Consider the following 115343-nt stretch of genomic DNA (forward strand, 5'->3'; position numbering starts at 1 on the left):
ACACGATCTCCGACTTCGCCGCGAACGCGGGCGTCGTGCTCGGCGGCCGGCCGGTGCGTCCGCTCGACGTCGACCTGCGCTGGGTCGGCGCGCTGCTGTACAAGAACGGCGCGGTCGAGGAAAGCGGGCTCGCGGCGGCGGTGCTCAACCATCCGGCCACCGGCGTCGCGTGGCTCGCCAACAAAATTGCTCCGCATGACGAATCGTTGAATGCGGGCGACGTGATCCTGAGCGGCTCGTTCACGAGCCCGGTTCCCGCCCGCGCGGGCGACACGTTCCACATCGACTATGGCCCGCTCGGCGGCATCGGTTTGAATTTCATCTGAACGCATCGATATGTCCTTGCCGAACAACCCCTTCAAGCGCGCGCTCGCCGAAGGCAGACCGCAGTTCGGCCTGTGGGCCGCGCTCGCCGACGCCTACGTGACCGAGCTGCTCGCCACCGCCGGCTTCGACTGGCTGCTGATCGACAACGAGCACGCACCGAACGACGTACGCAGCACGCTGTCGCAATTGCAGGCGGTCGCCGCGTATCCGTCGCATCCGGTCGTGCGGCCGGTACGCAGCGACGCCGCGCTGATCAAGCAGTTGCTCGACATCGGCGCGCAAACGCTGCTGCTGCCAATGATCGACACGGCCGCGCAAGCGCTCGATGCGGTCGCGGCCACGCGTTATCCGCCACAAGGCATTCGCGGCGTCGGCAGCGCGCTCGCGCGTGCGTCGCGCTGGAATCGCGTGTCCGACTATCTGGACACCGCCGCCGACGAACTGTGCGTGATCGTGCAGGCGGAGACCGTGCAGAGCCTCGACAATCTCGTGGAGATCGCGCATGTGGATGGCGTCGATGGCGTGTTTTTCGGGCCGTCGGATCTGAGCGCGTCGATGGGATTGCTCGGCAAGCCGGGCGACGCGCGCGTGCGCGACGCGATTCGCCACGGCATCGACACCGTGCGCACCGCTGGCAAGGCAGCGGGCGTGCTCGCCCCTGATCCCGCGCTGGCGGCCGAATATCTGGCGGCGGGCGCGACCTTCGTCGCGGTCGGCACGGACGCCGGCTTGCTGAGCCGCGCGGCCGCGGACCTCGCCGCGTCGTACAAGGAGCTGGCGGCGAGCGCGCCGCAGGTCAAAGGCGGGTATTGAAGCGAAAGCCTTTCACTTCCCCTACTCGCCCGCCGGCCAAGGCAAGCCTCGCGCCGACCAATCCAGCTCGACCCCCAACACACAGCGCCCGCTCGCCAGCTGCGCGGCAAGTGTCACTGCGATGCACGGCCGCCCGCTCGCGAGCGACAGATAAGGATTACTGGTGACCGCCTCGCCGGGCAACAGCACCGCATTGCGGAAGTACGGCCGATGATCCCAGCGCGCATCGCGCGGATTCGCGACCGGCTGCAGCGACGCCGCGTCCTCGCACCACGCCGGCCCGCGCACCTCGTGACCGATCTGGCGGCCGGTGTCGTCGAGGATGAAACAGCTGATGCAACGCTTGAAGGTGGCGAGCAGCGCGAACGCGTCGTCCATCATGGCGCCGGCGCGCAAGCCGTCGGCCGCGCGCCGCAGTTCGAGCCGGTACGGCTCCATTTCGGATTCGAACAACGCATGCTGATGCGCACGGCCCTGCGCGATCACGTCGAACGCATCGTCGATCTGGCGATGCACCGAGTCGGGCGGCGCGATCTCTGCCGCGGGCCGCCCTAGCAGATAGCCCTGCGCGAAATCGACATTCGACTCGACCGCGAGAATCAGCTCGTCGGCCGTCTCGACGCCTTCGACGACCACCAGCATCCCCGCCTGGTGCAGCAGCGACACGAGTTTCGGCAGGATCGGCTGCTGCGTGCCGTGCGTGGTCGCGCGAATCAGCTCGCCGTCGAGCTTGACGAGGTCCGGCCGGATCCGCAGCAGCCGGTCGAGATTCGACTGGCCCGCGCCGAAGTCGTCGACTGCGATCAGGAAGCCGTGCTGGCGATAGCGCGCCGCCGCGCGCGACATCTCGTCGACGCTGCCGCCATGCGATTCGAGAATCTCCAGGATCACGCGCTCGGGTTCGAGCCCCGCGGCGCGCACGATCTTCGTCAACTGGTCGGCGTAGCCTTCGGCGACGAAGGTGGACGGCAGGATGTTCAGGAACAGCCACGCGTCGCCGGGCAGCGCGCGACGTGCGTTGCCGAGATGCACCGCGTGGCTCGCGCGGTCGAGCGCGCCTTCGTCGCTCGACGGCTTCGGCGCGAACATCACGACCGGCGGCACCAGCGTGCCGTCGCCATGCTCTCCGCGCAGCAGCGCCTCGAAGCCGACCTGCTTCTGATGCGATAGGCTGTAGAGCGGCTGAAAGTGCGAGATCAGAAAGAAGTCTTCCCAGCGGTAGCGCGCCGGGTCGGCGCTCGGATCGCCGAACGATGACTGCAGCGCGTCGAACGGCAGCGCGCGCTCCGCGCAGACACGGTTGCGCCCCGTCTGCTTCGCGCGCAATAACGCTTCGTCCGCGCGATCGAGCAGCATCATGAAGCTTTCGCCGCGCCGATGCTCGGCGACGCCGAAGCTCGCGGTCAGATGGCCGTCCGGCCGTTCGATCGCGGCGATGTCGAGACGCAGCCGCTCGGCGATCTGCAGCGCGCCGGTGAGATCATCGTCGAGCAGCAGCGCGAATTCCTCGCCGCCGATGCGGCTCACGCTTTGGTAGAGCGCAACCGCGTCCTTCAGCACCTGCGCGACCTGGAACAGCGCATGGTCGCCGACCGCATGACCGAAGCGGTCGTTGAGCGACTTGAAGCTGTCGATGTCGAGAAAGATCGCGCTGATCTGCGCCCCTGGCGCCAGCGTCTCGAGGCGTCCCTCCGCGTGCTTGACGAACGAGCGACGATTTTGCAGGCCGGTCAGCGGATCGGTCGCCGCGAGTTGCGCGAGCTGGCTCTCGAGCAGAAAGTGATTGCGCCGGAAACGGTAGAAGCCGAAATGGAATACCACCGCCGTCGGCGCACCGATCGCGATGAGCCACGTCCACACGGCCGCCTCGACCTCGGGCGCATGAGCTTTGCCGCGCAGCAGCGCGATGGCCGCCGCGTAGAACACCACGCTGCCGGTGACGAAATGCGCGGGCGTGAGCCATAGCGGCGCCGCGCAGATCGGTATCACCACGAATGCGGGCAATAGCCACGGCAACGGATGCGCGAGGCCCTTCGCATTCAGCACGAGCCCGGCGATCAGCACCAGTTCGTACGCGACGCCGATCGCGCCGAACAGCGCCGTCGACTTCGCGCGCGGGATCGCCAGCACCAGCAGCGCGAGCAGGAGCGCGCATAGCAGCCGGTACGCGAGCGGCCCGGCCGGTGCGCCGACCAGTTCGCGCGCCGTTACCATGCACAGGAACGCAACCACCGTGAAGCCCATCGTCACGAGGGAAAGCGGCCGCTGATGGTCGAGCGAGCGCCGGTGAAAGCGCTCACGCATGCTTGGCTCGGGCAGGTGCTGCGTCGGGATGGCAGACATAGATGGTTGATCAGGGTTTCCGGTCACTCCGCCAATAGTTATCGGCAAACGTTCGATAAACATTTATGGCTAACGTAACACGACGTATAAATTCGACGCCTGCGTGCCGAACGACGCCGCGCCGATCTTTCGCGCGACTCGCCATCCGCCGAATGTATGATTAAAAGACTAAAGCGCAAAGCAGGCCGGCTTGCCGGCTAATACACCTATGGTTCCGCAGGCCTTTTCGCACGCCAGGCGAAGATTAACCTTTCAATTTCTTTTAAGCAGCAAAAATTACGTAATTCATGTGGCTCGATTGCGCGCTTATTACCGTATAAGCCGAGCAATGGAAAGTGGCTAAAAGCCTGTGTCTTAAGTAGACTGATTGCAATGTGTGCCGGACACCCTAGACAACCCGGTAGAAATGACGTAATCGGCGCCCGATTGCCGACGACTCCAATGCTCAATGGCTGTCACGTCCGCAATGTGCAACGGGCCGCGACCACTTCCGGAAAACATGGTCCCTATCCTCAACTATCTGCTCGAACGCCAAATCTCGCCGCAATGGCGCGGCATGCTGAGCGCGCTGGCGAGCGAGTTCGAAGCGCAAATCGGACACGACGAGCTGCGCCAACTGATGCATCGCGTCGGCAGCCGTTTCGCGCTCGCGTATCCGCTGCCCGCCTGCGCATCGACGGCCGAGCTCGAGCAGGTGTTGAATTCTTACTGGCATCAGATGGATTGGGGTTACGTCGCGCTCGCCGATGAGGCGGAGTCGCTGCGCATCATTCACTATTGCGCGCCGCTGCCCGCCTTCGGCGAATCGGCGCTCGCCTGGACGCCGGCATTTCTCGAAGGCGCCTATCAGACGTGGTTGAGCGCGTTGGGCGCGCAGGGTTTGTCGGTCGTGCAGACGAGCGCGTTCGGCGAGGACAGCTCGCTCGAATTCCGCCTCGGCCGTCACCCCGCCTGAGCACCAGCGGGTGCTGCACGCGTACGTGCGAACGAGCGTGCGACGGCGATACAGCCGCCACGCAGGATCAGGGAAGGCAGTTCAAATAAACAGCACCCCGAGCAGTCGGTTTGGGGCCATGCACGGTATGTAACAGACGACGGCATCATGAGTTCATCGAGCGACATCGAAAAACTGTTCGAGCAATTTGGCGGCGACGCCAACGCGTACCAGGAGATCGGCCGCGAGAACGACGCGCGCACCGCGCGCACTCGTTGGCCGCTGCTCGTGACGCTCGATCTGACGCAACCGGCCATTCCGGCAATCGGCCAGCTTCGCGACGCGAAACCACAGCCGCCGATAACCGTGGCGCCACGGGCCGCCGTCCACGAGGACACGACACCGAAGGACATGGCATCCGTGACGCGCGCGAAGGCACCGCTGTTCACGCGCCCGCACCGGCGTGACATTCCACCGGTACCTGTGGCAGCAGCCCAGCCCGCGGCGCCGAGCGGCGCGTCACGCTTCCGCACGGCCGACGAACTCGACGAGGCGGCCGCGCAAACGATTGCGCCTGTCGCGCCAGGCAGGACACGCCCCGCCGCGCCCGCTCATGGCAGCGCGAGCACGGCACCGGCATCGTCGATGCCACCGCCACCAGCGCCGCAACCCGCCTATACGGCCCAACCCGCGCAACCGGCCCAACCGCCGTCGATCCTCGGCAAGATGTTTGCAGCGCAAACCCCGAGCGCGCCGCCGCAAGCGGCCGCGGCCGCGTCGCTGAACTCGGTGTTCGACCGTCTGCGCGGCACGTCCGCCCAAGGCACGCAAGCACCCGCCGGCACCGCGCGCGGCGGCTTCGCCTCGTGGCTCACCAACGGTCCGCGTCGCTCATGAAAGTCATTGCCGTGGTGTCCGCCAAAGGGGGGGTCGGCAAGACCACCCTCGCCGCCAATCTCGCCTCCGTGCTCGCCAACAGCGGCCGGCGTGTGATTGCACTCGATCTCGATCCTCAGAACGCCCTGCGGCTGCACTTCGGCGTGCCGCTCGACAGCATCGACGGCCTGTCGCGCGCGACTCTCTCGGGCAACCCGTGGCAAACGGTGATGTTCGACGGTATCGACGGCGTGACCGTGCTGCCGTACGGCGCGCTGCTGGAGGACGACCGCCGCCGCCTCGAGGCGCAGATCGACCAGCATCCGCAATGGCTCGCGCAGTCGCTGCAGCACCTGCGGCTCGATGCGTCCGACATCGTGATCGTCGATACGCCGCCCGGCTCGTCGACCTACGTGCGAACCGCGCTGAGCGCGGCCACCTTCGCGTTGAACATCGTGCTCGCCGACGCCGCGTCGTACGCAGCGATCCCGCAGATGGAGCGGCTGATCGAAACCTACGCGGCGCCGCGCGCGGACTTCGGCGGCGTCGGCTACGTGATCAACCAGATCGACCAATCCCGCCAGTTGACCAAGGACGTGCTGAAGGTGCTGCGTCAGATGCTCGCCGGCAAGGTGTTCCCCGGCGTGATCCATCTCGACGAAGGCGTCAGCGAAGCGCTCGCCTGCGACACCACGCTGATCCATTACGATCCGCTGAGCCAGGCCGCCGCCGATTTCCGCGCATGCGCCGCCTGGCTCATGGCGGCGCTCGACGCGATCGCCGCCCGGCCAAGGAACGTCGCATGAGCAGTCCAGCCTCCTCGCGCGAGCCCGAGGGCGGCGAGCCGTCGCGCTTCCAACGCTTCATCGACGCAAGCTTCTGGAACAGCCGCATCGTCACCGGGCTCGTCACGATGCTCGCGCTGTACATGCTGTACTTCGTGTTCACGGTGCCGCTCGAGTTCTATCAGCAGTTGACCTTCGCGACCCTGTGCTTCGTGCTCGCGCTGCTGTTTCGCCGTCGTCCCGGCCGCTACGCGACGATGGTGATGATCATGCTGTCGATCGTCGCGTCGGGCCGCTACATGTACTGGCGGCTGACCGAAACGACCTACTGGGAGCATCCGCTCGACGCCGCCTGGGGTCTGCTGCTCGTGTCCGCCGAGCTCTACGCGACGATCGTGCTGATGCTCGGCTACTTCCAGACCGCGTGGCCGCTCAAGCGCAAGCCAATGCCGCTGTCCGCCAATCGCGACGAATGGCCGACCGTCGACGTGTTCATCCCGACCTACAACGAGCCGCTCGCCGTCGTGAAGCCGACCATCTACGCGGCGCTCGCGCTCGACTACCCAGCCGACAAGATGTCGATCCACGTGCTCGACGACGGCCGCCGCGCCGAGTTCAAGGCGTTCTGCGAGGAAGTCGGCGTGAACTGGACGATCCGCACGCACAATCGCCACGCGAAGGCCGGCAACATCAACGAGGCGCTGAAGATCACGAGCGGCGAGTACCTCGCGATCTTCGACTGCGATCACATCCCGACCCGCTCGTTCCTGCAGATCGGCCTCGGCTGGTTCCTGCGCGACAAGCTGCTGTCGATGCTGCAAACGCCGCACCACTTCTTCTCCGCCGACCCGTTCGAGCGCAACCTCGGCACTTTCCGCAAGGTGCCGAACGAAGGCGAGCTGTTCTACGGCCTCGTGCAGGACGGCAACGATCTGTGGAACGCGACGTTCTTCTGCGGCTCGTGCGCGCTGCTGCGCCGGAGCATGGTCGACGAGATCGGCGGCATCGCGGTGGAGACCGTCACCGAGGACGCGCACACCGCGCTGAAGCTGCACCGCCTCGGCTACACCACCGCGTATCTGGCGATTCCGCAGGCCGCCGGCCTCGCGACCGAAAGCCTGTCGGGCCACATCGGCCAGCGCATCCGCTGGGCGCGCGGCATGACGCAGATCTTCCGCATCGACAATCCGCTCACCGGCAAGGGGCTGAAGATCGGCCAGCGGCTGTGTTACCTGAACGCGATGATGCACTTCTTCTACGGCGTGCCGCGTCTCGTGTTCCTGACCGCGCCGCTGTCGTATCTGTTCTTCGGCGCGCATGTGATCGAGGCGGCGGCCAGCACGATCGCGATCTACGCGCTGCCGCACATGATGCACGCGAGCATCACCAACTCGCGGATGCAGCGCATGTTCCGCCATTCGTTCTGGGCCGAGGTGTACGAGTCGGTGCTGGCGTCGTACATCACCGCGCCGACGCTGCTCGCGCTGATCAACCCGAAGCTCGGCAAGTTCAACGTGACGGCCAAGGGCGGCGTGATCGAGAAGAGCTACTTCGACTGGTCGATCTCGCGACCGTATCTGTTCCTGCTGCTGCTGAACCTGCTCGGTTTCCTCGCGGGTCTGGTGCACATCTACATGAACTGGCACGTGCGCAGCATCGTCGAGACCACACTGCTCAATCTCGCGTGGACCAGCTACAACATGCTGATCCTCGGCGCGAGCGTGGCCGCCGCGAGCGAGCGCCGCCAGATCCGCGCGGTGCCGCGCGTCGCGATGAAGATGCCCGTGATGCTGAAGTTCTCGACCGGCCGCACGCTCGCGTGCGAAACGATCGACTACTCGGAAGGCGGCGTCGGCGTCGCGCTGCCCAGCACCATCGAAGTGCCGATGCAGGAGCGCGTGACCGTGTCGCTGTTCCGCGGCGACGAAGAGTACGCGTTCCCCGCCACCGTCAGTTTTACCGAGCCGGGACGCGTGGGGCTGCGCTTTTCGTCGATGTCGCGCGAACAGGAGTACGAGTTCATCAAAACCACTTTCGCCCGCGCGGACGCGTGGACCGGCTGGGCCGAGGGACGCGAGACGGACACCCCGCTGCGCGGTCTGTCGCACGTGCTGAAGGTCGGCGTGCGCGGCATCGCGGGGCTGTTCGAACATCTGTACGACGACTTGCGCAGTTCGATCAAAAGCCGTCCCGCGGACGTCAAGAAGCTAAAAACGAAAGACTGATCTATGGGCTACCGGATGGCCACGGACAATATCGAACGCCCGGCACACGGGCGCAACAGCACTGGACCCCAATCGCGCCTGTTTGCTTGTCGCGGCTTGCGACACTCGCGGCGAATCATGCGCGGCGTCGCCTGCTGGCTCGCGCTGCAGACCGCGCTGGCGTCGTTCGTGCCGCTCGCTGAAGCGGCCAGCCCTGCCGCCGCCGCGGCCAAACCGGCGTCGGACGCGGCGGCACCCGCCGGCGCGCCGCAAACCCCGCAAGTCGCGACCGGTGTCGGCAACGTGCCCGCGCCGAGCGCGGCGGTGCCGTTCGATCCGAACCCGATCGCCCAGGGCCAGCTCGCCACGCCGACGCCCGCGCTCGCGGCGGCGTCCGTCAAGGCGCTCGGCATGCGCACGCCGACCACCGCCGAGCCCGGCACGCTGGTGCCCGGCGGCCGCCGCCAGACGCTGACGTTCGCCGACTTCGGCGCGCTCGACCCGCTGCAATTGCGCGGCGTCGACGGACAGAACGGCATCGCGTTCTCGGTGCGCGGCGACGAGGTCGTGACCGGCGCGACGCTGCATCTGATCTACAGTTATTCGCCCGCGCTGTTGGCGAACCTGTCGCAGCTGAAGGTGCTGGTCAACGGCGAAGTCGCGGCGACACTGCCGCTGCCGCACGAGCAGGCCGGCATGCTGGTCGCGCGCGAGATCACGATCGATCCGCGCTTCATCACCGACTTCAACCACCTGAACCTGCAGCTGATCGGCCACTACACGACGGCCTGCGAAGACCCCGCCAACTCGTCGCTGTGGGCGACGATCAGCAACGCGAGTTCGCTCGACCTGACCTACTCGTCGCTCGCGACGAAAGCGGAGCTGGCCGCGCTGCCGCAGCCGTTTTTCGACCGCCGCGACGTGCGCCGCCTCGAGCTGCCGTTCGTGCTCGCGCAGAAGCCGGGCAACGGCACGCTCGAAGCCGCCGGCATCGTCGCGTCGTGGTTCGGCTCGCTCGCCGGCTACCGCGGCGCGGTGTTTCCCACCCAGCTCGACAACGCGCCGCTGTCGGGCAACGCGGTCGTGTTCGCGACCAGCGACCAGCATCCGGCCGGCGTGACGATTCCCGAGATCACCGGGCCGACCATCGCGGTGGTCGAGCGCGACGCGAACGCGCGCGGCAAGCTGCTGCTCGTGCTCGGCCGCAACGAGGCCGAGCTGAAGACCGCCGCGAAGTCGCTCGGGATCGGCCATAGCGCGCTGTCCGGCGCGAGCGCCACGATCACGTCGCTGAACGAAATTACGCCGCGCGTGCCGTACGACGCGCCGAACTGGCTGCCGACCGACCGCGCGGTGCGCTTCGGCGAGCTCGCCGATCCGAAAGACCTGACCGTGTTCGGCTACGACGCCGACGCGGTGCGCATCAACATGCGGGTGCCGCCCGATCTGTTCATGTGGCACACGCGCGGCGTGCCGATCGATCTGCGCTACCGCTACACGGTGCGGCCGGCGCGCGACCGCTCGTCGCTGAACATCAGCGTGAACAACGGCTTCGTGCAGGCGCTGCCGATTCCGGCGCGCCCTGCGTCGGTGTTCGACCTGAGCCGCTACTTCAACCTCATCATGCCCGACGGCACCGCCGACGCGCGCCGCAACATCCGCATCCCGCCGCTGCTGATGACGCCGCGCATACAGCTGCGGCTGCACTTCTACTACGACATCCCGAACACCGGCGAATGCGCGGGCCGCCTGCTGCAGAACGTGGTCGGCGCGATCGATCCGAACTCGACGATCGACCTGTCGTCGTTCCCGCACTACATGGCGCTGCCCGATCTGGCCGCGTTCGCCAACAGCGGCTTTCCGTTCACGCGGATGGCGGACCTCTCCGAGACCGCCGTCGTGCTGCCGGACGACCCGGACGCGAGCGACTACAGCCTGTATCTGCTGACGATGGGCCGGATGGGCGAATCGACCGGCTATCCGGTCTCCGGCGTGACCGTCACCCATGCGGCCGACGTCGAGCGCCTCGCCGACAAGGACCTGCTGGTGTTCGGCGCGCCTGGCAAGCAGCCGCTGTTGCAGCGCTGGTCGAAGTCGATGCCGTTCTCCAGCGACGGCGCCGCGCACACGTTCCAGCTCACCGACCTCGTGTTCAAGCTGCGGGACTGGTGGCACGGCGAGCGCGGCGTCGAGCGCACGCCCGCGCGTGCCGATCTGACGATGGTCAGCTCGAACGGCGCGGCGCTGCTAACCGGCTTCGAGTCGCCGCTGCAGCGAGGCCGCAGCGCGGTTGCGCTGATCAGCGCGGCCGGCCCGTCGGATGCCGATCTGTCCGCCGCGCTGCTCGACGCCGACGTGCTGCCGAAGATTCAAGGCGCGATGGCCGTGATCCATGGCCGCGCCGTCACCATCACGTCGAACGGCACCGCATACTACGTGGGCCGTCTGTCGCCGCAGGAGTATCTGCGCTGGGCACTGTCGTCGCATCCGCTGCTGCTGTTGCTCGGCGGCGTGCTCGCCGCGCTGATCATCGCGGCCTTGTGCTACCGGACGCTTCGCGCGATCGCCGCGCGTCGACTGAAGGACTGATGGATATGACTCGAATGCGGTTTCGGATCAGCAGAAGAACCTCTTTTGCGCTCGCGCTCGGTATCGGCATGACGGCGTCGGCCAATCTGGCGGGTTTGAGCGGCGCCGCTCAGGCCGCGCAGAACGGCGCTGCATGCGGCGACTGGGGCGCCTGGCAAAGCTTCGTGCAACGCTTCGTCCAGGCCGACGGCCGCGTGATCGATTACTCGACGCCGGCCCAGCAGACCACCTCGGAAGGCCAGTCCTACGCGCTCTTTTTCGCGCTGGTCGCCAACGACCGCGCGACCTTCGACAAGCTGCTCGGCTGGACCCGCGCGAATCTCGCGGGCAACCAGTTCGACGTCCAGAACCTGCGGCTGCCCGCATGGCAATGGGGCAAGAAGCCGGACGGCTCGTACGGCGTGCTCGATCCGAATTCGGCATCGGATTCCGACCTCTGGATCGCCTACGATCTGCTGCAGGCCGGCCGCCTGTGGCACAACCCCGCCTACACGCAACTGGGCCAGGCACTCGCCGAGCGCATCGCGCGCGACGAAGTCGCGAATCTATCTGGCCTCGGGCCGATGCTGCTGCCGGGGGCGCAGGGCTTCAGGAACGGCAACGTCACGCGTCTGAATCCGAGCTATCTGCCGCTGCCGGTCTTGCGCGCGCTCGCGCACGAGGTGCCGGACGGCCCGTGGGCCAAGCTCGCCGACAACGCTTATCAGTTCGTCAAAACCGTGTCGCCGCAAGGCTTCGCGCCTGACTGGGCGGCGTGGCAAAACGGTCGGTTCGTCGTCGATCCGAAGAACGGCGACGTCGGCAGCTACGATGCGATCCGCGTCTATCTGTGGGCCGGCCTCGCTTCGCCCGCCGATCCGCTCGCGAAGCCGTGGCTCGGCGCGCTCGGCGGCATGCGCGCGAAGGTCGCGCAGAACGGCTTCCCGCCGGAGAAGGTGTCGTCGACCACCGGCGCGGCGAGCGGCGAAGGCCCACTCAGCTATTGGGGCGCGCTCGCGCCCTACTTCAAGACACTGGGCGACGAGCACGGACTCGGCCTCGCGCGCACGCGGCTCGCCGCGCTCGACGCGAACGTTCCGGGCCGTGAACCGGTGTACTACGATCGTGTGTTGGGTCTGTTCGGCACGGGGTTCATCGATGGCCGCTATCGCTTCGATGAAGCCGGCGGTCTCGTGCCCGCCTGGAGGACCGCATGCGATTGAATGCCCTCGCCGGGTCGCTGCATATCGCGCTGTGCGTCGGCGCGCTCTTGTGCGCGGCCGCGGCCGCCCCCGATGCGCTCGCGCAGGCGAGCAAGGATCCGCTGACAGTGCTGATCGATCAGGGCAAGTACTGGCAGTCGCATCAGCGCGGCGACCTCGCCGAGCAGGCCTGGCAGAAGGTGCTCAGCATCGATCCGAAGCAGCCCGACGCCCTGTTCGGCATGGGCATGGTGCTGGCCGACCGCAAGGACGGCGCCGGCGCGCAGCAGTACCTCGCGCGGCTGAAGGCGGCCGCGCCGAATTATCCGAATCTCGATGAGCTCGGCCGCCGCCTTGGCGAAACGAGCCCGCGCGACCAGACCATCAGCGAGGCGCGCCGGCTCGCGCAAGCCGGTCAGAGCGCGAGCGCGGCGCAGGAGTATCAGCGCGCGCTGGCCGGCAAGCCCGCCACGCCCCAGTTGCAGCTCGAGTATTACCAGGCGCTGTCGGCGACGCCGCAAGGCTGGGACGAAGCACGCCGCGGCCTCGAACAGCTCGCCCACGACAACCCCAACGACCCGCGCTTCGCACTCGCGTACGCGCAGCATCTGACCTATCGCGACGTCACGCGGCGCGACGGTATCGCGCGGCTGCAAAAGCTCGCGGGCGACACCTCGGTCGGCGCGGCGGCGAAAAAGAGCTGGCGCCAGGCGCTGCTGTGGCTCGACGCGCGGCCCTCGGACGCCGCGCTGTACGAGTCGTACTTCCAGACCGCCGGCGAAGATGCCGCCGTGAAGGCGCGCTTCGATTCGATGGTGCAGCAGGACAGCGCGGCGCGCGCGCGCGCGCAGGAAAACGCCGCCGCCGACGCGCGCGGCCGCGTGATCGCCGACGGCTTCGCCGCGCTCGACCGCGACGACATCGTGAGCGCGCGCGCCAGGTTCTCGTCGGTACTCGCGAACAGTCCTAACGATACCGACGCGCTCGGCGGCATGGGCATCGCGGCGCTGAAGCAGGAGCGTTTCGCCGAGGCGCGCAACTACCTCGAGCGTGCCTCGCGCGGACCGAATCCGGCGCGCTGGAAAACCGCGCTCGACAGCGCGACCTACTGGACCTACACGAGCGAAGCGATCGGCGCGCGCAGCAATGGCGAGTTCGCGAAGGCGAAGGGACTGTTCGAGCGCGCGATCGCGCTGAATCCGTCCGACGTGACCGCCCAGGTGCAGCTCGGTGAAATGCTGCTCACGACCGGCGACCCGGCCGGCGCCGAGCAGGCATACCGGATGGCACTGCGCCGCCAGGCCGACAACCCGGACGCGATTCGCGGCCTCGTCGGTGCGCTCGCCGCGCAGGGCCGTGCCGACGAGGCGCTGCGGTTCGCCAATCAGCTGAACGCGCAGCAACAGGCGAAGGTCGGCGGCATCGACCGTTTGCGCGGCGACGCGCAGGCAGCGCAGGCGCGCGCGGCCGAAGCGCGCGGCGATCTCGGCAGCGCGCGCAGCCTGTTCGAAGACGCGCTGCTGAACAAGCCCGACGATCCGTGGCTGCGGCTCGACCTCGCGCGCATCTACGTGCGCCAGGGCGCGGTCGCGAATGCGCGCAGCATGATGGACGGTCTGCTCGCCGCGCATCCGGACATGACCGATGCGCTGTACGCGAGCGCGCTGCTGTCGGCGGAAACGCAGGACTGGTCGACCGGTCTCGCGCAGCTCGACCGTATTGCGCCCGCACAGCGCACCGATGCGATGACGACGTTGCAGCATCGGCTGTGGGTGCATCGGCAGGCCGACCTCGCGACGCGCATGGCGAAGAACGGCCAGACGCAGCAGGCCATCGCGACCTTGCGCGCCGCCGAGCCGGTGGCCGGCAACAACCCCGAGCTGATCGGCGTGATCGCCGGCGCCTACCAGCAGGCCGGCGACCCGACCCGCGCGCTCGCACTCGTGCGCGGCGCGATGAGCGCGGCGCCCGGCAACACCGATCTGCTGCTGCAATACGCGAGCATTCTGTCCGCGGCCAACCAGCAGGCCGAGCTCGGCGCCGTGATGCGCCAGTTGCAAGGCATGCAACTGACGACGCAACAGCGGATTGACTTCAACAACCTGAATCTCGGCATCGTCATCCGACAAGCCGACGCGGTACGCCTGCGCGGCGATCTCGCGAGCGCCTACGACGTGATCGCGCCGTGGCTCGCCGCGATGCCCGACAACCCCGACCTGCAGGCCGCGCTCGGCCGCATGTATGCGAGTGCGGGCGACGACCGCAACGCGCTCACTAGCTTCCGCGTCGCGCTGCAGCGCCGCCCCGACGATCTGAATCTGCTGCAGGCGGCGATCTCGGCCGCGGCCGGCGCGAAGCAGTTCAGCTACGCAGAAACGCTCGCGAACCAGGCGCTCGCCCTCGCGCCCAACGACCCGGGGGTGCTCGCGACCGTGGGGCGCATGTATCGCGCCCAGGGCAAGCTGTCGCTCGCGTCGACCTATCTGCAACGCTCGCTGGTCGCGGCCAATACGCCGCTGGCGGCGAACGCGCCCCGCAACGCAGGCACCAACGTGCCGCGCGGCTGGGAAGCGGCGATGAACCAGATCGGCGCGACGCCGCTGCCGGGCACCAATCCATTCGAAGGCAAAACGGCGATCGTCCCTTCGGGCGTCGCCGACAATGCCGCGCGTCCCGCGCTTCCGTTCCTGAATACGCAGTCTTCCTCGCCGACGCAGACCGTGCCGAACTATCCGCCGCCCCTTCAGCCCGCGCCGTATGTCGCGCCCTATGTCGCGCCCTATACGGCGCCCGCCGCGACGCCTTATAACGCGCCTGCCGCACAGCCCGCGCCGGTCGCCGCACCGTACGGAGCGCCCCGCTCCGCCGCCGAGGTCGGCGGCTACGGACAGGAATCCAACGGATCGAGCCAGACGGGCGCGCCGTTGCAGCCTTATCCCGGGCAAGGTCAGGTGCCTGGGCAGCCGATGCCGCGGCAGCAGTACGACGCGGGCTATGCGCGGCAGCAGCCCTATGCGCAGCAGCAAGCGTATCCGCAGCCGCAGCCTTACCCGCAGCAGCAAGCGTATCCGCAGCAACCGGCATACGGGCAACCGGCGTACGGGCAACCGGCATACGGGCAACCGGCGTACGGGCAGCAGCCCTATGGCGCGCAGGAGGGCTATGCGGCCACACCGTGGCCTATGTCGCCAGCCGCGCGCCAAGCGCAGGCCAACGCCGCGTCGACGACGGCGCTGCCGTACGGATCGACACGCACGAGCACGCAGAAGAGCGCCAAGAAGAGCACGGCGAAAACGAGCCAACCCGCGCCGGTCTACGCGCAGCCGCCGCCGTATCCGCAGCAGCAGGGCTACGCGCAGCCGTATCAGCCGTACCCGCCGCAACAGCCCTATCAACAGCAGCCTTACCCGAACCAGGGCTACTACGCGCAGCAGCCGTACATTCCGCAACCGCCGGCCGGCTACGCGCAGCCGTACTACCCGCCCGGCAGCAACGCGCAGAACAACCCGCAGTCGAACGTCGCGAACGCGCAGACGCTCGGCGTCGCCGAGGAGCTTGCGCAGGTCAATCGCGAGCAGTCGAGCACCGTGTCGGGCGGCCTGATCTTCCGCAATCGCGTCGGCGAGGACGGACTGTCGTCGCTCACCGACATCGAGGCGCCGATTCAGGGGCGTATCAAGGCGGGCAACGGTCACGTGGTCGTGACCGCGACCCCGGTCACGCTCGACGCAGGCACCGCGTCGAACAGCACGTCGACGCTCGCGCGCTTCGGCGCGGGGCTTTCGAGCGCGTCGTCGAAATCGGCGGCGCAGAACGGCACCAACAACTACGGCAGCCAGACCGCGAGCGGTGTGGGCCTGTCCGTCGGCTATGACAGTCGCAGCATCAGCGGCGATATCGGCGTGACGCCGATCGGCTTGCGCGAGACCAACATCGTCGGTGGCGCGCAATACAACGGCGGCATCACCGACAAGGTCTCGTACTCGATCGCGGTCGCGCGACGCGCGGTGACGGACAGCCTGCTGTCGTACGCGGGCGCGCGCGATGCGGCCGCCGGCCTCGAATGGGGCGGCGTCACGTCGAACGGCGCGCTTGCCAGCCTCAGCTGGGACGACGGCACGAGCGGCCTGTACGTGAACGCGTCGTATCAGCACTACATGGGCACCAACGTGCCGAGCAACAACGCGATCAAGGGCGGCGGCGGCGTCTACACGCGTCTGCTGAAAGACGCCGACCAGACGCTGACGGTCGGCGTGAACACGACGATCATGGGCTACAACCGCAATCTGTCGTACTTCACTTATGGCCAGGGCGGCTACTTCAGTCCGCAGCAGTACGTGATCCTGAATCTGCCGGTCGAATGGTCGGGCCGCGCGGGCCTGTTTACATATGACGTGAAGGGGTCGATCGGCGTGCAGCATTATCGCGAGGATGCGTCGAACTACTTCCCGCTGAACGACGGCTCGACGCGGCAAGGCGACGCGGCGGCCGCCGCGCAATCCCTCGGCAACGGTCTGACCGCCGTCTACCCGGGTCAGAGCAAGACCGGCGTGTCGTATTCGATCAGCGGCGTCGGTGAATATCAGCTCGCGCCGCAGCTCGCGGTCGGGGCGACCGCGTCGCTCGGCAATGCCTATGAATATCGCGAGTGGCTCGCGGCCGTGTACGTGCGCTACAGCTTCAACAAGCAGACCGGCTTGCAGCCGTTCCCGCCGGTGCCGTTGACGTCGCAGTATCTGTCGCTGTCCAACTGACGGACGCACTCGTTGGGTGAGGTCGCGGCTTGCATTCGATGAATCGCAAGCCTCGTCGCCCCCGCCCTCACTTTCGTTCGCACTCCATTGCATAGCGCCGGCCATGCTCGAGATAGCCGGCCTCGTGGCTGCTCACGAGCTCGACGGCGGGTTTGGGGAGTGGATATCGTGTGATGTTTTCCTTCGCCATCGTACGGTGCGTTCCATTGACGTTCGAAGCTCGCGCAGGAATCGGGGACGGCAGCACGATTCGCACCTGACAGCGGGCACGACCACGCCCTACGCGAAGGTATCGAGCCACGCCGGAAATGCGGGCGCTTCTGCCGCTTTCGCCGCGCAGCAAACGCGCCTCGCGGTAAATGTCGCCCGCGCATCGAACGAGGTGCCAAATTGGTACGGTTTCGGACACGGGTGCTTACCCGGCAAAACCCCGAATAGCGTCTGCGATGCATCAACGACAAGGCGTTGTGCCCTACAATATTTGGGGTTCGCGAGGCTGCGCAACGCGCGCGAACCCTCGACGCTTCGGTCAAGAGCCAATCATTTTCGACGTGATTTCACGTGGAGCGCTGCATGCCTTTTCCGGCACAAGACTGCGGCTGCGCTGGCTGGCGCGGCGAGATGGCGCGACGCATCAGCGAATTCGACTGGCGCGCCACCACCCTCGGCGCGATCGAAAACTGGCAGCGCAGTCTGACCTCGACGGTCCAGATGATGCTCGCCTCGCCGGTGCCGCTCGTGCTGTTGTGGGGCGAGCCCGGCTACATGATCTACAACGACGCCTATGCGCTCTTCGCGGGCGGGCGGCATCCGTATCTGCTCGGCCGTCCGGTCGAAGACGGCTGGCCCGAAGTCGCCGATTTCAACCATCACGTGATGGTCACCTGCCTCGCGGGCGGCACGCTGTCGTATCGCGACAAGGCGCTCATGCTGCTGCGCGACGGCAAGCCGGAAGACGTGTGGATGGATCTGTACTACAGCCCGGTCGCGGGCGACAGCGGCGCGCCGGCCGGCGTGCTCGCGATGGTCGTCGAGACCACCGGGCGCGTGCTGACCGAGCGGATGCGCCAGCAAGCCGAAACCGAATTGCACGAGACCAACGAACGCCTGCAGCTCGCTCTGAACACCGGCGCGGTGCTCGGCACCTGGGTGCTCGACGTGCGCACCGGCGAGGTCACGGGCGACGAACGCTTCGCGCGGACCTTCCTGTTTGCGCGCGACAAAGCGTCGAAGGGCGTCGCGCGCGATGCCGTGACGCAGATGATCCACCCCGACGACCAGGCGCTCAACGACCGCCTGACCGCCGAAGCGATCCGCAGCGGCGAGCCGTTTCGCGCCGAGTACCGAATCCGGCGGCCTGACGGCGGCTATATGTGGGTACAGGCGAACGGCCGCTGCCAGTTCGATGAACACGGCGAACCGACGCGCTTTCCGGGCGTGCTGATCGACATTCACGATCGCAAGATCGCCGAACAGCAGCTTCTTCAGTTGACCGAAACGCTCGAGCAGCGCGTCGCCGATTCGATCGCGGCGCGCACGCTCGCCGAGGAACAACTGCGCCAGGCGCAGAAGATGGAAGCGATCGGCAGCCTGACGGGCGGCGTCGCGCACGACTTCAACAACGTACTGCAGGTGATCAACGGCAATCTGCAGATGCTCGCCGCCGACGCCAACGACGACCCGGTAGCGCAGCGGCGTCTATCCGCCGCGACCGATGCCGTCAAACGCGGCGCGAAGCTAGCCGCACATCTGCTCGCGTTCGCGCGGCGTCAGCCGCTGTCGCCGACCGTGCTGAATCCGCGCCGCCTGCTGACCGGCATGAGCGAGATGCTGCATCGCGCGCTCGGCGAAACGGTGCGGATCGACACGGTGCTCAGCGACGATCTGTGGAACGTGCAGGTCGACCGCAACCAGCTCGAAAACGCGCTGCTCAATCTCGCGATCAATGCGCGCGACGCGATGCGCGCCGACGGCGTGCTGACCGTGCGCGCGACCAACCGCACGCTCGACGCCGCGTTCTGCCGCGGCAAGCCGGAGTTGTCGCCCGGCGAATACGTGGAGTTCTCGGTTGCCGACACCGGCTCGGGCATGCCGCCCGAAGTGCTGCAACGCGTGTTCGAGCCGTTCTTCACGACCAAACCCGATGGCCACGGCACCGGCCTTGGCCTGTCCATGGTGTTCGGCTTCGCGCGGCAAAGCGGCGGGCATGTGTCGATAGAAAGCGAAGTGGGACACGGCACCACGGTGTCGCTGTTCTTTCCGCGCTGCTGCGAGGCGGAGACGCCGGAGACCGTCGATGGCACCGCGGCACCGGTCGGCGGCGGCGAAACGATACTCGTCGTCGAGGACGATGCCGACGTGCGGCTGACCGCGGTCGAAATGCTCGCGCAGCTCGGCTACAAGGTGCTGACCGCGTCGAACGGCGACGCGGCGCTCGAATTCATCGACAGCGACATGCCGATCGATCTGCTGTTCACCGACGTCGTGATGCCCGGCAAGCTGAAGAGCGTCGAGCTCGCGCAACGCGCGGCCGCGCGCACGCCACCGCTGCCTACGCTGTTCACGTCGGGCTATACGCGCGACGAAATCGTCCACCACGGCAAGCTCGACGCGGGTATCACGCTGCTGTCGAAGCCGTACCGGCGCGACGATCTTGCCCGTCTGGTGCGTAACGTTCTACGCGCGGGCGCCGCGCGCGCGGACCTCGCGGCCGGGATGCGCGAAGCGCGTATCGCCGCATGCGTGCCGCCCGCCGCGTACGAAAGCGCCAACACGTGCGCTACTGCGAAGGGCCCGCGGAAAGCGTCGAACAAAGAGCCGAAGAAAAAGCCGCACAAGCCGATCCAGCCGCGTGGGGCCCACGAAGCCGCGCGCGTGCTGTTCGTCGAGGACGACACCGAATCGCGCGAGGCGCTCGGCGAACTGCTCGGCGCGTTAGGCCTCGCTTGCACCGCGGTCGCGAGCGCGGAAGCAGCGTTGCCGCTCGCGAACATGCAACGCTACGACGTACTGTTGACCGACCTCACGCTGCCCGGCATGTCCGGCCACGAACTCGCGCGCGCGGTGCGGCGCGTGCAGCCGGAGATACGCGTGCTGCTGGTGTCGGGCTACGGTCGCAGCGCGGAGATCGGGGCGGCGATTCCGGGTGCACGGCTACTCGGCAAGCCGCTCGATATCGCGCAGTTGCGACACGAGTTCGCGCAATGGCTCGACCACACCGAAGCGGCGTCCTAGATGCTATGAGGGAGATCAGCGTCAGCTCCTTCAACGTGGTCGCGGTAATCCCCGGCGCGTCGCAGATGAAGGTCAGGAAAGCAACGCTAGCATCATCGGACGCGAAGCAATCCGCGGTTCAGCGGGCCAAACCCCGTGTAAATCCGGAATTAGAAGGAACCGCCCAAACCGTAAGATCGACATAAACCGGTCAGTCAGGTGTTCGCGGCATGCTAGATCTTCCTCTTTCCGATGACGCCTGGGCGCGCATCAGTCATCTGTTCAAGCAGGACCCGAAGAAACGTCTGGGCCGGCCCGCGCGTCCTCCGCGCGAGATCCTGGACGCGATTCTGTGGGTCGTCACGCGCAACGAGAAATGGCATCGGCTGCCCGGCACGTTTCCGCCGTCGCAGACGTGCTACATCAGGTGGCTGCAATGGCGCCGCACGGGCTTGATGAGCGCGATTCTCGACGAGCTCGGCCTGAGCGGTTGCGCGCTTGTATCGGCGTCTCGCGCGGATTCGGCGCCTCCGGCGGGGTCGACTGCCGACGCCTGAAATCGCGGCCTGGAATGGCATATATTGTTGGTAAGGATGAGTACCGCAACGGCGCGGCCCCGATCTGCATCAGCCGCGCGGGTGCGGGTATGATGCCGGGCGCGGTGCCCGCCGCACCCGCTTCCGATGCCGCATTTTTTGCCACGAGAACCATCATGCCTGCCCAACACGACGAAGCACCCGGCGCTCACGACACGACGGACAAGCCGAAACGCAAGACGCTGTCCATGTCCGTGCGCAATCTCCTGATGGTCGCCATTGGCGTCGTGATGTTCACGATCGTGTCGGGCGTCGTGCTGTACAACCCGATCATGTACGGCGACGAGATCCCGAACTTCGGCATCATCCTGATGCTGACGGTGCCGGTCATCGCGGGCGTTGCGTTTCGGGTCGGGCTCGACGCGTGGGTCGATCGCGAGTGAGCGGCAAGAACGCCACCGCCTCATCCCATCATGCCGCCTCGACCGGCAATACGACCCACACTTCGAGGCCGCCGCCGTCGCGCGGATGAAACTGCAGGCCGCCGCCGTGCAGCCGCGCGATCCGATCGACGATCGACAGCCCCAGCCCCGTGCCGCCGCTATGCGCACGCGCATTGCGGCCGCGCTGGAACGGCGCCTTCAGCTTCTCCAACTCCTCCGCCGTCAAACCTTTACCGCGATCGCCGACCGCAACCGTGACCGCGTCCTGCGTCGCCCACGTGCGCACCGCAAGCCCGCTGCCGCCGTAGACGATCGCGTTCTGCATCAGATTCATCAGCAGCCGCATCATGCTGATCGGCCGATATCGAACGGCCGGCAAGCTGCCCAGCGACAGGTCGAACTCGTGCCCGAGCCCCGCGAAGTCGCCCGCGAGCCGTTCGATCAGCGCATTCAGATCGCCGGGCTGCGCTTCCTCGCGCTCGCCGCTGCCCGCGTAATCCATGAACTGCTGCAGAATCGTCTCGATCTGATCGAGATACGATTCGGCGGCGATCACGAAACTGCTGTCGGCCCCCTGCGGCATCGCCATCGCCATCGAAAGGCGCAGCTTCGTCAACGGCGTGCGGATGTCGTGCGAGATGCCCGCGAGCATCAACGCGCGCGTCGCTTCGGCGTCCTGTAACGCGCGCGTCATCTGATTGAAAGCGCTGCCCACGGCGGCGATTTCGGCGGGGCCGTCGGTGGGCAGCGGCGCGGGCAGGTCGCCGGCGCTGACGCGCCGCGCCGCTTGCGTGAGCTCGTGCAACGGTTCGTTCAGGTGCAGCTGGATCGCGTAGCCGGCGAGCGCGGCGAGCACGCCGAGACCCAACGACAGGAAGATCGCCGCTTCGAGGCCGCTGCCCTGCGCGTCCTCGGGAACCGGCAGCGCGATCCAGTATGGCGCGCTGGCCAACGAACCGGCCGCGTGGTCGGACCCGGCAGCCGGCGCATGCATGCGAATCCACAGCCGCTGCGCGCCCTCGGTCTGCCACCGCACGGGCATATCGGCGGGCAGATGCTTTTGCAGGCTGTCGATGAAAACGCCGCGCTGATAGGTGCTGTACACCCGCAACAGATCGTGCGGCGGTGTGTCCGTCGCTTCGGGCGGCAACTGCTCGCGCGCGTCGAGACGCGCGGTCAGCGCCGCGCGCGAGGCGGGCGGAGTGGCCGCGAGCAGGTTGTCGAGCGTCGTCACGTAGGTCGCGAACACGGCCGCCGCGCGTTCGACGCGTGGCCGCTGCACGTAATGCAGCAGCACGACGATCGAGCAGATCTGGCTCAGCATCACGAGCGCGATCAACAGCGCGATATTGCGCGCGAGCAGCGTGCGCGGCAGCAGTGCGCGCGACAGTGAGCGCATCATGATTCGACATCGGCGACGAGCATATAGCCGACGCCCCAGACGGTGCGAATGAAACGCGGCTTCGACGGATCGTCCTCGACGATCTGCCTCAGCCGCAGCACCTGTACGTCGATGCTGCGATCGAGCGCGTCATGGTCGCGCCCTCGCGCACGCGCGAGCAGGTTGTCGCGGCTCACCGCACGATTCGGCGACGACGCGAGCGCGACCAGCAGCAGCATCTGCGCGGAATGAATCTCGAGCGGCTCGCCCGCGCGCGACAGCTCCTGCTTGCCGATGTCGAGCGTGAAGTCGCCGAAACGCACGCGCTGCGACGTCAGCGTGAGGTCGCCCGCGGCCATCTTCTGGCGGCGCAGCAACGCATTGATTCGCGCCACCAGTTCGCGCGGCAGAAACGGTTTCGCGAGGTAGTCGTCGGCGCCGGTTTCGAGGCCGGTCACGCGATCGAGCGGATCGCCCTTCGCCGTCAACATCAGGATCGGCAAGGTCTGCCCTTGAGCGCGCAGCTTCGCGCAGATCTCGAGGCCGTCCTCTTCGCCGATCATCAGATCGAGTATCAGCAGGTCGAACGGCTCGCGCTCCAGGTAGCGATTCAGGCGCTTGCCGTCCTCGGCCGCGCGCACGTCGAAGCCATGACCGCGCAGAAAGCGCAGCAGCATGTTGCGCAACTCGGCTTCGTCGTCGAGCACGATGATCCTGGCGGGGCGTTCCATCCGAAAGCTCCTCGATAACCGAGCCGCTCAGTGTGCGGCCCCGCGTTCCTGCATGAATGCCTCGATCTGCGGGAGCGTGATGTAGCCGGCCTTCTGCGTGTCGATCTCGTCGAAATGACGCGCGAGCAGCGGCATGCCGGCCGCTGCCTGGTCGCGCGTCAGCTCGCCGTCGTGGGTGGTGTTCGCGCTTGAAAAACGCGTTTGCAACTGCTGCTCCATGCGCTCCATCCGCTGCTGGCTGATACCTTGCGGCGCGGCGGCCTGAGCGAACGCGACGGTGGACGCGCAGCACAGCAGCACGGTGGCGAGCAACTTCTTCATGACTGACTCCTTCGGTTGGAACATCGACCGTCGCCTGCCTGGGTGCCGCGAGCCGTTTCGATGACAGGCCGAATTGTTGGTCAGACGCCGCGCGATCGCAATTCGAGAATCATGTCGAATCATGTCACGGCACCGGGTGCCGCTGCAGCTTGACATCGAATGAAATGAGTTCGCGGTTTCGTTTTGCGGGCCTGCTGCGTATCGTTCCGTCTGCCGTTCGTCGGCATTCACGTATCAGGAGTCCCAAATGACTATCCGTCTCGCCTGCGCCTCGACTTTCACCGCCATCGGTCTCGCCTGTTCTTCCGGTGCCTACGCGCGAGTCGTCGTCTATCTGCCCGCCGCCGTCGTTTACGCGCCGCCGCCGCGGCCGGTCTACTACCCGGTGCCGGTCAATCCCGTGTACGTATCGGCACCGCCTGTCGCCGTGCCTGTGGCGGCCGCGACCATCGTCGCGGCGCCGCCCGGGCAGCCGGCCAGCACGACGGCCGCCGCTGCCGTGGTCGTGCCGCCCGCGCTCAACTATGCGGTAGTGCCCGCGCCGACGGTCAGCTATGCGCAACCGCTCGTGATCGCGCCGCGTTGAAAGCGCGCGCCGGGCCGTCGCGCGGGCGGTTTCGATCGCCCCGAGACCGACCCACGCCGTTGACTCAGCATAGGACACGTGCCTCGCCGGCACGCCTGGTGAATTCCCGTTGTCCCGTTGAAAGGTGGAGCGCCGCGTAAAGCTTGCATGGAGTTTGCCGCTTCTTACCATCGCGCACCGCGCCAGGCGCGCGCCCGATGTGGCGCTCTGCGCCGGCACGGCTGATATTGACTACATATAGGCGGGATGGAACGGACCTTGCGATCCCTGTCAGGTTCGCGCGCCCCTTATCCCACCTTCTTTCCTGGACCTTTGTGATGAGCTACCAAGATATCGACAAGGAAATCGCCCACCTCGAAGTCGTTTTCAACGCACTTTCTGGGCGCGACCGTTTTCCGTTGTCGTACTGGCATCGTCGGCTGCATGCGTTGAACCGTTCGTCGATGGTGCCCGCGCAACGCCAGCGCGTCGCCCACCTCGAAGCAAGGCTGCGCTCGGTCGGCGCGCGACTGGACGAGCTCGCCGGCGCGACGCGCGTCGGTTCCTGCACAAGCCCGCTGATGGCGGGCGGGTCCTGCATCCGTTCAGCCAGTTAATATCCGCGCCCCAAGCGCCAGCACGAGCGCGGGCACCATCACCAGCGCGCCGACTTTCAGAAACTTCATGAAGCTGACGTCTTCGCCTTCGCGGCGAATCGCGTTGAGCCACAGGATCGTCGCGAGCGAGCCGGTGATCGACAGGTTCGGCCCGAGGTCGACGCCGATCAACAGCGCGTCGATCACGCGCTCGGGGCTATGCGCCTGCATCACGGTCGAACTCGCGATCAAGCCGGCCGGCAGGTTGTTGATCAGATTGCTGAGGAACGCGACGCTCGCGCCGGCCCACCCAGCCGCTTCCATTTCGTTGTGTTCGGTCGCGCGGCGCAACGCACCCGCGAACAGGTTGATCACACCGGTGTGATCGAGCATCTCGACCAGCACGAACAGCCCGGCGACGAGCGGCAACACGTTCCACGAAATTTCGCGCATCATCGGCAGCGGCGATCTGCGCTCCTTGATCAGCACGACGAGCGCGGTCAGCGTGCCGAGGATCGCGGTCGGCAGGCCGAGCTGGATGTCGTAGGCGGAGACCGTCAGCAGCGCGCCGGCCGTCACCGCGATGCCCGCGAGCGCGACGCGCCCGCTCGCCGAGAGCTCGATCGCGTCGAGATTTGCCTCGCAGACGCCAGCGAGCGCCTCGCGTTGCGTCCAGCGCAGCATCACGAAGGTCGCGGCGATCGACAGCACCGATGGCAGCGTGAAGCGCAGCATCCACGGTCCCAGCGGCGGCGTGTGATTGCCGTACAGCACGATGTTGGCCGGATTCGAAATCGGCAGCACGAAGCTCGCCGCATTGGCGACGAACGCGCAGACGAACAGCAGCGGCAGCGGCGGTGTCTTCGCTTTCTTCGCCGCCGCGAACACGGCGGGCGTCAGCACGACGGCGGTGGCGTCGTTGGAAAGAAACGCGGTGATCACCACGCCGAACAGATACACGAGCACGAACAGCTTGCGCGGCGAACTGCGCGCATGATTGACAGCGAGCACCGCGACCCAGTCGAACAGCCCTTCGCGGCGGCCGACTTCGGATAGCAGCATCATGCCGAACAGGAACAGATAGACGTCGGTGCCCTTGCCGATCGCTTCGACCGCGAGATGCAAGGGCAATAGGCCGAGGGCGACGAGCAGCACCGCGCCGGCGACGGCCCACACGGCTTCGGGCCATTTGAACGGCCGTATGATCACGCCGGCGGTGGCGAACGCGGCAATACTCCAGGAAAGAAAAATGGAATTCACGGCTTGACGCCCGGATAATGGGTTATGTCGGTGGCTGCGCAAAGCGCGCAACCTTGTTGTTCGGGGCAACAAATTACCACAGCGGTACCACGGCGAGCGCTCCATAGCAGTGTGCGTGCCTTCATGCGCGGACCTTCAGCGCGCATGCCTTTCCACACGATTAACATCATCGCGACAACGATCTGTTCCCGCGCACCCGCCTATTCGGTTTGTATTGGCATCCCTACTATCCGCATTCTCACGCGGCTTCTCGCGAGCAACGGATAGAACACGATGCAAACACACGCTTGCGCTCCCACGCGCTACCACGGCGCGGCGATCGCGCTGCACTGGCTGGTCGCCGCGCTGATGATCTGCGGTTTCTACATCGGCTGGATCATGACCGATATCCCCGGCTTCACGCCGACGAAGCTCAAGTACTTCTCGTGGCACAAATGGATTGGCGTGACCGTGTTCGCGCTGGCGCTGCTGCGGGTGCTGTGGCGCGCGACGCATCGCGCGCCCGCGCTCGATGCCGCGACGCCCGCGTGGCAGAAGGCCGCCGCGCATCTGGTGCACGGTCTGCTGTATCTGCTGATGCTCGCGATTCCGCTGTCCGGCTACTTCTACAGCTCGGCGGCCGGCATTCAGGTCGTGTATCTGGGCATCGTGCCGCTGCCGACGATCATCGGTCCCGATCAGGCGCTGAAGGCCGCGCTACGCACGGTGCACGTGCTGCTCAATTACACGCTGCTCGCGCTCGTGCTGATGCACGCGCTCGCGGCGCTCAAGCATCAGTTCATCGATCGCGACGGATTGCTCGCGCGCATGGTGCCGTTTCTGAAGACCCGCGCATAACGATATGACGGCTTGAAGAAAGCCATAACTCCTGTCGATTGGTTACGACTGGTTGGCAATCAAATTCCTCGCGGTGTGCAATCAGGCCGCGAAGCTCGGATAGGATGCGTACCATCATGAAGACACCTTTTTATCTCTCCACTCGTCGCGCGACGCTCGCTTCTTTGGCGGTGCTTGCGCTGCTCGGCGCGAACCTCGCGCACGCCGACGTCGACCTCGCGAAAAGCAGCGTCATCGCCACGACCAAACAGATGAACGTGCCCGTCGACGGCAAGTTCAGGAAGTTCTCCGCGCAACTGAATTTCGATCCGGCGAAGCCGGCTGCGGGCAGCGCGAACGTGTCGATCGACACCGCGAGCTACGACCTCGGCGCCGACGACTACAACAAGCAGGCGCAAGGCAAGGAATGGTTCGACAGCGGCGCCTTCCCGAGCGCGACCTTCGTGTCGAGCTCGATCGCGCCGGCTGGCGGCAACCAGTACAAGGTGACCGGCAAGCTGACGATCAAAGGCAAATCGCAAACGGTCGTCGTGCCGGTCGTGATCGCGAGCCAGGGCGCCACGCAAACTTTCGACGGCTCGCTGCCGATCAAGCGCACGCAGTTCGACGTCGGCACCGGCGAATGGAAAGACACGTCGGTGGTCGCCGACGAAGTCGTCATCAAATTTCATCTGGTCGCGGCGAAGAAATAACCCACCACGCCGCAGCACCGCCTTACCCTTCGACCTCTGGAGTCCAACTTGAAGCAATCCTTCCTGCTCGCCGCCGGCGCGCTCGCCGCTGCATGCTCGTTCAACGCGATGGCCGCCGCCGAAACCTACCTGCTCGATCCGACGCACACGTCGCCGAGCTTCGAGACCGACCACTTCGGCGGCCTGTCGATCTGGCGCGGCAAGTTCCAGAAAAGCAGCGGTACCGTCGTGCTCGATCGCGCGGCGAAGACCGGCACGGTCGAGGCGACAATCGACCTGACCTCGGTCGGCATCGGCAACGACAAGCTCAACGAGGAACTGGTCGGCGACAAGTTCTTCGACACCGCGAAGTTCCCGACCGCGACCTACAAGGGCACGCAGATCCGCTTCGACGGCGACAAGCCGGTCGAAGTGATCGGCACGCTGACGCTGCACGGCGTCACGAAACCGGTCAACCTGAAGATCGAATCGTTCAAGTGCATCCAGCATCCGATGCTGAAGCGCGAAGTGTGCGGCACCGAATCGGTCGCGACGTTCAATCGCGACGATTTCGGCATCGACTTCGGCAAGGCGTACGGCTTCAACATGAAGACCACGCTGCATATCCAGGCCGAAGGCGTCAAGCAGTAAGCGCATCGCGCCCGGCACGGCCGGGCGCCGAACTACTGGATCGCGGGCTGCGCCGGCGCGTGCGACGCGCGGCGCGCCTCCAGCCACGCGACCAGCTCCTCGCGGCGCATGGCCTTCGCGAACAGCCAGCCCTGTCCGTACTGAACGCCTCGGCGCAGCAGATATTCGACCTGCTCGTCGCGCTCGATTCCCTCCGCCACGACTTCCACCCCCAATTCGTGCGCCATGTCGATGATATGCGGCGCAACGATGCTCGACGCCGCATCCCGGGCGATCGTGTCGACGAACGATTTGTCGATCTTCAGAGCGTCGATCATGAACGTCTGCAAATAGGCGAGGCTCGAATAGCCGGTGCCGAAATCGTCGATATAGACCGGGTGGCCGGCGCTTCGGAAGGCCGCGATCGTCTGCCGGGTCGCATCGGCGTTCAGGCAACTGCGCTCGGTCGCTTCGATCCTGATCTGCGCGGGACGCAGGCCGGTTCCGGCGAGCCTCGCGGTGATCAGGTTAAGAAAGCGCGGCGTGCGCAGATCCTCGCCGCTCACGTTGACCGACACGTAGAACCACGGCCGCGAACGCAATAGCTCTGTCAGGTCGTGGAGCGCTTTAGCGAGCACGAGGTCGGTCAACGACTGGATCAGGTCATGCTGCTCGGCCAACCCAATGAAAATATGCGGCGAGATCTCGCGTCCGTTCAGATTCCATCTGGCCAGTGCTTCGACACCGACGCATTCGTTGGTCGCGAGACTCACGATCGGTTGATAGGCGACGTCGATGATTTTGCGCGAGATCGCCCATTCGAGCGATGCCCGGAACGACACCTGTCGCGAGATCCGTTTGAACGCGAACCAGCCGAACCCGGCGCCCATCGCGACGCCTATCGACAGCCACGTCGCCAGCAGGCCGGGCCAGTCTCTCAGCAGGCTGGTGCGCCGGCCCTTGACGACGACGCCAAGCGCGCGCGTCGCCGAACGTGCGACCGCGTAGTTCCATTCATCGCTATCGACGCGCCCCGCCCGCTTCCATGCATGGAGCATCTCGTCGGGGTCCGCGCCCGTCGACAGCGCGACGATCGAGTTCAGTTCGGTGTTGATCGTGGCGATGGGCCTCCCCGCCGGATCCATCACATCGACGTATGACTGCGGATCGATTGACACGTACTCGCCGTTGCGCCCGATCTGTATATCCTCGCGCACGTCGCTGAGTGGATTCTTTTGCTGGAACCAGACCAGGTAGCCGTCGTTGCTTCGCCAGCGCGGCGGCGGCAGTTCGACATTCTGCGTCCGAACGTCGCCGAACAGCGGCGAGCAAAGATAGCGCCCGTCGCCGTACGCACCTGCGTCCCGGACGTAGCGGTAGTTGAAAATCACATGGGCGGCGCGCTCCAGGTATTGCGGCGAACACGGCGCGCCGTGCTCGGCCTGCAGGTCCGCGATCGCCGCAAAACCCTGATACGTGACGAGTTCCGTGCGCATCACGGCCTTTTCCGCGTATTGGCGCAAATCTCGCTGCTCGCGGCGTGTGACGTCTTCGTTCGCGATATAGATGCTGATCAGGACCGGCAGCACCGTTGCGGCGCAGCCGAGTGCGATATACGCCGAAATCAGCGACATGCGCTGGATCATCTGTCGAGCCCCGTGGTGAAGCGGTCGCGGCGAAACCCGCCGGGAGCGGCAGCGGCCCGGCATGGACCCCGTACGCAAGCGGCGGAGTTCAGTGTCAAGCATAGTTTCTGAACCCGCTTTTTCAACAACGCGTCGAACGACACGCGTGCGGCCGGCCGTGCCGGCCCTGACCGGCGGCGAGCGCGGCAAGGTACCATGACGGGCTGGCGGCGTCGCGACGCGCGCCGTCACCGCTTTCGTTCATTGCCATCGCCCGCTTCGCCTCCCATGAATTCGCCAACCCGCCGCATCGCGCACCTCGACATGGACGCGTTTTACGCGTCCGTCGAACTGCTGCGCTATCCGGAGTTGCGCGGGCGCGCGGTGGTGATCGGCGGCGGGCGCAACAGCGCGCCGCAGGTGCTCGAAGACGGCAGCAGGCGCTTCGCGAAGCTGCGCGATTACGCGGGCCGCGGCGTCGTGACCACCTCGACCTACGAGGCGCGCGCGCTCGGCGTATTTTCGGCGATGGGCATGATGAAGGCCGCCGCGCTCGCGCCCGACGCGATCCTGCTGCCGACCGACTTCGATTCATACCGCCACTACTCGCGTCTTTTCAAGGCCGCCGTCAGGACGTTCACGGACCGCATCGAGGATCGCGGCATCGACGAGATCTATATCGACCTGACCGACCTGGCGGGCGAACCGGCCGACATCGGCCGGCGCATCAAGGACGCCGTTCATCAGGCCACCGGTCTCACGTGTTCGATCTGCGTCGCGCCGAACAAACTGCTCGCGAAGATCGGCTCCGAACTCGACAAGCCTGACGGCCTGACGATCCTCACGCCGGCCGATATACCGCTGCGCGTGTGGCCGCTGCAGGTACGCAAGGTCAACGGCATCGGCCCGAAGGCCGCGCAGAAGCTGACCACACTCGGCCTCGCGACGGTCGGCGATCTGGCCGCCGCCGACGCCGGGTTGTTGCAGGACAACTTCGGGCGCAGCTATTCCGCCTGGCTGATGCAGGTCGCGCAGGGTCACGACGAGCGGCCCTTGGTGGTCGAATCGGAGCCGAAGTCGATCAGCCGCGAGACCACGTTCGAGCGCGATCTGCATCCGCGCCACGATCGACCGGCGTTATCGAGCGCGTTTACGGGGCTGTGCGTGCGTGTCGCCGACGATCTCGTGCGCAAGGGCTACGTGGGCCGCACGATCGGCATCAAGCTGCGCTACGACGACTTCCACACCGTCACGCGCGACCTGACGCTCGACGAACCGACCGCCGACGCGACCGAAATCCGCCGCGCGGCGACCGAATGTTTGCGACGCGTGGAGTTGAACCGCAAGCTGCGGCTATTGGGCGTGCGCATCAGCACGCTGACGTCGGCCAGCGAACAGGCGCTGAAGCCGCGCCTGCCGGTTCAGGCCGACTTGCCTTTCGCGAGCGACGAATAGGCGCTGTCGCCGGCGACGCCGGTCGCGTTCGCACGCATGGCCGGCACGTCGCCTGACGTGGACAGCGCCGACGCCGCCACCGAAAACGAGAACGTGTTGATGCCGTTGGCGCTGTGCGCGGACACGGTGCCGCGATGCATCTCCGCGATCGCCTTCACGATCGCGAGCCCGAGCCCGTGGTTTTCGCGGCTATTGGTGCGCGAGACTTCCGCGCGATAGAAACGGTCGAACAGATGTTCGAGGACGTCCGGCGCGATCGGCTCGCCAGGATTTGCCACGGCGACGCGCACCTGGTCGCGCATCGGTCCTTTCCCGCGCGCGATCGTCACGCTGATCGACGCGCCCGGCTCGCAATGCTGGATCGCGTTCATCAGCAGGTTCGTGCATGCGCGGCCGAATAGCGACCGGTTCACGCGCGCGAACGCATCGCCGTGCAACTGCGCATGCACGTGCGCCTCTTCGAGCGGAATCTCCAGAAACTCGAGCGTATGCGCGAGTTCCGCCGCGAGCGACACCTCGACGAGCCCCGTCGCGCGTTCGCCCTGATCGGCGCGCGCGAGGAACAGCATGTCGTTGATGATCGTGCGCATCCGCTCGAATTCTTCGAGATTCGATTGCAGCGTGTGGCGCAGATCGTCGACCGAGCGGTTGCGGGTCAGCGCGACCTCGGTCTGGCCGATCAGGATCGTGACCGGCGTGCGCAGTTCATGCGCGACGTCCGCGTTGAACGATTCGAGCCGGCCGTAGGCGCCGTCGAGCCGTTCGAGCGCGCCGTTGAACGAGTTCGCGAGGTCGTTCAGTTCGAGCGGCAGCGACGCCGTATTGAGCCGCTGCGAGCGGTTGTTCGGGCTGACCGCCGATGCGTCGCGCGTCAGACGCGTGAGCGGTGCGAGACCGATGCGCGTGACCGAGTAGCTGAGCAGCAGCACCGCGAGGCTGCCGAGCGCGGACAGCGCCGCGAGCGCCGAGCCGAACACGCGCATCGTGCGCAGGTTCGGTGAATAGCTCGACGCGACCTGCAACTGCACCGGCGGCCGCGCGGCGTTGGCGGGCAAGGTCACCGTCGAGGTCAGCATGTCGGGGCCGCCGCCCGCCGGCGCGATGCGCGCATAGCCGCCCGGCCAGCTCTTCGTGACGGTGCCCTGCACCGGCGTGCCGAAGTGATAGCTCGGGTCCGCGCTCGTCACCGAGTACACGGTGCTGCCGTCGTGCGGCGTCATGTCGGTGAGTTTTTCGCGGCACATCCGCCATTTTTCGGGCGTCACCGCGTGATAGACGATGATGCGCGCAATCTGCGTGCGATCGTCGAGCGACTCGCGCAGATGATGTTCGAGCTGCGTGCGCAGCACCAGAAAGAGCCCCGTGCCGACGAGCGTAAACACGAACAGCGCGACCAGCGCGAACATCGACGCGAGACGGCGGGCAATCGAACGGTTCATGATGTCTCGGCCTCTTCGCGCACTTCGAGCACGTAGCCCATGCCGCGCACCGTGTGCAGCAGCTTCGACGGGAACGGGCCGTCGAGCTTCGCGCGCAGCCGCTTGATCGCGGTCTCGACGACGTTCGTGTGGCTGTCGAAGTTGACGTCCCACACGAGTTCGGTGATCGCGGTCTTCGACAGAATGTCGCCCTGACGGCGCGCGAGCACGCTGAGCAGTTGAAACTCTTTGGCGGTCAGGTCGAGGCGTACGCCGTCGCGCGTCGCGCGGCGGCCGATCAGATCGACGAACAGATCGCCGACGGAAATCAACGTGGATTCCTGCGAACGCGTGCGGCGCGCGAGCGCATGCAGACGCTCGACCAGTTCGAGGAACGAGAACGGTTTGGTCAGGTAGTCGTCCGCGCCTTCGCGCAGGCCGCGCACGCGGTCGTTCACGTGATCGCGCGCGGTCAGCATGATGACCGGCGTCGACTTGCGCATGCGCAGCGCCTTCAGCACGCTGAAGCCGTCGCGCTTAGGCAGCATCACGTCGAGGACGATCACGTCGTAATCGAATTCGGTGGCCAGATGCATGCCTTCCTCGCCGTCGAGCGCGACATCGACGACCCAGCCCTGCTCTGTCAAACCGGAGCGCAGGTAGTCCACCACCTTGTGCTCGTCTTCAACGATCAGCAATTTCATCCGCGTCCCCATGCCACGTTTGGCGGCCAACTGTCCATTATACGAAACGCCCCTGATGCCTCGCGCCGATCCCACTCCCTCGGCATGGAAGCTCTGCCGGGCGATTCAGTGTGCAGGAGCCGGCATCTCCCTGTGCTGCGCGCCGCCGGCTGGCGCTTGCTGCGGCGATGCCGTAGCACTGGCGACGTTCGCTGTCGCGTTCGTACGGGTAGCCTCGTTCCCGGCCATTGCGCCACCTTGCGCGCCGCCCTCCCAGCCGCCGCCGAGCGCCTTCACGAGCGCCACCGACAGCGTCAACTGCTGGCCGTGAATCTGCACGTCCGTGCGCTCGCTGGTCAGCAGCGACTCCTGCGCGTCGATCACGTTCAGATACGCGACGAGGCCGCCCGAATAGCGATCGTTCGCGAGCGACAGCAGCCGCTGCGCGTCCTCGACCGCCTCGCGCGACTGCTTCGCCGCGCCGTCGAGCACCGACAGTCCTGTGATGCCGTCCTGTACCTGCTGGAACGCGCTCAGCACGGTCTGCCGATAATTCGCCTCGGTCGCCTTGTAGCCCGCGCTCGCGTACTGGACGTTGGCCGCGCGCCGGCCGCCGTCGAAGATCACTTGACCGACCGTCGCGCCGAGCGTCCACATCAGCGTCGGCGCGCTCAGCAGATTGGCGAACTCGGTGCTCTCCCAGCCGATGCCCGGCGTCAGCGTGAGGCTCGGGAAGAACGCCGCCTTGGCCACGCCGATCTGCGCGTTGGCCGCCGCCATCGCACGTTCCGCCGAGGCGACGTCGGGACGCCTTTGCAGCACGTCGCTCGGCACGCCGAGCGGTACGGTCGGCGCCTTGATGTCGAGCACTTTCGGCTCGATCGCGAACTGCGGTGCCGGCACGCCGACCAGCGCGGCGATCGCATGCTCGAACTGCGCGCGCTGATTGAGCAGCAGTTGCGCCTGCACGCGCGTCGAATCGAGCTGCGATTTCTGCTGCAGCACGTCGAGGCCCGATACCGAACCGAGATCGTGCTCGGTGTTCACGTAGTCGAGCGCTTTCTGCTGCAGCTTCACCGACTGGTTCAGCACGTCGATCTCGCGGTCGAGCTCACGCAGCGAGAAGTAGTCGGTGGCGAGGTCGGTCGTCAGCACGAGGCGCGCGTTCGCGAGATCGTCCGCCGACTGTTCGGCCGACGCCTGCGCGCCCTCGACCTGACGACGGATGCGGCCGAACAGATCGGTGTCGTAGCTGATCGTCGGCCCGAGCTGGAGGTTGTTCTGCACCGTCGATTCGGTCGGCGTCGCGTAGTTCGTCAGCGGCCGGTCGTGCGAAATACGGAAGCGCGAGGCCTGTGCGTTGAAATCGACTTCCGGCACGCGCTGCGCGCTGGTGTTCGCGAGCGTCGCCTTCGCCTGCTCGTAGTGCGCGCTCGCCGCGGCGAGCGTCTGGTTCTGCGCGAGTGCCTGGGTTTCGAGCGTCGCGAGCGTCGGGTCGGCGAAGCCCGTCCACCAGTCCGGCGCGATCGGCGCATGCGACGGCGCGGCGACGCGCCAGAACGAATCGGTGTGCCATTCGGGCGGCACCTCGGCCTGCGGCCGCTGATAGTCCGGGCCGACCGTGCACGCGGCGAGCAGCGCCGCGCCGGCGCACGCGCTCAGCGCGGTGAAGACAGTGCCACGCGTACGCGCCTCGCGTGAAGCCGCGAACATCACGACGCCCCCTTGCCGTTCTTCTGCAGCGGCTGCACCTGCACGTGATCGCCATCGGCAATCGAATCGCTCGGGTTGACGATGATGCGATCGCTCGGCGAGATACCGCTTTCGATTTCGAGCTGCTGTCCGAGGTCCACCGCGATCACGACCTTGCGCAGGCTCACGTTGCCCTTTGCATCGACGACCGCGAGGCGCGGACCCTCCGCGCGAAACAGCAGCGCGTTGCCGGGCACCGTGAGACGCGCATGCGCGGCGGCCGGCACCGCGACCTGCACGTACGCGCCGGGGCGCAGCTTGTCGTCGGGATTCGGCAGCGTCACTTCGATCTGCAACGAGCGCGTGGGTACGTCGATCGCGCCGGATATATGCGTGATCTTGCCGTTGAACTGCTGGCCCGGCAGCTCGGCCTGCGTGACCACGACCTTCTGCCCGACCGCGACGTTCTGCGCGTAGGCCTGCGGCAACTGCACATAGACGCGCAACGGGTCCGATTGAGCAAGCGCGAACAACGCACGGCTCGTGCCGCTGCCCGCGTCGATCAGATCGCCGACGTCGACGTTGCGCTGCGTCACCACGCCGGTAAACGGCGCGACGATCCGCTTGAACGATTCGAGCTGCTGCAGACGCTTGACGTTCGCATCGGCGGCCGCGAGATTCGCGAGATCCTGCGTGTAGGTGCTTTGCCGTTCATCGAGCTCCTGCTGCGACACCGCATCACGCTGGCGCAACTGCTGCCAACGGTCCAGCGAGCTCTTCGCGAGCGCGAGGCTCGAATTGATCTGCTGACGCTGTGCCAGAGCCTGCGCGAGTTCCTGGTCGATTTCCGGCGTATCGAGCTCGGCGAGCAGTTGCCCCTGCTTCACGTGGGTGCCGATGTCGGCGTACCAGTGCAGCAGATAGCCGGTCGCGCGTGCATAGATCGGCGACTCGACATAGCCGCGCAGCGTGCCCGGCAGCAGCGTGTCGCCGCCGCCCTCGGTCTGGGTCGGCATGACGACGTTCACGTACTGCGTGGCATTCTGCTGCGCGATCGCCGCGACTTCGCGGTTTTGCAGCACGTTCGCGATCACGGTGCGAAGTGTGCCTGCCACGAGCAGCACGAGCACGATCACGACGGCGATCTTCGCGCGCTTCCATTCGCGATGGCGCGGCGGCAGCCGGTGCTCTCCTTCTTCGGTTTCCCGCGCGGGGATCGCTAGCGATGCATGAGTTTTTTCGGTCATCTCAGTCAACCATCGTTTAACTTTTACGCGGGCGTCGCCGCACTGCTGGGTTCCGGTGCGGGGGTGTCACTATGGCCGCCACTGCCACTGCCACTGCCACCGCCATCGTCGCCATCGTCGCCACCGCCGTTGTCGTCGTCGCCGCCGTTCTTATGACGGCGCGCGAGCCACGAATGAATTCCCGCAAACACGAGCGGCACGAAAAACAGCGTCGATACGGTCGCGAACAGCAACCCGCCGATCACCGCGCGGCCAAGCGGCGCATTCTGCTCGGCGCCCTCGCCGAGACCGAGCGCCATCGGAATCATGCCGATGATCATCGCGAACGCGGTCATCAGCACCGGACGAATCCGGCTCGCGCCGGCTTCGAGCGCGGCCGTGAGCGGCGGCGCGCCGGCCGACAGCCGCTGGCGCGCGAACGCGACCATCAGAATACTGTTCGCGGTCGCGACGCCCATCGTCATGATCGCGCCGGTCAGCGCCGGCACGCTCAGATGGGTGCCGGTCAGGAACAGCATCCACATGATCCCCGCGAGCGCCGCCGGCAACGCGCTGACGATGATCAGCGGATCGACCCACGACTGGAAGTTCACGACGATCAGCAGATACACGAGCACGATCGCCATCGCGACACCGATGCCGAGCCCAAAGAACGAACTGCGCATCGTCTGTACCTGGCCGCGCACGGTGATCGTACTGCCGCGTGGCAGCGAACCGCGCACCTCGTCGACGATCTTGTCGACCTGATTCGCCACGCTGCCGAGATCGCGCTTTTCAACACTCACATACAGATCGATCACCGGACGGATGTTGTAATGCGTGACTTCCGCGAACTGGCTCTTCGGCGAGATCTGCACGAGGTTGCCGAGCAGTTGCGTCGGCCCGTTCATCGTGGCCGAGACCGGGGTGCGCAACAGTTCGTCGATCGAAGACACCTGGTACTGCGGCGTCTGCACCGCCACCTTGTATTCCACGCCGTTCCTGTTGTTGACCCAGAAGCCCGGCGACGTCTGCGAGCTGCCCGACAGCGAAACGAGCACGTTCTGCGCGACGTCGTTCGCGGTCAGGTTCAGTTGTTGCAGGCGGGTGCGGTCCATGTGCAGATCGATCACCGGTTCGTCGAGCTTCTGCTGGATATGCGTGTCGACGGTGCCGGGAATCAGTCGCACCTGCTTTAGCAGCTTGCGCGCGACGTCGAGGTTGCCCTGCTGATTCGCGCCCGAAATCTCCACGTCCACCGCGGCAGGCAGGCCGAAGTTCAGGATCTGCGTGACGATATCGGCCGGCTGAAAGAAGAACTCGACGCCCGGGAAACGCTGCGGCAGGATCGCGCGCAGCTTGTCCATGTAGATCTGCGACGGCTTGTGGCCTTCGTTCAACGCAATCTGGATCTCGCCGTCGAGCGTGCCCATCGTGCCCGCATTGCTATACGACAGGTTGATGCCGCTATACGGTACGCCGAGGTTGTCGAGAATCGTGCCCAACTCCCTGGGCGGCACGACTTCGCGGATCACCTTTTCGACCTCGTCGGCAAGCCGCGCGGTCTCCTCGATACGCGTGCCGGTCGGCGCGCGCATGTGCAAGCGGATATCGCCCGCGTCGACGCTCGGGAAAAAGTCTTCGCCGAGCGTGAAGAACAGGCCCATCGACAGCACGCAGAAACCGAGGAACAGCGCGCCGAACATCTTGCGACGCACGAGCAGGCTGCTCAGGATCATGATGTAAGTCGCGCGCATGCGCTCGAAGCCGGCGTCGAAGCGGTGATACAGACGCATGAACAGATTCGGCTTCGTGCCCGCCTTCGGCTTGTGCGCGTGGCCCATCAGCAGCATCGCGAGCGTCGGCACGAGCGTACGCGACAGGATGTACGAAGCGAGCATCGCGAACACCACCGCTTCCGCGAGCGGCACGAATAGATAGCGCGCGACGCCGGTCAGGAAGAACATCGGCACGAACACGATACAGATACACAGTGTCGAGACGAGCGCCGGCACTGCGATTTCGCCGGCGCCGTCGAGAATCGCATCGTGCAGATTCGTGCCCAAGTGCAGGTGCCGCTCGATGTTCTCGATCGTCACGGTCGCGTCGTCCACCAATATGCCGACCGCGAGCGCGAGGCCGCCCAACGTCATGATGTTGATGGTCTGCCCGAGCGCGTGCAGCACGATCAGCGACGACAGAATGGACAGCGGAATCGAGATCGCGATGATGCAGGTGCTGCGCCAGTTGCCAAGAAACAGCAGGATCATCGCGGCGGTCAGCGCCGCGGCGGCCAGCGCTTCGCGCACCACACCCTGCACCGCCGCCTTCACGAATACCGACTGGTCGAACAGCGCGGTGATCTGCAGATCCGGCGGCAGCGCGGCGCGCGCTGCCGGCAAAATGGCTTTCAACGTATCGACGATCGACAGCGTCGACGCGTTGCCGTTCTTCAGCACCGACATCAGCACGCCGCGATGACCGTTCTGCCGCACGATGTTGGTCTGCGGCGAGAAGCCGTCGCGCACATGCGCGACTTCACGCAGGTAGGTCGTCGCGCCGTTGACGGTGCGCACCGGAATGTCGTTGAGACCTTCCAACGTCGGCGGCGACCCGTTCATGTCGATCGTGTATTCCTTCGGCCCGATCTTGGCCGTGCCCGTGGGAAGAATCAGGTTTTGCGCGTTGAACGCGTTGACCACGTCGGCAGGTGTCAGGCCCTTGGCCAGCAGCGCGCGCGTGTCGAGGTCGACCGAGATCAGCCGCGATTTGCCGCCATACGGATACGGTACGGCCGCGCCCGGAATCGTCACCAGTTGCGGTCGCAGGAAGTTCAGCGCGGTGTCGTTGAGATCCTGCTCCGAGAGTTTCGGACTCGACAGGCCGAGCTGGATGACTGGAATGCTGGAAGCCGAGTAGCTGATGACCAGCGGCGCGGTGGCGCCCGGCGGCATCTGCTTCAATTGCGCCTGCTCGATGGCGACCGTCTGCGCGATCGCCGTCTGGATGTTCGCGTTCGGCTGCAGAAACACCTTCAGGATCGCGATGCCGGGGAGCGATTGCGATTCGATATGTTCGATGTCGTTGACCGTCGTGGTCAGACTGCGCTCGTTGACCGACGTGATACGGGTGGCCATGTCTTCGGCCGACAGCCCCGTATACGTCCAGATGATGCTGACGACCGGAATGTTGATATCCGGCAGCACGTCGACGGGCATGGTGAACAGCACGAAGGGCGTCGCCAGCACGATCAGAATTGCCATCACGATGAACGTGTATGGCCGCTTAAGCGCTACGTTGACGATCCACATTGAAACGGGCCAGAGAAAATGCGGGTGGAGGGAGGGATTGAATCTGCGCCTATGCTAGATCGATGGTACCAACGCCTGCATGGCATGAAAATGGCGAAATCGTCAGGAAGCTTGTTGAAAGCAAATGCGCCATTTTTGAAGACGAAGGGCTCTCGCCGAATTAGCTGCGAATTAGCCGCAAAGCAAACGTTTGTTGAATAAATTTACGCGCAGTTAATGAAACGTTTGCTGATACGCGGCACGTTTTTTGGCCGAAATGATATGAAACATGCTTTCAGATTGATTCGCAAGACGGGGCGAGTTTGCTCCGAGTGGCCATCCCCTTCAATGAAAATAGGCCGGTCAACCTGAATGGTCGACCGGCCCTCACTTGCAGTCATTCGTATCCTGGCGTCAACGCCCGCGACGCTTATTTGGCGAACAGCGACGACATATCGGCGAACGCCTTGAACTCGAGCGCATTACCCGACGGATCGAGGAAGAACATCGTCGCCTGCTCGCCGACCTCGCCCTTGAAGCGCACATGCGGCTCGATGATGAATTCGATGCCGGCCTTCTGCAGTTTGTCCGCGGCGGCCTGCCATTGCTCCATCGACAGCACCGCGCCGAAGTGGCGCACCGGCACCGCGTCGCCATCCACTGCGCTGGTATGACGGTGACCGACTTCGTCCGGTGCCAGATGCGCGACGATCTGATGACCGTAGAAATTGAAATCGACCCATGCGTCCGAACTGCGCCCTTCCGGGCAGCCGAGCAATTCGCCGTAGAACTCGCGCGCGGCGGCGAGGCTATGAACAGGAAACGCCAGGTGGAACGGCGGCAAAGCGGTTTCGGCAACGCTCATGATAGGAAGACTCGCTGGGGTGGGTGTGAGGATGAATTGCGACTGGCACGACTGGCAACCGGTTCAGTTGAAGCAAAGTTTAATCATGAATAAAAATGTTGAGAAACGATATATATTTGACCTGACCATCACCAAAATCGATTGATCGATCATGCTCAGCGAGTTGAAAACCTTCATCGCCGTCAGCCAGTACGGCACGTTCTCCGGCGCGGGCGCGCGCATCGGGCTCACGCAATCGGCCGTCAGCGCGCAGATGCAGCGGCTCGAACAGGAACTCGGCTTTCAGCTGTTCGACCGCACCGGCCGCTCTGCGACGCTCAACGAGGCGGGCCGCGAAACGCTCGCGCTCGCAGAGGAAATGATGACGCTCTATGCGCGGCTCTCCGAGCGCAGCGGCGGCGCCGCCGAGAGCGGCATGCTGCGGGTCGGCGCGATCGCGTCCGCGCAGGTGTCGCTGCTCGCCGACGCGCTCGCGCGCTTTCGCGACGACCGTCCCGGCTGGCGGATTCGCGTGGTGCCGGGCGTGTCGCTGGGGCTGCTCGGCCAGGTCGACTCGGGCGAGCTCGATCTGGCCGTCATCATCAAACCGCCGTTCGCGCTGCCGTCGGAACTCGAATGGCGCACGCTCGTCGCCGAACCGTTCGTGCTGCTCGCGCCGAAACAGCTTGCGCGCGGCGGCCGCTCGTGGCGCGAACTGCTGCGCAGCGAGCCGTTCATCCGCTACGACCGCGCGTCGTTCGGCGGACGGCTCGTCGACCGTTTTCTGCGGCGCGCGCGCCTTGGCGTGCGCGATGCGGTCGAGCTCGACGAATTGCAGGCGATCGTGCAACTGGTCGCGCGCGGCATGGGTGTCGCGCTGATTCCGAATACGGCCGGGCTCGGCAAATGGCCCGCGAGCGTCGTCGCACTCGAACTCGGCGATGCGAGCTTCGAGCGCGAGATCGGGCTCGTGCTGCGGCCGCGGCATAGCCGGCCGGTGGTCGCCGATGCGTTGGCGGAGTGTATTGCGAGCGCGGCGCACGGTTGAGCGCTTTGCACGCCGCATTCGATACGAGTTCGCTTCGGGTTCGCATCGAGTGTGCTGCCATACGTACGCGCAACTGTATCTGTGAGTCGCGCGCGACGGCGCGCAGAATCGTTGCTTCATTCAACCGGCTGTGTGGCGCGTTGCATTGCATTGTCGAACACGCTCCGCCCTTGCATTTGCCCGCCATGATCGCCAGCCCTCTGCTCACCGCCGATGTCCTGATCGCCTACAGCGCCTATTTCGTCGGCACCGCGAGCCCTGGGCCGAGCAATCTCGCGATCATGTCGCTCGCGATGAGCGCGGGCCGACGCGCGGCACTGGTGTTCGCGCTCGGCGTGGTGTCGGGCTCGTTCTCATGGGCGCTGCTCGCGTCGCTCGGCTTGTCGGCGGCGCTCGCCGCCTACTCGGAATGCCTCGTCGCGATCCGGATCGCGGGCGGCTTGTATCTGCTGTGGCTCGGCTTCAAGTCCGCACGCTCGGCGTGGAGCGCCGGCAAGCCGGCCGCGAGCGCGGCGCGCGTCGACGAACCGCTCGGGCGACTCTATCTGCGTGGCCTTTTGCTGCATCTCACGAATCCGAAAGCGGTGCTGGTGTGGCTGTCGATCGTGTCGCTCGCGATGTCGCCGGTACACGGCGCCGCGCACGTGACGCCGGTCGTGCTGGGCTGCATGGTGATCGGCGCGACGGTATTCGGCAGCTACGCGGTGCTGTTTTCGACGGCGTCCGCACGCCGCGTCTATACGGCGATCCGGCGCTGGCTCGATGGCTCGCTCGCGGTGATGTTCGGCATTGCGGGGGTCAAATTGTTGACGTCGAAGAGTTGAGGTGGGTCGGGCGCGTCTGGGTCGCCCGAGGCCGCGCTCTGCGATACTGGCGGTTCGGCTCCACCAACGACGGCTGCTAGCGCACCCACCCACGCAACGATGAACGGCAACGACCACGACGCACCTTCTTCCAACCAACGCTCGCCGCTGCAAAGACGGCTCTATTTCGCCGGCGCGGCGATCCTCATGGTTAGCCTGATCGCTGCGGTGCTCATTGACGTCAGCGTCCCGCCGCCCGATAGCGCGGTCGCCATGTACGGTATCGTCGATCCGCGCTATCAGATCGAGCTACAGCAGATCGGCGGCAACGCGGCGGTACTGATGGCGCAGTTGCATCAATGGTTCGATAGCTTGTGGCACGGTGCCAGGCTCGCTTATACGGTCGCGGCGCTGGGCGCCGCGCTCGCGGCTGGCTGCATTTTCATCGGCCATTTTTTCGCGGACGATTGAGTCGCGAGGCGCTCGCATCGAGGCGCTCTAGTCGCTCTAGTACCGACACCGAGTCACCGCCTGCGTTGTTCTTCTAGATATCGAAGTACAGATAAAACTCCCATGGATGCGGACGCAATTTGATGGTGTCGATCTCGCGGCTGCGCTTGTAGTCGATCCAGGTCTGGATCACGTCGTCGGTAAAGACATCGCCTTTGCGCAGGAACGTGTTATCGGTTTCGAGCGCCGCCAGCGCCGCGTCGAGAGATCCCGGCACCTGCCGTATATTGCGCGCTTCTTCGGGCGGCAGATCGTAGATGTTGCGGTCGAGCGGCTCGCCGGGATCGGTCTTGTTTTCAATGCCGTCGAGGCCGGCCATCAGCATCGCGGCGAAAGCAAGATATGCGTTGGCCGACGGGTCCGGACAGCGAAATTCGACGCGCCGCGCGTTCGCCGAATCCGAATACATCGGAATGCGCGCCGCGGCCGACCGGTTGCGCTGCGACATCGCCAGATTGACGGGCGCCTCATATCCGGGTACCAGGCGTTTGTATGAATTCGTCGTCGGCGCGCAGAAGGCCATCAGCGCGGGCGCGTGCTGGAGCAATCCGCCGATGTACCAGCGGCACAGGTCCGAAGTCAGCGCCCAGCCGCCCGCGTCGTAAAAGAGGTTCTGTTCGTCTTTCCACAGGCTCTGATGACAATGCATGCCGCTCGCATTGTCGGCGAACAGCGGCTTCGGCATGAAGGTTGCGACCTTGCCGTGCCGACGCGCGACGTTCTTGCAGACGTACTTGTAGATCATCACGTTGTCGGCCATCCGGGTCAGCGTCGCAAAGCGCATGTCGATCTCGTTCTGTCCCGCGGTCGCAACTTCGTGGTGATGCACTTCGATCTGTACGCCCGCCTGCTGGAGCGTCAGCGCGATTTCCGAGCGGATCTCCTGCAGCGTGTCATGAGGCGGCACCGGGAAATAGCCCTCCTTGTAGCGCTGCTTGTAGCCGAGGTTGCCACCGCCGTATGCGCCTTCGTCGCGACCGGTGGTCCAGTCGCCCTCGCCCGACTCGACGTAGTAGTAGCCGCAGTGCTGATCCTGGCCGAAGCGGATGGAGTCGAAGATGAAGAATTCGAGCTCCGGCCCGAAATAACAGGTCGTCGCGATGCCCGTCTGGCGCAGATAGTTCTCCGCCTTTTTCGCCACGTAGCGCGGATCGCGCGAATACGGCTGCCGCAGCACGGGATCGACGACGTCGCAAATGATCGACAGCGTCGGCGTGCCGCAAGCCGGGTCGACGAAGGCCGTTGCCGGGTCAGGCCGCAGCAGCATGTCGGACTCGTGGATCTCCTGAAAGCCGCGGATCGATGAACCATCGAAACCGATGCCGGCGCTGAACAGGTCGTCGTGAACCTCGGGAAGCGTGATCGAAAAATGCTGCCAGAGTCCGGGCAAGTCGGTGAATTTCAGATCGACGATCTGAATATCGCGCGCTTGCAGCAGGCCGATCACATCGCTTGCGCTTTGCGGTCGCGTGACGCGATAGCTGCCCGCTTCGACGGACGCCGCAAACGGCGATCCGGTGGTTCCTTGCGTACTGGCCATGAACTTTGCCCTCTTCCGCCCCATTACCACCCGTGTACTTATAGTCCAACGTTAGTACGTCCACGCGCGAAAGCAAGGCGGCAGTGCGTGGGCCTAGCGGTCTTGCTCCAGTGCCTTCAAATGAGCCTCGCCGGCATCTCTGGCAGCGGCGGAGGTCGCATACGTCTCGTCCGAAACGAGCGAGCGTTTGACCTCACGGGCCGCGAAGTCGACCAGCGTGATGACCCAGACATGCTCGCCACCCTGCTCGGCCGTTTGCACGAAAGCGCGCACGTCGCCCTTGTCCTCTGATTTCATCGTGACCTCCTTGTGGAAAAGTCGCGCGGAAAAAGGGGGCGCGACAATAAAGCCGTTCGCGAGCCGCGGTGCTTTCCTCACGGAGCGCGTAGCTTGATCTTAGGCAATGGAATCGATCCAATGACAGTTTTCTCGCTTCCGATGCCGAGCACAGCCGATGGGTTCGGCGGTGAAAACGGCTTGCCCGCAATCATCTAAAGCCCTCATCGAGACCTTGTCGGGAGGCGCGGTTGCGCCGGTCGAGTAACGCGGACGGGCGTTCGAATGGGGAGCAGCCGTCTCCCCCGGGGACCTCAGTCGCGGAAATCGAGCTCATTCAGCTTGCGGCGTGGAACGGCGTTGGCCAGTCCGTCTTGCGAACGAGATGAGCGCCGCCCGAGGTAATTCTTCGACTGAAAGCGCCCACAGCGAATACGCAACGCTGCGCTGGAACAACAAGCCGGCAGCAGCCCGAAGCTGTCCCTTGCCCAGCGCGTACACCGAGTCGGTCACGGCGACGGCACCGTGCATCAGAATGCTGGCATGCCGGTAGCATCCCATCATGCAGTCATTGCAGGGTTGCCGTTGATCGGGCAGGCGGTCGAGGTCGAAGACGGATCCCATCGGCTCAGGCCACGCCTCGCAACGCCAAACATCGAGGTTCCAGTCGATATAAAAGTACTTGCTGCCACCGATGCATGGAACCAGTTGCTGTTCGCCGCGCACGAAACGCGCGACCTCGGCCAGTGCAGCGCTCGGGTCCATGACACGGAAATGCTTCTTGAGGCGCGCGATTGCGCTCAACGCTTCGAGTAGTTCGTCGGTGTTCAGGTCGACGAGTTTCGATTCTTCGTCGTAAACAAGCGGGACCCTCACGGCCTGCCGACGAATTCGGCAAGAAGCTTCATAGAATACGCTCAACGCGCTGCGCGTGATCCATTCTTACGCCAGCCTACGCCCCGACCCGTGACGGTCAGCGGATGGAAACTACGCACCGTTGAAGTTAAACAACCGCATAACGGCAACCACGCGCAAATGACGTTGCCTATCATGCGTACCGCGCTGTCAATCTGGCAGCAGGCACTGTCTATTTCCAGATTTGCACGCTCCCATCGAGATACCCAATCTCCTTCGTCTTGCTGCCCGTAAGCAGGCACGAGCTTGAAACGGCCCGAGTCTGGAGCGCAAGTCGGCTCACGTCTCGCAGATGTGCATAGGATTTCAAACGAGTCGGCGTTTTTGGTGTGACATCCCGTTTCAGGCTCCTGATAAACACGCGCCGCACAGTCGGTAACCGCCTTACGCCATCCCACAAGGCGACGGGAGGATCTGCGAGCGTAGATCCGCCGGCAGGGCTGAACCGACGCACGAATGTCCGCGCGAAAGCATGGGCAACGGCTGCAAAGGCCCGGATTTTGCCGTCGCCCGGTCAGACAGGTTTCAGCTCTTTCTGGAGGTTTTCGGCACAAATGGCGTGGGTGTGTGCAGAACCTTCTCGCTTCCGCACTTTGGGCAAGCCGGATGAGCGTTTTCATGTTCAGCAAGATGCTCGGCGTGTTCGAACATCTCACCGCACTTCTCACACCTGTACCGGTAAGTCGGCATGGCATTCCTCCAACGAGAATCCCGCACGTCGGGCTGACCAGATACGTCTACGACGTCGGCAATAACCCATTCTAGTCCAGGAAAGTGCGAGAAACGCCTGCGTGCACCTCGCGCGCAGCGCTCATCGTATGGGGCGAATGTCAGTTTGCCCATCGCCTACCAGCCGAAATACCTGCACGGCATCTTCCAATGTGGACGCCTGTTCTTGCATGCTGGCTGCCGCGGCTGCCACCTGCTCCACCAGGGCAACGTTCTGCTGGGTCATCTCGTCCATCTGCCCGATCGCGCGGTTGACTTCGCCGATGCCGGTACTTTGCTCGTTGCTCGCGTGGGTAATCTCACCCATCAAAGTGACCACACTATCGACAGCCGTGACGATTTCGGTCATGTCCCGGCCAGCCTGGTCGACCAGTTCGCCGCCTGCATTGACGTTGCCGACCGAGTCGGTGATCAGCGCCTTGATTTCCTTGGCGGCCATGGCGCTGCGTTGGGCCAGGCTGCGCACCTCGGCGGCGACGACCGCAAAGCCGCGTCCCTGGTCGCCGGCGCGTGCTGCCTCGACGGCCGCGTTCAAAGCCAGGATATTGGTCTGAAAGGCAATTGAGTCGATCATGCTAATGATGTCGACGATCTTGTGTGAACTGCCGCGGATCAACGACATGGTGGTCACCACATGCCCCACCACGGTGCCGCCTTTGACCGCGAGATCGGAGGCCGAGGCGATGTGTTGGTTGGCGTGCGAAGCGCGTTCGGCATTGGCGCGGACCATCGCCGTCAATTGTTCCATCGTCGATGCGGTTTCCTCGAGCGAGCCAGCCTGCGCCTCGGTGCGGGACGAAAGCTCCGCGTTGCCGGCCGCAATTTCGCGCGCGCCCAGCGCGATCATATCGGAGGCACGTCGGACGTTGCCGACTACCGAGGCCAAACCGACACTGATGCCGTTCATTGCCTGCATCAACTGGCCCAGTTCGTCGCGCCGGCTGACATGAACTTGCGCGGTCAAATCGCCGGCCGCGAGTTTTTCGGCGGCGGCCTTCGCTTCGAGCAGTTGCATGCCGAGACCGCGCCGGGTCGTCACGAAGACCAGCGCGCTGACCAGCAGCGCGCCGAGTAGCCCGAAGCCGATCACCCCGGTTTGCAGGAAAGCGGGCAATGCCGCTCCCGGGCTCGATCGGTCGGGGGGGATCACGGCCTCCAGCAGCCGACCATAGCCCAGCAGAAGTACGGTATTGGCGGCCAGCGTAAGCAGCGCGAGTCTGGCTCCGATCGACAGGTTCCACACCTCACTGACGTCGAGGCCGACATACAGCGCGCCGATTATCTCGCCAGAACTGTCCCGGATCGGCTCGTACCGTGTCATGTATTGCTTGCCGAATAGCGTCGCGTAACCGGTGTAGGGTCGCCCGCGGCGCAGCATCCGATAGCCGGGATGCGAGCGGTCGAGTACCGTGCCCACGGCCCGCTCGCCGGTTTGCCTTTTGACCGAAGTGGCGACGCGCACGAAGTCGTCGCCAATTGCGACGAATAAGGTGCCCGTCGCGCGGGTTTTGCCGGTGAAGTGGTCCACTTCGCCGTAGTTGAGGTTCAGCAGGGTGTTCCCGTTCAGCAGCCCGGGGGTCATGACACCGAGGATGTCGACACTGCTTGATTCGTCGCGTGAAAATGGAGCTGGAAAATACCCGGCGAGCGTTCGCGCGTGACGGCGCACCTGGGCCTTGAGCGGCAGCAGAGAGTACATGAAGTGAACCCCGTCGACTAAGTCAGCGAGCCGAATAAATCGGCCGTTTTATTCTGAATTCATTAGACAGAATATTGCATGAGATGGCAATAGAGTGTGCTCGCTAATCTCAGCTCACTGAAAGGCGGCGCCAGGGCGAACCTCAAGAATATCGGCATGCGCCGTGGCGCTCCGCGCGGGTCATAGATGTTTGAACACTCCGAACGCCAGAGCACGCAGTTCTTCGAACTGCGTGACGAGTTCGACACACAAAATGAAGGCCAGCATTGCAGAAGGTCCCGGATGGCGTTCGATCCATCGCAGCGCCGGGGTCGCGTAGCGCGCGCGGATCGCATCTCGAGTCAGGACCAAGGTAATCACGATGCCCACGGCGCCCCCTACCAACAAATCGGTCGGATAGTGAAAGCCGAGATAGGCCCGCGGAAGGCAAATGAAGAGCGCGGTGTAGAGAAGCGCCAGCACCCCGATGCCCCGCCACACGAGGAAGATGCCGGTGGCGACGGCCATCCACAGCATGGCGTGATCGCTTGGGAACGAACTCCAGTCTGACAACTGCGCAGTCTGGGTCGCGCCGCTCGCGAACTGCAGATGAAGTTCGGCGCTATAGATGGGACGCACTCTAAATGGCAACCAGTGAGCCAGCAGCCTTCCGACGAAGAGCGCCACGACACCGCTGAGAAGCGTCGCGAGAACTATTTCGCGCCGCCATTCGGGGCGCCCGTCTTGCTGAAACCAGATCCACCAAAGCACGGCAATCAGTACCAGGCCTTTAAAGGTGTAGAGGTCGGCGATGGCTTGTATCGATTGGGTCGCGAAATGACCGAAGTGTATGCTGGACAGATATGTTTCGATGGTCGAATCGAAGCTGTTCATGTTCCTGTAATCGATATCTGCTCGTCGAAGCGGAACGTCAGAATAATTGAGGCAAGCGACAACAAATGAGGCGCAGACAACGTTTGCTGGCAATTTGCCCGTCCGAGGCGGTGTTCGCGGCATGCGCCGCCTCAGTGCGAAGCCAGGGCGGCCCGTTATGGCGCCCCCTTGACCCGCTCATGCGGATTCTCCACTCCCGCCATGCTCAGCGCCTCATGCAGCGTGCCGAAAATACAGCGCTCCTCGACGATCGGCGTGATTCCATGCCGATCCATATCCGAGCGCAAATAGCGATTCACCCGCGCAAAGACCACCTCGATCCCATTGCGCTTGAGCGCCGAGCACAACTCGCCCACCGAGCGCGCCGCCGAATAATCGACATCCGTAATCGCGCTCGCATCGACGACGAACCAGCGCACGGCGTTCGGTGCGTGATCGATCAGGCGGCGCGTATCGTCGACGAAAAAATGATCGTTCGCGTAGAACAGATCGGCGCCGAAACGATAGACGATCAACCCAGGCGCGGTCTCCACGCCGGGCACCGCCGGCACCGGCACCCACATGCCGTCGCCGTTGGGCGCGAGCATCATCGTGTGCGGGCGGTAGCTGTGTCGCACGTGGCGCAGTAACGACAACGCGACGGCGACCAGAATGCCGTGCTCGACGCCGATCAGCACGACCGCCGCCGCCGTGAACAACGCCAGCGCGAATTCGCCGGGACTTTCGCGGCGAATCGAAAAGAGCGACTGCAGATCGATCAGGCCGATCGCGATCGTAAACACGATGCTCGCGAGAATGCAGTGCGGCAGATACTGCAGATAGCGGCTGAAAAACAGCAGCACCGCCACCACGACCGCCGCGAACACGAGCTGCGCGAACTGGCTGCGCGTGCCGGCGCGATCGGCCATCGCGGTCTGCGTCAGGCTGCCGTTGACGACGAACGCGCCGGAAAACGCCGCCGCCGCGTTGGCGGCCGCGATGCCGAGCAGGTCTGCGTTGGTATCGACCGGCTCGTGATAGCGGTCGGCGAACACCCGGCTCGCCGCGGCGCTTTGCGCGACGATCATCACGAAGCACGACGCCGCGACCGGCACGAGATCGAGCATCTGCTGCCACGTCACCGACGGAATCCGCAGCGGCGGCAATCCGCCCTCCACCGGTCCGAGGATGGAGATGCCGTGCGCGGCGAAGCCGAACACATCGCTCGCGGCAATGCCCGCGACGACCGCGACCAACGGCACCGGCAGACGCGGCCAGAAACGTTTGCAGACGAGAATCGCGGTCACCACGAGCAGCGAGATCGCCAGTGTCGGCCGATTGATCTGCGCGGCGTCGCTCACGACGAGCAGCAGTTGTTTCACGCTGCTCGCCGCATGTCCGGGCACGCCGAGCATGTCGCCGAGCATCGCGATGCCGACCTGCACGCCGACGCCCGCAAGAAAGCCGACCAGCACCGTACGCGACAGGAAATCGGCGAGAAAGCCGAGCTTGAAGATGCGCGCGACGAACAGCAACGCGGCCGTCAGCAACGCGACCATCGCCGCGAGCGCCGCATACTCGGCGCTCGACGCGGGCGCCATCGTCGAAAGACGACTCGCGAAGATCGTCGCGGTGGCCGAATCGGCGGCCACGACCAGATGCCGCGAAGCACCGAAGAACGCGAACGCGACGAGCGGCAGGAACACCGTGTAGAGCCCGGTGACGGCCGGCATGCCGGCAATGCGCGCATAGCCGAGGACCTGAGGAATATCCATCGACGCAAGCTGCACACCGGCCAGCGCATCGCGCGCCGCCGCAATCCGGCTCAAAGGAAGAACGCCCTTCAGCACGCTGGCACGCGCCGCCATTTTTTGCAGAGAATCTTGCATACGCGATGCTGACCTAAAACGAAAGTAATCGCGCATCGTGCCGCGAACCGGCGCGCCAAGGCAAGACTTATGGAAGGGAGAACGGGCTATTGACGAAAACGAGAAAGCAAACCGAAAGAACGCAAACGATTGCTCCTTTCAAGCGCACAACAGACTAACGGACGTTAATCGCAAAGCGAAAATCTCCACGGCGCAGCCGCGGAAAAAAACGCGCGAAGAAGATCTACCGTTTGAATTGCCCTGTCTGCGGGTCCACATGGCGCGCGAAACCGAACAGCGCAGCGATGCAGATCGGACAGGCGATCAGAAAGATGGCCAACATCACACTCACCCCGTAACAACTTGTTACCGGGAAGTGTAAAGAAATTTGAAGTAAGTTTAATGAGGGAAAACCGCAAAGCACTATTGCGAAGGATTACGGGAGCCTTAAAGAGATCGTCGATACGCAAGTGAAAACGCGAATAGGCCGCCACGGCGCGCGTCCGCGCGCCAGGCATCACACCGCCACGATTAGGCAAACCCTTCTACCGCTTTGCGCCGCGCGTATTTTTCTTCGGCATCGGCGCTGGCCCGACCGATTCGCGCATCGTCACGCTGAGCGGAAACTCGCGCAAGATCTCCCAGGTGGTGCCGTAACACTGGTTGATGAGCCAGCGCACCGCGTTTTGCGTAAGTTCCCCGGTTGGAATATGCACCGACGTGAGCCCGGGCGCCGCGTAGGCGGCCGAGTAGTCGTCGTCGTAGCTGATCACGGAGATGTCGTGCGGCACCGAAATGCCCGCCTGGTGAAAGCGCGCGAGCACGCTGACCGCCATCGTGTCGTTCGCGCAGAACAGGCCGGTCACGCGCCGCTGCGTCTCGAGCAGCTTCTGCGCGGCCGCGTAGCCGCCTTCGGGCGAAAAGTCGGATTCGATCAGCGTGACGTCGTCGCGCGCAATGCCGGCTCGCGCGAGCTCGGCGAAAAAGCCGTCGATCCGCATCACGTTGTCCGACGCGGTAGCGGGCCCGGAAATCACCGCGATGTCGCGATGCCCGTGATCGAGCAGCGTGCGCGCCGCGAGTTCGCCGCCGCGCCGATGATCCGCGCTGAACGACGCCTCGGGCAACTGCTCGAACGCGCGATTCAGGAACACCATCTTCGGATGCATGCCATGCAGCATGATCAGGTCTTCGTCGTGCAGATCGTGGCTGATCACGACCACGCCATCGCAATCGCGGCCGATCAAAAAGCGCACTGCCTCGATCGCCTGCTCGCGCGGCGACACCTCGCCGCAACCGGTCGCGACCACGACATGGCGCCCCACCGCGCGCAGCTCGGTGTCGGTCTGCTTCAGGATCGTGCCGTAGTAGGAACCAAAGAAGGTCGGCACGAAGATGCCGATGATGCCGAGCTGCTGCGTCGCCATCGCCCGGCCGATCGACGACGGGCGGAAATTCAGCGCCTCGATCGCCGCCTTCACGCGCGCCGCGGCATCGGCGGAAATCGGTCCCTTGCCGGAAATGGCTCGTGAGGCGGTCGACATGCCCACGCCGGCCAGTTCCGCGACGTCCTTGAGTGTTGCCACGCGGTTCTCCATCAAGCCTGTCTCGACGAGCCGCTTCGCGCGTGACGCGCCGCGGCGTTATAAGCGCGCGCCGCTCGCTTCGTCGAATAGCGAGACATGCGCGGCGTCGAACGAGAACGCCACGGTGTCATCCTCCGCAATCGGCGCTTTGGTCTGATCGATCGACGCGATCTGTTCGCCATGATAGTCGAGCCAGATCACGCGGTGGTTGCCCATCGGCTCCATCAGCGAAACTTTCGCGCGCTCGCTGGCGCCTTCCGTGATATGCACGTCTTCGGCACGCACGCCGAGCACGCAGCGCACGCCCTGCGCGGGCGCCCCCTTGAACGCGTACGCCGACACGTCGATCCGCACCTGCCCAGTGCAAAAGTGAAGCGCGCCGTCGCGCGTCTCGAGCGTGCCCCTCAGCAGATTCATCGCCGGCGAGCCGAGGAAGGTCGCCACGAACAGATTGTTCGGCCGCGCATAGACCTCGGCCGGCGTGCCGAACTGCTGGATCACGCCGCCGCGCATCACGGCCATGCGCGTCGCGAGCGTCATCGCCTCGACCTGGTCGTGCGTCACGTAGATCATCGTCGCGCCCAGGCTGTGATGCAGCTGCTTCAGTTCGCGGCGCAGTTCGGTGCGCAGCTTCGCGTCGAGGTTCGACAGCGGCTCGTCGAACAGGAACACGTCGGCCTCGCGCACGATCGCGCGGCCGATCGCGACGCGCTGCCGCTGTCCGCCCGACAACTGCGACGGCTTGCGCTTGAGCAGCGGCCCCAGTTGCAGCATCTCCGACGCGCGGGCGACACGCCGCGCGATTTCCGCCTTCGGCGTGCCGTTGATGCGCAGCGCGAACGACAGGTTGCGCTCGACGCTCATGGTCGGATACAACGCGTACGACTGGAACACCAGCGCGATGCGGCGATCCTTCGGATCGGCCCACGTCATGTCTTCGCCGGCGATCTCGATGCTGCCGTCGCTGACGTCGATCAATCCCGCGATGCTGTGCAACAGCGTGGACTTGCCGCATCCCGACGGCCCCAGCAGCACGACGAACTCACCGGCGAGCACGTCGAGATCGAGGTTCTCGATCACCGTGTTCGAACCGAGGCGAATCGTCAGATTGCGGACCGCCACATTGGCGGGATGCGTGAGCGCCGCGGCGTCGGAGTCAACGTCAGCGCTTGCACCCGGCACGCCGGCCGCATCGATCGTATTAGCCATGTTTGCCATGCCCTACCCCTTGACGGCGCCCGACGCAATGCCGCGCACGAACCAGCGGCCCGAAATGAAATAAACCGCGAGCGGCACCAGCGACGTCAGGATCGTCGCCGCCATATTGACGTTGTAGAGCCGCTCGCCGGTCGTCGTGTTGATGATGTTGTTCAACTGCACCGTCATCGGCAGATTCTTCGTGCCAGCGAACACGAGGCCCAGAATGAAGTCGTTCCAGATGTTCGTGACCTGCATGATCAGCGCGACGACGATGATCGGCGTCGACATCGGCAGCATCAGTTGAAAGAAGATGCGCCAGAAGCTGCCGCCGTCGATGCGCGCGGCCTTGAACAGCTCCTGCGGAATCGACGCGTAGTAGTTGCGGAACAGCAGCGTCATCACCGGCATGCCGAACATCGTATGGATCAGCACGATGCCCGGCAGCGAGCTGAACAGATGCACGCTCGCGAGCACGCGCACGAGCGGATAGATCATTACCTGCACTGGAATGAACGCGCCGACGAGCAGCACGCCGAACAGCAGACCCGCGCCGCGCGGCCGCCAGAACGACAGCGCGTAGCCATTCACCGCGCCGACCATGATCGACAGCACCGTGCTAGGCACGACGATACGCACCGAGTTCCAGAAGCCGACGCGAATGCCGTTGCAATCGAGCCCGGTGCAGGCCGACTGCCATGCGGCGCTCCACGCGTCGAGCGTGAAATGCATTGGCAAGCCGAGCAGATTGCCGAGGCGGATCTCGCTCATCGGTTTGACCGACGTGACCAGCATCACGTAGAGCGGCAGCAGAAAGAACACCGCCGCGGTGAGCAGAAACGCGTAGATGCCGAGCCGCGCCGGCGAGAACGCCGAGCGGCGGGGCCGCGTGCGCGCGCGATGCGGCATGCCGCCTTTGAGCGTGGAATCGAGCGTGTTCATCCTCTCTCCCCGCGCAGCGCCGCACGGCTGCGTGCATAGAAGAACGGCGCGAGAACCGCCAGCACCGTCGCGAGCAGCACGATCGATGCGGCCGACGCAAGGCCGATGTTCGCGCGCCCGAACAGATAGTCCATGATGAATTTGGCCGGCACTTCGCTCGCAGTGCCGGGGCCGCCCTGCGTCATCGCGACGACCGCGTCGTACAGCTTCACGACCATCACGAACAGCAGCACGAACGCGGTCGAGATCGACGGTCCGAGCATCGGCACCACGATGCTCGCGTACACGCGCCAGCGTGGAATGCCGTCGACGCGCGCGGCTCTCCACAACTCTTCGTCGATGCCGCGCAGGCCCGCGAGCAACAGCGCCATCACGAGGCCCGAAGCCTGCCACACGGTCGCGATCACGATCGTGTAGATGACCCAGTCCTGATCGACGATCCAGTCGAAGCGCGCATGCGCGAAGCCGAGATTGCGCAGCACCTGCTGCGCACCGAGCGCGGGATTCAGGATCCATTGCCACACGAGCCCGGTCGCGACGAACGACATCGCGTACGGATACAGAAACACCGTGCGCAACGCGCCTTCCGCGACCACGCGCTGATCGATAAAGATCGCCAGCAGCAAGCCGATCACCATGCACGCGATGATGAAACACGCGCCATAGATCACGATGTTCTGCAGCGACGTCAACCAGCGGTCGTTGTGAAAGAGCCGCACGTACTGCGTGAAGCCCACGAAGTCGTTCGACGGAAACGTGTGCGAATTGCTGAGCGACACGCGCGCGGTCCAGACCATCGTGCCCAGGTACGTGAACACGACGGTCAGGAGCATCGGCAGCAAGGCCAGCCAGACCGCGATCGAAAACCGCCGGTTCAGCGGCTTGTTTCGCGGTTTGGGGTGCGACTTGCCCTGTGGTTTCGGACCCCCGGCTGGCAGCTTGAGCGCGTGCACGGCGAGGCCTAGCCCTTCAACGCGCTGGCGAACGCTTTCTGCGCGTCGTCGACGGACTCGTTCTTGTTCCAGAAGTTCGTCACGACGTCAGTCAGCGCACCCTGCATATCGGGCGACAGCAGCATTTCCGGATTCGGCAACTGGCGCGACTTGTCCTTCATGATCGCGATGCCCTCCTTGGCGCAGACGTCGAGGCTGCTTTCGTCGACGTCAGACCGGATCGGAATCGAGCCCTTCTTCGCGCTGAACGCGACCTGCGCGGACGGCGAGGTCATCACCGTGGCGAGCAGATTCTGCGCCTTGATCGCCGACGCGCTGTCGGTCTTCGGGAACACGAAGACGTCGCCCGCGACCAGATACGGCGAACGAGGACCGAAGCCCGGGAAGCAGCCGAAGTCCTTGCCCGCCGTTTGATTCGCCGCGACGAACTCGCCCTTCGCCCAGTCGCCCATGATCTGAACGCCGGCCTTGCCCGAAGTCACGAGCGCGGTCGCGTCGTTCCAGTTGCGGCCAGGCGAGCCCGGATCGACGAAATCGTGCAGCCGCTTGAACGACACGAGCACCTTCTTGAACGCATCGGAGTTCACCGCGTTCTGATCGTGATCGCGATAGACCTTCATATACAGGTCCGGGCCGCCCACATCGGCGAGCACCGCGTCGAACGTGATCTTCTCCTGCCACGGCTGGCCGCCGAACGCGAGCGGAATCACGCCCGCGCTCTTCAGCTTGCCGAGATCGGCGATAAATTCGTCGTAGCTTTTGGGCTCGCTCGCGATGCCCGCTTTCTGGAACACCGGCTTCGAGTAGAAGAACCACGCGGGCATATGAATGTCGACCGGCGCCGCGTAGAAATGGCCCTTCACGCGGATACTGTCGAGAATCGACTGCGGGAAAATGCCGTTCCAGTTTTCTTTCGCGGCGACGTCGTCGACGTTATTCAGGAGTCCCTGGTCGATCAGATCGTGAAACTGCTTCGACGTATTGAACTGGGCGGCGGTGGGTGGATCGCCGCCGACGATCCGGTTGATCGCGGTGGCGCGCGCCTGATCTCCGCCGGCGACTGCGTTGTCGACCCATTGGCCGCCGGCCTTGTCGTACGCGACGGCAAACTGCCGAATCGCGGCCGACTCGCCGCCCGAGGTCCACCAGTGAATCACGTTAGCCTTGAGCGGTTCCGCATGCGCGACGACGCCATACAGCGCCAGTGCCGCAACTACGCCTCGCAAGACCATTCTGTTGCTGTTCATTCCGTCTCCTCCAGGCTCAGCGCCCGTGTGTCAAGTCGAAATACCTTCCAGCTCCACCCGGCTTTACATCGTTGCTGCGTCGTTTTAATTGTGTTTATTGCGCTTGCGCGTTGCGATCTTCGAGGAATTTCGACACCAGCTCCGCGCTGCGCTTGACCGTACGCTTCTGCGTTTGGTAGTCGACGTGCACGATGCCGAAGCGCCGCTCATAGCCGAAAGCCCACTCGAAGTTGTCCATCAGCGACCACAGGAAATAGCCGCGCACGTCGACGCCCGCCTTGATCGCCTGATCGACCGCGGCGAGATGGCGCCTCAGGAACGAGATGCGCTGCGTGTCCTCGACGCGGCCGTCGATCACCTTGTCGTCCGATGCCATGCCGTTCTCGGTGATGTAGATCGGCGGCAGATTGGCATAGGTATCCCTGAAACCGGTCAATAGGTCGCGAAGACCGTCAGGGTAAACCTCCCAGCCCATCTGCGTGCGCTCGACACCCTCGAGCGGCACCTCCTTGAAACCGTGCCCACCATCGCTCGCCACGTTGGTGCGGAAATAATAGTTGATGCCGAGAAAATCGAGCGGCGTATTGATCGTCTGCATGTCGCCTTCGAGCACGAGCGGCCCGCTGCCAGGCCACAACTCGAACAGGTCTTGCGGATACTCGCCCTTGAACAGCGGATCGAGAATCCACGCGTTGTGCTGAACTTCGAACAGCTCGGCCGCGCGACGGTCGGCGGCGCTGTCGCTATTCGGCGTGCCGCGCCCGACATTCGCGACGATGCCCTTGTGCGAGCGCGGATCGTTCGCGCGCAGCACCGGAATCGCGAGACCGTGCGCGAGCAGCAGATGATGCATGGCCTGCGCGGCGAAGCGCAGGTTCGAGAGTCCCGGCGCGTGATGGCCGTTGCCGTAGCCGAGGTACGCCGAACACCACGGCTCGTTGAGCGTCGCCCACGCATCGACGAGGCCGTGCAGCTCGCGGCTCATCAGATCCGCGTAATCGACGAAACGGTACGCGGTTTCGCGATTGAGCCAGCCGCCGCGATCCTCGAGATGCTGAGGCAGGTCCCAGTGATAAAGCGTGACGAAAGTCGTGATGTTCTTCTCTTTGAGCCGTCCGAGCAGGCGCTTGTAGAAGTCGAGCCCCTTGCGGTTCGGCGTGCCGTTTTCGTCCATCACACGCGGCCATGCGGTCGACAGCCGGTACGCTTCGAGGCCGAGGCCCGCGAGCAGGTCGACGTCCTGTTCCCAGCGATGATAGTGATCGCACGCGACGGCGCCGGTGTCGCCGGCCAACACCTTGCCCGGTGTGGCCGAGAACGTGTCCCAGATCGACGGCAGGCGGCCGTCTTCGTTGACCGCGCCTTCGATCTGATACGACGCGGTGGCCGCGCCGAGCAGGAAATCCTGGCGCCACAGCGACGAATCGGCGGGCGGTGTGAATGGATCGGAATGCGGTTCGCCGTGAGCGGTTGGACGGGCGGCGTCGATGACTGCGGATGCATCGTTGACCACGGATTCTCTCCTGCCGATGAGGTCGTTGAACCGGGTGTGGTGGAACTGAGGCGCTGGCGTTCGGACTTACTGTGAACGCTTAAGTGGAAGCGCTTCCACACTGTCCAGCGAACGATAGCAGCGGGGAAATCGGCGCAGCAATCCGGGTTTGTCTGGAGGGGTTTCTGGCATGCGTGCGTGGGTGATGCGGCGCGCATCGGGGGTGTTCACTGCAACGGATAGTTACGGCTTCCGACGAAAATCCCTGGCAGCCGTGCAACGCAAAGTCTCGGATCGCCGACAATCGGCTTATCCACTGAAGCATGGAAGACGATTGCGATGAGCGAATTCAATCTGTCGGAACTCTACCGCGGCTATATCGCCTGCCTGAACACGCAGGACTGGTCAAAGCTGCGAGACTTCGTTGGCGAAGACGTGAAGTACAACGGCCAACGAATCGGTTTGTCGGGCTATCGCGAGATGCTGGAAAGAGACTTCCGCGAAATTCCCGACCTGCATTTCGAGATTCAGATGCTGGTTTGCGAGCCGCCACATATCGCAAGCCGATTGCATTTTGACTGCACACCCATCGGCATGTTACTTGGGCTTCCCGTGCAGGGAAAACGGGTGGAGTTTTCCGAGAACGTCTTCTACGAGTTTGGTGACGGCAAGATCCAGCAAGTCTGGTCGGTCATCGATAAAGCCGCGATCGAGAGTCAGTTGTAGCGGCTCAGGGACACGCGTGTCGCTCGCGTGCATCTTTTTGTGCGCGCGGAGACGCCCCGTCAGCGAGGCTGTCACGGAGCGCATCGCTCCGGCAAACCTCCGTCTCCGTTGAAGTCGCTATGCGCGGCACTCATGGCAAAACCGAACTCGCGCGGCAATTCTGCCATGTGGGAACTGCCGCGGTTATCAGAAACGCCCGCATTTCACTTCGATTCTTTTTTTATCGGGCGAATGCGCTCGTCTATGGCTTGTCGTCCTCGCTATCGGGGTCGATGTCGGGATCGAGCGGCGGCTCATCCGGGTCCTGCGATGGACCGAGGTCGGGCAGATCCGTCTGCACGACGTCGGACTGATCCGGGCGGATCGGGTTTTCGTCCTTGTTCGGTGTGGTTGCCATGGCCGGTCCTCCTTAGGTCGTTGCCATGCTGAAGCGGCAGCAAGTTCTGCTCCCGATCCAGACGCGGCCATGCCCGTTCCGGTCACAAATCGAAGCCCATTTGCGCACGGCCAAGCTCGGTGAGATCGTCTGGCGTCGCGCGGCCGACGAAATCGACTTCGAAATGATCGGCCGGAAAATCCGGCGGGCTCCTGCCTTCGAGAAAGCCCGGCAGTTGCCGCTTCAGATACGCATCGTTCTTCGCGCAGCCCGGCAGCGAAGCGATATACATCACGTTGCTATAGCCGTTGCCGCGATGCGCGTCCTCGACCGCGTGAATGACGTCGCTATGCCAGAACACGGTGTCGCCCGCCTGCATCAGCGGAATCGACGACAGCGCATGAAACAGCGGCGCGTGATAGTCGGACTTGATCGACAGCGCGCGCCCCGGCAGCGCTCCGCACAGATCGTCTTCGGCGACATCATCCTGAAGCGCGCGCAACAGGATGTAGACCATCGAGTTCGCCATTGGCACCAACTGCAGCGTGCCGTCGCCGGGACCCTGCGGCGTCAGCGCGGTCCAGCCTTGAAACGTGCGGAACATCGAGCAGACGGCCGGCGATGCGATCTCCTCGACTTCGGTTCGCCACGCGGCGTCGAACGGATCGTAGTCGCGCCAGTGGCCCGAGAACACATGGCGATAGACCTTGCGGAAGTTCGGCTCGATCCAGCGCTCCACCGAACCGCCGTCGCAATGCGCCGACAACCCGAGCGATTCCGATCCGGGCGGCCGACGGCGCAGGCGGTCCGCATATACCGGCACATGGTTCGGATCGAAATGCACGCGCCCTTCGCTTTCGGTGCGCCACAGCCGGTTCAGGAACACGCGGGCCTGCGTGAGCTCGGTCGATTGCCGCGCGAGCACCTGCGGTTTCGACCAGTACACACCGTAGATTTGCGGCTTGCTCGAGGCGAGCTGCCCAAAGTACTTGTCTTCCGCGCGATTCTGCAGCTTTGCGTCGAGGTCGTTGCGCTCGACGTAGTCGGCGATGTCCTGATCCCATTGCTCGACGAGCGACCGGCCGAACACCTTGCGGATCACACAGGCGCCGCGCGCTTTGACGAGCGCGATCTGCTCGTCGGTGACCCGGTTCGCCACGATGTCGGCGAACTGGATTTCCGGAATGACCGGCTCGCCGCGCTCACGCAGCGTCGCGATTCGCTCCGCCTCCTTCGTCATCGCCGCTTCGACGTCGGCGAACACGTCGCGGTAGTTCGGCAGCATCGCGCGCAGTTCGCGCTTCGCTTGACGGATCGCTGCCGGCAGGTCGTCGATTTGCAGGGCCATGGCATCGTCTCCATGTGGTTTCTGATGCTTGAAGCGTACGCGAACGATCGCCGCCTGCGTGATACTATCCGGTCAAAGATTTGACGATTTCAGACATGAAAGCCGCTTTTGAACATGTGGATTTTGGCCGGGACTGTTCGGTCAGGGTTTACCACCGCCGGCTGCCCCGCATCCCTTTCGAATGGCACCACCATCCCGAGTACGAGCTGACGCTGACGCTGAACAGTCAGGGCAAGCGGTACATCGGAGACTCCGTCGCGACCTACGGCGCGGACGATCTGGTGCTGGTGCCGCCGAATCTGCCGCACACTTGGGCCTCGAACCGTTCGATCGACGCGGCGCACCCGCAGGTCGCGATCGTCGTATGGTTCGACGGCGCGTGGGTGCGGCGACTCGCCGATGTCTGCCCCGAATACAACGGACTTTGCGACCTGTTGCGCAGAGCGGCCTGCGGCCTCGCGTTCGAAGACGGTGCCGGCACACGCATGCGCGAACACCTCGACCGCCTGCTGTCCGACAAACCGCGCGAACGCTTGCAGGCGGCGCTCGATGTACTGGATCTGCTGTCGGCGCTCCCCGCCACGCCGCTCGCGTCCCCAAGCGCATTCGACGCGCGACCCGGAACGCCGACTGGCCACGAATCCGATCAGATCAATCGCGTGCTCGCGTTGATCGAAACACAGTTCGCGCATCCGCTTCGGCTTTCCGCGCTGGCCAAGGCGTCGGGGCTTTCCGAGCGCTCGTTGACGCGGCATTTCACGCAGCATCTTGGCGAGAGCGTCGGGCGCTACGTGACGCGCGTACGAATCGGCCACGCATGCCGGATGTTGACCGATACGCAAGCGCCGATTTCCGTCATTGCGACGCGCTCCGGATTCGCGAACGTCGCGAATTTCAACCGGCAATTCAAAGCCGCCAAGGACATGACACCGGTTGAGTTCAGGCAGCAGTTCGCGGGCGCGCGGCGGGCGGAGCAACAGATGTCGCCAATGCTCACCGAGCGCTCGCCTTCTCTGCAGAGCGTTCGCAACAAAGGAGACGGCAAGCGGATGTCGCGGCCCGCGCGTGCAAGCCGGCAGTCCGAATGACCGGACTACCCGGCGAGCAATCCCTGCAGGCGCCAGACATTTTTTGCACGTCCGGGGGAGTACTTGCAGCAAGGGTGGGGCCAGGGATTTTATGGCGCAGACTATGCGCTGGCGGCGAAATTTCAACGCGACGGCCACGCGCGGCTGGTCGACTGCAATACCCGACTCTGGAGGCACTCCATGAACGAACAAGCGATACGTGAAGCCTTGAACGCACACTGGCGAGCGTCGGCGGACGGCGATCTCGACGCCGAACACGCTATCTACGCCGACGATGCGATCTGCGACTATCCCCAATCAGGCGAGCGAATTCATGGACGAGCCAATTTGCAGGCTCTGCGCGGCCATCATCCCGGCAAGCCATCGGGTTTCACGATCAGGCGAATTCAAGGCGAGGGCAATCTGTGGATCACCGAGTACACGATCAACTATCAGGGGCGCATCGCTTACACGGTCAGCGTGATGGAGTTCCGCGAAGGCAAGGTCGTCCGCGAGACGCAGTATTTTGCTGATCCGTTCGAGGCCCCGGATTGGCGGAGTCAATGGGTTGAGCGGACCGCGTGAAAAAACGCGCCGCGGCCGTGTAGGACCAAGGTCCGATTGATGACAAACGCGCGCATGCGACTATGCTTCGAGGGGGCTGAAGCCCGAACTTGACGAGGTTCGCTATGCGGCAGGCCAAGATCGTTATCGTCGGCGCGGGGCTGGTCGGGGGATCGGCAGCCCTGTTCGTGGCGTTGGCCATTCCGAGCGCGAAAGTCGTCATCATCGATGTCGCGCGGGTGCGTGCTGAGGGACAGGTTCTCGATCTCGCCCACGCCGCGGCATTCTGGGGGCACAGCCGTTTTCGCGCAGGGGACTACGAAGACGCGCGTGACGCCGACATCGTCGTGATCACGGCCGGCGCCGGCGTCAAACCCGGCGAGACTCGCCTGCACCTTGCCAGAACCAATGCGGACATCGCGACCGAAATCGTCGGGCAGATCGCGCCGCTCGCGCCCGACGCCATCTATCTGATCGCGACCAACCCATGCGACGTGCTGACCGGCGCCGTTTACGACCAACTGCGTTGCGAGCGCGAGCGCGTCATCAGCACGGGCACCTCGCTCGATACCGGGCGGCTGCGCTCCCTGCTGTCCGAGCGGCTCGGCGTGGTGGCCTCCGCGATTCACGCCTATGTGCTCGGCGAGCACGGCGAATCGGCCGTGATCCAGTGGTCCGCCGCAACGGTCTGCGGCATGCCCCTCGAAACCTTCCTGACGCGCAACGGCAAGGAGCTGGGCCCCGCCAGCAGGGATCTGATCCTGCGCTCCGTCCACGAGGCGGCGAAGCTCATCAAGGAAGGCAAAGGCGCCACCCATTACGGCATCGCCAGCGCGATAGGAAGGATCTGCGAGGCCATCGTGCACGATACCGACCTGATCCTCACGGTTGGCATCGTCCAGCCCGAAGTGGAAGGCGTACCGGACGTGTGCGTGTCGCTGCCAATGGTCGTCAATGGCGCGGGCGCGCGGTTGATCGCCTATCCGGAACTCGACCCTGTCGAGCGCGAGACCTTGCTAGGTAGCGCGCGCATCGTCAAGGACGCGACGGAAAGCGTGCTCCACGAGCGGTGACGCCTTCCCGCGCACTCCGAAAAAACCCAACCACGCCGGCACGAGGTCCATCATGGCTCCTACACCTGCCAAGGTTTCACGGCCCACCAGCTCGCCTCCCGCCACGCCGAAGCCCTCGGTCGGACTGCCGGCCGGCGTCTGGAAATATCTGGTACCGATCGCGGTCGGCGTCGCGCTGTGGTTTCTGCCCGCGCCCGCCGGCCTCCAGCCGAAGGCGTGGCATATGTTCGCCGTGTTCGTCGCGACCATTGCCGGCATCATGACCGCCCCGCTGCCGATGTCGGTGGTTGCCATCATCGGCTCGACCATTGGCGTGCTCGTCGGCGTTCTGTCGTTTGCCGACGTCACCAAATCCACCGGCACCGACCTCGTATGGCTCGTGATGCTCGCGTTTTTCATTTCACGCGGCGTGATCAAGACCGGCCTTGGCCGCCGGATCGCGCTTCTGTTCATGCGATTGCTGGGAAAGCGAACGACGGGGCTCGGCTACGGGCTCGTGTTGACCGAACTCGTGATCTCCCCCGCGATGCCGAGCATCACCGCGCGCGCGGGCGGCGTGATGTTGCCGATCACGCGAGCCATTTCCGAAGTGCTGGGCAGTCACGCCGACGATCCGGAATCACGCGTGAAGGTGGGACGCTACCTGATTCTCTGCGCCTTCCACGCGAACATCATCACGGCGGGCATGTTCATCACGGCAATGGCGGGCAATCCGCTGGCGGTCAGGCTGGCCGCGGACCAGGGCGTGTCGATCAGCTGGCTCGACTGGGCGGTGGCGGCGTCGATCCCCGGTCTGCTGTGCCTCGCCGTGATTCCGATCGCCATGCTGTGGATCGCCCCGCCGCAGGTCAGACGCACCCCCGATGCCACCGACCTCGCGCAACGGGAGCTCACGACGATGGGGCCCATCTCGGTCAAAGAAATCATCATGGCGTGCATCTTCGTCGGCTTGCTGGTGCTGTGGGTGTTCGGCGACGATCTCGGCGTCGGCGCGACGCTCGCGGCGGCGATCGGCGTCTCGTTGCTGTTCATCAGCGGCGTGCTGACCTGGCAGGACGCGCTGAACGAGAAGTCCGCCTGGGACACGATGATCTGGATCGGCCTGCTCATCATGCTGGCCTCCAAGCTCAACGAATATGGCATGGTGAGCTGGTTCGGCAAGGAATTCGGCGCGCATCTCGCGGGCTTTCCGATGCTGGCGGTCTATATGCTGGTGGCGGCGATCTACGTTTACATTCACTACTTTTTCGCCAGCGCCACCGCGCATATCAGCGCGCTGTTTCCGCTCTCCATGGCACTGATGGTCGCCGCCGGCGTCCCGCCCTTCGTCGCCGCAGTCTCGCTCGGCATTCTGAGCAATGTGAACGGCTGCCTGACGCAATATGGCATCGGCTCCGGTCCCGTCATGTTCGGCGCGGGCTACGTGACCCAGGGCGAATGGTGGAAGGCGGGATTTTTGATGAGCCTGTTTTACATGGTGGCCTGGCTGGTCGTTGGGCCGCTTTGGTGGAAGGTGCTGGGGCATGTATGAGAGATTCGCGTCGGGGCAAGATGGAGCGCAATGTTCCAGATCGAGTCTAATTGGATAACATAAGTTGGCGAAACTTCGCTTGCAGATGCTGTATCGTGAGCGCCTACGCCCTTGCATAGGTCCACGATCTCCGTCCAGACGTCTCAGATGATTCCGCTCCACCGCAATCCAGCTTTCTATCAGCTCCTTGCCGACAGCTACGCCCAGCGGCTTGGTCGTCCGCTGGTGCCGCAGGCCATGCCCGTGGACGAAGCAACCGAATGGCTCTACGAGAGTGCCCCATTCGCGGTACTCGCGCACAACACCGATCCCGACCCGCTCTTTATTTACGGCAACAAGGCCGCACAGCGCCGCTTTGGATACAGCTGGGATGAAATCATCCGACTGCCGTCCCGACTCTCAGCCGAGGCCCCGAACCGCGAGGAGCGGCAGCAATTCCTGGCACGCGTCCAGCGGCTGGGCTACGAGGCGGGCTACAAGGGCGTGCGTGTCACTAAGTCCGGCCAGCGCTTCATGATCGAGGAAGCCACGCTGTGGCAACTTCGCGACGCGGACGGCAAACTGCACGGCCAGGCCGTTGTCATCCCGCGGACGCGCGACATCTGATCTCATGCCAACGGTTGATGCGTGAGCCTACTGCCGCGAAACCACGAGACGAGATACCCGCGACGAAGACCTTCGTGGGGTCGATCTGATAGCGCTGAAGTTTTGTGATCGTGGACGTGGCCGATCCGGCGTCCGCGATGGGGCTCGAGGTGGCGGCTAACGCTTTTGCCTGTGCAGATGCTGCCGGTCCACTTACATCCGTACTGGCCGAATCACCACCGCCCCGCATCCGAGGAGACCGATCGCTGACACGGTTGCCGACGCTAACCGTTGGCCTAACGTCATCGTCATCATGGTCGAACTGCTCATCGGGCAGTCTCAAGAGTCAAGTGCAACGTTTAGCTAATCCAGCCTTCTCTAACTCTTTAGCCATTGCTTCCTCGGGGGAGTCCCAGCCGAGCGTCTGGCGAGGCCGCCCGTTAAGCAATTTGGCGATGTCATTGAGTTGGGTCTGCGAGAGCGTCGAAAGGTCTGTGCCCTTTGGCAGAAACTGACGCAGCAAGCCGTTGGTGTTCTCATTGCTGCCGCGCTGCCAGGGCGCATGCGGATCAGCAAACCAGATATCGATATTGAGCCGCCTGGAGAGCTCGACATGGCAGGCCATTTCCGTTCCCCGATCGTAGGTCAGGCTCTCGCGAAGAAAGGCCGGCAACTTCTTCATTTGCCGCGAGAAGCCTTCCAGCGCATTCCTGGCCGTACAGCCATCCATGCGGCACAGAATCACGAAGCGCGTCTTGCGTTCGACCAGCGTGCCCACGGCGGAACGATTAAACGCACCCTTGATGAAGTCGCCCTCCCAGTGCCCCGGCAACAGCCGTTGCTCGATCTGCTCGGGGCGATATTGGATGCGCAAATCCTCGGGAACATAGCTGCCGCCAGCAAGCGTCGTGCGCCGATTTCCGCGCGCCGGTTTTTCTTGGCGCAAGGCTGCGATCATGGCTGGTTTCAGCGAGCCACGTGCATACGTGTAAATGGCAGCATAGACCGTCTCGTGGCTGACGTGCTGACTTGGGTCGTCTGGATACATGGCCCGCAGTTTGGCAGCGATTTGCTGCGGCGACCAGCGCCAGTAGACCAGGTGATCATGCACATGCCGATAAAGCGCGCTGCCTTCGATCAACTTGCGCGGCCGTACGCAGCGCCGACGACGCAGCCGATAGGCCGAGGCCGCCTGCGTCGCACAGTAGCGCGGCGCGTCCACGCTGCAATTACGCGCCAGTTCGCGCGACACCGTCGAAGCGCTGCGCCCCAGCAGCCCCGCAATAGTTCTTATGCTGCCGCCCTTTTGATGTTCGATCATGATCGCCGCGCGTTCTTCCGCACTCAAATGCTTGTAGTTCTTCTTCATCGCAACACCCTACCTCATTCAAGGTGTTGCACTTGGAACTAGAGACTAAGTCGTTCACAGCAAGTCCCAGCAGTAGGGGCGAATGAGCAAGATTGCGGCTCGGCCGAAGCAGTGCCTTTAGGTGGCAGCAGAGGCCTACTTGATTGCCTTGCTTGTCGGCGTCATGCGCGGATCGTCGCACAGTCGCTGGCAGCCACCCTTGCATAACGGCATGAGACCCACGCTAAGCTGTAGATATCCACTGCGCCCAGTGCTATCTTTTGGATAAGGCAATTTCTCCAGATGAGTGTCAACATATATATATGGCGGCTTTATACCAAGTTCAATCAAAAATTCTTTTAGCAGCTTACCCCGCGACTCTGCCAGTTCTTTAGCATTGGCTTCCCCAACGTAAGCGTTTGCGACGATTTGGGCTTGAATCTCAACATTCGGCCATTGCCGGGCATTCAATACCATACTCACCAGGCAGTCTCAAGAGTCAAGTGCAACGTTTAGCTAATCCAGCCTTCTCTAACTCTTTAGCCATTGCTTCCTCGGGGGAGTCCCAGCCGAGCGTCTGGCGAGGCCGCCCGTTAAGCAATTTGGCGATGTCATTGAGTTGGGTCTGCGAGAGCGTCGAAAGGTCTGTGCCCTTTGGCAGAAACTGACGCAGCAAGCCGTTGGTGTTCTCATTGCTGCCGCGCTGCCAGGGCGCATGCGGATCAGCAAACCAGATATCGATATTGAGCCGCCTGGAGAGCTCGACATGGCAGGCCATTTCCGTTCCCCGATCGTAGGTCAGGCTCTCGCGAAGAAAGGCCGGCAACTTCTTCATTTGCCGCGAGAAGCCTTCCAGCGCATTCCTGGCCGTACAGCCATCCATGCGGCACAGAATCACGAAGCGCGTCTTGCGTTCGACCAGCGTGCCCACGGCGGAACGATTAAACGCACCCTTGATGAAGTCGCCCTCCCAGTGCCCCGGCAACAGCCGTTGCTCGATCTGCTCGGGGCGATATTGGATGCGCAAATCCTCGGGAACATAGCTGCCGCCAGCAAGCGTCGTGCGCCGATTTCCGCGCGCCGGTTTTTCTTGGCGCAAGGCTGCGATCATGGCTGGTTTCAGCGAGCCACGTGCATACGTGTAAATGGCAGCATAGACCGTCTCGTGGCTGACGTGCTGACTTGGGTCGTCTGGATACATGGCCCGCAGTTTGGCAGCGATTTGCTGCGGCGACCAGCGCCAGTAGACCAGGTGATCATGCACATGCCGATAAAGCGCGCTGCCTTCGATCAACTTGCGCGGCCGTACGCAGCGCCGACGACGCAGCCGATAGGCCGAGGCCGCCTGCGTCGCACAGTAGCGCGGCGCGTCCACGCTGCAATTACGCGCCAGTTCGCGCGACACCGTCGAAGCGCTGCGCCCCAGCAGCCCCGCAATAGTTCTTATGCTACCGCCCTTTTGATGTTCGATCATGATCGCCGCGCGTTCTTCCGCACTCAAATGCTTGTAGTTCTTCTTCATCGCAACACCCTACCTCATTCAAGGTGTTGCACTTGGAACTAGAGACTAAGCCATTTTTAGACGGTAGGCGTTTGGAATTCCTTGGTAGTTCAGTGGAACGCTTTCGGTCAAATCTTCTGATATCGTACAAGCCATCAATTGCTGCGATACAGCAAAAGAGAATACAAAAAAAACGGATAAAATAATTTTTTTGATCATATTACCAAATCTTCTTTTCGGAAAATTCACTGAGGGTATCAAAATGGGCAATATAGCACGCGAAATTATCTGCATTCCTGCATGCCCCCTCTGGATCAGTTTGCGCCCAATAACCAATACCAGGTCCAAAACCATAAACTATATCGTCTGAATCGAATGTATCGACATAGTGCGTACATTCATGAATCAAGACCTTCAACTTGCAATTTGTCGAAACATCAACATCAGGAAGGGTACAAAAATGTGGATAGATTGCGATTATTCTACGTGCCGAATCCGGCTTGCATACTGCCGCATCGTTGCCCCCTCTATCGGGAGCTATTGCACACGAAATCTGCATGCCCTTCTGTTCGTCCCACCGAATGATCTTCTCGGGTTTTAGCTGCTGCATCGCGGTTGCCAGCCTGGGCAGGCCGAAACTCAATCGATGGTGGATAAATTGATCGCTCCGGCCAAACCAGCGTTTCACCCGGTCTTGCGTCGGTTTATCCCACCGCGCAACATCAGCAATACGCTCATTTATTAGAATCAACGCTGTGTCTCGCAAACGCATTATTAGCTTTCGAAACTCGGCGTTGCTCATATTTTCACATATTGACAACGTATTGATTACGACATTGGATATTGAACCAGGAGTTGTATTGGTGATGGCTGCGCCGACCTCGGTCCATTCTTCATTCTCGTCGGTCTTGAGGTATTGGCTATTTTTGCTCAAAAAGTCATTTGTCATCTGTTCTCTCATAATAAAAGACTTACCTGCTGTCCGCCGCTATGACCCGGCAACATCGATAAAAACCTGCTTTGCGTTACCTGTTGAAACACGCTGGGTGCGCCCCTGAGCATCTGTGACGCCTTTCGCAAGGACCCTCGAACCGACGCGTATCCGGTAACGCACCCCCGCCTGGCGCTTGCCAGTGGAGTCTCTTAACTCGAACTGCTCATTGAACCGTTTGGGGGCACGCTCGCGACAATCGCACGCCCATGCGTAACCCAGTGCTTCGGCCATGTCGTAACCGTTTGAATACGACTTCAGCCTATCGAACGGAAACCATTCGCCGGTTTCGGCGTTCAGCGCCATGGCGAACGGCATTGGCGGGAAGTTTGAGTAGATTGAATAGGTGATACGGCAAAGCTGGCACTCTTCTTAGTCTCTAGTTCCAAGTGCAACACCTTGAATGAGGTAGGGTGTTGCGATGAAGAAGAACTACAAGCATTTGAGTGCGGAAGAACGCGCGGCGATCATGATCGAACATCAAAAGGGCGGCAGCATAAGAACTATTGCGGGGCTGCTGGGGCGCAGCGCTTCGACGGTGTCGCGCGAACTGGCGCGTAATTGCAGCGTGGACGCGCCGCGCTACTGTGCGACGCAGGCGGCCTCGGCCTATCGGCTGCGTCGTCGGCGCTGCGTACGGCCGCGCAAGTTGATCGAAGGCAGCGCGCTTTATCGGCATGTGCATGATCACCTGGTCTACTGGCGCTGGTCGCCGCAGCAAATCGCTGCCAAACTGCGGGCCATGTATCCAGACGACCCAAGTCAGCACGTCAGCCACGAGACGGTCTATGCTGCCATTTACACGTATGCACGTGGCTCGCTGAAACCAGCCATGATCGCAGCCTTGCGCCAAGAAAAACCGGCGCGCGGAAATCGGCGCACGACGCTTGCTGGCGGCAGCTATGTTCCCGAGGATTTGCGCATCCAATATCGCCCCGAGCAGATCGAGCAACGGCTGTTGCCGGGGCACTGGGAGGGCGACTTCATCAAGGGTGCGTTTAATCGTTCCGCCGTGGGCACGCTGGTCGAACGCAAGACGCGCTTCGTGATTCTGTGCCGCATGGATGGCTGTACGGCCAGGAATGCGCTGGAAGGCTTCTCGCGGCAAATGAAGAAGTTGCCGGCCTTTCTTCGCGAGAGCCTGACCTACGATCGGGGAACGGAAATGGCCTGCCATGTCGAGCTCTCCAGGCGGCTCAATATCGATATCTGGTTTGCTGATCCGCATGCGCCCTGGCAGCGCGGCAGCAATGAGAACACCAACGGCTTGCTGCGTCAGTTTCTGCCAAAGGGCACAGACCTTTCGACGCTCTCGCAGACCCAACTCAATGACATCGCCAAATTGCTTAACGGGCGGCCTCGCCAGACGCTCGGCTGGGACTCCCCCGAGGAAGCAATGGCTAAAGAGTTAGAGAAGGCTGGATTAGCTAAACGTTGCACACTTGACTCTTGAGACTGCCCTTCCTTGCCGCCGGTTTCATCCTGTTTCTGCTGTCCCATTTGACCTCTTCTGATTTTCCAGAAAACACCCGCCGAATTAACCATCTAAAGGGGTCTCGGTCAACGACATTAATTTGAGATTAAAACTTTTTGACAAAAATTCACGATGAACTCGGGCATCTCATTTTTAAGCTCATCTTTCGGATGAGTCTCTTTTACATCGTTGCATGGCTGGTTGTTGGCCCGCTCGGGTGGAAAATGCTGGGCATATATGAATGATTCGCGCCGAGTCTCGGGATGCATCGAACGTGGGCATCGCCGCACTATTCACACGATGTCGCCACCGGAACTCTGCCGCCCAACACGTCGAAATGAGTCGATCTGAAAAGCGACGGAGCCGATCTTCAATGCACCTTCGGTGGTCGACAGGAATCCGACCGTGCGCCGTCGAAAGCTGGGAACGCTCGTTCGGAGTTCGACCGGCCGGGCCCTATCACAGCAATGGCTTATCGGAGAACTCGATGGCTACGAACACTTCAGTGTGGTGATGGATTCGGTTCAGGAGATCGACTATCTCGATCTGTCGACGAGAGGGGCACGCGTGGCACGGCCATTGGATCGCGCCGTGAACGAAGCTTGCACGTTGTCACCCTCTACTTACCGCGTCTTCAATCCCCCGCCGATCATCCCTAGAAACCGCCAGTCTCGAAGGTTCCCCGATCATAAGCTTCGCAATAAGCCTTCCAGTCCGCCGCGACCTGCGCCTCACACTGCGTCGCAAGATCGATCAACGGCAGTTGCCAATCGCGCCGACTGCCAAACGCGATCAGATCGTCCGCGATCGCCGACTTCTGCCGCCCTCCGCTGCGCAGATGCGCCCACGCGCTCAACTCGGCCATGCTGTTGATCACTGCCTCGAGCCGCGGCAGCTTGCCGTCCCAGTCGGCAAGCGCGACGCGATCTTCCGATGGCTGCAAACTCCGCAGCACATAGGAGCGCTGATTGAATTCCACCGCGTGCAAAAAGGCCTGCGAGACCGCCTGATTGCGCCGCTGCACTTCGACGACACGCTGCGCCTCGGTCTGCCACTTCGGCTGCGTCGCCGTCACGTGCGCACTCACCGATGACGGCAGCGCCTCTTTCAAATCGATCAGGTAGTTGCCATCGGGCGAGCCCTTGCCCTCGACCAGAATCACATAGCGATCGACACCGAGGCTGCCCGTCCCCGCAATGCGGCGCGCGACATCGAGCGTGCGGTAGAACTCGGGATTCGGCTCCGTCACCGCGAACTGCTGCATGAACTGCGCGACCGCGGCACGCCGTTCATCGCTGACGGGCAGCGCTTTCTTGCCGTCGACCTTCAGCATGCGCGTTTTGCCCTTGAGTACCGTGCGACGGTCCAGATGCGCGGCGCGCGTGCGGCTCGCGAGCGCCACGAACAGATCGCGCACCATGCCGGTCGCGGTCTCCGCTTCGATCCAGCGCGACTTGCCGTACGCGAGCGCGGCGCCGTAGGCATCGAGAGCGGTGTGGCACAGCGCGAGCGCTTCAGCGCGGCTCAGCTTCAGGTTGGCCGCGCCGACCAGCACGCTCGTCAACAGACGCACCAGCTCGTAGGGAACCGGCGCGAGACAGGCTTCGTCGAAGTCGTTGTTGTCGAAGTAGACGAGGCGATTGTCGCCCTTGTAGCTGCCGAAATTTTCGAGGTGCATGTCGCCGCAGATCCACACGTGCGGCGCGTCGTCGAGTACGTTCGCGCGCGGCAGACGCGCATAGAACAGATGGCAGGTGCCGCGCAGAAATACGAACGGCGAGCCGCGCATGGCTTTGTATTTCATCGCGAGTCGTTCGGGGTCCCGCCCGGCGTTGAAGTTGGCGATGATCTTTGCGATATCGGACATAGCGGGTTCCGTTGAATGGGCAAGCTCGACGTGAGCTCCATGCCTGCTGCTGTGACCTCGCGGCGTGCCGCGAATTCAATGCGCGTTCAACCCGGATGCCGTGACGTGGCTGTCGTTGCTTGTCGCGGCAGTGGCGATCGGTGGGCTGCTTGCCTACGGGTATCGCCGGTGGGCGCGCTCGACAGGCTCGAACTTCGAGTTCTATGCGTCGTTGTTGGCGTTCAACGCGACCGCGCTCCTGTTGCTGACGAACGCGCTATGTTGGTTCGAATACATGTCCAATGTCATCAATGTGTCGCATCCATTGTGCTTACGATCTGCTGGACTCACCCCTCTCCACCGAACCTGCGCCGATACGCCCCCGGACTCGTCAACGCGATCCGGCGAAAATGCCGCCGCAACGACTCCTCCGACCCGAACCCCGCCAGCTCGGCGACGCGCGCCATCGGCAGCGGCGTCGCGGCTTCGAGCAACTCACGCGCAAGCGCGACGCGCTCCCTGACGAGCCATTCATAAGGCGCCATGCCGGTCGCGTCGCGGAACTGCCGTTGTAGCGTGCGCGGGCTCATCGCCGCGCGCCCGGCGAGCGAGCGCAGCGTATGCGGCTCGGCCGCATGGCTGCGCACCCAGTCCATCAGCTTCGCGATACGTCCGCTTTCGTCGGGCGGCATCGGGCGCGGCACGAACTGCGCCTGGCCACCCTCGCGATGCGGCGGCACCACGAGCCGTTGCGCGACGCGATTCGCGACCGCGCCGCCATGATCTCGCCGCACCAGATGCAGCAGCATGTCGAGCCCGGCCGCCGATCCCGCCGACGTGATCACCTGCCCTTCATCGACATACAGCGCGTCGGGCTGCACACGCAGTTGCGGATAGCGCTGCTGCAACTTGTCCGCGTAGCGCCAGTGGGTCGTCACGGTCTTGCCGTCGAGCACGCCGGCCGCCGCGAGCACGAACACGCCCGAGCAGATCGAGCAGAGCCGCGCGCCGCGCTCGTAAGCCGCGCGAAGCTTGCGCAGCAGCGCGGCCGGCGGCACCTCGTCGGCATCGCGCCAACCCGGAATCACGATCGTGTCGGCGCTCGCGAGCAGCTTCAGCGTGTAGGGCGCGGCCAGCGTGATGCCGCCCGCCGCGCGGATCGGACCGGGCTCGCTCGCACAGACCGCGAAGCGATACCACGGCACGCCGAGTTCGGGACGCTCGAGTGCGAACAGTTCGGTCACGCAGCCGAATTCGAAGGTGCAAAGCCGGTCGTAGGCCAGCGCGACGACGAGATGATTGTGCATGGCGCAATGTTACCGAAGATTGACGATCACGCCACTTACCGGGCGACCCGCCGCTCGTCACAATCGACCGTGCCTGAAACGCGCGCGCCCCACCACCCGATCAACTCACCCCTGTTTGCCATGACTCACGACAACCTCACCACCGTCCCGAACGCCGTCACCGCGATCCCCGCCGCCGACAGCGCCGCCGCGCTCGCGCACTTCCAGGCGTCGCTGCGCTTCGAAACCGATTGCACCGACGTCCACGCCGCGCTCGCGAGTGGAGCGCCCGGCTTCGTGCTGCTCGACGTGCGCAGTCCCGCGCTGTTCGCGCAGGGCCACGTGCCGGGCGCACTGAATCTGCCGCACGGCAAGATCGTCACGTCGAAGCTCGCGGCTTATGCGCCGGACACGCTGTTCGTCACCTACTGCGCGGGCCCGCACTGCAACGGCGCGGCGCGCGGCGCACTGCGGCTCGCCCAGTTGGGGCGGCCCGTCAAGCTGATGGCGGGCGGCGTCACCGGCTGGCTGGACGAAGGCTTCCCGCTGAGCCGCGAGGACGCCGATCCGCCGTCCGATCCACGCTCCGATGCATAGCGTGACTCGCAATCCGACACGCGTTCCAGCGCGGCATCCGCCGCCGTCCGCGCGCCGGTTTTGCTTCTGTTCGCAAATCGCAAATAAGTTGAACAAAGTTCGAAAAGTGCCGATAACATGTCCAGCCGGACTCCTCCCGGCGGACCCAATATGCAGAGTTCATATAATTTCTGGCTCGTCGCGATTTCGTTCGCGGTCGCGACCCTCGCGTCGTACACCGCGCTCGATCTGACGGGCCGCATCTTCCTGCTCGGCTCGACGCGCCGGCGGCATGCATGGCGGCTCGGCGGCGCGTTCGCGCTTGGTGTCGGCATCTGGTCGATGCACTTCGTCGCGATGCTCGCGTTCTCGCTGCCTATCCCGCTCGGCTACGACCCGGCGACGACCGCCTGCTCGCTGGCCCTCGCGATCGGCGCTTCGTATCTGGCGCTCTCGCTGACGACCCAGCAGCGCCTGACGCCGGTCCGGCTGCTGATGGGCGGCGTGGCGATGGGGATCGCTATCGCCGGCATGCATTACACCGGGATGGCGGCGCTGCGCATGGCGCCCGCGATCCACTACCAGCCGGCATGGTTCGCGACCTCGATCGCGATCGCGATCGGCGCGTCGAGCGCCGCGCTGTGGATGGCGCGCGCGCTCAGCAACGAACACGAGCGTCATATCGCACGCAAACGTCTCGCCGCGGCGCTGGTGATGGGCGTCGCGATCAGCGGCATGCACTACACCGGCATGGCCGCCGCCGACTTCGCGCCGGGCGCGATCTGCGGCGCGGCCAACGACATGAATGCGCAATGGCTCGCCACCTCGGTGGTCCTGCTCACGTTCGCGGTGCTGATCGTCACGCTGATGCTGTCGCGCTTCGACGTGCGCACCACCTTCCTGCTCGGCGCGGTGTCGCGGCTGAACGGCCAGATCGTGCGGCTCGCGACGCTCGACGCGCTGACGGGCCTGCCGAACCGCGCGACGCTGACCGAGCGGATCGAACGCGCGATCAGCGGCGCGCGTCGCCAGCGTACGTCGTTCGCGGTGCTGTTCATGGATCTCGACGGCTTCAAGACGATCAACGATTCGCTCGGTCACTCGGCCGGCGACGCGGTGCTGTCCGCATTCGCGCAACGCCTGCAGCAATGCGTGCGTTCGAGCGACACCGTCGCGCGGCTCGGCGGCGACGAGTTCGTCGTGCTCACGGAACACCTTACGTGCGGCGACGACGCGGCCGCGCTCGCCGACGGCGTGCTTCACCGGATGCGCCAGGGCACGTGGAGCGACGAACAACCGCTGCAGGTGATGCCGAGCATCGGCATTGCGCTCTATCCGCGCGATGGCGACAGCGTCGAGACGCTGCTCCAGCACGCGGACGCCGCGATGTACGAAGCGAAGCGCGCCGGCCGCGGCACCTACCGCTTCTTCGAGCGCAGCATGAACGAGGCCGCCACGCGCACGCTGCGGATCCAGCAAGTGCTGCACGACGCCTTCGCGAATGATCGTTTCTCGCTGCTGTTCCAGCCGAAGTTTGAGCGCGGCGGCGACGCGCTCGCGGGCGCCGAGGCGCTGATCCGCCTGCACGATCCGGAGATGGGCGCGCTGATGCCGGCCGAGTTCATCCCGGTCGCCGAGCGCTCCGGGCAGATCGTGCAGATCGGCTACTGGGTCGTGCGTGAAACCTGCCGGCGCATTCGCGGCTGGATCGAACAGGGCCTGCCGGCGATGAAGGTGGCGATCAACCTGTCGCCGCGTCAGCTGTTGCAACCGGACCTCGTCGAGACGATCCTCGACATCGTCAGGAGCGAGGACGTCGCGTGCGAGCAGATCATGTTCGAGATCACCGAGACCGTAGCGATGCAGGATGCCGCGCGCACCGTCGAAGTAATCCGCGCGTTTCAGGCGAGCGGCTTCGACATCTCGATCGACGACTTCGGCACCGGCTATTCGAGCCTCGCGTATCTGCAGCGCTTCCAGGTGAAGCAGTTGAAGATCGATCGCTTCTTCATCAACGGTCTCGACGCGAACGGCGCCGCGGGCAGCGCAATCGTGTCGGCGATCATCGCGCTCGCGCACTCGCTCGAAATGGACGTGGTCGCCGAGGGCGTCGAAACCCAATCGCAACTCGACAAGCTGTGCTCGATGATGTGCGACGAAGTGCAGGGCTACCTGCTCGGCAAGCCGATCAACGCCGACGACTTCGGCGCAATGCTCCGCGGCAGAACGATGGCCGCAAGCGGCGTCTCTATCTGAGCAGCGTCTCCCCCAACGCCGCGAGCCGTTCGGTCAACGCCTCGCTCGCACGCGTCATCGGCAAACGCAATTCGTTGCGCACCCATCCCCTCGCCGCGAGCAGCGCCTTCACCGGCGCGGGATTCGGTTCCGCGAACGCGAGTTGGATCTGCGGCACGAGCGCGTGAAAAATGCGTCGTCCTTCGTCGAGCTTCCCCTGCGTCAACGCGCGATAAAGCGCGATGAAACGCTCGGGCCGCCAATGCGCCGACGCCGCGATCGCCCCGCTTCCACCCGCGCACACCGTCGAGAAGAGCTCCAGGTCGTTGCCCGCGAGCACTTGCAGACGGCCGTCGCGAATCAGCGCGAGCGTCGTGTCGAGCGAACCGGCGCAATCCTTGATCGCCTGAATTCGCGGATGCACGGCGAGCGTCAGCAGCGTGTCGAGGTCGAGCCGCACGCCGGTGCGTTGCGGAATATCGTAGAGCACGACTGGATGTACGCTCGCGTCCGCGAGCGCGCTGAAATGCGCGACGATGCCGTCCTGCGAGGGCCGACGAACCAGCTCGCGAAGGAAAACGCTTGACTTCTACGCGCCGGAAACTAATATACGCACCGCGTACATCAACGCGTTTTGCTGCCTTACTCTCGCCGACCCCACTTTTGCGACAGGTGCCCTCATGAGCGTTCCGCAACAAGCCTTCCTACGCGATGCGATGCGTCGCCTGAACATGACGCGCGATACGTTCGCTAACCGCATCGGCGTGTCGCGCCGGGCGCTGGATACGTGGCTGCTGCCGGACGACTCGCAGGAATCGCGGGCGATGCCGGAAATCGTCGAGCGTTTTGTGTCGGAGATCGTCGCGAACACGGAGCCGGGCGAAGGATATACGCAAAGCGTAGACTCGCAATCGCTCGCAAGCCAGATTCTGTTCGAGGGCAAGCCGCAGCTGCTGTCGGTCGATCAGTTTTCGCGCGACTCGGTCGAGGCGCTCTTTCGCGTCGCCGACATCATGCAGCCGATCGCCCGGCGCCGCAAAATCTCGCGCGTGCTCGAAGGCGCGGTGCTCGGCAATCTGTTCTTCGAGGCGAGCACGCGTACCCGTGTGAGCTTCGGCGCGGCGTTCTGCCGGCTCGGCGGCTCGGTGTGCGACACGACCGGCTTCACGTTTTCGTCGATGGCGAAGGGAGAATCGATCTACGACACGAGCCGGGTGATGAGCGGCTATGTCGACGCGCTGGTGATCCGCCACCCGGAGCAAGGCTCGGTGGCCGAATTCGCGCGCGCGACCAACGTGCCGGTGATCAACGGCGGCGACGGTCCCGGCGAGCATCCGAGCCAGGCGCTGCTCGATCTCTACACGATCCAGCGCGAGTTTTCGCGGCTCGGCAAGATCGTCGACGGCGCGCACATCGCGCTGGTCGGCGACCTCAAGTACGGACGTACCGTGCATTCGCTCGTGAAGCTGCTGGCGCTCTATCGCGGCATCAAGTTCACGCTGATTTCGCCGCCGATGCTCGAATTGCCGGGCTATATCATCGAGCAGATTTCGCGCAACGCTCACGTGATCGAACAGACGCATGACCTGCGCACTGGCTTGCGCGGCGCCGACGTCGTATACGCGACGCGCATCCAGAAGGAGCGCTTCACCGACGAATCGTTCGAAGGCTACACGCCCGACTTCCAGATCAACCAGGCGCTCGTCGATAGCGTGTGCGGCGCCGACACGCTGATCATGCACCCGCTGCCGCGCGACAGCCGGCCCGGCGCGAACGATTTGAGCACCGACCTCAATCACGATTCGCGGCTCGCGATTTTCCGGCAGACCGACAACGGCATTCCGGTGCGGATGGCGATTTTCGCGGTGCTGCTCGGCGTCGACAAACAGGTCCAGCATTCGATGCGCGATGCCGCGTGGCGCCCGCCGGTCTACCTGGGACCTGACGACGCGGTGTTTCACGGAATCGATTGACGCGGATAGCCGTCCGCCGTCAGGCCGCGGCCGCGGCGCGCGCGTCACGCATTTCGCGCGCCGCCTGCCTGAACGTGCCGGCAAAGAACAGCACCTGATATTTGACCGCGTTCGACCAGTACTTCCACGTATGGCCGCCGGGCCGCTCGGCGTAATCGTGCGGCACGCCGAGTTCGACGAGCCGCTCGTGCAGCAGCCGGTTCGACTGCACGAGCGAGTCGTTCACGCCGCAATCGATCGTCAGCGCGATATGGTCGCGGCCGAAATCCTCCGCACTCGCGACGATCGCCTTGCTGTTCCAGAAGTCCGCATATTGCATCGGGTCGCCGAACACCCGCTCGATGCCGGGCTCGTCCTCGCTCCCGCGCGGGTCCACCGCACCGCTGATGCTGCCCGCCGCGCCGAACGCGTCGGGCCGGTCGAGCGCAATGCGTAGCGCGCCGAAGCCGCCCATGCTCAAGCCCGTGATAGCGCGCGCCTGCTTCGTCGCGATCGTGCGGAAATGGCTGTCGATATAGGCCACCACTTCCGTACCCACGTAGGTTTCGTAGCGGCTGCGCGGATCGACGGGGCTATCGATGTACCAGCTGTCGCGGCCGCCGTCGGGCATCACGAGGATCACGTGATAGCGGTCGGCGAGCTTGCCGATATGCGAATTCGCGGTCCAGTCCGTGTAATCGCCGCCCGAGCCATGTAGCACGTAGACGACCGGAAAGCGCGCGGCCTGGTTGCCACGCGCGTATCGATCGGGCAGTACGATGGTTGCGTCGAACGTACGATGCATCGCCGCGCTCGGAATCGTGACGACGCGCGACTGGAACGCCCACGCCGGCGATGCGATCAGCATCAGAATGAGCCAGAACGTATGGACTGGATTCATGGTGAGTCGCCCCTTGCGCTTGCTTCCGGCTGCTTACGTTCGTCAGGCGTCCGAAGAAGAGCGCCCCGGCATGCCTCGGCCTATGTCCGCGAACGACTGTAGCAATGGCGACTTACAACCAAATTTCAGGGAAACATACGATCCAGTCAGGCTTCGGTCGCTTCATCGGCTTCAGTTGCCGTCTCTGCGCCCGCATCTTCAACGTGCGCGGCAAACCCCACCCGCCCCGGCGCCAGATCGTCCCGCAATGTGAGCGCCGGAATCTCATACGCGCCGCCGTTCTGCGGAAGGAACGCGATCGGCGCGGCCGTCCACAGCGTGTCGAGCCGTCGCCCGGGCACCTCGCTGACCTCGGCATACTTCGCCTCGTCGACGCGGCTCGTGCGATAGACGACGAACGGCGGCAATACCTCGAAGCCGGGGTAAAACAGCGCACCGTGCTGGATCGGGAACAGCACGTCGTCGATCGGACCGTTGATGCCGCGTGCGCTGTAGTGCGACTCCCAGCCGCCCGTCGTGACGATCAGCATCGCGCGCTTGCCCGCGAAACGGCCCTCGCCATAACGCTCGCCCCAGCGCGCATCGGAATATCCGCATCCGCATCCGCATCCGCATCCGCATCCGCATCCGCATCCGCGTCAGCATCGGCATCCGCATCCGCATCGGCATCGGCGTCAGCATCCGCGTCCGCATCGGCATCCGCATCCGCATCCGCATCGGCGTCAGCATCGGCATCGGCATCGGCATCGGCATCGGCATCGGCATCGGCATCGGCATCAGCATCAGCGTCCGCATCCGCATCCGCATCCGCATCCGCATCCGCATCCGCATCCGCATCCGCATCCGCATCCGCATCCGCATCCGCATCCGCATCCGCATCCGCATCCGCATCCGCATCCGCATCCGCATCCGCATCCGCATCCGCATCCGCATCCGCGTCAGCATCGGCATCCGCGTCCGCATCCGCATCAGCATCAGCATCAGCATCAGCATCCGCATCAGCATCAGCATCAGCATCAGCATCAGCATCAGCATCAGCATCAGCATCAGCATCAGCATCAGCATCAGCATCGGCATCGGCATCGGCATCGGCATCGGCATCCGCATCCGCGTCGGAATCAGCGTCCGCATCCGTATCGTCGTCAACTGCACCCGGCGGCGTCTGTTCATCCACTACAGCAGGAGCGCTGCCGCCATTACCACCACCGCTCGCGGCAGCAATCCCCGCACCCAGCGCGGCAAGCGCACCCAGGCCCAGGAGGCCGAAGCCCACCAGACCGACACCCGGCGCGGCGACGAGATTCGCGCCGAAACCGTTCAGTTGCGCCGCACCCAGAACCAGAGGCGAGTCCGCGCCATCCACAAGAAAAGCGGCCTCATGATCATCCTCGCCGTCCGCAGCGATATATTCGTGATACGACCCGTCTTCACCCAGGCCGACCAGCTCGCCTTCATTGCCGTAGAAGTCCTCAATGATCAGTTGCGGCTGGTCGAGCTCCGCCCCTTCCAGGCTGACCAGAAGATTCTTGCCGGAGCGTCGCACGGTAATGTTTTCGGGGCCGTGGCCGGTCTTGCTCTCGGCCAGAATGAATTTGCCACCTTTGATGGCGCTTACACGAACGGCAGCGCCTTGCGCGGACCCGCGCAATTCAACAGTCTGCTTGATGGTGCTGCCGTCGACAACGGCCAGCTTCACTGAACTGGTACTCATGGTAGTGCCTCTTTGAGTGCGTATGCTGGTCCACCTGGCCAGCGTATAGATAGAAAATGGCGACATGGCAGTCGCAAGAGTGCTGCTCTACCTCCATTCTTGATGGGTGAGCAATAAAACGAAATATGACGAGTTCGAATTTGACCAGAAAGGAACGAGGCATTTCCCGGCACGGGAATCGCGAGCAGCGGTGCCTATGCACGATTGCGCAAGGGCTAAACAGGCAGTTGTCCGATGTTTCTCGTCTGTGCGCCAGACGCAAAAAGGGCCGCCATCCAGACAGGAAGGCAGCCCATCGCGAAGCCCTGTATCCGGTGCGGCTCTGATTCGCAACACCTAACCGCCGGAGCGCCCGGTCTCCAGCCAGTCAACCAGCGAACCCGAAGATGCGTGCTCCCGCAGTACCGCCGCGTAGCCATCGAAACGGTTCGTCACTTCGCTCACGCTGTTGCCGTAGTGATCGTTCTCCGCAAGGAGCACATCGAGCAGGGTTCGTTTGCCCAGGTGGTACCACTGTTCGAAGAAGGCCTTGCGCACCTGATCGGTTTCAGCGGAGAGGCGTTTGTACTGCTCCGCACGGCTGAGCATGGTGTGCGCATCCTGATCCGCGGTGCGAATGCCATACTCGAGGTCACGCCGCTGCTGGTCGAGGCGCTGCCACGAAGCCTGTGCCCGGTGCCCTGCCGCAGCCGTCGCCGCCTGCGTCGAACCGCCGCGGAATGCCGCCCAGTTGAGCGTCAACATGGTTTGCCATGGCGCACGTTGTCCCGCGCCCGTGCCTCCGATTCCGGCATTCGCAGTGACAACCCAATTCACCGACGGCAGGCCCGACGCTTTCACCACTTTGGCATTCAGGTCGGCCGCATTTGCCTCGGACTGAATCTGATGCAAGCTCGGATGAGCATTCACCCGCTCCAGGAGTTGCGGCAGATTGCCCGGTTGGAGCGGCCAGTCGCGCGCGTGCGGAATCGGCGGTACGCTTTCGCCCAGCAGCTTTTGCAACGCCAGTTCCGCATCACGTGCCTTCGCTTGCGCTGAGTCGCGCGCAGCTTCAGCCTGCAGCAGACGCGCCTTGGCCTGCGTGAGTTCGCTGCCGCGACCACGGTCGACAGCCACAATTTCGCTGAGCATCTTCACGAGCGTGGCCATACGCTCAACAAATTGCTGGCTCACGTCAACGATCGTGCGCTGCTTGCCCAGTTCAACGAGCGTGCTCGTCACCTCGAACGCATTCTGATCGCGGGCCGCTACATAACTACTGAACGCGGCATCCGAGAGTTGTTCACGACTTCCGATTGTGTTCTTTGTGCGCCCCCAGTCGTACACCGTTGTCGTGACGTTCGCCGTCACTACGTTCCCGTTGTTGGAGCCATTTCGATTACCGGGACCAAATTGCACACCCTGTGTCTGCGAACCGATGTCGACTTGCGGCCACCGCAAGCCTTTCGCTTCGTCGACGTCTGATTTCGCGGCTTCGTAGGCGGCATACGCCTGCCCGACTTCGGGACTGCGCTTCTCCGCTTCCTCGACGGCGCTCAGGAAGATACGCCGCAGCGTGGCGGAATCCACCGGAGGTCCTCCCTCGCTACTGGACGGTTGCGTTTCGAGCCACTGTGAGAACGTCACCGGAGGAGCATGGCTTCCCGGGGTCGACGGCTGTTTAATCTCGACCGGAGTCGATGTGCTTGCAGTTGCTGCATCGCTCGCCAGCGCCAGATCAGACTTCGTTTGAGCGCCCGCAATGGCACTCGCCGGCAAGGCGAGCACGACCAGCAGCGACGAAACCAGCCATGACAGGGGGCGGAGCCGCAAACCGGAGAGGCCGTCCCCGTTGGTGAGGGGCGCGGCAGCCTGTACGTCAGGAAAATCGTTTCGAGTCATGATCGTAACCGGTTAGATTGAAGTATGTGGTGCGACACCTGAACCGCAATCCAGACTCAGAAAACAATGAAGCAATGCTCGTCGTTTAAAGGATCGATTCGGCTAATTCGGGTGACCTTGGTGAACGAAACACGAGATTTCGTACTGGCTCCAATTGTCCGGATATCGGTGACCCCGCGAAATCAGACAGCCGCGACAACGCAGTGAGACTGGTACGAATTTTTTGTTCGCAGTCTTTCACAAGCACTGATTTCCGCGCGCGATTGTCTGACCAGATAGGGCTGCCCGTATCGACAGTGGCCAACCCATTGCTCGCCCATTTTCATCGAACCGTTGGCGCGAGAGCGGCGTGTCGAACAGGCGTGCGGCGAGGTTCGGATAGGGCACGTTCATGGCTGTGCCGAACAGTGAAGTTGTCACACGATTTCCTGCTGCAGTCGAAATTCCTGGTAGCAGCATCATTTCTGACTGGTTCGATACAATGAAAAATGTTATTCCCGTACCATCTCATTTATGTTATTGAGATTTTCACGGAGATAGCCATGAAGCGTTTCTCTCCGATTGAATTTTCGAACTCGCACAGCCATGCAAGCATCGCGAACCATGCCCATCCGTCTCGTTCCCGTGGGCATGCTATCGGTGCTGCGAAATCTGTGTGGCGCGCGTCGCTGAAGATGTGCAACATATCTTCCCGGTTCACGCATTTCCGCCTGTCGGGGCGAGAAACTGTGAAGGAAAAGGGTAATGCCCAAGTGCCGACTGCTGCTTCATGCCACTTTGTCTGTCACCTGCAGGCCTGAGGGCACGTAGTCTCGCTACGGAATATCTTCACCACCGCAAATCGATCTTTGATTTCGATCTGCTTGTGATTGTGATTTTGACGGAACCCACCACACTCCTTGTACGCGTGTTAGGCGAGAACGCCGGCAACTATTCGCCGAATCTCGTTACTTTGTCGATGCGTAGCTATGCATATGAATCTCTGCGCGCCGATGACGGGCTCAATGACCGGACGATTCTCTACTGAAAGTGGCGGATTACGTGGCGGCCTTTAGCCGGCATTTTTATCGTGCTGACTTCGCGGGGTCATACGATCTATCAATTCGTCGTCGGCGCGCTGCTTGTGCTAACCATCACCTGACATAGATGACGGTGTGCGAAGACAGCGCGATCAGGATCGATGCACATGCTGCCGCCAGTGCGATCGCGCAATCCGCGAGGGTCTAAAGGTGTCGCGACGATAACACTCATTGCCGCATCGGCTCTTGCCATAATCATGTTCATGTTGTCCTTCGGGCGGAGGCGCCGGCCGAAAGCCGACTACGCTCATAGCTCGCTACACATGGCCGACCACCAATGTGCAGACCTGTGACCACTGGCAGAGGTGGCTCCGGGAATTCGGACAGTTGATTGAGTGGAAAAGCTGGGGAGTGAGTCGGTCATAATGGCCGGCGAAGGAACCAGAAGATGACGAAACGAAACCGACGAACACATTCACCGGCGTTCAAGGCAAAGGTGGCACTTGCGGCGCTCAAGGGCGACAAGAAACCCTGGCAGAGCTGGCCCAGCAATTTGATGTCCATCCGAACCAGATCACAGACTGGAAGAAGCAACTGCAGGAGCGGGTTCGCGAGTTGCGCCAGGTTAATGAAATCCTGCGCAAAGCATCGGCGTATTTCGCACAGGCGGAGCTCGACCGCCGACCGAAGTGATGATCACGTTCATCGATGATCACCGGCAGGTCTATGGGGTCGAGCCGATCTGCGGGTGCTGCCGATCGCCCCGTCGACGTATTACAAGCATGTGGCTCGGCGGGCCGATCCAGCACGCCGGACGGCACGGGCCCAGCGTGACGCAATGCTATGCGGGGAAATCCGGCGCGTTTGGGAGGAGAACTTCCAGGTGTACGGAGTCCGCAAGGTCTGGCTGCAACTCGCACGCGAAGGCATCCAGGGGGCCCGCTGCACGGTAGAGCGGTTGATGAAGAAGCTGGGCCTGCGGGGTGTACGGCGCGGCAGATTCATCAGGACGACCGTTAGCGACAGTTCGAGACCTTGCCCGCTGGACCGCATGCAGCGGCAGTTCAAGGCCGAACGACCTAACGCGCTGTGGGTGTCAGATTTTACGCTTGTAGCCGAGGAACCGTTCGATATCTGGACCAAGAAAGCTCCGGAAGCGGGTGGGAGATCTCATAGCACATCCTCCCCATCGCCTTGCGCGACATCGCGTAGTTGATCGATCGCCAGCTTGCCGTAAATCTGGGTAGAAGAGATGCTTCGATGGCCAATATAGTCGCCAATATGCTTGAGTGAGAAATGAGCATTGCTGGTGCAAAAGCGGCGCGACAAGACTGCGGCAAAGCGCTTCTTCCGGCGGGTGCTGCGTTCAAACCCGGTGCCGCGCAAGATCGTTACCGACCAGTTGCGCAGCTATCCGGCGGCGAAGGCTGATATTCCTGAGCTCGCTCATGTGAAGCACGTTTTCGTCAAGGCGGCTGCACGCGTGAACAACCGTGCCGAGAACAGCCATCAGCCGACCCGCAGGCGCGAACGCCAGATGTGCGGCTTTCGCGATGCGCGTCGCACGCAGGAATTCCTCTCATGCTTCGGACCGATACGGCAGCACTTCGCGTTGCCCACACATCAAATGAACGCGGCATGGCATCGTGCCGTACTCAAAGAACGCTTCGCCACATGGCGTGGTTGGACTGTTATTGCCGCACTCGAGGAAGTTATCTGATAAGGATAGCTACGCTTTGGCTACGTAATTACCCTACGCCCGCCAAGTTGACAGAGCCTTGTGACGGCATGAAAAATGCGCGTCGTGAAATCGCGACGAGGAGTATTTTGCGGCAAGGTGCCGCAACACGTTGACGTCGCCCGGCCACTCGCCGCGGTCAGTCCCGTGCAGGCATTATCAGATAGGCATTGGTTGCTCCCGCAACGTACGGCCGTGCCTTGATTTCCATGCGCGCAATGCCTTGCAAATGCACTTCATCTGGACCGTCGGCAAAGCGCAGCGCGCGTGCCCAGGTCCAGTTGTCGGCCAATGGCGTATCAGGGCTCAGTCCCATCGCACCGAAAACCTGCATCGCTCGCTCGCAAACATTGGCGTACACCGTTGGCACGAGCGCCTTGATCATCGAGATCTCCTTGCGTGCTTCTTTGGCCCCAACCCGGTCGATCATCCAGGCCGCCCTCAGCACGAGCAGCCTCGCCTGCTCGATTTCGATGCGCGACTTCGCGATCCATTCGCCGACCGCGCCGTGCTCATGCAGCGCCTTGCCGAACGTCGTGCGCGACTGAGCGCGCTCGACCATCAATTCGAGAGCAAGCTCGGCCGCGCCGATCGAGCGCATGCAGTGGTGGATGCGCCCCGGTCCAAGACGCGCCTGAGCCAGCGCGAAACCGCTGCCCTCTTCACCGAGCAGATTGGCTGCCGGTACCCGAACATCGCGGAACACGATCTCGCAGTGCCCTTCCGGCGCAACGTGATTGACCACCGTTATGTTGCGCACGATCTCGATACCTGCGGTGTCCCTGGGGACGAGAATCATGCTCTGCTGCCGGTGCGCCGGTGCCTGCTGGTCGGTCTTGCCCATCACGATGAACAACTTGCAATGAGGATGCGCGGCGTTCGTGATGAACCATTTGTGGCCGTTGATCACATAGTCGTCGCCGTCCCGGCGAATCGAGGTCGTAATGTTGGTCGCATCCGAAGATGCGACCTCAGGTTCCGTCATCGCGAAAGCCGAGCGAATCCTGCCATCGAGCAACGGCGTCAGCCACTGGTCACGCTGGGCAGGCGTAGCGAACATGTGCAGCAGTTCCATGTTGCCGGTGTCGGGCGCGTTGCAGTTGAAGACTTCCGACGCCCACGACACCCGCCCCATGATTTCCGCGAGCGGCGCGTATTCCAGATTGGTCAGCCGCGTGCCCGGCTCGTCGTCCCGCAGATGCGGCAGGAACAGGTTCCACAGGCCCTCGGCACGAGCCTGCTCCTTGAGCGACTCCATGAACGACACAGGGTACTGCCCCTGGTTCACCTCATCGTGCCACTGCCGGATGCGCGGGACGATGTGTTTATCCATGAAGGCGCGCAACTGCTCGCACAACGCTTCGACCTTGGGGGTATAGCCAAAATCCATGATGATTCTTCCTTGCAAAATGTCCGCTTGAAACGACTGAGACCGTGCCCGCCGCCAATGGCTAGAGCGTCAAACCGCCGTCGACGACAATGCATTCGCCGTTCGTATAACTGGCCGCATCAGAAACCAGATACAGCACCGTTCCCGCCATCTCGCGGGGCTCCGCGTGGCGGCGCAGTGGAACCTTCGAGAGCCAACGATCATAAGTTTCCTGATCCTCGAACAGGGCGCCGGCGAAACGGGTCTTCGTCAACCCTGGCAGCAGCGCGTTCACGCGGATACCCAGCGGGCCGCACTCCTTCGCGAACGCACGCGTCATATTGACGACGGCGGCTTTCGTGATCGAGTAGATGGCCTGTTTGTCGCCCGGTTGCAGCGCGTTGACCGACGCCGTATTGACGATAGCCCCGCCGCCGTTATCGCGCATCAGCTTGCCTGCCTCGACAGACATGAAGAAGTAGCCGCGCAGATTCACCTCGACTGTCTTTTCGAACGCCGCCAGATCGGTATCGAGCACATGCCCAAAATACGGATTTGCGGCGGCGTTATTGACCAGAATATCCAGGCGCCCGTGGTGGCTGCGGATGGTCTGGAATGCAAGAAGAATGTCGTCAACCCGGCCGACGTGGCATGCAAGCGCCTGCGCGCTCCCGCCGGCCGACCGGATCCCCCCGACCACACCTTCACAGTCCTCCAGCTTGCGGCTCGAGACAATTACATGCGCGCCCTGCTCGGCGAGCAGCTTCGCAATTTCCTCGCCAATGCCGCGGCTCGCACCGGTCACGAGCGCAATCTTTCCCGTCAGATCAAATAAATTCGTCGTCACAACTGTCTCCAATATTCGCGGTCAACTGAATCCTGCCGATTCCTCACACACGCCACCAACGCGTGCACGTCCCGTCCGCATCAAAGGTCAACGAAGATCAACGCCCATCTGCGCGAGCGTACCTGCCATCTCACCAACCTGGCGCGCCTTGTCGCTCGACGCATTGCCGTCCAGCGCCCGCTTCTTGACGCCCTGCGCGATCGCTGCGAGCCGGAAGAAGCTGAACGCCAGGTAGAAGTTCCAGTCTGCGATTGACGAAATCCCGCGACGCCGGCAGTAGCGCTCAACCAGGGCAGGTTCGTCGGGAATGCCCAGTGAGTTGCGATTCAGCCCGCCGAGCCCGGTGATATACCCCTCAGGGGGCAGTCGCAGGCACATGCAGAAGTACGCTAGGTCTGCCAGCGGATTGCCGAGCGTTGACAATTCCCAGTCGAGAATCGCGCGGACTGTTGGCGCGTTTTGCTCGAATATGAGGTTATCGAGGCGAAAATCGCCGTGCACCAGCGACGGTCGATCCGATTCGGCAGGACAATGCGCGGGCAGCCACTCGATCAACGCGTCCACCGCCGGCAGCGTCCCGGTCTCCGCGGCGCGATACTGCTTGGTCCATACACCGATCTGACGCTCGAAATAGTTGCCGCTGCGGCCATAGTCCGACAGCCCGACCGCATCAACGTCCACGTCATGCAGGACTGCCATCGTTTCGATCAGCGATTCATAAAGCGAGCCGCGCTCGCTGGCCGCCATTTCTGGCAGCGCCGGATTCCAGAAAATGCGCCCTTCCTTGTAGCTCATCACGTAGAACAGGCTGCCGATCACATCGCGATCTTCGCAAAGATGCAACGCTCGGGCGACCGGCACCGGTGTATTTGCAAGTGCGGCCAGCACGCGGAATTCACGGTCGACGGCATGCGCCGATTTCAGCAACGTTCCCGGCGGCTGCCGGCGTAGCACGTAGCGGCCGCTGCGCGCGTGCAGCAGGAACGTCGGATTCGACTGCCCACCGGCGAATTTCTCCACGGTCATGGGGCCTTCGAAACCCGGCACGTGCGATGCGAGGTAGTGGGAGAGTTTGTCGGCGTCGAAATAAAGGTTATCGTTCATGAGGTGCAAAACATCCTGAAACGGGGTCAACCATAGGTGACGAATTCGCGGCCCTCGGGGCGATCGAGGTGAGGCACGCAATTGAAGCCGGCTAGCGACATCGCATCAGCGTTGAAGAAATACTGGCAGACGCTGCTGTTTCGGATCTGCATGTCGCTCAGTGCCTTGCGCGAGCGCGTTCAATGCCGGGTTGTCGTCACGCGCCGCCCGATAGAGCGCATCGAAGTCGTATTCATTCAGTCCGGCATGTTGCGTCATCTCAACGACAGGACTGCCCAATCCTTCAAGAATCGCATCCGCCGTCTGCCGATGGCGCCGCATCGTGCCAATGACGACGCGATCGAAACACAGTTTGGAATCGGCAAAGTATTCGCCAAGCCAACGCGCCTGGCGCGTTCCGATGTCTGAGAGCCGGTCATAGTTCTCGGCGCCGAAGGACGCCTGGCCATGCCGTATCAAATGGAGTTCTGCCATGCGATCCCTCATAAGTTCTGATCGACAGCATACTCAGCTCGATACCATTCCAAAAATTTATTATTGTGATTACGCGTCATAAAATATGGTGATAACACTAACCCGCTATGCGCTCGTCTCTCCCATCAGGCGGATGACCTGTTCTCGCAACCAGCGATGCGCCGGATCTTCAGCGGCACTGCGGTGCCAGTAGCAGCGCGACTCCATCTCGGGCAGGTCGAACGGCAGCTCGAGGATGCGGGCATCGTAGCGTTGCAGCAGCATGAGCGGTGCGGTCAGCACGAGGTCCGTACGCATTGCGATCAACGGTGCAACCAGGTAGTGCTGCACGCGCGTCAGGATCGTTCGCCTGACGCCGAGCTTGTTGAGTTCGGCGTCGACGAGCCCCGGGCCTTGCCGCCGGCTCGAGACGTGGATATGGCCGAGCCTGAGGTAATCGTCCATCGACAGTTTCTTGCGTGCGAACGGTTGATCGTGGCGCAGCATGCATGCATATCGATCCCCGCCCAGCGGCGCGTGTTCGAGGTGAGGGTCATCGATCAGAGGGGCGTCGATGGCGAGATTCACGGCGCCGTTGGCCAGCGCGTCCGGAATGTTGCTTCGGGGAGTGAAGTAGCTTTCAATACGGATGCCCGGGGCCAGCCGCTGCAACACCTCTTCCAGCCCGGGCAGCAACAGCGCTTCGGTCAGGTCTGTCATGCTGAGCCGGAACACGCGTTCAGAAGCTGCCGGGTCGAACTGCTCGCCCGCGTGCGCGCTCGAGTCAAGCAGTTGCAGCGCTTCGCGCACCCGCCCAATGATGTTCTCCGTGAGGGGCGTCGGCGCCATGCCGGTCGAGGTGCTGACAAATAGCGGATCGTTGAGCGATTTGCGCATGCGCGCCAGCGCATTGCTGACGGCGGGTTGCGTGATGAAGAGCATCTCCGCGGCGCGCGTGAGATTGCGCGTCCTGTAGATCGCCTCGAAAACGACGAACAGATTCAGATCGATCTTTGACAAAGGCACGATGGCATTTCCTGATCGGCGCTGCCGGACCCTGGTGGCGCGGTTCGCGACCACCTTTCTCTTGCAGTCCTTGCGCCGGCGCGGCATCGCCGCGCCGCATGGCGCCTTAGCTCGTTTCCGTGTGCAGCATCTCGGAACAGGCTTCGCTGGCGACCAGCTCGCGAATGTTGTTGGCAAAGCGCTGCAAAGCATGCAGGGATCCGTACACGCTCTTGTACTCTTCACGGCCGATCCGGCCTTCGAGCACGAGCAGCATACCCGAGTCGTTCGCAATCTTTTCGATATCCATCGCAACCTCCACTCAAATGTCGACGCATGCGTCGGCTTTCCTTACCCGGGCTACAGAGAAGCTCGCATTGCCGGCCGCCGCGGCTCGGGAGGAAACACGCACCACGATCCGTCGTCGTGGCGGAAAAAGATAATCGCCAGGGCTCCCGACGCCCGAAGCGACTCCACACGTACACATCGCATAGACCGCGACTTCGCGTAATTCATCCGGGTCAAACTGATCGGCGAGGCCGGCGTGGGGGCAAGCCATTTCTCGATCAGGCTTCGCAAAGACTCTACGTTGCTGCTCATTTCCTACTCCTCTACCTTCAGCACCCACCGCCGGCGATCTACCGGGCTCCTGCCATCAGCCTCCGTGCCCGACACACCGCCTATATGAAACGTTACTAAACATAGGTCATGATACAAAATAATGGCGAACAAAATAGACAGGGGATACCCTGTCTTTTCTGGCCGCCGTGGTGGCATTCCGGTTGCTAGCCGTTTCTTACGCCCGACGATTCCTCCAGCAGGAGGAGGTTGGCGGTCTCCATGAAACGCGCGTCGAGCGCCTTGGCACTATTAGCGCCCGAAACCCCGGTCGCCCCAAGCTCAGGTCGCTGTCCCGCATGCCTGCGAGCGGACCTCGAAGACTGCAATCGCACACCGCTGGGCGGCGACCTGGTCCTCCAGCGAGAGCGCCGCCTGCGCGGCCTGCTCGACCACGGCAGCATTGTTGCGGAGCACCTGATCCATGCGATTCACCGCGTCGTTCACCTGCCCGATCCCGCCGCGCTGTTCTTCTGAAGCTTCGAAGATGCTGTCGTTGATTTCGACCACGCGCTGGATCGCACGCCGAACGTCCTCCCATGTCCAGATTGCCGGAGCGAAGCACCTCGACGATGTCGTCGGATTGCGTCCGGAAGGCGGCCAGGACCTCGCTACCCGATCGGCCAGTCTGCGCTCATCCGTCGTCGCGATCTTTGCCGGATAGTAGTCACGCCAAGCCACATCGAGCTTCTTCTGCTCCTTGCCGATATCTGCCACGAGATCCGCCGCCCTCTCCTGTTCGTGCAACGCCTGGATGTAACGCATCTGCAGGCGGATCTTCAGCGCCGCCGCTTGCATCGCGGCGAGATCTTCGATCGGCACGGTACTCGCCGAATACATGCTGCCCATGTCGGTGCTGAGCCTTGCGAGACCGCGCAGACCCATGAGACCGATAACCACCATCAGCGCCACGCAGACGCTGAGCGTCAGCATGACCTTGAACCGGATTGTCCCCGCGAAAGCTCCCGTACGGCCAGCCTTTTACTCTCGTATTACGAACTATCTGGTTTTGCCGTCCTGCTGCCGCGCCTCTTACTGGCGTTGCCAAGTGACGCTTCAGAGACCGCCGATACGGTCGGCTACGTCACGCTTTCCTGCTATAGGCACTGCACCAGCCCTTGCCCTCGACCTGCTTGCCTCCGAACATCGGGCAAGCCGCGAACGCATCGCTCGGCTTGCCCTGATAGAAGGTGCAATTCCCGCAGATCTGACCGGCCGCGTACTTCGCGTACCTCGCTTTGTCGACCTTGGTCGCGTCCGACTTGTAGCCGAGCGCCTGAGCCGTGGAGTCAGTGTCCGATAACTTTGGCGAATCGGCGAATGCGAGCCGCGAAAGTGCCAGACTCGAAGCGACACCGGCGGTCGTGATCATAAAAGTACGGCGCGATGCTTTCATGCAGGTCCTTATCGTTCAGGGAAATTTTTTGTCGACAAACCGGGAAATTTCCGGGGTATCAATTGTTGTGCCAATGGCGTTACGCCGCCTTAACCATATCCTCGATCACCTTCTTCGCATCACCGAACACCATCATCGTCTTGTCCATGTAGAACAGGTCGTTGTCGAGCCCGGCGTAGCCCGCTGCCATCGAACGCTTGTTGACGATCACCGTGCGCGCCTTGTACGCCTCGATGATCGGCATGCCCGCGATCGGCGACTTCGGATCGTTCTTCGCCGCCGGATTCACCACGTCGTTCGCGCCGAGCACCAGCACCACGTCGACCTGGCCGAACTCGCCGTTGATATCGTCCATTTCATAGACCATGTCGTAGGCGACTTCGGCTTCGGCGAGCAGCACGTTCATGTGTCCCGGCATCCGGCCGGCCACCGGGTGAATCGCGTACTTCACCTCGATACCCTTCTCGACGAGCTTGTCGGTCAACTCCTTCAACGCATGCTGCGCGCGCGCCACGGCCAGCCCGTAACCCGGCACGATCACCACGGTTTCCGCATTGCCGAGCATGAAGGCCGCATCGTCGGCCGAACCGGATTTCACCGGACGCTGCTCGGCCGAACCACCTGCGGCCGCCGCACCCGGCTCATTGCCGAAGCCGCCGAGAATCACGTTGAAGAACGAGCGGTTCATCGCGCGGCACATGATGTACGACAGGATCGCACCGGATGAGCCGACCAGCGAGCCCGCGATGATCAGCATCGGATTGTTCAGCGAGAAGCCGATGCCCGCCGCCGCCCAGCCCGAATACGAGTTCAGCATCGACACGACCACCGGCATATCCGCGCCGCCGATCGGAATGATGATCAGCACGCCGAGCACGAACGCGATCAGCGTCATAATGATGAACGGCAGCCACGACTGCGTGAGGAAGAACAGAATGCCGAAGCCGAGCATCGCCAGTGCCAGCATCAGGTTGATCGGATGCTGGCCGCCGTACACGACCGGCGCGCCCTGAAACAGCCGGAACCTGTACTTGCCCGACAGCTTGCCGAACGCGATCACCGAACCCGAGAACGTGATCGCGCCGACGAACGTGCCGATGAACAGCTCGATACGGTTACCGTACGGCAGGAAACCCGGCGCCGTATTCTCCGGATCGACAAGACCGAACGCGGCCGGCTCCGACACCACCGCATACGCGATACACACGGCCGCGAGACCGATCAGCGAGTGCATGGCCGCGACCAGTTCCGGCATCTTGGTCATCTCGACGCGCGCGGCGACGAACGCGCCCACCGCGCCGCCGACCACCAGCGCGACCAGCAGCAGACCGAGACCCAGACCGAGGTTCGAGCCGAGCCCGTTCGCCTGCTTGACGATCAGCGCGATGGTGGTGAGGATCGCGATCGCCATCCCGGCCATGCCGAAGGTATTGCCGATGCGCGCCGTCTTCGGATTCGACAGCCCTTTAAGCGCCTGGATGAAGCAGACCGACGCGACCAGATAAAGCAGCGTGACGACGTTCAGACTCATTACGCGTTCTCCCGTGTCGTGGATTGTGCCTTGTCAGCGGGGAGCTTCTTCGGCTCTTTCTTGCGGAACATCTCCAGCATTCGTCGTGTGACGAGAAAGCCGCCGAATACGTTGACTGCCGACAGCGCGACCGCGAGCGTGCCGAAGAACTTGCCGGGCGTGCCCAGGGTCAGGCCCGCGGCGAGCATTGCGCCGACGATCACGATCGCCGAAATCGCGTTGGTCACGGCCATCAGCGGCGTGTGCAGCGCGGGCGTGACGTTCCAGACCACGTGGTAGCCGACGTAAATCGCCAGCACGAAAATGATCAGATTGATGACGGTGTGATTGATGACTTCCATCGCCGTTCTCCTTTAGTGGTTGCTCAGGCCTTGCGCGTGACTTCGCCGTCACGGGCCAGCAGCGTGGCCGCGACGATGTCGTCCGCGAGATCGATGGTGAGTGTCCCTTCCTTCGTGATGATCAGCTTGAGGAAGTCGAGCAGATTGCGCGCGTATAAAGACGACGCGTCGGCGGGCACCATCGAGGCCAGATTCGTATAGCCGACGATGATCACACCATGTTTCGTGACGACCTGGTCCGCTTCGGTCAGCGGACAGTTGCCGCCGCGCCGGCCTTCATACTCCGCGCCGCGTCCGGCGGCGAGATCCACCAGTACGGAGCCGGGTTTCATCGCCCGCACGGTTTCCGCTGAAATCAAGGTCGGCGCGGCGCGGCCCGGAATCAACGCGGTGGAGATCACCACGTCCGCCTGTCTGGCGCGCTCGTGGACCAGCGCCGACTGGCGTTGCAGCCATGAAGGCGGCATCGGCCGCGCATAGCCGCCGACGCCTTGCGCGGCTTCGCGCTCCTCGTCGGTTTCGTAGGGCACGTCGAGAAACTTCGCACCGAGCGATTCGATCTGCTCTTTCACGGCGGGGCGGACGTCGGAGGCTTCGATCACCGCACCCAGACGCTTGGCGGTCGCGATCGCCTGCAAGCCCGCGACGCCAGCGCCGAGAATCAGCACGCGCGCGGCCTTCACGGTGCCGGCCGCGGTCATCAGCATCGGCATGAAGCGCGGATAGAGCGTGGCGGCCAATAAAACCGCCTTGTAGCCCGCAATGTTCGCCTGCGACGACAGCACGTCGAGACTTTGTGCCCGCGTGGTGCGTGGCGCGGCTTCGAGCGCGAAGGCGGTGACACCCGCGGAGGCGAGCTTCGATGAGTTTTCGGTATTGAACGGATCGAGCATGCCGACCAGCACCGCGCCGCGTTTGAGCAACGGCAATTCGGCGTCGGTGGGCGACTGGACCTTCAGGACCAGATCGGCGCCGAACGCGGTCGCCGCGTCGACGATCTCCGCGCCGGCGGCCGTAAAGGCATCGTCAGGAAAGCTGGCGCCGGTGCCGGCGCCGCTCTGGATCGTGACCCGGTGGCCCTGGGTCACATACTTCTTGACCGTTTCGGGCGTCGCGGCGACGCGGGTTTCGTGCGCGCGCGTCTCGGCTGGCACTCCGATGTGCATATACCCTCTTTCGACGTCGTGGGAACGTTTTATTAAATGAAACGAGCCAGATTTGCCGTCACGCGAGACGGCAAATCCGCATCACAGGGACAAGTTGACAATGTCCGCATACGAACTAGCGATCAGCTACTCTGCGAGCACCGTTTCCGACGAACAACTGACGTGGACGACCAATCTTCTGTTCCGGATCGGCGATCATTTCGTTCCACTGCGCAATCCAGCCGACCGTACGTGCCATCGCGAAGATACACGTGAACATCGCCGTCGGGATGCCCAGTGCACGTTGCACGATGCCCGAGTAGAAGTCGACGTTCGGGTACAGCTTGCGCGACACGAAGTATTCGTCTTCCAGCGCAATCTTTTCCAGTGCCATGGCGAGCTTGAACAGCGGGTCGTCGTGCAGGCCCAGCTCTTCGAGCACTTCGTAGCAGGTCTCGCGCATCAGCTTCGCGCGCGGGTCGTAGTTCTTGTACACGCGGTGGCCGAAGCCCATCAGCTTCACGCCCGAGTTCTTGTCCTTCACCTGCTTGATGAACTCAGGAATGTTGTCGACCGAGCCGATTTCTTCCAGCATGGTCAGCGCGGCTTCGTTCGCGCCGCCGTGCGCCGGGCCCCAAAGACACGCGATACCCGCCGCGATACACGCGAACGGATTCGCGCCCGACGAACCGGCGAGCCGCACGGTCGACGTCGACGCGTTCTGCTCGTGGTCAGCGTGCAGGATCAGGATACGGTCGAGCGCGCGCACCAGCACGTCGTTGACCTCGTACTCTTCGCACGGGTTCGAGAACATCATGCGCATGAAGTTCGCGCTGTACGACAGGTCGTTCTTCGGATACATGAACGGCTGGCCGATGCTGTACTTGTACGCCATCGCGACCAGCGTGGGCAGCTTCGCGATCATACGGATCGCCGACACTTCGCGGTGACGCGGGTTATTGATGTCGAGCGAGTCGTGATAGAACGCGGACAGCGCGCCGACCGCCGCGACCAGAATTGCCATCGGATGCGCGTCGCGACGGAAGCCGCGGAAGAAGAACTGCATCTGCTCGTGCACCATCGTGTGCTTCGTGACGGTGCCGACGAATTCGACCTTCTGCTTCTCGTTCGGCAGCTCGCCGTTCAACAGCAGGTAGCAGGTTTCGAGGAAGTCGGCGTTTTGCGCGAGGTTGTCGATCGGGTAGCCGCGGTACAGCAGTTCGCCCTTGTCGCCGTCGATGTAGGTAATCGCCGAATTGCACGCCGCCGTCGACATGAAGCCCGGGTCGTACGTGAATTTGCCGGTCTGGCCGTACAGTTTGCGAATGTCGATCACATCCGGGCCAATCGTGCCCTTGTAAATCGGCATTTCGACGCTCGGCGACTCGTCACTGAAGGACAACGTCGCCTTGATCGCTGAGTGTTCCATATCTATCTGGTTTTCCAAAATAATAAAGTCGAGTTCCAGTACCTGTCGGACGATCGAAAACTACAAGCCACGGCCGGGTCCTCTTCGACACCCCCGCGACATATCGCGCAGCCTGCCAGGCTGGCGGCCCACAATAAGTGCAGTTCGCTCGTCGACACGCTGCTCAGTCGTAGCCGTAGACACCTTGTCCGGTCTTTCGACCAAGCCGGCCGGCGGCCACGAATTCGCGCAGCAGCGGGCACGCGCGGTACTTCGGGTCACCGAAATCCTTCGCGAATACATCTAGCACGGACAGGCAGACATCGAGCCCCACGAGGTCCGCGAGAGCTAGCGGGCCGATCGGGTGGTTCGCGCCAAGACACATGCCGGCGTCGATCTCTTCCGCCGTCGCAATGCCCTCTGCAAGCACGAAGAACGCTTCGTTGATCATCGGCACCAGAATCCGGTTGACCACAAAACCTGGGGCGTTCTTGACGCAGATCGGCGACTTGCCAAACCGCGTCGTCAGTTCGCGGATCGCCTGCACAGTGGCATCGTTCGTCTGCAAGCCACGGATGATCTCCACCAGCGGCATCAGCGGTACCGGGTTAAAGAAATGCATACCAACGAAGCGGGAAGCATCTGACAGCGTAGATGCAAGCGCCGTGATGGAGATCGACGAGGTGTTCGATGCGATGATCGAGTCGGCACGAGCTGAGGCTTCGATCTGTTTCAGGATGCGCACCTTCAGTTCGGTGCTTTCCGTGGCGGCCTCGATCACGAGATCGACGTTCGCAAGGCGCTGATAGTCGGTCGAGGTCTCGATGCGGGCGAGCGCCGCGTCGCGCATGGCTGCATCGATTTTTTCTTTCGCGACGAGCCGCTCGAGGCTGGACGTAAGCGTCGCCATTCCCTTCACCAACGCCGCCTCGGCAAGATCGATCATCATGACCTTCAGTCCGGACACCGCGGCAGTCTGGGCAATGCCATTGCCCATGGTGCCCGCGCCGACGATTCCTACCGTTTCAATTGCCATATCTGTCGCCTCCTGCAAGTTCTCGTGTGCTGTTCACTGAAGGTTCTCGAAGATGGCCGCGATGCCCTGGCCGCCGCCGATGCACATCGTCACGAGCGCGTAGCGCCCATGGATGCGCTGCAGTTCGTAAAGCGCCTTGACCGTGATCAGCGCGCCTGTCGCGCCGATCGGATGGCCGAGCGAGATGCCCGAGCCGTTCGGATTGACTTTAGCTGCATCGAGCTGCAACTCCTGCGCCACCGCACACGCCTGCGCGGCAAACGCCTCGTTCGCCTCGATGACATCAAGGTCACCGATAGTGAGGCCGGCCCGCTCCAGCGCGATGCGCGTGGCAGGCACCGGGCCGATGCCCATATAACGCGGATCGACTCCCGCATGCGCGTACGACACCAGGCGTGCCATCGGTTTGCGTCCGAGCGCTTCAGCCTCCTTGCGCTCCATCATCAGGACCGCTGCCGCCGCATCGTTGATCCCGGAGGCGTTGCCAGCCGTCACCGTGCCGCGCTCTTTCTGGAACACCGGGCGCAGCCCGTTGAGTTCCGCCAGATCGACGTCCTGACGCACATGCTCGTCGGTATCGAACACGACCTCCTTGCCTTTGACTTTCCGCGTTATCGGGAGGATCTGTTCCTTGAAGCGTCCCTCGGCGATCGCGCGGGTGGCCCGGCGGTGCGATTCCAGCGCCAGTGCGTCTTGCTGGTCACGCGTGATGCCGTACTTCTGCGCGACGTTCTCCGCGGTAACCCCCATCGGCACCGCATGGAATGGATCGTTCAGCGCGCCGAGCATCATGTCGATCAGGCGGGCGTCGCCCATGCGCGCACCGAAGCGCGCATCGGGCGTCACATACGGGGCGCGGCTCATGTTCTCCGCGCCGCCCCCGATCGCTACATCCGCGTCGCCGAGCAGAATGGTTTGCGCAGCAGAGACGACCGCCTGCAGGCCCGACCCGCAAAGCCGGTTGACGGTAAAGGCCGGCGTCGCTTCGGAGACGCCGCCGTTAAGCGCGGCGACCCGCGCCAGATAGAGGTCTTTGGGCTCGGTCGCGATCACGTTTCCGAACACGACGTGGCCGACCTGGTCGCCTGCGAGCTGCGCGCGCGCCAGCACCTCGCGCACGACGATCGCGCCGAGCTCAGTCGGTGGCAGATCCTTCAGACTGCCGCCGAATTTCCCGACGGCCGTGCGGACACCACTGACAACAACGACTTCCCTCTGCATCAGTTGCTCCTTGAATTGGTTGCTGTGCCCTTCTTGAAACGAAGCCCTGTCGGCCGATCACATATTCGGATAATTCGGACCGCCGCCGCCTTCAGGCGTCACCCACACGATGTTCTGCGTCGGGTCCTTGATATCGCACGTCTTGCAATGCACGCAGTTCTGCGCGTTGATCATGAGGCGTTCGCTGCCGTCGTCGTTCCTGACGAACTCGTAGACGGCAGCCGGACAGTAGCGTGACTCAGGGCCGGCATAGGTCTGCCAGTTCACATTCACCGGCACTGAAGAGTCTTTCAGCGTCAGGTGAGCCGGCTGATTTTCCTCGTGATTCGTGTTCGAGATGAACACCGAGGAGAGCCGATCGAACGTCAGCTTGCCGTCCGGCTTCGGATACGTGATCGGCTTGCACTGCGAAGCCGGCTTCAGCATCTCGTGATCGGAATGCTGGTGATGCAGTGTCCACGGCACATTGCCGCCCAGCAGCTTCTGCTCGATGCCGACCATCAGCGTGCCGAGGTACAGGCCCTTGCTCATCCACTGCTTGAAGTTGCGCGCACGATGCAATTCCGTGTGAAGCCACGAGGTCTTGAACGACTCCGGATAGGCCGTCAGTTCATCGCTGGTGCGGCCTGCCTGCACGGCTTCAAAAGCAGCCTCAGCCGCCAGCATGCCGGTCTTGATCGCCGCATGCGAGCCCTTGATCCGCGATGCGTTCAGGAAACCCGCATCGTCGCCCACCAGCGCGCCACCCGGGAACACCAGCTTCGGCAGCGACAGCAGGCCACCCGCGGTGATCGCGCGCGCGCCGTAGGACACGCGCTTGCCGCCTTCGAGAATCGCGCGGATCGCCGGATGCGTCTTGTAGCGCTGGAATTCCTCGAACGGCGACAGATACGGATTCGAATAGCCGAGGCCGACCACGAAGCCGACCACGACCTGGTTGTTGTCCATGTGGTAGAGGAACGAGCCGCCGTAGGTGTCGTTTTCGAGCGGCCAGCCGGCCGTGTGCATCACCAGACCCGGCTTGTGCCTGGCGGGATCGATCTCCCACAGCTCCTTGATACCGATGCCGTAGACCTGCGGATCGACGCCGTCGCGCAGCTTGAACTTCTCGTTCAGCTGGCGGCCGAGGTGGCCGCGCGCGCCTTCGCAGAACAGCGTGTACTTCGCGTGCAGCTCCATGCCGAGCTGGAAGTTCCCGGTCGGTTCGCCGTCCTTGCCGATGCCCAGATTGCCGGTCGCGACGCCTTTGACCGAACCATCGTCGTTGTACAGAATCTCGGCAGCCGGAAAGCCCGGGAAGATCTCGACACCCAACGCCTCAGCCTGCTGACCCAGCCAGCGCGTCACATTCGCGAGGCTGATCACGTAGTTGCCGTGATTCTTGAAATTGTCCGGCAGCGCCCAGGTCGGCACGCTCTTCGAACCGGTTTCCGTCAGGAACAGGAATCTGTCGTCGGTCACGTCCACCGTCAGCGGCGCGCCTTTTTCCTTCCAGTCGGGAATCAGCTCGGTGATCGCACGCGGGTCCATCACCGCGCCCGAGAGGATATGCGCCCCGATCTCCGAGCCTTTTTCCAGTACGCACACGCCAAGCTCGACGCCCTTCTCCGCGGCCAGCTGCTTTAGCCGGATCGCCGCGGACAGCCCAGCCGGGCCGCCGCCGACGATCACGACGTCGTATTCCATCGACTCGCGTGGACCGTATTGCTCGATGAGGCGAGCTTCAGTCATGATCCCCCCTTGCATCAGAACTGGTCTTCCGTCAGCGCCAGCACGCCCACGTCATCCTGCGCGCCGACGATGGCCGCTTCCAACGCGAGTGCCTGCGGCAGGACCTGCGTCGCGAAACAGTGTGCCGTCGCGATCTTCGCGTCGTAGAACGACGGATCGTCGCTGCGCTTCTCCGTGGCCACCAGTAGCGCCCGGGCGAACTGCCAGCCAGCCAGCACGATGCCGGCCAGCTTCAGATACGACACACTGCCGGCAAACACCACGTTCGGTTCCTGCTGGGCTCGGGCGAGCACAAACTCGACGACGTTCGCCAGCGCAACGCGACCCGCCGCAAGATGACGGTAAAGCACCTGGAACGCTGGGCTGGACTCGTACGAGGCATGCTCCAACAACGCCGCAAGCGTTTCGTCAATCTGCTCGATCAACACCTTGGCGACTGCACCGCCGTCGCGGAGCGTCTTGCGTCCGACCAGGTCGTTCGCCTGGATCGCGGTCGTACCTTCGTAGATCGTCAGAATGCGTGCGTCGCGGTAGTACTGCGCGGCGCCAGTCTCTTCGATGAAACCCATCCCGCCATGCACCTGTACGCCCAGGCTCGCGACGTCGATCGACAGCTCCGTACTCCAACCCTTCACGACTGGCACCAGATATTCGTAGATCGCCTGATGGTCGGCTCGCACCGGCTCGTCGGCGTGACGATGCGCGATGTCGCTGTGGGCAGCAGCGACGTAGGCGAGCGCACGGGCTCCTTCCGTCAACGCGCGCATCGTCGCGAGCATGCGGCGCACGTCGGGATGCTGAATAACCGCCACTGACTGTTTAGCCGAACCGTCAACCGGCCGGCTCTGCACGCGCTCCTTCGCATAGGCAACGGCTTTCTGGTACGCGCGATCGGCAACAGCGATGCCCTGCACGCCGACACCGAAGCGCGCCGCGTTCATCATGATGAACATGTACTCGAGCCCGCGGTTGGCCTCGCCGATCAGGTAACCGATTGCGCCTCCGTGATCACCAAATTGCAACACCGCCGTGGGGCTCGCCTTGATGCCCAGCTTGTGTTCGATCGACACACACTGCACGTCGTTGCGCGCGCCAAGCGTGCCGTCGTCGTTGATCATGAACTTCGGGACGATAAAGAGCGAAATACCCCTCACACCTTGCGGCGCGCCCGGTATCCGCGCGAGCACAAGGTGCACGATGTTCCCCGCCATATCGTGCTCGCCCCAGGTGATGAAGATCTTCGTTCCGAAAATGCGGTATGTGCCGTCGTTGCAGGGTTCAGCGCGTGTGCGCACGAGCGCGAGATCGGAACCGGCCTGCGGTTCAGTGAGGTTCATCGTACCGGTCCACTCGCCAGAGATCAGCTTCGGCACGTAGCGTTGCTTCTGCTCCTCGCTGCCCGCGGTCAATAGCGCCTCGATCGCGCCGTCGGTCAACAACGGACACAGCGCAAGCGACAGGTTCGCGGCATTCAGCATTTCGATGCACGGTGTGGCAAGCAGTTTCGGCAACCCTTGGCCGCCATATTCGATGGGGTGAACGACACCCTGCCAGCCGCCCTCGGCGAACTGCTGAAATGCTTCCTTGAAGCCTGGCGAGGCGGTGACCGCCCCATCCGTCCAGCTGCTCGGGTTCCTGTCTCCTTCGACATTCAGTGGCGCCAGCACGTCCGCATTAAAGCGGGCGGCTTCTTCGAGGACTGCCTGCGCAGTTTCAACTGTCGCGTCCTCGAAGCCGGGCAGCGTCGACACGTGTTCGAGACCTGCAAGTTCATTCATGGCGAACAGCATGTCCTTGACGGGCGCGGAATAGCTCATCCTGTGTCTTCCCAATGGTGGAATTTAAAGGGGTGCCATGACACTGGAACGCCAGGTCCTGCACGGCAACGATTGACGGACATCGTAGCCTCGAACATGGCGAATCCGGCTGACCGAACCGGACCATCTATTGACAAAGTTGGCCACGGAATACGAGCAATCCGGTCGTGTAGCCGTGGCGCGGCGCGTTTTTCACGGCCGATGCGCGACAACACCGGCCCCTCGTGAAGGCCCGGTGTTGTCAATGGAATCAGGTGCCGCGGCGGTACGCGCCTGGTGTGCTGCCCGTCCAGTGCCGAAAGGCCCGATGGAAGGCGGTCGGATCATCGAAGCCGATATCATGCGGTGGACGCGGAAACGCAAAGCGGACTTGCAGCAGCGGAACCTTCTGGCCGACGAGCCAGGACGCCACGCCGTGCGCGAGTTTCAGCATCAGTTCCTGACCAAGGACGCTGACGGCCGCGGCGCCCTGTCCGAGCGCGACATCAGCCACCAAAGCACTGCGCCGTGTCTCGAACCGGAAGTCATCGAGCACGATATGCATGAACTGGCCGAACCGATGCATCGCGGTTTCCAGGTTGGGCGCGTCGAGGAGACTCAGGCACAGGAATTTCAGGGTGCCGTTGCGTAATGGCCGCGTGAAGATGCCCGGCATTTCGTCGTCGAATTCGATCGCCAGTGCCCGGTACAGCGTCGCGAACTGCGCCTGCGTCACGCGCGCGCCCGGTTCGGTCAATAACGCGCGCGAGATGCTCGCACCTTCGAGGTATCGATCGACGACGTCAGGCTGGGCGCCCACGCCGTCGAGAAAACCGAGGGACACTGAAGCACACCTTGCTGGATGCAGTTGAGCGAGTCGACCACCCCTTCAGACGACAGAAAGCACAGTGGTGCGATGCAGCCCAGGCGGCAATAGCGAAGTCAGGCCGCTGCGCGATCCGTCAGTCGTCCGCGTGGAAAATCGTCGGTGTGATATCGGTGAAGTTTTTCACGTCGCCGATCACTTCGGCGGCTTTGGCGGAGGAAAGGGCCATATCGATCCCGATCTGATCGCTGAAACGTAGTATCGCTACGCATGCGAAGGGTTGCGGCGCTGGTGATGGAAACAGGACCTCGGCCGATTGCAGACCGAACTCACCCCACGCCGAGAGGACAAGCGGAGCATGGACCGAAAGGTAATACTCGCGGTCAAACCTCCCGCCTTCTGTGCTCGGGTAGCTCACGATCAGGGTAGTCATATCTAATCCAGTGTTGAGATGTGTTTGAGAGTTGAAAAAAAGGGATCTTCGCGGAAAAGTGTGATGGTTTTTCATGATGAAAACGTCGGAGAGCCAATCTGGGTAAGGGTTCGCGCGTCTTGATGGCCTCGCGAAATCGGGCATGATTTCGCGATGGCTACTTCACGCAAACTCAAGCGTCTTTCTGACGCATACCGGTTCGACGGATTCCGTCCTTGCGAAGCGCTGCGCGGTGTCTTCGGTGATCGCATGGCACGCGTAGTCACGCTGGTTCGGCGCTCAAAAAAACGGCCTGCAAGGGATGTGGTCGACGGTGCTCGATCCACGATCGCACGGTGCGTCGCGTTCGAGATCTGCCGAACGGCGACGTACGGATTTACCTGGAACTCGAAGCTCGTCGGGTCCGCTGTCGATGCGATGGCAGCGTGAAAGGCGAACGACTGAGCTTTCTGGCGGACAACCCTCACTACACGAAGCGCTTCGCGTGGTACGTCGGTCGTCGCTGTCGCGAGAGCACGATCAAGGACGTGGCCGACGAACTGCGATTGCACTGGCACACGGTCAAGGACCTCGAGATGCAGTACATGCGGGCGCAACTGGAGCGGTTCGGCACGCCTGGGCCGAAGGTCATCGGCATCGACGAGATTTCGATTGGCAGGGGACAGACGTACCGCATTGTTGTGAGCGACCTGATACGGGGCCGTGCGATCTGGTTCGGTGGCGAAGATCGAAAGGAGGCCAGCATGCATCAGTTCTATGACTGGCTGGGCGAGAAAAAGGCCCGCGGCATCCGGCTTGTCGTGATGGACATGTGGCGGCCGTTTTACAACGTCGCGCAGGAACGCGTGCCGCATGCGGCCATCCTGTACGACAAATTCCACGTCATAAAGCAGCTCAACGAAGCCCTGGATGAAGTGCGCAAGAGCGAATACGCTCGCCTGCAAGGCGAGCAGCGGCGCTACATCAAAGGCCAGAAGTACGTTCTGCTTAGTCATCGCGAAAACCTGTCGATGGAAGGCAGGAACTCGTTGAAGACGCTTCTCGCAGCGAACCGACGGCTGAATACCGCGTACCTGCTCAAGGAGTCGTTCGGGCAGTTGTGGGACTACGAGCGCGAAGGCTGGGCACGTCGCTTCTTCGAGAACTGGAAATCCAGCCTGAGGTGGCAGCGTTTGAAGCCCTATGAGAAGTTTGCCGCGATGGTCGAGCGTCATTGGGAGGGGATTGCTTCCTATTGCAAGCCAGAAAACAAGGTGCCGCTCGGCTTCGTTGAGGGACTCAATAACAAGATTCGGGTCATCCAACGACGCGCGTACGGATTGCGAGATGAGCAGTATCTGCGCCTGAAGATCCTCACTTGCATGCTGCCTCGAATCTGAAAAATGGAGATTTTTCATCACTCTTTTCCGCGAAGACCCAAAAAAAGTACGTTTTGGGCCATATCGCGATAAGAACGGCGGGATAAGCGAGTTCACGACTATCGGGATTGCTTACATCGCTGGGAAATGCTTTGGCGTCGCTCTGGGCTGAACCCGAGCAATGTCTTAGGTGGTTGCGCCAACGCCATGCAAGCGTGCCGGTAACGTCCGTGCGCGGCGGAGCAACTGCCAGCCGAACAACAACATCCACAGCGGCAGAACCAGCACGACGACCATTTCACTGGCATTCGAAAGTGCGTCGAGATCCGGAAAAAAGCCGAACACGAAAAACAAGCCGAAAGCCCAGCCGACGATCTTCAACAGAATCGCTCCCTTCCAGCCCGCGTTCTTGAGCAGTTTGGCCGCAATCAACGTCCAGAAAAGCACGAGGGGGCCTTCGATCCACCAGAGCCCGTTTTGCGTCCCATTGGCTATCGCGGTCCATACTGCCGCCGCTGCGCCTCTCGTAGCATCGTCCCCGCCCGCATACAGATGTGCCAGCGGGTGAAGGATTGCAAACTGCATAACTGCGCCTGTCACGCCCACCATGACATACAGCACGACTGCCATTGCCACCATGTTGCCGAGCGCGCCCAACTCCTCACGAAATACGTGCACGAAGTATCCGCCGATGACGAGGAACGGCAGGTAGAAGCCAAGCGTGTCGGCAACCATGCACCAGCGGAACAGGTCGCGGATATCCGGTGGCAATGCCAGCATCGATGCACCATGCAGCACCATGTCCGCATCCGGGCCCGTCACCGCGACAGACAATCCAACATTCGCATACGCTAGAATGCCGCCGATGATGGCACTCCAAGCCGTAAAGCGCATTACCTTGCGCGAGGTCTGATTCATCATAGTCTCCAGGATAAAACCTTCAGCGCCGCCCGCGCATAACTCCCGATTGTCGCGGACCGCGGCAACAGCAACGTTCTTCATTCAATTGCAGTAGGGAGTAGCGTTCTTCGAAGCCACGCTCCCGCTTCGAACACGCTCAAGGGCGCAGTAGCTGTAATAGATCGCCGGCATGAAGTAGGCCCACGTGCACAGCGCAAGCGTGTAAAAATTGAGCACGACGTTGGTTTCCTCACCAGGAATCTTGTAGAAATCGTAGATGCCGGCAATCGCGAGCGACGTCACCAGCGCCACTGCCACGCCCAGCGCCTCAAGCATCGCGCCGACGTTCAGCAATCGCACGATGAAATAAGCGAGATAGATCGACAGCCAGATCCACATCGCCAGATAGTAATAGGGCAAAACGTCAGCGATGAAATCCGCTCCCACAAGGACGAATGTGAGCGCAAACGAGGCGACGAATGCCGCGACGTCCTGGCGAATTGACGGCTTGTAGCCATGCGTAATCGCCATCATGCCCGCGACGGCGATGATGGGCATGCCGAATCCGCGAGAGAACGCATCGAAGAAGTGCGCTACCTCATAGGAAACTGCATTGCCAGTGGCAAAGAATCCGATGGCGTTCGTCGCGGAGATACCGACAATCCACATCTCCAGCCCGAGAAGATAGTTTCGTTTCTTAACGATCTTCCAGCCGTAGAAAAATGAGCTCAATGCCAGCAAAGCACTAGAGAGCATAAGAACTAAAGATCTGAGGTCCATGACTAAACTCCCAACTCAGGTTGCATCTGATTGGTCAATTTTTCTTCGGATCGAGGTTTGCCAGATAGCTCGCGATAGCCTTGCGGTCTTCCGGTGAAAATCCTTGCGACAGGCTTTTCATTACGCCGGTGGGTTCGCTTCGGGTGCCGGAAGCGAACTCGTCGAACTGCGCGAGCAGATAGTCATATCCCTGACCAGCCAAACGCGGAAACTGCTCGTGGCCCATCAATTGGGAACCGTGACATGCGACACAGTTGCCCGCAGCCACCAGGTGCTGTCCCTTCTCGCGCAGTTGCTGATCCGGCTTGAAGTAGCGATTCGCGACAGGGGTCGCACCGGCGAAATACTCAGCGAGGGATTTGATCTGCGGATCGCTCATCGTCATCGCGAGAGGTCCCATGTTCGGATTGCGCCGCGCCTCACCGGCGAAATTGTGGAGTTGGGTTTCCAGGTAGGGGGCCGGTTGGCCCGCCAGGCTCGGATAGCCCTGATGAAGCGAATTGCCCTTGACGCCGTGACACACAGTGCAGGTGTCGGTCACGTGCGGCCAGGGGCCGCCGTCGGCGAGATAGGCTGCTGTCGAAGTAGTGATATAGCCCTGAAGCCTGTAGAGACCTAGCAGATCAGAACCGAAAACGGCCAGCAGCAGGACGATAACCAAAGGAATGCCAATCAATAGGTATTTTTTCATCGCTGCCCTCTTACGCCCGACGCAGGGCATTCAGTGCCTGAAGCGCGCCATGATGACCGGAGCGCACGGCGCCATCCATGTAGCCGGCCCAGATATTCGCCGTCTCCGTCCCCGACCAGATCAGCTTGCCGCACGACGGGTGCAGCGCTTCTCCGTGGGCGCTCCAGAAGCCCGGCGGAATGGCGGAAATACAGGTAATGGTCCAGGGATCGACCCGGCTCCAGTCCTGATCGTGGTAGGCGATGGGAGACAGCGCATCGTCGCCCCATGCCTGCGCGTAGAGTTGCTTGTGCATGGCCATTGCCGCGTCCCGCTCCGAGGGGACCATCCCATTCTCGACGAACGCGTTGATCACCCCGATCTCCCCAGCGGGCGGGGAGTTGTCGAAGGCCCAGAGGATGGGGCCATTGACCTGGAAGATGCTGCCGTTCATGCCCTTGTCGCGCCAGAACGGGCGGCGATAGACCATGGCCGTCTTCCGTGCAGGGGAATGCGCGGGCCATGCGCGCTGCAAGGCCGCGCGCTTGTCGGGCAGAGGCGGATCGAACTGCACCTGATGACACAAAGCCGGATGGATGGCCACGACGACGGTCCGTGCCCGCACTTCTCCATGGTCGGTATGCAGGGTGACAACGTCGCCGTCCCATCCGGAAATCTGGCGGACCGGCGTAGACAGTCGCACCTTGTCGCCCTGTTGCTCGGCCATCTTGATGCTGAGGATTTGCGAGCCGCCGACGAAGCGGGTTTCCTGGGCGCTGTGCTTGATGCTGTCGAGCTGCGAATAATCGCAATCCGCCGAATTGATCATCGAAAGGAAATGCAGCAACCCCATCTTCGCCGGCGCCGCGCCGCCCGAGAGAATGCTGCTGGCATTCCATGCCACCTGGTCTTCAGGCTTGATGTCCTGCCTCGCCAGCCAATCGCCGACCGAGAGCTTGTCCAGTTCGCCGACCTTCGAGGACGTCCACGGCGCACCACAAGGCACGTCGCGTGACAGCCTGCCGAGCCTTGCTCCGACCGCCTCGTCGGTGCCGAACGTGCCCTTCAGATCGACTGTCACACGCCCCGCACCGCCCAGAATGACCGTATTGCCGTCGTAGTAGGTTGGGAACGTCCCGACGCCCAGTTCACGCGCGAGATCAGCGACGGCGGTCTGGCCGGGCCCCATCCATTGCCCGCCGACTTCCGAAACGAAGCCACCGGGGATGTTGTAGTTGAGTGTTCGTCCCCCCACACGATCCCGGGCTTCCAGCACCAGAAAGGACTCGCAGCCCGCCTGACGCAGGTCTCGCGCGGCGGTCAGTCCGGCCAGCCCCGCTCCAATGATGGCGACGTCGAGAATGCCGTCCGCGCCTTGCGCGGCCTTGGTAACCGCGGCATGCGACTGTCGGGCACCCATGGCGAGCGTGCCAACAGCAGCCGAGGCACTGGCATATTTGAGCCATTGCCTGCGCTGCAGGTTCGCAGCGCCGTCAGGGGAAGATTTTTTTGCCATAGTGCCTCTGTCTACGTGATGAAGGTTCCCGCTCCTTGTGGCTCACCGAAGCCGCTCTGCTCAGGCGCCAGGTTCCAGGCTCCATATCCGATCGCTACACCCTGCTGCCAGAATCATTCGGAATCCTTTCACATTCATTCGCGCGCCTGGCTGGGAACCGCGAAGTCTGCTGCTCCGCTTATCTGTGTTAGTACAATCAACCAAAGATAGGTCATAATACACACAAACAAAACAGAAAAAATACCGAGTATTCCCCTGTATCTCGAAGCCTGCTCGCGACATCCCGCCTTTTATGCGCTCAGATTAACGACACCAACTCCGGCACCACCTGGAAAAGGTCGCCGACGAGACCGTAATCAGCCACGGTGAAGATGGGCGCTTCTCCGTCCTTGTTGACCGCCACGATTACCTTGACGCCACGCCGCGACATCGGGTCGACGACATCTTTACTCCTTCGTCCACCCGCCCTGGTAGAGCTTTCCTGCCAGCACGCCGAGGCGCAACGTGAGGTGGTAGTTCTCTCCATCTTCGATCAGTGCGGACCGCACATCGCGGAACAGTTTCTCGATCGGGAATTCGCGGGTGGTGCCGTTGCCGCCGAAGAGCTGGAAGGCCTCGTGCGTGATCTTCATCGCTTCCTCGGTCACGCTGACTTTGGCCTGGGCCGTCGCGTAGGGATGGCTCTTCGGAGACAGGCGCGAGAACGCGAGGCTGCGTCGCGCAATGGCCCGCGCCATCTCCAGCCGACGTAGCATCTCGCCCACGCGCAATTGCGTCATCTGGTGATCGATCAACAGCGCCCCGCCCTGCTTACGTTCGTGGCAATACGCCAGTGCCAGTTCGAACGCCGCGCGGGCCACACCCACGAACACCTGGCACATGTGCGTACCGGCGAACGACCAGGTCGAGGCCAGATTGCCGAGATAATCGTCCTGCAATGCAACGGCGAAACGCTTGGGCACCTTCACGTTGTCGAAGTAGATCTCGCCCTGCGGCAGCGAGCGCTGGCCAATCTTGTCGAGCGGCTTGCCGCGCGAGATACCCGGCAGATCGAGCGGAATGATCATGCCCACGCCGTTGGTGAACATGCCATGTTCGCCGGTACCGTAGAAGCCGTCACCGTAGTCTGCAGCCATATACGCAAGAGCCACCTGCGCGACCGAGCCGTTCGAGATCCACGCCGAACTCTGCCCGTTGATGACGATCTCGTCCGTGCCCACCTTCGCCGTGAGGTTGCCGACCGGCTGCTTGCCGCCCGCGCTGATCTCGTCGCGGTAGAGAATCGCGGCATCGGAGCCGCGGTCGGGCTGGGTGTTCATCCAGCAGCCGATCTTGCAGGTGCACATGTCGATCAGCTCCTGATTGCCAACCGACTGCGCCATCATCAACGGAGCGGGCGCCACGCCGATCGAAACGGCAAGCCCAGCATCACCCCAGCCGAGCTCTTCGCCGATCAGCGATTCGATGCGCACCGCCATGTCTGGGGGAAGCTGCGTGAGAAGCTGCGGATCGAGGCCCAGTTTCGCGCTTTCCATCATGGCGGCCCAGTAAGGCGAACCGGGCGCGATCACTTCCTCCGGCGTCATGCGGTCGAGTTCGCGGCCGACGGGCTTCAGTACATCGCGTGCGAAACGGTGAACCGTGTCCTGGATCGCACGCTCCTCCTCGCTCATCGGCGTTTCGAAACCGGTCAATCCTGCCAGCGGCAACCCTACGGACTTGTGCAGTCGAATCATTTCGGTACTCCTCCTCTCCTGGACGCATGTCGACCGGACTGCCCGACAACCCGGTCATTTCACTTATAGAACACAAAGACAAACATAGGTAACAATACAAAACACTAGCCGAAAAAAAAAGACAGGGTATTCCCCTGTCCTCTTTCTACACTGCCATGGCAGCTGTGGCTGCCGGGGCCAGAACTGGCGTGACCTGCCCTAAGCCGCCTTGGCGTCGACAGTCTTCCCCCACACCATCTCATGCGCGACCTGAAGAAATTTCGCTTCGAACCCTCGCATATATGCGCGCTTGCTGCGCGCGGTGCCCAGATGGAGTGTCATTCCGTCCACCATTGAAATGAGCAACATGGCGATATGTGCACTCTCGGCCGCCCCACGCTCCGGATTCACGGCGCGAATGAGCTGGGCAAATTCGCTTGTCAAGGTGTCGTACCATTCGTCTCGCATCTGTGCACACTCGGGGTCTGTAGACGCAAACGAAAAGAAATGCCACCACAGCGGGATGTTCTTCGAGTCCTTCGCGTCCCGCAACGACTGATCGAGAATGGCGTCGATTGCCGCACGTGGCGAGGCATTGTTCTGGAGCGCCTGTTTCAGAACATCGAGATACGTGTCGATCACCGGCGCCATCACCGCCCGCACGACGTCAGGCCGCGTCGGGAAGTAGTATTGGAGGTTGCTGACACTGATTCCCGCTTTCAGCGCAACGGCACGCAGCGAGAAGTCCATGGGACCATTCTCGAGCAGGAGCTTCCTCGCCACACGAATAATGGCATTGCGCGTACGTATGCCCTGGGCCCGCAGTCCGTCGGGTGCGGTTCCCGTGGAAGGTGCTGCGCTCGACGGGCGCCGCTTACGGGTGCTGGGTTCTTTTGGCACTGTCATCGCTTTCCGTCCTGAGTGAAGTATGACGCCTCGCCGAAGCGAAGCAACGCGGTCACACGAACCGTTCTCTAGGTAAACATGACTATACCTTACACCAGGTTGAACATCCATCCTCATGGCGGGCGCGTGATGCAGCGTTCGTCCTCGCCCAATATCACCTCAATTCGCAGTAGTCAAACATCAAGCGACTCTCCGAATGCCCCAAACGGGGCCTCGAGCGACATGGTCTCCGAAAGCATTCTGTGGCGCTAACCGCATTACGCCCGCTGCGCTTGCGCGGCACGCGCCTTGCCGTTCACACGGTCGTCGAGCACGTTCACCACGCCCAGCGCCCCATTCATGACGCACCATCGCAACGGCTCGGGCAGTGTCGACGGCGTCTTGTGATCCAGCGCCGAAAGGAGCGGATTTTCGGTGCCGCGAATCCGCCCGGCGATCATGTTTCCCACCATCGACTGGGCGGCCACGCCATGCCCGGAGCACCCAGCGCTGTAGAAAATGTTCTGATGCGCGCCCGTTGCCCCGACGACCGGCAGCGCGTCATTGGCAAAGCTGATATAGCCGCTCCAGCATGCCCGCAGCGCGATGCCTTTGAGGGTCGGGAAGCGGTCATGCAGAGCCGTGCGCAGGTCGCGATACGAATCATAGTCGGGTACGTTCGGTGTTTTGGAGCCGTATGGATAACGGAGGCGCTTGGTCGTCACCACGAGCGTGTTGTTGACGGTCAGGCGATGGCTTTCCATGGTCCAGTGCGCCGTCACGATGCCTTCGCGTCGCAGCCAACCCAATGCCTTGCGCTGAGCGTCGGAAAGCGGCTCGGTCTCGATCGCCGAGACCCGTAACGGCACGACCTTGTCTGCAAGCAGGCCGAGTTGCGGCGTATAGGCGTTGGTGGCCAGCATCAGAGTCGGGGCACTCGCACTGCCTCGCGGAGTTTGCACCATGATGACCGGCCCTTCCGTGTAAGACAGCAGCGGCGTGTTCTCGTATATCTTCACGCCTGCCCGCAGAGCCGCGCGCCTGAGCCCCATCACGTACTTGCCGGGATGCAGCGTGCCCCCGCGCGGCACGTAGTTGCCAAACAGGAACGCAGGCGGAATGCCACGCGCACGCATCTCGGCCTGATCGAGAAACTCCGACTGAAAGCCCAGCTCGGCACCGGTTCGCATGTCCTCGCGCACCTTGTCTTCCTGCGCGGGATCGATGCCCGCGCGGATAATGCCCGTCTGGTTATAGTCGCAGTCGATCTCGTGCTCCTTGAGCTTTCCCTCCACGAAGGGGACTGCCTCCTCGTAGTAGCGAACGATCTCCCTGCCTTTCTGGTTGCCTATGTCCTTGAGAAAAAGATCGTACTCGAGCGCGAGTGCGCCGGCCAGATAGCCAGCGTTGCGTCCACTTGCACCAAAGCCGGCAAACTCGCGCTCGAGCACGATCACTTTCGCTCCGTGCCTGACCAGTTCCAGCGCAGCCGACAGCCCGGCAAACCCGGCGCCGACGATGATCACATCCGCACTCGTGTCGCCCACGAGTTCCGGCTGTATGTCGCCCGGCCTTTCCACCCAGCCGCCAAGCGTGCGGTACTTCTCCATGTCAGCGGTCATTTTGGCCTCCTCCACTGGCCCAGCCGATTCGACGCGCGCGCATTGCGTGGCCGCCACTGCCGGCACCACTACGGCTACTGCCGCCGCGCCCTTGAGGAAAGTGCGGCGGGTCACTCCGGAGCGCGAGTCGCCTTGCTGTCCTGCCTGGGTTTCCGTTGTCTCGCTCATGCAAGCTCCTTCAAGTCTTGCTCAGAATGTGGACGGCGAGCGCCGCCTCTTCGATACCCTGAAATCCGCCGCCGTTTTCCTGAATTGCGTGCCGCGCGCCGGATACCTGACGCGCGCCCGCTTCGCCGCGCAGTTGAGTCACCAGTTCGTATAGCTGAGCGATTCCCGTCGCACCCAGTGGATGGCCTTTCGATTCGAGGCCGCCGGATGTGTTGATTGGAATACGCCCGCCGAGGGTGAACTCGCCGCGCTCGGCTGCGGGGCCGCCCTGGCCGATCGGGACCAGTTGCAGATTTTCAGCCTGGATGATTTCCCCCATTGCCGACGCGTCGTGCACTTCCGCGACATCTATGTCCTCGGGGCCGAGGCCTGCCTGTTGATAGGCCTGCAGCGCGGCGAGGCGGCCGATGTTCTTTTCCGGCTCGTCGGCGCATCGATGCGTGAAGCTGCGGATCACGCTCGCCGCAATCCGGATGCAACGCTTGTGGTCGGCGCCGATGCGCCGCAGCCCCTCCGTGGTGCAGAGGATCGCCGCTGCCGCACCGTCCGTAACCGGCGCGCACATCGGCAGCGTGATCGGATACGTGATCGGCGGTGCCGCAAGTACTTCGTCGATCGTGAACGGCTGGCGGAACTGCGAATACGGGTTGTGCACCGAATGCAGATGGTTCTTCGACGACACGGCGGCGATCTGGCGTTGCGTGGTGCCGTAGGTCTTCATGTGATACCGGCACAGCGCGGCGTAGACCGACATGAAGCGGCTATAGGGCCGATCGGACTCCGATCCGGGCGGCGGCTCGATGCCTTCGCCGAGCTTCATCAGCCTGGCGAAGTTTTCGTCGACGCGCGACACGTCCCAGCCCGCCTCGAACAGGACGAATGACTTCGCCTTGTCCGCGACGTTCATCTTCTCCGCGCCGAGCGCGAGCGCCACATCGCAGGCGCCCGACCGAAGTGCCTGCGCTGCGAGATGCACCGCGGTGCTGCCCGATGCGCAGGCGTTTTCGACGTTGTAGACCGGAATGCCTTCAATCCCGATCTTGCTGAACACGACCTGCCCCGGAATTGACAGCTGGCCCTGCAGCGGCCCATTGGTGATGCCGGCATAGAAAGCCGCGCCGATCGCCCCAGCATCGCAACCCGCATCCTTCAATGCTCCGCGTAGCGCTTCGCCCGCGAGATCGTCGATGCTGCGCTCGAAGTGCCGGCCGAACACGGTCATTGCAATGCCGGCGATGTAAATGTCGCTCATGGTGTTTTATCTCAACGTTGCTGACTCAGATCCGGCGGGTTTGACCCTGCCAGTACTGCTCGCGCAGATCCTTCTTCAGCACCTTGCCGGCCGTACTGCGAGGCAGTGCCGCGACGAAGTCCACAGTCTTCGGTGCCTTGATCGAGCCGAGCTTCTCCTTGCACAACGCCACGAGATCTTCGGCATTGACGCTCTGACCCGCGTTGAGCTCCACCACCGCCTTCACGGCCTCCCCCCACTTTTCGTCGGGCACACCGATCACCGCGCAATCCTGCACCGCCGGATGGGCCCAGATCACCTGCTCGACTTCGCTCGGATACACGTTGAAGCCGCCGCTGATGATCATGTCCTTCTTGCGGTCGGTGATGTGCAGATACCCTTCGGAATCCAGATGACCGACGTCGCCCGTGTGCAGCCAGCCGTCGATGATCGTTTCCCCGGTCTTCTCCGGCGCCTTGTAGTAGCCCTTCATGACAAGGTCGCCGCGCACGCAGATTTCGCCGGTCTCGCCCTGCGGCAGGATCTCGCCGCGATCGTTCATGATTTCGACGCGGATCAGCGGGTTGGGCCTGCCGACCGACGAGAGCCGGCTGTCCGGCGCAGGCTTG

At 63.1% G+C, this 115343-nt stretch carries 97 protein-coding genes, 7 pseudogenes and 1 other annotated feature (2 of these 105 cut by a window edge); of the genes and pseudogenes, 36 read left to right on the top strand and 68 right to left on the bottom strand.

Translation table 11 applies throughout. The annotated features are described in order from the left end of the window. Both hpaH and hpaI read left to right on the top strand, forming a co-directional pair. Nucleotides 1–326, top strand: partial view of a 2-oxo-hept-4-ene-1,7-dioate hydratase gene (gene hpaH / locus OKW26_RS14585; protein ID WP_429354052.1) — the end only. Its footprint begins 478 nt before the window's first position; the window shows 326 of its 804 coding nt (coding positions 479–804); its start codon lies beyond the left edge, outside the window; the stop codon is at nt 324–326. A gap of 10 nt (nt 327–336) precedes the next feature. Continuing rightward, nucleotides 337–1140, top strand: coding sequence for a 4-hydroxy-2-oxoheptanedioate aldolase (gene hpaI, locus OKW26_RS14590; protein ID WP_429354053.1), 804 nt, complete (start codon nt 337–339; stop codon nt 1138–1140). Between the two features lie 21 nt (nt 1141–1161). On the opposite strand, the gene OKW26_RS14595 is transcribed toward hpaI, so the two are convergent. Beyond that, on the bottom strand, nt 1162–3483 hold the full coding sequence (locus OKW26_RS14595; RefSeq protein WP_429354054.1) for an EAL domain-containing protein: 2322 nt from the start codon (nt 3481–3483) through the stop codon (nt 1162–1164). Nucleotides 3484–3982: 499 nt separating this feature from the next. On the opposite strand from OKW26_RS14595, the gene bcsD reads away from it, so the two are divergent. From bcsD to OKW26_RS14645, 10 genes are all read left to right on the top strand, one after another. Further along, nucleotides 3983–4438: a cellulose biosynthesis protein BcsD gene (gene bcsD / locus OKW26_RS14600; RefSeq protein ID WP_090806351.1), complete on the top strand. Its 456-nt coding sequence runs from the start codon at nt 3983–3985 to the stop codon at nt 4436–4438. Nucleotides 4439–4585: 147 nt separating this feature from the next. Beyond that, a complete protein-coding gene (bcsP, locus tag OKW26_RS14605; RefSeq protein ID WP_429354055.1) occupies nt 4586–5314 on the top strand; it encodes a cellulose biosynthesis protein BcsP in 729 nt (242 codons plus the stop codon). Next, the gene (bcsQ, locus tag OKW26_RS14610) at nt 5311–6099 is read left to right on the top strand and encodes a cellulose biosynthesis protein BcsQ (RefSeq protein WP_090806355.1); all 789 of its coding nucleotides are present in this window, start codon (nt 5311–5313) and stop codon (nt 6097–6099) included. Before bcsP ends, bcsQ begins: the two co-directional genes overlap by 4 nt. Next, the gene (gene bcsA / locus OKW26_RS14615; RefSeq protein WP_429354056.1) at nt 6096–8303 is read left to right on the top strand and encodes a UDP-forming cellulose synthase catalytic subunit; all 2208 of its coding nucleotides are present in this window, start codon (nt 6096–6098) and stop codon (nt 8301–8303) included. Before bcsQ ends, bcsA begins: the two co-directional genes overlap by 4 nt. Before the next feature lie 3 nt (nt 8304–8306). Beyond that, the gene (gene bcsB, locus OKW26_RS14620) at nt 8307–10871 is read left to right on the top strand and encodes a cellulose biosynthesis cyclic di-GMP-binding regulatory protein BcsB (RefSeq protein WP_429354057.1); all 2565 of its coding nucleotides are present in this window, start codon (nt 8307–8309) and stop codon (nt 10869–10871) included. A gap of 14 nt (nt 10872–10885) precedes the next feature. After that, on the top strand, nt 10886–12073 hold the full coding sequence (gene bcsZ, locus OKW26_RS14625) for a cellulose synthase complex periplasmic endoglucanase BcsZ (RefSeq protein ID WP_429354058.1): 1188 nt from the start codon (nt 10886–10888) through the stop codon (nt 12071–12073). After that, a complete protein-coding gene (locus OKW26_RS14630; protein WP_429354059.1) occupies nt 12064–16806 on the top strand; it encodes a cellulose synthase subunit BcsC-related outer membrane protein in 4743 nt (1580 codons plus the stop codon). The genes bcsZ and OKW26_RS14630 overlap by 10 nt, the downstream gene beginning before the upstream one ends. 573 nt (nt 16807–17379) lie before the next feature. Then, a complete protein-coding gene (locus tag OKW26_RS14635) occupies nt 17380–20040 on the top strand; it encodes a response regulator (protein ID WP_429354060.1) in 2661 nt (886 codons plus the stop codon). 209 nt (nt 20041–20249) lie between these two features. Beyond that, nucleotides 20250–20576: a transposase gene (locus OKW26_RS14640; protein ID WP_429354061.1), complete on the top strand. Its 327-nt coding sequence runs from the start codon at nt 20250–20252 to the stop codon at nt 20574–20576. A gap of 155 nt (nt 20577–20731) precedes the next feature. After that, entirely contained in the window at nt 20732–20998 is a 267-nt protein-coding gene (locus tag OKW26_RS14645; protein WP_429354062.1) for a hypothetical protein, read from the top strand. Between the two features lie 28 nt (nt 20999–21026). Here the strand turns inward: OKW26_RS14645 and OKW26_RS14650 are convergent, their stop codons facing one another. The 3 genes from OKW26_RS14650 to OKW26_RS14660 are packed head-to-tail and all read right to left on the bottom strand — an operon-like array spanning nt 21027 to nt 23431. Next, nucleotides 21027–22400: an ATP-binding protein gene (locus tag OKW26_RS14650; protein WP_429354063.1), complete on the bottom strand. Its 1374-nt coding sequence runs from the start codon at nt 22398–22400 to the stop codon at nt 21027–21029. Beyond that, a complete protein-coding gene (locus tag OKW26_RS14655) occupies nt 22397–23110 on the bottom strand; it encodes a response regulator (RefSeq protein ID WP_090806371.1) in 714 nt (237 codons plus the stop codon). Before OKW26_RS14655 ends, OKW26_RS14650 begins: the two co-directional genes overlap by 4 nt. Before the next feature lie 27 nt (nt 23111–23137). Continuing rightward, nucleotides 23138–23431, bottom strand: coding sequence for an EF-hand domain-containing protein (locus tag OKW26_RS14660; protein ID WP_429354064.1), 294 nt, complete (start codon nt 23429–23431; stop codon nt 23138–23140). Nucleotides 23432–23678: 247 nt separating this feature from the next. Between OKW26_RS14660 and OKW26_RS14665 the strand changes: the two genes are divergently transcribed. Together OKW26_RS14665 and OKW26_RS14670 are read left to right on the top strand one after the other, a co-directional pair. After that, nucleotides 23679–24017 carry a hypothetical protein gene (locus tag OKW26_RS14665; RefSeq protein WP_429354065.1) on the top strand — a complete coding sequence of 113 codons (339 nt, stop codon included), beginning with the start codon at nt 23679–23681 and terminating at the stop codon, nt 24015–24017. A gap of 317 nt (nt 24018–24334) precedes the next feature. Continuing rightward, nucleotides 24335–24613: a hypothetical protein gene (locus OKW26_RS14670; RefSeq protein WP_429354066.1), complete on the top strand. Its 279-nt coding sequence runs from the start codon at nt 24335–24337 to the stop codon at nt 24611–24613. Here OKW26_RS14670 and OKW26_RS14675 read toward each other — a convergent pair. Then, nucleotides 24602–25852, bottom strand: coding sequence for an arsenic transporter (locus tag OKW26_RS14675; RefSeq protein ID WP_429354067.1), 1251 nt, complete (start codon nt 25850–25852; stop codon nt 24602–24604). The two genes, OKW26_RS14670 and OKW26_RS14675, sit on opposite strands and share 12 nt — an antisense overlap. A 273-nt stretch (nt 25853–26125) precedes the next feature. On the opposite strand from OKW26_RS14675, the gene OKW26_RS14680 reads away from it, so the two are divergent. The 3 genes from OKW26_RS14680 (at nt 26126) to OKW26_RS14690 (ending at nt 28011) form a co-directional block, all read left to right on the top strand. Continuing rightward, the gene (locus tag OKW26_RS14680) at nt 26126–26689 is read left to right on the top strand and encodes a cytochrome b (RefSeq protein WP_429354068.1); all 564 of its coding nucleotides are present in this window, start codon (nt 26126–26128) and stop codon (nt 26687–26689) included. Between the two features lie 116 nt (nt 26690–26805). Continuing rightward, complete coding sequence (locus OKW26_RS14685) at nt 26806–27381, top strand: YceI family protein (RefSeq protein WP_090810112.1); 576 nt, start codon at nt 26806–26808, stop codon at nt 27379–27381. Between the two features lie 48 nt (nt 27382–27429). Then, a complete protein-coding gene (locus OKW26_RS14690; RefSeq protein WP_184065285.1) occupies nt 27430–28011 on the top strand; it encodes a YceI family protein in 582 nt (193 codons plus the stop codon). 32 nt (nt 28012–28043) lie between these two features. Here OKW26_RS14690 and OKW26_RS14695 read toward each other — a convergent pair whose 3' ends face one another. Then, a complete protein-coding gene (locus OKW26_RS14695; RefSeq protein ID WP_429354069.1) occupies nt 28044–29624 on the bottom strand; it encodes an EAL domain-containing protein in 1581 nt (526 codons plus the stop codon). Nucleotides 29625–29903: 279 nt separating this feature from the next. On the opposite strand from OKW26_RS14695, the gene dinB reads away from it, so the two are divergent. Beyond that, nucleotides 29904–31070: a DNA polymerase IV gene (dinB, locus tag OKW26_RS14700; RefSeq protein WP_184065303.1), complete on the top strand. Its 1167-nt coding sequence runs from the start codon at nt 29904–29906 to the stop codon at nt 31068–31070. On the opposite strand, the gene OKW26_RS14705 is transcribed toward dinB, so the two are convergent. The 6 genes from OKW26_RS14705 to OKW26_RS14730 form a co-directional block, all read right to left on the bottom strand. Beyond that, nucleotides 31037–32509, bottom strand: a complete 1473-nt coding sequence (locus OKW26_RS14705) for a heavy metal sensor histidine kinase (protein WP_184065306.1) — start codon at nt 32507–32509, stop codon at nt 31037–31039. The genes dinB and OKW26_RS14705 overlap by 34 nt on opposite strands. After that, complete coding sequence (locus tag OKW26_RS14710) at nt 32506–33192, bottom strand: heavy metal response regulator transcription factor (protein WP_018424874.1); 687 nt, start codon at nt 33190–33192, stop codon at nt 32506–32508. Before OKW26_RS14710 ends, OKW26_RS14705 begins: the two co-directional genes overlap by 4 nt. A 105-nt stretch (nt 33193–33297) precedes the next feature. Beyond that, nucleotides 33298–34884 carry an efflux transporter outer membrane subunit gene (locus OKW26_RS14715; RefSeq protein ID WP_429354070.1) on the bottom strand — a complete coding sequence of 529 codons (1587 nt, stop codon included), beginning with the start codon at nt 34882–34884 and terminating at the stop codon, nt 33298–33300. Next, entirely contained in the window at nt 34884–36110 is a 1227-nt protein-coding gene (locus OKW26_RS14720; protein ID WP_429354071.1) for an efflux RND transporter periplasmic adaptor subunit, read from the bottom strand. Before OKW26_RS14720 ends, OKW26_RS14715 begins: the two co-directional genes overlap by 1 nt. A 23-nt stretch (nt 36111–36133) precedes the next feature. Then, a complete protein-coding gene (locus OKW26_RS14725; RefSeq protein ID WP_429354072.1) occupies nt 36134–39400 on the bottom strand; it encodes an efflux RND transporter permease subunit in 3267 nt (1088 codons plus the stop codon). A gap of 409 nt (nt 39401–39809) precedes the next feature. After that, nucleotides 39810–40244: a VOC family protein gene (locus OKW26_RS14730; RefSeq protein WP_008918388.1), complete on the bottom strand. Its 435-nt coding sequence runs from the start codon at nt 40242–40244 to the stop codon at nt 39810–39812. Nucleotides 40245–40395: 151 nt separating this feature from the next. On the opposite strand from OKW26_RS14730, the gene OKW26_RS14735 reads away from it, so the two are divergent. The 3 genes from OKW26_RS14735 (at nt 40396) to OKW26_RS14745 (ending at nt 42545) form a co-directional block, all read left to right on the top strand. Further along, the gene (locus OKW26_RS14735; RefSeq protein WP_187613976.1) at nt 40396–41271 is read left to right on the top strand and encodes a LysR family transcriptional regulator; all 876 of its coding nucleotides are present in this window, start codon (nt 40396–40398) and stop codon (nt 41269–41271) included. A 185-nt stretch (nt 41272–41456) separates the two neighbouring features. Further along, on the top strand, nt 41457–42095 hold the full coding sequence (locus tag OKW26_RS14740; RefSeq protein ID WP_429354073.1) for a LysE family translocator: 639 nt from the start codon (nt 41457–41459) through the stop codon (nt 42093–42095). Between the two features lie 99 nt (nt 42096–42194). Continuing rightward, complete coding sequence (locus tag OKW26_RS14745) at nt 42195–42545, top strand: hypothetical protein (protein WP_429354074.1); 351 nt, start codon at nt 42195–42197, stop codon at nt 42543–42545. A 73-nt stretch (nt 42546–42618) separates the two neighbouring features. Here OKW26_RS14745 and glnA read toward each other — a convergent pair whose 3' ends face one another. The 13 genes from glnA to OKW26_RS14810 all read right to left on the bottom strand — a co-directional run bounded on the left by glnA (nt 42619) and on the right by OKW26_RS14810 (nt 57901). Beyond that, a complete protein-coding gene (gene glnA, locus OKW26_RS14750) occupies nt 42619–44124 on the bottom strand; it encodes a type I glutamate--ammonia ligase (RefSeq protein WP_184071561.1) in 1506 nt (501 codons plus the stop codon). Between the two features lie 93 nt (nt 44125–44217). Further along, nucleotides 44218–44421 carry a hypothetical protein gene (locus tag OKW26_RS14755; protein WP_018424860.1) on the bottom strand — a complete coding sequence of 68 codons (204 nt, stop codon included), beginning with the start codon at nt 44419–44421 and terminating at the stop codon, nt 44218–44220. Between the two features lie 312 nt (nt 44422–44733). Next, nucleotides 44734–45321, bottom strand: coding sequence for a hypothetical protein (locus OKW26_RS14760; protein ID WP_429354075.1), 588 nt, complete (start codon nt 45319–45321; stop codon nt 44734–44736). Between the two features lie 519 nt (nt 45322–45840). Then, nucleotides 45841–46158 (bottom strand): FmdB family zinc ribbon protein, encoded by a 318-nt coding sequence (locus OKW26_RS14765; protein WP_409259621.1) that lies wholly within the window; start codon nt 46156–46158, stop codon nt 45841–45843. Then, complete coding sequence (locus OKW26_RS14770; RefSeq protein ID WP_429354076.1) at nt 46127–47743, bottom strand: methyl-accepting chemotaxis protein; 1617 nt, start codon at nt 47741–47743, stop codon at nt 46127–46129. Before OKW26_RS14770 ends, OKW26_RS14765 begins: the two co-directional genes overlap by 32 nt. A 180-nt stretch (nt 47744–47923) precedes the next feature. Next, nucleotides 47924–48616, bottom strand: a complete 693-nt coding sequence (locus OKW26_RS14775) for a phosphatase PAP2 family protein (protein WP_429354077.1) — start codon at nt 48614–48616, stop codon at nt 47924–47926. 155 nt (nt 48617–48771) lie between these two features. After that, nucleotides 48772–50484, bottom strand: a complete 1713-nt coding sequence (locus tag OKW26_RS14780) for a SulP family inorganic anion transporter (protein WP_429354078.1) — start codon at nt 50482–50484, stop codon at nt 48772–48774. A 524-nt stretch (nt 50485–51008) separates the two neighbouring features. Next, nucleotides 51009–52061, bottom strand: coding sequence for a LacI family DNA-binding transcriptional regulator (locus tag OKW26_RS14785; protein WP_184049508.1), 1053 nt, complete (start codon nt 52059–52061; stop codon nt 51009–51011). 45 nt (nt 52062–52106) lie between these two features. Beyond that, nucleotides 52107–53267 carry an ABC transporter ATP-binding protein gene (locus OKW26_RS14790; RefSeq protein ID WP_429354079.1) on the bottom strand — a complete coding sequence of 387 codons (1161 nt, stop codon included), beginning with the start codon at nt 53265–53267 and terminating at the stop codon, nt 52107–52109. Between the two features lie 3 nt (nt 53268–53270). Then, a complete protein-coding gene (locus OKW26_RS14795) occupies nt 53271–54188 on the bottom strand; it encodes a carbohydrate ABC transporter permease (RefSeq protein ID WP_090806412.1) in 918 nt (305 codons plus the stop codon). Beyond that, complete coding sequence (locus tag OKW26_RS14800; RefSeq protein WP_429354080.1) at nt 54185–55141, bottom strand: carbohydrate ABC transporter permease; 957 nt, start codon at nt 55139–55141, stop codon at nt 54185–54187. The genes OKW26_RS14795 and OKW26_RS14800 overlap by 4 nt, the downstream gene beginning before the upstream one ends. Nucleotides 55142–55149: 8 nt before the next feature. Beyond that, nucleotides 55150–56388, bottom strand: coding sequence for an ABC transporter substrate-binding protein (locus tag OKW26_RS14805; protein WP_090806416.1), 1239 nt, complete (start codon nt 56386–56388; stop codon nt 55150–55152). A gap of 94 nt (nt 56389–56482) precedes the next feature. Beyond that, nucleotides 56483–57901 (bottom strand): GH1 family beta-glucosidase, encoded by a 1419-nt coding sequence (locus tag OKW26_RS14810; RefSeq protein ID WP_429354081.1) that lies wholly within the window; start codon nt 57899–57901, stop codon nt 56483–56485. Between the two features lie 318 nt (nt 57902–58219). Here OKW26_RS14810 and OKW26_RS14815 point away from each other — a divergent pair, with 318 nt between their 5' ends. Continuing rightward, nucleotides 58220–58606, top strand: a complete 387-nt coding sequence (locus OKW26_RS14815; protein ID WP_429348248.1) for an ester cyclase — start codon at nt 58220–58222, stop codon at nt 58604–58606. Between the two features lie 241 nt (nt 58607–58847). Here OKW26_RS14815 and OKW26_RS14820 read toward each other — a convergent pair whose 3' ends face one another. Together OKW26_RS14820 and OKW26_RS14825 are read right to left on the bottom strand one after the other, a co-directional pair. After that, nucleotides 58848–59003 carry a hypothetical protein gene (locus OKW26_RS14820; RefSeq protein WP_184065349.1) on the bottom strand — a complete coding sequence of 52 codons (156 nt, stop codon included), beginning with the start codon at nt 59001–59003 and terminating at the stop codon, nt 58848–58850. Between the two features lie 82 nt (nt 59004–59085). Continuing rightward, nucleotides 59086–60330, bottom strand: coding sequence for a DUF1479 domain-containing protein (locus tag OKW26_RS14825; RefSeq protein WP_429354082.1), 1245 nt, complete (start codon nt 60328–60330; stop codon nt 59086–59088). Nucleotides 60331–60425: 95 nt separating this feature from the next. On the opposite strand from OKW26_RS14825, the gene OKW26_RS14830 reads away from it, so the two are divergent. From OKW26_RS14830 to OKW26_RS14850, 5 genes are all read left to right on the top strand, one after another. Beyond that, complete coding sequence (locus OKW26_RS14830; RefSeq protein WP_429354083.1) at nt 60426–61418, top strand: helix-turn-helix domain-containing protein; 993 nt, start codon at nt 60426–60428, stop codon at nt 61416–61418. 180 nt (nt 61419–61598) lie between these two features. Continuing rightward, entirely contained in the window at nt 61599–61982 is a 384-nt protein-coding gene (locus tag OKW26_RS14835; protein ID WP_429354084.1) for a nuclear transport factor 2 family protein, read from the top strand. 104 nt (nt 61983–62086) lie between these two features. Beyond that, the gene (locus OKW26_RS14840) at nt 62087–63034 is read left to right on the top strand and encodes a lactate/malate family dehydrogenase (protein WP_429354085.1); all 948 of its coding nucleotides are present in this window, start codon (nt 62087–62089) and stop codon (nt 63032–63034) included. A 52-nt stretch (nt 63035–63086) separates the two neighbouring features. Beyond that, a complete protein-coding gene (locus OKW26_RS14845; RefSeq protein WP_429354086.1) occupies nt 63087–64565 on the top strand; it encodes a DASS family sodium-coupled anion symporter in 1479 nt (492 codons plus the stop codon). A gap of 147 nt (nt 64566–64712) precedes the next feature. Further along, nucleotides 64713–65171: an MEKHLA domain-containing protein gene (locus OKW26_RS14850; protein WP_429354087.1), complete on the top strand. Its 459-nt coding sequence runs from the start codon at nt 64713–64715 to the stop codon at nt 65169–65171. A 325-nt stretch (nt 65172–65496) separates the two neighbouring features. Here OKW26_RS14850 and OKW26_RS14855 read toward each other — a convergent pair whose 3' ends face one another. The 5 genes from OKW26_RS14855 to OKW26_RS14875 form a co-directional block, all read right to left on the bottom strand. Next, a complete protein-coding gene (locus OKW26_RS14855) occupies nt 65497–66519 on the bottom strand; it encodes an IS30 family transposase (protein WP_429352295.1) in 1023 nt (340 codons plus the stop codon). A 135-nt stretch (nt 66520–66654) separates the two neighbouring features. Next, nucleotides 66655–66981, bottom strand: a complete 327-nt coding sequence (locus OKW26_RS14860; protein WP_429354088.1) for a hypothetical protein — start codon at nt 66979–66981, stop codon at nt 66655–66657. A 16-nt stretch (nt 66982–66997) separates the two neighbouring features. Beyond that, complete coding sequence (locus OKW26_RS14865) at nt 66998–68020, bottom strand: IS30 family transposase (RefSeq protein ID WP_429352295.1); 1023 nt, start codon at nt 68018–68020, stop codon at nt 66998–67000. 199 nt (nt 68021–68219) lie between these two features. Further along, nucleotides 68220–68948, bottom strand: a complete 729-nt coding sequence (locus tag OKW26_RS14870) for a M35 family metallo-endopeptidase (protein WP_429354089.1) — start codon at nt 68946–68948, stop codon at nt 68220–68222. A 39-nt stretch (nt 68949–68987) separates the two neighbouring features. Continuing rightward, nucleotides 68988–69296, bottom strand: a complete 309-nt coding sequence (locus OKW26_RS14875) for a hypothetical protein (RefSeq protein ID WP_429354090.1) — start codon at nt 69294–69296, stop codon at nt 68988–68990. 115 nt (nt 69297–69411) lie between these two features. Between OKW26_RS14875 and OKW26_RS14880 the strand changes: the two genes are divergently transcribed. Next, nucleotides 69412–70443, top strand: a complete 1032-nt coding sequence (locus OKW26_RS14880; protein WP_429354091.1) for an IS30 family transposase — start codon at nt 69412–69414, stop codon at nt 70441–70443. A 676-nt stretch (nt 70444–71119) separates the two neighbouring features. Here the strand turns inward: OKW26_RS14880 and OKW26_RS14885 are convergent. Further along, entirely contained in the window at nt 71120–72331 is a 1212-nt protein-coding gene (locus OKW26_RS14885; RefSeq protein ID WP_429354092.1) for a DUF2252 domain-containing protein, read from the bottom strand. A gap of 326 nt (nt 72332–72657) precedes the next feature. Then, the gene (gene ftrA, locus OKW26_RS14890) at nt 72658–73617 is read right to left on the bottom strand and encodes a transcriptional regulator FtrA (RefSeq protein ID WP_090806428.1); all 960 of its coding nucleotides are present in this window, start codon (nt 73615–73617) and stop codon (nt 72658–72660) included. A gap of 120 nt (nt 73618–73737) precedes the next feature. Here ftrA and OKW26_RS14895 point away from each other — a divergent pair, with 120 nt between their 5' ends. Continuing rightward, nucleotides 73738–74193: a rhodanese-like domain-containing protein gene (locus tag OKW26_RS14895; protein ID WP_090806430.1), complete on the top strand. Its 456-nt coding sequence runs from the start codon at nt 73738–73740 to the stop codon at nt 74191–74193. A 150-nt stretch (nt 74194–74343) separates the two neighbouring features. Further along, complete coding sequence (locus OKW26_RS14900) at nt 74344–76428, top strand: putative bifunctional diguanylate cyclase/phosphodiesterase (protein ID WP_429354093.1); 2085 nt, start codon at nt 74344–74346, stop codon at nt 76426–76428. On the opposite strand, the pseudogene OKW26_RS14905 reads toward OKW26_RS14900, so the two are convergent. Beyond that, nucleotides 76421–76963, bottom strand: a pseudogene (locus OKW26_RS14905) (dihydrodipicolinate synthase family protein); the annotation flags it as partial. The gene OKW26_RS14900 and the pseudogene OKW26_RS14905 overlap by 8 nt on opposite strands. A gap of 124 nt (nt 76964–77087) precedes the next feature. Between OKW26_RS14905 and OKW26_RS14910 the strand changes: the two are divergent. After that, entirely contained in the window at nt 77088–78380 is a 1293-nt protein-coding gene (locus OKW26_RS14910; protein WP_184049474.1) for an aspartate carbamoyltransferase, read from the top strand. Between the two features lie 19 nt (nt 78381–78399). Here OKW26_RS14910 and OKW26_RS14915 read toward each other — a convergent pair whose 3' ends face one another. The 4 genes and pseudogenes from OKW26_RS14915 to OKW26_RS14930 all read right to left on the bottom strand — a co-directional run bounded on the left by OKW26_RS14915 (nt 78400) and on the right by OKW26_RS14930 (nt 82852). Then, nucleotides 78400–79260, bottom strand: a complete 861-nt coding sequence (locus OKW26_RS14915; protein WP_429354094.1) for an alpha/beta hydrolase — start codon at nt 79258–79260, stop codon at nt 78400–78402. Nucleotides 79261–79406: 146 nt separating this feature from the next. Then, nucleotides 79407–79853, bottom strand: a pseudogene (locus tag OKW26_RS14920) (NAD(P)H-dependent oxidoreductase); the annotation flags it as partial. Further along, nucleotides 79784–80971 carry a hypothetical protein gene (locus OKW26_RS14925; protein ID WP_429354095.1) on the bottom strand — a complete coding sequence of 396 codons (1188 nt, stop codon included), beginning with the start codon at nt 80969–80971 and terminating at the stop codon, nt 79784–79786. The pseudogene OKW26_RS14920 and the gene OKW26_RS14925, both read right to left, overlap by 70 nt. 336 nt (nt 80972–81307) lie before the next feature. Next, entirely contained in the window at nt 81308–82852 is a 1545-nt protein-coding gene (locus OKW26_RS14930) for a TolC family protein (RefSeq protein WP_429354096.1), read from the bottom strand. A gap of 542 nt (nt 82853–83394) precedes the next feature. On the opposite strand from OKW26_RS14930, the gene OKW26_RS14935 reads away from it, so the two are divergent. From OKW26_RS14935 to OKW26_RS14945, 3 genes and pseudogenes are all read left to right on the top strand, one after another. Then, entirely contained in the window at nt 83395–83652 is a 258-nt protein-coding gene (locus tag OKW26_RS14935; RefSeq protein WP_429354097.1) for a hypothetical protein, read from the top strand. A 236-nt stretch (nt 83653–83888) separates the two neighbouring features. Beyond that, complete coding sequence (locus OKW26_RS14940) at nt 83889–83993, top strand: BCCT family transporter (RefSeq protein WP_184060798.1); 105 nt, start codon at nt 83889–83891, stop codon at nt 83991–83993. A gap of 326 nt (nt 83994–84319) precedes the next feature. Continuing rightward, a pseudogene (locus OKW26_RS14945) lies at nt 84320–84979 on the top strand (transposase); the annotation flags it as partial. After that, nucleotides 84522–84637 (top strand) — a sequence feature (AL1L pseudoknot). (Overlaps the previous pseudogene by 116 nt.) A 62-nt stretch (nt 84980–85041) precedes the next feature. On the opposite strand, the gene OKW26_RS14950 reads toward OKW26_RS14945, so the two are convergent. Next, a complete protein-coding gene (locus OKW26_RS14950; RefSeq protein WP_429354260.1) occupies nt 85042–85257 on the bottom strand; it encodes a hypothetical protein in 216 nt (71 codons plus the stop codon). On the opposite strand from OKW26_RS14950, the pseudogene OKW26_RS14955 reads away from it, so the two are divergent. Then, a pseudogene (locus OKW26_RS14955) lies at nt 85175–85591 on the top strand (DDE-type integrase/transposase/recombinase); the annotation flags it as partial. The gene OKW26_RS14950 and the pseudogene OKW26_RS14955 sit on opposite strands and share 83 nt — an antisense overlap. A 157-nt stretch (nt 85592–85748) precedes the next feature. Here OKW26_RS14955 and OKW26_RS14960 read toward each other — a convergent pair. The 18 genes from OKW26_RS14960 to OKW26_RS15045 all read right to left on the bottom strand — a co-directional run bounded on the left by OKW26_RS14960 (nt 85749) and on the right by OKW26_RS15045 (nt 103869). Further along, nucleotides 85749–86999: an acyl-CoA dehydrogenase family protein gene (locus OKW26_RS14960; RefSeq protein WP_429354098.1), complete on the bottom strand. Its 1251-nt coding sequence runs from the start codon at nt 86997–86999 to the stop codon at nt 85749–85751. A gap of 61 nt (nt 87000–87060) precedes the next feature. Next, nucleotides 87061–87825, bottom strand: coding sequence for an SDR family oxidoreductase (locus OKW26_RS14965; protein ID WP_429354243.1), 765 nt, complete (start codon nt 87823–87825; stop codon nt 87061–87063). 87 nt (nt 87826–87912) lie between these two features. Further along, entirely contained in the window at nt 87913–88929 is a 1017-nt protein-coding gene (locus OKW26_RS14970; RefSeq protein WP_429354099.1) for a phosphotransferase, read from the bottom strand. Nucleotides 88930–89034: 105 nt separating this feature from the next. Beyond that, entirely contained in the window at nt 89035–89403 is a 369-nt protein-coding gene (locus tag OKW26_RS14975) for a histidine phosphatase family protein (protein WP_429354100.1), read from the bottom strand. A gap of 105 nt (nt 89404–89508) precedes the next feature. Next, nucleotides 89509–90408, bottom strand: a complete 900-nt coding sequence (locus tag OKW26_RS14980) for a LysR family transcriptional regulator (RefSeq protein WP_429354244.1) — start codon at nt 90406–90408, stop codon at nt 89509–89511. A gap of 106 nt (nt 90409–90514) precedes the next feature. Then, the gene (locus OKW26_RS14985; RefSeq protein ID WP_429354101.1) at nt 90515–90697 is read right to left on the bottom strand and encodes a hypothetical protein; all 183 of its coding nucleotides are present in this window, start codon (nt 90695–90697) and stop codon (nt 90515–90517) included. A gap of 590 nt (nt 90698–91287) precedes the next feature. Continuing rightward, nucleotides 91288–91953, bottom strand: coding sequence for an MCP four helix bundle domain-containing protein (locus OKW26_RS14990; protein ID WP_429354245.1), 666 nt, complete (start codon nt 91951–91953; stop codon nt 91288–91290). 136 nt (nt 91954–92089) lie between these two features. Continuing rightward, complete coding sequence (locus OKW26_RS14995; protein WP_429354102.1) at nt 92090–92401, bottom strand: high-potential iron-sulfur protein; 312 nt, start codon at nt 92399–92401, stop codon at nt 92090–92092. A gap of 79 nt (nt 92402–92480) precedes the next feature. Next, a complete protein-coding gene (locus OKW26_RS15000; RefSeq protein ID WP_429354103.1) occupies nt 92481–93932 on the bottom strand; it encodes an NAD(P)(+) transhydrogenase (Re/Si-specific) subunit beta in 1452 nt (483 codons plus the stop codon). Next, nucleotides 93932–94273, bottom strand: a complete 342-nt coding sequence (locus OKW26_RS15005) for an NAD(P) transhydrogenase subunit alpha (RefSeq protein WP_429354104.1) — start codon at nt 94271–94273, stop codon at nt 93932–93934. Before OKW26_RS15005 ends, OKW26_RS15000 begins: the two co-directional genes overlap by 1 nt. Before the next feature lie 23 nt (nt 94274–94296). Further along, nucleotides 94297–95439 carry a Re/Si-specific NAD(P)(+) transhydrogenase subunit alpha gene (locus OKW26_RS15010; protein ID WP_429354105.1) on the bottom strand — a complete coding sequence of 381 codons (1143 nt, stop codon included), beginning with the start codon at nt 95437–95439 and terminating at the stop codon, nt 94297–94299. 115 nt (nt 95440–95554) lie between these two features. Continuing rightward, nucleotides 95555–96847, bottom strand: coding sequence for a citrate synthase (gene gltA, locus OKW26_RS15015; RefSeq protein ID WP_429354106.1), 1293 nt, complete (start codon nt 96845–96847; stop codon nt 95555–95557). Nucleotides 96848–97010: 163 nt separating this feature from the next. Further along, complete coding sequence (locus tag OKW26_RS15020; protein ID WP_429354107.1) at nt 97011–97862, bottom strand: 3-hydroxybutyryl-CoA dehydrogenase; 852 nt, start codon at nt 97860–97862, stop codon at nt 97011–97013. 33 nt (nt 97863–97895) lie between these two features. Continuing rightward, nucleotides 97896–99083: a beta-ketothiolase BktB gene (gene bktB, locus OKW26_RS15025; protein ID WP_429354108.1), complete on the bottom strand. Its 1188-nt coding sequence runs from the start codon at nt 99081–99083 to the stop codon at nt 97896–97898. A gap of 57 nt (nt 99084–99140) precedes the next feature. Continuing rightward, nucleotides 99141–100829, bottom strand: coding sequence for an electron transfer flavoprotein-ubiquinone oxidoreductase (locus tag OKW26_RS15030; RefSeq protein ID WP_429354109.1), 1689 nt, complete (start codon nt 100827–100829; stop codon nt 99141–99143). Beyond that, nucleotides 100829–102631: an acyl-CoA dehydrogenase gene (locus OKW26_RS15035; RefSeq protein WP_429354110.1), complete on the bottom strand. Its 1803-nt coding sequence runs from the start codon at nt 102629–102631 to the stop codon at nt 100829–100831. The genes OKW26_RS15030 and OKW26_RS15035 overlap by 1 nt, the downstream gene beginning before the upstream one ends. 250 nt (nt 102632–102881) lie before the next feature. After that, nucleotides 102882–103478: an AraC family transcriptional regulator ligand-binding domain-containing protein gene (locus OKW26_RS15040; protein ID WP_429354246.1), complete on the bottom strand. Its 597-nt coding sequence runs from the start codon at nt 103476–103478 to the stop codon at nt 102882–102884. 94 nt (nt 103479–103572) lie between these two features. Next, nucleotides 103573–103869 carry an EthD family reductase gene (locus tag OKW26_RS15045; protein ID WP_429354111.1) on the bottom strand — a complete coding sequence of 99 codons (297 nt, stop codon included), beginning with the start codon at nt 103867–103869 and terminating at the stop codon, nt 103573–103575. 287 nt (nt 103870–104156) lie between these two features. On the opposite strand from OKW26_RS15045, the pseudogene OKW26_RS15050 reads away from it, so the two are divergent. Then, nucleotides 104157–105248: pseudogene (locus OKW26_RS15050) on the top strand (ISL3 family transposase); the annotation flags it as partial. A gap of 165 nt (nt 105249–105413) precedes the next feature. Here the strand turns inward: OKW26_RS15050 and OKW26_RS15055 are convergent. The 10 genes and pseudogenes from OKW26_RS15055 to OKW26_RS15100 all read right to left on the bottom strand — a co-directional run. Then, nucleotides 105414–106145, bottom strand: coding sequence for a hypothetical protein (locus OKW26_RS15055; RefSeq protein ID WP_429354112.1), 732 nt, complete (start codon nt 106143–106145; stop codon nt 105414–105416). A gap of 84 nt (nt 106146–106229) precedes the next feature. Next, complete coding sequence (locus OKW26_RS15060; RefSeq protein ID WP_429354113.1) at nt 106230–106907, bottom strand: hypothetical protein; 678 nt, start codon at nt 106905–106907, stop codon at nt 106230–106232. Between the two features lie 34 nt (nt 106908–106941). Continuing rightward, a complete protein-coding gene (locus OKW26_RS15065) occupies nt 106942–107598 on the bottom strand; it encodes a c-type cytochrome (protein WP_429354114.1) in 657 nt (218 codons plus the stop codon). 10 nt (nt 107599–107608) lie between these two features. Further along, the gene (locus OKW26_RS15070; protein WP_429354115.1) at nt 107609–109093 is read right to left on the bottom strand and encodes an FAD-dependent oxidoreductase; all 1485 of its coding nucleotides are present in this window, start codon (nt 109091–109093) and stop codon (nt 107609–107611) included. Between the two features lie 298 nt (nt 109094–109391). Further along, nucleotides 109392–109505 (bottom strand): annotated as a pseudogene (locus OKW26_RS15075) (electron transfer flavoprotein subunit alpha/FixB family protein); the annotation flags it as partial. 34 nt (nt 109506–109539) lie between these two features. After that, complete coding sequence (locus tag OKW26_RS15080) at nt 109540–110829, bottom strand: acyl-CoA dehydrogenase family protein (protein ID WP_429354116.1); 1290 nt, start codon at nt 110827–110829, stop codon at nt 109540–109542. A gap of 198 nt (nt 110830–111027) precedes the next feature. Further along, nucleotides 111028–111591 carry a TetR/AcrR family transcriptional regulator gene (locus tag OKW26_RS15085; RefSeq protein WP_429354247.1) on the bottom strand — a complete coding sequence of 188 codons (564 nt, stop codon included), beginning with the start codon at nt 111589–111591 and terminating at the stop codon, nt 111028–111030. A 380-nt stretch (nt 111592–111971) separates the two neighbouring features. Then, nucleotides 111972–113483, bottom strand: a complete 1512-nt coding sequence (locus tag OKW26_RS15090) for an FAD-dependent oxidoreductase (protein WP_429354117.1) — start codon at nt 113481–113483, stop codon at nt 111972–111974. A gap of 10 nt (nt 113484–113493) precedes the next feature. After that, nucleotides 113494–114735: a thiolase family protein gene (locus tag OKW26_RS15095; protein WP_429354118.1), complete on the bottom strand. Its 1242-nt coding sequence runs from the start codon at nt 114733–114735 to the stop codon at nt 113494–113496. A 25-nt stretch (nt 114736–114760) separates the two neighbouring features. Beyond that, nucleotides 114761–115343 (bottom strand): annotated as a pseudogene (locus OKW26_RS15100) (AMP-binding protein) (it continues 972 nt past the right edge of the window).

The organism is Paraburkholderia sp. 32, assembly GCF_050435345.1.
Classification (GTDB): domain Bacteria; phylum Pseudomonadota; class Gammaproteobacteria; order Burkholderiales; family Burkholderiaceae; genus Paraburkholderia; species Paraburkholderia tuberum.

Bases quoted from the DNA above. Each gene is read 5' to 3' on its own strand.
- hpaI (WP_429354053.1), top strand. From the start codon at position 337: ATGTCCTTGCCGAACAACCCCTTCAAGCGCGCGCTCGCCGAAGGCAGA.
- OKW26_RS14595 (WP_429354054.1), bottom strand. From the start codon at position 3,483: ATGTCTGCCATCCCGACGCAGCACCTGCCCGAGCCAAGCATGCGTGAG.
- bcsD (WP_090806351.1), top strand. From the start codon at position 3,983: ATGGTCCCTATCCTCAACTATCTGCTCGAACGCCAAATCTCGCCGCAA.
- bcsP (WP_429354055.1), top strand. From the start codon at position 4,586: ATGAGTTCATCGAGCGACATCGAAAAACTGTTCGAGCAATTTGGCGGC.
- bcsQ (WP_090806355.1), top strand. From the start codon at position 5,311: ATGAAAGTCATTGCCGTGGTGTCCGCCAAAGGGGGGGTCGGCAAGACC.
- bcsA (WP_429354056.1), top strand. From the start codon at position 6,096: ATGAGCAGTCCAGCCTCCTCGCGCGAGCCCGAGGGCGGCGAGCCGTCG.
- bcsB (WP_429354057.1), top strand. From the start codon at position 8,307: ATGGGCTACCGGATGGCCACGGACAATATCGAACGCCCGGCACACGGG.
- bcsZ (WP_429354058.1), top strand. From the start codon at position 10,886: ATGCGGTTTCGGATCAGCAGAAGAACCTCTTTTGCGCTCGCGCTCGGT.
- OKW26_RS14630 (WP_429354059.1), top strand. From the start codon at position 12,064: ATGCGATTGAATGCCCTCGCCGGGTCGCTGCATATCGCGCTGTGCGTC.
- OKW26_RS14635 (WP_429354060.1), top strand. From the start codon at position 17,380: ATGCCTTTTCCGGCACAAGACTGCGGCTGCGCTGGCTGGCGCGGCGAG.
- OKW26_RS14640 (WP_429354061.1), top strand. From the start codon at position 20,250: ATGCTAGATCTTCCTCTTTCCGATGACGCCTGGGCGCGCATCAGTCAT.
- OKW26_RS14645 (WP_429354062.1), top strand. From the start codon at position 20,732: ATGCCTGCCCAACACGACGAAGCACCCGGCGCTCACGACACGACGGAC.
- OKW26_RS14650 (WP_429354063.1), bottom strand. From the start codon at position 22,400: ATGATGCGCTCACTGTCGCGCGCACTGCTGCCGCGCACGCTGCTCGCG.
- OKW26_RS14655 (WP_090806371.1), bottom strand. From the start codon at position 23,110: ATGGAACGCCCCGCCAGGATCATCGTGCTCGACGACGAAGCCGAGTTG.
- OKW26_RS14660 (WP_429354064.1), bottom strand. From the start codon at position 23,431: ATGAAGAAGTTGCTCGCCACCGTGCTGCTGTGCTGCGCGTCCACCGTC.
- OKW26_RS14665 (WP_429354065.1), top strand. From the start codon at position 23,679: ATGACTATCCGTCTCGCCTGCGCCTCGACTTTCACCGCCATCGGTCTC.
- OKW26_RS14670 (WP_429354066.1), top strand. From the start codon at position 24,335: ATGAGCTACCAAGATATCGACAAGGAAATCGCCCACCTCGAAGTCGTT.
- OKW26_RS14680 (WP_429354068.1), top strand. From the start codon at position 26,126: ATGCAAACACACGCTTGCGCTCCCACGCGCTACCACGGCGCGGCGATC.
- OKW26_RS14685 (WP_090810112.1), top strand. From the start codon at position 26,806: ATGAAGACACCTTTTTATCTCTCCACTCGTCGCGCGACGCTCGCTTCT.
- OKW26_RS14695 (WP_429354069.1), bottom strand. From the start codon at position 29,624: ATGTCGCTGATTTCGGCGTATATCGCACTCGGCTGCGCCGCAACGGTG.
- dinB (WP_184065303.1), top strand. From the start codon at position 29,904: ATGAATTCGCCAACCCGCCGCATCGCGCACCTCGACATGGACGCGTTT.
- OKW26_RS14705 (WP_184065306.1), bottom strand. From the start codon at position 32,509: ATGAACCGTTCGATTGCCCGCCGTCTCGCGTCGATGTTCGCGCTGGTC.
- OKW26_RS14710 (WP_018424874.1), bottom strand. From the start codon at position 33,192: ATGAAATTGCTGATCGTTGAAGACGAGCACAAGGTGGTGGACTACCTG.
- OKW26_RS14715 (WP_429354070.1), bottom strand. From the start codon at position 34,884: ATGTTCGCGGCTTCACGCGAGGCGCGTACGCGTGGCACTGTCTTCACC.
- OKW26_RS14720 (WP_429354071.1), bottom strand. From the start codon at position 36,110: ATGACCGAAAAAACTCATGCATCGCTAGCGATCCCCGCGCGGGAAACC.
- OKW26_RS14725 (WP_429354072.1), bottom strand. From the start codon at position 39,400: ATGTGGATCGTCAACGTAGCGCTTAAGCGGCCATACACGTTCATCGTG.
- OKW26_RS14730 (WP_008918388.1), bottom strand. From the start codon at position 40,244: ATGAGCGTTGCCGAAACCGCTTTGCCGCCGTTCCACCTGGCGTTTCCT.
- OKW26_RS14735 (WP_187613976.1), top strand. From the start codon at position 40,396: ATGCTCAGCGAGTTGAAAACCTTCATCGCCGTCAGCCAGTACGGCACG.
- OKW26_RS14740 (WP_429354073.1), top strand. From the start codon at position 41,457: ATGATCGCCAGCCCTCTGCTCACCGCCGATGTCCTGATCGCCTACAGC.
- OKW26_RS14745 (WP_429354074.1), top strand. From the start codon at position 42,195: ATGAACGGCAACGACCACGACGCACCTTCTTCCAACCAACGCTCGCCG.
- glnA (WP_184071561.1), bottom strand. From the start codon at position 44,124: ATGGCCAGTACGCAAGGAACCACCGGATCGCCGTTTGCGGCGTCCGTC.
- OKW26_RS14755 (WP_018424860.1), bottom strand. From the start codon at position 44,421: ATGAAATCAGAGGACAAGGGCGACGTGCGCGCTTTCGTGCAAACGGCC.
- OKW26_RS14765 (WP_409259621.1), bottom strand. From the start codon at position 46,158: ATGGGCAAACTGACATTCGCCCCATACGATGAGCGCTGCGCGCGAGGT.
- OKW26_RS14770 (WP_429354076.1), bottom strand. From the start codon at position 47,743: ATGTACTCTCTGCTGCCGCTCAAGGCCCAGGTGCGCCGTCACGCGCGA.
- OKW26_RS14775 (WP_429354077.1), bottom strand. From the start codon at position 48,616: ATGAACAGCTTCGATTCGACCATCGAAACATATCTGTCCAGCATACAC.
- OKW26_RS14780 (WP_429354078.1), bottom strand. From the start codon at position 50,484: ATGCAAGATTCTCTGCAAAAAATGGCGGCGCGTGCCAGCGTGCTGAAG.
- OKW26_RS14785 (WP_184049508.1), bottom strand. From the start codon at position 52,061: ATGGAGAACCGCGTGGCAACACTCAAGGACGTCGCGGAACTGGCCGGC.
- OKW26_RS14790 (WP_429354079.1), bottom strand. From the start codon at position 53,267: ATGGCAAACATGGCTAATACGATCGATGCGGCCGGCGTGCCGGGTGCA.
- OKW26_RS14795 (WP_090806412.1), bottom strand. From the start codon at position 54,188: ATGAACACGCTCGATTCCACGCTCAAAGGCGGCATGCCGCATCGCGCG.
- OKW26_RS14805 (WP_090806416.1), bottom strand. From the start codon at position 56,388: ATGAACAGCAACAGAATGGTCTTGCGAGGCGTAGTTGCGGCACTGGCG.
- OKW26_RS14815 (WP_429348248.1), top strand. From the start codon at position 58,220: ATGAGCGAATTCAATCTGTCGGAACTCTACCGCGGCTATATCGCCTGC.
- OKW26_RS14820 (WP_184065349.1), bottom strand. From the start codon at position 59,003: ATGGCAACCACACCGAACAAGGACGAAAACCCGATCCGCCCGGATCAG.
- OKW26_RS14825 (WP_429354082.1), bottom strand. From the start codon at position 60,330: ATGGCCCTGCAAATCGACGACCTGCCGGCAGCGATCCGTCAAGCGAAG.
- OKW26_RS14830 (WP_429354083.1), top strand. From the start codon at position 60,426: ATGAAAGCCGCTTTTGAACATGTGGATTTTGGCCGGGACTGTTCGGTC.
- OKW26_RS14835 (WP_429354084.1), top strand. From the start codon at position 61,599: ATGAACGAACAAGCGATACGTGAAGCCTTGAACGCACACTGGCGAGCG.
- OKW26_RS14840 (WP_429354085.1), top strand. From the start codon at position 62,087: ATGCGGCAGGCCAAGATCGTTATCGTCGGCGCGGGGCTGGTCGGGGGA.
- OKW26_RS14845 (WP_429354086.1), top strand. From the start codon at position 63,087: ATGGCTCCTACACCTGCCAAGGTTTCACGGCCCACCAGCTCGCCTCCC.
- OKW26_RS14850 (WP_429354087.1), top strand. From the start codon at position 64,713: ATGATTCCGCTCCACCGCAATCCAGCTTTCTATCAGCTCCTTGCCGAC.
- OKW26_RS14855 (WP_429352295.1), bottom strand. From the start codon at position 66,519: ATGAAGAAGAACTACAAGCATTTGAGTGCGGAAGAACGCGCGGCGATC.
- OKW26_RS14865 (WP_429352295.1), bottom strand. From the start codon at position 68,020: ATGAAGAAGAACTACAAGCATTTGAGTGCGGAAGAACGCGCGGCGATC.
- OKW26_RS14870 (WP_429354089.1), bottom strand. From the start codon at position 68,948: ATGACAAATGACTTTTTGAGCAAAAATAGCCAATACCTCAAGACCGAC.
- OKW26_RS14875 (WP_429354090.1), bottom strand. From the start codon at position 69,296: ATGGCGCTGAACGCCGAAACCGGCGAATGGTTTCCGTTCGATAGGCTG.
- OKW26_RS14880 (WP_429354091.1), top strand. From the start codon at position 69,412: ATGAAGAAGAACTACAAGCATTTGAGTGCGGAAGAACGCGCGGCGATC.
- OKW26_RS14885 (WP_429354092.1), bottom strand. From the start codon at position 72,331: ATGTCCGATATCGCAAAGATCATCGCCAACTTCAACGCCGGGCGGGAC.
- ftrA (WP_090806428.1), bottom strand. From the start codon at position 73,617: ATGCACAATCATCTCGTCGTCGCGCTGGCCTACGACCGGCTTTGCACC.
- OKW26_RS14895 (WP_090806430.1), top strand. From the start codon at position 73,738: ATGACTCACGACAACCTCACCACCGTCCCGAACGCCGTCACCGCGATC.
- OKW26_RS14900 (WP_429354093.1), top strand. From the start codon at position 74,344: ATGCAGAGTTCATATAATTTCTGGCTCGTCGCGATTTCGTTCGCGGTC.
- OKW26_RS14910 (WP_184049474.1), top strand. From the start codon at position 77,088: ATGAGCGTTCCGCAACAAGCCTTCCTACGCGATGCGATGCGTCGCCTG.
- OKW26_RS14915 (WP_429354094.1), bottom strand. From the start codon at position 79,260: ATGAATCCAGTCCATACGTTCTGGCTCATTCTGATGCTGATCGCATCG.
- OKW26_RS14925 (WP_429354095.1), bottom strand. From the start codon at position 80,971: ATGAGTACCAGTTCAGTGAAGCTGGCCGTTGTCGACGGCAGCACCATC.
- OKW26_RS14930 (WP_429354096.1), bottom strand. From the start codon at position 82,852: ATGACTCGAAACGATTTTCCTGACGTACAGGCTGCCGCGCCCCTCACC.
- OKW26_RS14935 (WP_429354097.1), top strand. From the start codon at position 83,395: ATGAAGCGTTTCTCTCCGATTGAATTTTCGAACTCGCACAGCCATGCA.
- OKW26_RS14960 (WP_429354098.1), bottom strand. From the start codon at position 86,999: ATGGATTTTGGCTATACCCCCAAGGTCGAAGCGTTGTGCGAGCAGTTG.
- OKW26_RS14970 (WP_429354099.1), bottom strand. From the start codon at position 88,929: ATGAACGATAACCTTTATTTCGACGCCGACAAACTCTCCCACTACCTC.
- OKW26_RS14975 (WP_429354100.1), bottom strand. From the start codon at position 89,403: ATGGCAGAACTCCATTTGATACGGCATGGCCAGGCGTCCTTCGGCGCC.
- OKW26_RS14985 (WP_429354101.1), bottom strand. From the start codon at position 90,697: ATGGATATCGAAAAGATTGCGAACGACTCGGGTATGCTGCTCGTGCTC.
- OKW26_RS14995 (WP_429354102.1), bottom strand. From the start codon at position 92,401: ATGAAAGCATCGCGCCGTACTTTTATGATCACGACCGCCGGTGTCGCT.
- OKW26_RS15000 (WP_429354103.1), bottom strand. From the start codon at position 93,932: ATGAGTCTGAACGTCGTCACGCTGCTTTATCTGGTCGCGTCGGTCTGC.
- OKW26_RS15005 (WP_429354104.1), bottom strand. From the start codon at position 94,273: ATGGAAGTCATCAATCACACCGTCATCAATCTGATCATTTTCGTGCTG.
- OKW26_RS15010 (WP_429354105.1), bottom strand. From the start codon at position 95,439: ATGCACATCGGAGTGCCAGCCGAGACGCGCGCGCACGAAACCCGCGTC.
- gltA (WP_429354106.1), bottom strand. From the start codon at position 96,847: ATGGAACACTCAGCGATCAAGGCGACGTTGTCCTTCAGTGACGAGTCG.
- OKW26_RS15020 (WP_429354107.1), bottom strand. From the start codon at position 97,862: ATGGCAATTGAAACGGTAGGAATCGTCGGCGCGGGCACCATGGGCAAT.
- bktB (WP_429354108.1), bottom strand. From the start codon at position 99,083: ATGCAGAGGGAAGTCGTTGTTGTCAGTGGTGTCCGCACGGCCGTCGGG.
- OKW26_RS15030 (WP_429354109.1), bottom strand. From the start codon at position 100,829: ATGCAAGGGGGGATCATGACTGAAGCTCGCCTCATCGAGCAATACGGT.
- OKW26_RS15035 (WP_429354110.1), bottom strand. From the start codon at position 102,631: ATGAGCTATTCCGCGCCCGTCAAGGACATGCTGTTCGCCATGAATGAA.
- OKW26_RS15045 (WP_429354111.1), bottom strand. From the start codon at position 103,869: ATGACTACCCTGATCGTGAGCTACCCGAGCACAGAAGGCGGGAGGTTT.
- OKW26_RS15055 (WP_429354112.1), bottom strand. From the start codon at position 106,145: ATGAATCAGACCTCGCGCAAGGTAATGCGCTTTACGGCTTGGAGTGCC.
- OKW26_RS15060 (WP_429354113.1), bottom strand. From the start codon at position 106,907: ATGGACCTCAGATCTTTAGTTCTTATGCTCTCTAGTGCTTTGCTGGCA.
- OKW26_RS15065 (WP_429354114.1), bottom strand. From the start codon at position 107,598: ATGAAAAAATACCTATTGATTGGCATTCCTTTGGTTATCGTCCTGCTG.
- OKW26_RS15070 (WP_429354115.1), bottom strand. From the start codon at position 109,093: ATGGCAAAAAAATCTTCCCCTGACGGCGCTGCGAACCTGCAGCGCAGG.
- OKW26_RS15080 (WP_429354116.1), bottom strand. From the start codon at position 110,829: ATGATTCGACTGCACAAGTCCGTAGGGTTGCCGCTGGCAGGATTGACC.
- OKW26_RS15090 (WP_429354117.1), bottom strand. From the start codon at position 113,483: ATGAGCGAGACAACGGAAACCCAGGCAGGACAGCAAGGCGACTCGCGC.
- OKW26_RS15095 (WP_429354118.1), bottom strand. From the start codon at position 114,735: ATGAGCGACATTTACATCGCCGGCATTGCAATGACCGTGTTCGGCCGG.